97 protein-coding genes and 1 tRNA gene (2 of these 98 cut by a window edge) are annotated in these 115,343 nt (G+C 40.1%); 56 read left to right on the top strand and 42 right to left on the bottom strand.

Annotated features, from left to right (window positions below; translation table 11 throughout):
• On the top strand, positions 1–1,264 hold the 3' portion of the coding sequence (locus ACRRSQ_RS06875) for a bifunctional diguanylate cyclase/phosphodiesterase (RefSeq protein ID WP_440874972.1). It extends 968 nt beyond the left edge of the window; the window shows 1,264 of its 2,232 coding nt (coding positions 969–2,232); its start codon lies off the left edge, out of view; the stop codon is at positions 1,262–1,264.
• 5 nt (positions 1,265–1,269) lie between these two features.
• On the opposite strand, the gene ACRRSQ_RS06870 is transcribed toward ACRRSQ_RS06875, so the two are convergent.
• Positions 1,270–2,460 (bottom strand): MFS transporter, encoded by a 1,191-nt coding sequence (locus tag ACRRSQ_RS06870; RefSeq protein ID WP_440874971.1) that lies wholly within the window; start codon positions 2,458–2,460, stop codon positions 1,270–1,272.
• Between the two features lie 260 nt (positions 2,461–2,720).
• On the opposite strand from ACRRSQ_RS06870, the gene ACRRSQ_RS06865 reads away from it, so the two are divergent.
• The 5 genes from ACRRSQ_RS06865 (at position 2,721) to ACRRSQ_RS06845 (ending at position 7,889) form a co-directional block, all read left to right on the top strand.
• Positions 2,721–5,567, top strand: a complete 2,847-nt coding sequence (locus ACRRSQ_RS06865; RefSeq protein ID WP_440874970.1) for a sulfatase-like hydrolase/transferase — start codon at positions 2,721–2,723, stop codon at positions 5,565–5,567.
• 70 nt (positions 5,568–5,637) lie between these two features.
• Positions 5,638–7,011, top strand: a complete 1,374-nt coding sequence (locus ACRRSQ_RS06860) for an alpha/beta hydrolase (RefSeq protein WP_440874969.1) — start codon at positions 5,638–5,640, stop codon at positions 7,009–7,011.
• A gap of 87 nt (positions 7,012–7,098) precedes the next feature.
• Positions 7,099–7,476 (top strand): PH domain-containing protein, encoded by a 378-nt coding sequence (locus tag ACRRSQ_RS06855; protein WP_440874968.1) that lies wholly within the window; start codon positions 7,099–7,101, stop codon positions 7,474–7,476.
• Positions 7,477–7,502: 26 nt separating this feature from the next.
• Positions 7,503–7,664 carry a YqaE/Pmp3 family membrane protein gene (locus ACRRSQ_RS06850; RefSeq protein WP_440874967.1) on the top strand — a complete coding sequence of 54 codons (162 nt, stop codon included), beginning with the start codon at positions 7,503–7,505 and terminating at the stop codon, positions 7,662–7,664.
• A 66-nt stretch (positions 7,665–7,730) separates the two neighbouring features.
• Positions 7,731–7,889 carry a DUF3012 domain-containing protein gene (locus tag ACRRSQ_RS06845; RefSeq protein ID WP_440874966.1) on the top strand — a complete coding sequence of 53 codons (159 nt, stop codon included), beginning with the start codon at positions 7,731–7,733 and terminating at the stop codon, positions 7,887–7,889.
• A gap of 69 nt (positions 7,890–7,958) precedes the next feature.
• On the opposite strand, the gene accC is transcribed toward ACRRSQ_RS06845, so the two are convergent.
• From accC to aroQ, 3 genes are all read right to left on the bottom strand, one after another.
• Entirely contained in the window at positions 7,959–9,305 is a 1,347-nt protein-coding gene (accC, locus tag ACRRSQ_RS06840) for an acetyl-CoA carboxylase biotin carboxylase subunit (protein ID WP_440874965.1), read from the bottom strand.
• A 23-nt stretch (positions 9,306–9,328) separates the two neighbouring features.
• Positions 9,329–9,781, bottom strand: a complete 453-nt coding sequence (gene accB, locus ACRRSQ_RS06835) for an acetyl-CoA carboxylase biotin carboxyl carrier protein (RefSeq protein ID WP_440874964.1) — start codon at positions 9,779–9,781, stop codon at positions 9,329–9,331.
• A 73-nt stretch (positions 9,782–9,854) separates the two neighbouring features.
• Positions 9,855–10,310 carry a type II 3-dehydroquinate dehydratase gene (gene aroQ / locus ACRRSQ_RS06830; RefSeq protein WP_440874963.1) on the bottom strand — a complete coding sequence of 152 codons (456 nt, stop codon included), beginning with the start codon at positions 10,308–10,310 and terminating at the stop codon, positions 9,855–9,857.
• A gap of 418 nt (positions 10,311–10,728) precedes the next feature.
• On the opposite strand from aroQ, the gene ACRRSQ_RS06825 reads away from it, so the two are divergent.
• From ACRRSQ_RS06825 to ACRRSQ_RS06815, 3 genes are read left to right on the top strand one after another with little or no spacing between them, the layout of a single operon-like run.
• Positions 10,729–11,079, top strand: coding sequence for a hypothetical protein (locus tag ACRRSQ_RS06825; RefSeq protein WP_440874962.1), 351 nt, complete (start codon positions 10,729–10,731; stop codon positions 11,077–11,079).
• Between the two features lie 19 nt (positions 11,080–11,098).
• Positions 11,099–12,340 carry a hypothetical protein gene (locus tag ACRRSQ_RS06820; protein WP_440874961.1) on the top strand — a complete coding sequence of 414 codons (1,242 nt, stop codon included), beginning with the start codon at positions 11,099–11,101 and terminating at the stop codon, positions 12,338–12,340.
• A gap of 3 nt (positions 12,341–12,343) precedes the next feature.
• Positions 12,344–14,776, top strand: a complete 2,433-nt coding sequence (locus ACRRSQ_RS06815; protein WP_440874960.1) for a putative bifunctional diguanylate cyclase/phosphodiesterase — start codon at positions 12,344–12,346, stop codon at positions 14,774–14,776.
• 182 nt (positions 14,777–14,958) lie between these two features.
• On the opposite strand, the gene ACRRSQ_RS06810 is transcribed toward ACRRSQ_RS06815, so the two are convergent.
• Both ACRRSQ_RS06810 and cutA read right to left on the bottom strand, forming a co-directional pair.
• A complete protein-coding gene (locus tag ACRRSQ_RS06810) occupies positions 14,959–16,788 on the bottom strand; it encodes a protein-disulfide reductase DsbD (protein WP_440874959.1) in 1,830 nt (609 codons plus the stop codon).
• A 5-nt stretch (positions 16,789–16,793) separates the two neighbouring features.
• Positions 16,794–17,105, bottom strand: coding sequence for a divalent-cation tolerance protein CutA (cutA, locus tag ACRRSQ_RS06805; RefSeq protein WP_440874958.1), 312 nt, complete (start codon positions 17,103–17,105; stop codon positions 16,794–16,796).
• A gap of 196 nt (positions 17,106–17,301) precedes the next feature.
• Here cutA and ACRRSQ_RS06800 point away from each other — a divergent pair, with 196 nt between their 5' ends.
• From ACRRSQ_RS06800 to ACRRSQ_RS06755, 10 genes are all read left to right on the top strand, one after another.
• A complete protein-coding gene (locus ACRRSQ_RS06800; protein WP_440874957.1) occupies positions 17,302–17,805 on the top strand; it encodes an FxsA family protein in 504 nt (167 codons plus the stop codon).
• 144 nt (positions 17,806–17,949) lie between these two features.
• The gene (locus ACRRSQ_RS06795) at positions 17,950–18,240 is read left to right on the top strand and encodes a co-chaperone GroES (RefSeq protein ID WP_440874956.1); all 291 of its coding nucleotides are present in this window, start codon (positions 17,950–17,952) and stop codon (positions 18,238–18,240) included.
• 187 nt (positions 18,241–18,427) lie between these two features.
• Positions 18,428–20,080 carry a chaperonin GroEL gene (groL, locus tag ACRRSQ_RS06790; protein ID WP_440874955.1) on the top strand — a complete coding sequence of 551 codons (1,653 nt, stop codon included), beginning with the start codon at positions 18,428–18,430 and terminating at the stop codon, positions 20,078–20,080.
• Positions 20,081–20,445: 365 nt separating this feature from the next.
• Positions 20,446–21,342 carry a hypothetical protein gene (locus ACRRSQ_RS06785; RefSeq protein WP_440874954.1) on the top strand — a complete coding sequence of 299 codons (897 nt, stop codon included), beginning with the start codon at positions 20,446–20,448 and terminating at the stop codon, positions 21,340–21,342.
• Positions 21,343–21,497: 155 nt separating this feature from the next.
• Complete coding sequence (locus tag ACRRSQ_RS06780) at positions 21,498–21,935, top strand: hypothetical protein (protein ID WP_440874953.1); 438 nt, start codon at positions 21,498–21,500, stop codon at positions 21,933–21,935.
• Between the two features lie 570 nt (positions 21,936–22,505).
• Positions 22,506–23,132, top strand: coding sequence for a hypothetical protein (locus tag ACRRSQ_RS06775; RefSeq protein WP_440874952.1), 627 nt, complete (start codon positions 22,506–22,508; stop codon positions 23,130–23,132).
• Between the two features lie 237 nt (positions 23,133–23,369).
• A complete protein-coding gene (locus ACRRSQ_RS06770) occupies positions 23,370–24,143 on the top strand; it encodes a hypothetical protein (RefSeq protein ID WP_440874951.1) in 774 nt (257 codons plus the stop codon).
• Positions 24,144–24,471: 328 nt separating this feature from the next.
• The gene (locus tag ACRRSQ_RS06765; protein ID WP_440874950.1) at positions 24,472–25,041 is read left to right on the top strand and encodes a DUF4136 domain-containing protein; all 570 of its coding nucleotides are present in this window, start codon (positions 24,472–24,474) and stop codon (positions 25,039–25,041) included.
• A gap of 68 nt (positions 25,042–25,109) precedes the next feature.
• Entirely contained in the window at positions 25,110–25,613 is a 504-nt protein-coding gene (locus ACRRSQ_RS06760; protein ID WP_440874949.1) for a DUF3016 domain-containing protein, read from the top strand.
• A 158-nt stretch (positions 25,614–25,771) separates the two neighbouring features.
• The gene (locus tag ACRRSQ_RS06755) at positions 25,772–27,406 is read left to right on the top strand and encodes a mechanosensitive ion channel family protein (protein WP_440874948.1); all 1,635 of its coding nucleotides are present in this window, start codon (positions 25,772–25,774) and stop codon (positions 27,404–27,406) included.
• Between the two features lie 128 nt (positions 27,407–27,534).
• On the opposite strand, the gene ACRRSQ_RS06750 is transcribed toward ACRRSQ_RS06755, so the two are convergent.
• Both ACRRSQ_RS06750 and epmB read right to left on the bottom strand, forming a co-directional pair.
• Entirely contained in the window at positions 27,535–27,837 is a 303-nt protein-coding gene (locus tag ACRRSQ_RS06750) for a hypothetical protein (protein WP_440874947.1), read from the bottom strand.
• Positions 27,838–27,866: 29 nt separating this feature from the next.
• A complete protein-coding gene (epmB, locus tag ACRRSQ_RS06745) occupies positions 27,867–28,877 on the bottom strand; it encodes an EF-P beta-lysylation protein EpmB (protein WP_440875310.1) in 1,011 nt (336 codons plus the stop codon).
• 299 nt (positions 28,878–29,176) lie between these two features.
• Between epmB and efp the strand changes: the two genes are divergently transcribed.
• The 6 genes from efp to panP all read left to right on the top strand — a co-directional run bounded on the left by efp (position 29,177) and on the right by panP (position 35,212).
• The gene (gene efp, locus ACRRSQ_RS06740; RefSeq protein ID WP_440874946.1) at positions 29,177–29,746 is read left to right on the top strand and encodes an elongation factor P; all 570 of its coding nucleotides are present in this window, start codon (positions 29,177–29,179) and stop codon (positions 29,744–29,746) included.
• A 168-nt stretch (positions 29,747–29,914) separates the two neighbouring features.
• On the top strand, positions 29,915–30,589 hold the full coding sequence (locus ACRRSQ_RS06735) for an outer membrane beta-barrel protein (RefSeq protein WP_440874945.1): 675 nt from the start codon (positions 29,915–29,917) through the stop codon (positions 30,587–30,589).
• A gap of 183 nt (positions 30,590–30,772) precedes the next feature.
• Positions 30,773–31,693, top strand: coding sequence for an ABC transporter ATP-binding protein (locus ACRRSQ_RS06730; RefSeq protein ID WP_440874944.1), 921 nt, complete (start codon positions 30,773–30,775; stop codon positions 31,691–31,693).
• A gap of 2 nt (positions 31,694–31,695) precedes the next feature.
• Positions 31,696–32,469, top strand: coding sequence for an ABC transporter permease (locus ACRRSQ_RS06725; RefSeq protein WP_440874943.1), 774 nt, complete (start codon positions 31,696–31,698; stop codon positions 32,467–32,469).
• Positions 32,470–32,487: 18 nt separating this feature from the next.
• Positions 32,488–33,159, top strand: coding sequence for a tRNA (guanine(46)-N(7))-methyltransferase TrmB (trmB, locus tag ACRRSQ_RS06720; RefSeq protein WP_440874942.1), 672 nt, complete (start codon positions 32,488–32,490; stop codon positions 33,157–33,159).
• 397 nt (positions 33,160–33,556) lie between these two features.
• Positions 33,557–35,212: a pyridoxal-dependent aspartate 1-decarboxylase PanP gene (gene panP / locus ACRRSQ_RS06715; RefSeq protein WP_440874941.1), complete on the top strand. Its 1,656-nt coding sequence runs from the start codon at positions 33,557–33,559 to the stop codon at positions 35,210–35,212.
• Here the strand turns inward: panP and ACRRSQ_RS06710 are convergent.
• The 10 genes from ACRRSQ_RS06710 to thpR form a co-directional block, all read right to left on the bottom strand.
• Positions 35,209–37,746, bottom strand: a complete 2,538-nt coding sequence (locus tag ACRRSQ_RS06710) for a PilZ domain-containing protein (RefSeq protein ID WP_440874940.1) — start codon at positions 37,744–37,746, stop codon at positions 35,209–35,211. The genes panP and ACRRSQ_RS06710 overlap by 4 nt on opposite strands.
• Positions 37,747–38,021: 275 nt before the next feature.
• Entirely contained in the window at positions 38,022–38,867 is an 846-nt protein-coding gene (gene panC / locus ACRRSQ_RS06705) for a pantoate--beta-alanine ligase (protein WP_440874939.1), read from the bottom strand.
• A 27-nt stretch (positions 38,868–38,894) separates the two neighbouring features.
• A complete protein-coding gene (gene panB / locus ACRRSQ_RS06700) occupies positions 38,895–39,689 on the bottom strand; it encodes a 3-methyl-2-oxobutanoate hydroxymethyltransferase (protein ID WP_440874938.1) in 795 nt (264 codons plus the stop codon).
• Between the two features lie 33 nt (positions 39,690–39,722).
• Positions 39,723–40,220, bottom strand: a complete 498-nt coding sequence (gene folK / locus ACRRSQ_RS06695) for a 2-amino-4-hydroxy-6-hydroxymethyldihydropteridine diphosphokinase (RefSeq protein ID WP_440874937.1) — start codon at positions 40,218–40,220, stop codon at positions 39,723–39,725.
• A gap of 5 nt (positions 40,221–40,225) precedes the next feature.
• On the bottom strand, positions 40,226–41,626 hold the full coding sequence (gene pcnB, locus ACRRSQ_RS06690) for a polynucleotide adenylyltransferase PcnB (protein WP_440874936.1): 1,401 nt from the start codon (positions 41,624–41,626) through the stop codon (positions 40,226–40,228).
• 132 nt (positions 41,627–41,758) lie between these two features.
• On the bottom strand, positions 41,759–42,655 hold the full coding sequence (gluQRS, locus tag ACRRSQ_RS06685; protein ID WP_440874935.1) for a tRNA glutamyl-Q(34) synthetase GluQRS: 897 nt from the start codon (positions 42,653–42,655) through the stop codon (positions 41,759–41,761).
• A 14-nt stretch (positions 42,656–42,669) separates the two neighbouring features.
• The gene (gene dksA, locus ACRRSQ_RS06680; RefSeq protein WP_440874934.1) at positions 42,670–43,110 is read right to left on the bottom strand and encodes an RNA polymerase-binding protein DksA; all 441 of its coding nucleotides are present in this window, start codon (positions 43,108–43,110) and stop codon (positions 42,670–42,672) included.
• Between the two features lie 304 nt (positions 43,111–43,414).
• A complete protein-coding gene (sfsA, locus tag ACRRSQ_RS06675) occupies positions 43,415–44,128 on the bottom strand; it encodes a DNA/RNA nuclease SfsA (RefSeq protein WP_440874933.1) in 714 nt (237 codons plus the stop codon).
• A gap of 56 nt (positions 44,129–44,184) precedes the next feature.
• Positions 44,185–44,607 carry a hypothetical protein gene (locus tag ACRRSQ_RS06670; RefSeq protein ID WP_440874932.1) on the bottom strand — a complete coding sequence of 141 codons (423 nt, stop codon included), beginning with the start codon at positions 44,605–44,607 and terminating at the stop codon, positions 44,185–44,187.
• A gap of 327 nt (positions 44,608–44,934) precedes the next feature.
• The gene (thpR, locus tag ACRRSQ_RS06665) at positions 44,935–45,480 is read right to left on the bottom strand and encodes an RNA 2',3'-cyclic phosphodiesterase (protein ID WP_440874931.1); all 546 of its coding nucleotides are present in this window, start codon (positions 45,478–45,480) and stop codon (positions 44,935–44,937) included.
• A gap of 78 nt (positions 45,481–45,558) precedes the next feature.
• Here thpR and hrpB point away from each other — a divergent pair, with 78 nt between their 5' ends.
• A complete protein-coding gene (gene hrpB / locus ACRRSQ_RS06660; protein ID WP_440874930.1) occupies positions 45,559–48,081 on the top strand; it encodes an ATP-dependent helicase HrpB in 2,523 nt (840 codons plus the stop codon).
• A 59-nt stretch (positions 48,082–48,140) separates the two neighbouring features.
• Positions 48,141–49,190: a CNNM domain-containing protein gene (locus ACRRSQ_RS06655; RefSeq protein WP_440874929.1), complete on the top strand. Its 1,050-nt coding sequence runs from the start codon at positions 48,141–48,143 to the stop codon at positions 49,188–49,190.
• Positions 49,191–49,253: 63 nt separating this feature from the next.
• Here the strand turns inward: ACRRSQ_RS06655 and ACRRSQ_RS06650 are convergent, their stop codons facing one another.
• Positions 49,254–49,682 (bottom strand): DUF4399 domain-containing protein, encoded by a 429-nt coding sequence (locus tag ACRRSQ_RS06650; protein WP_440874928.1) that lies wholly within the window; start codon positions 49,680–49,682, stop codon positions 49,254–49,256.
• Between the two features lie 86 nt (positions 49,683–49,768).
• Positions 49,769–50,677: a tRNA (adenosine(37)-N6)-dimethylallyltransferase MiaA gene (miaA, locus tag ACRRSQ_RS06645; RefSeq protein ID WP_440874927.1), complete on the bottom strand. Its 909-nt coding sequence runs from the start codon at positions 50,675–50,677 to the stop codon at positions 49,769–49,771.
• 118 nt (positions 50,678–50,795) lie between these two features.
• Here miaA and mrcB point away from each other — a divergent pair, with 118 nt between their 5' ends.
• Complete coding sequence (gene mrcB / locus ACRRSQ_RS06640; protein ID WP_440874926.1) at positions 50,796–53,195, top strand: penicillin-binding protein 1B; 2,400 nt, start codon at positions 50,796–50,798, stop codon at positions 53,193–53,195.
• A gap of 116 nt (positions 53,196–53,311) precedes the next feature.
• Here mrcB and ACRRSQ_RS06635 read toward each other — a convergent pair whose 3' ends face one another.
• From ACRRSQ_RS06635 to ACRRSQ_RS06620, 4 genes are all read right to left on the bottom strand, one after another.
• The gene (locus ACRRSQ_RS06635; protein ID WP_440874925.1) at positions 53,312–54,517 is read right to left on the bottom strand and encodes an alginate export family protein; all 1,206 of its coding nucleotides are present in this window, start codon (positions 54,515–54,517) and stop codon (positions 53,312–53,314) included.
• A 330-nt stretch (positions 54,518–54,847) separates the two neighbouring features.
• On the bottom strand, positions 54,848–55,690 hold the full coding sequence (locus tag ACRRSQ_RS06630; RefSeq protein WP_440874924.1) for an ABC transporter ATP-binding protein: 843 nt from the start codon (positions 55,688–55,690) through the stop codon (positions 54,848–54,850).
• A gap of 24 nt (positions 55,691–55,714) precedes the next feature.
• Positions 55,715–56,641, bottom strand: a complete 927-nt coding sequence (locus ACRRSQ_RS06625; protein ID WP_440875309.1) for an ABC transporter permease — start codon at positions 56,639–56,641, stop codon at positions 55,715–55,717.
• Positions 56,642–56,794: 153 nt separating this feature from the next.
• Positions 56,795–58,168, bottom strand: a complete 1,374-nt coding sequence (locus ACRRSQ_RS06620; protein ID WP_440874923.1) for a CmpA/NrtA family ABC transporter substrate-binding protein — start codon at positions 58,166–58,168, stop codon at positions 56,795–56,797.
• Positions 58,169–58,258: 90 nt separating this feature from the next.
• Between ACRRSQ_RS06620 and ACRRSQ_RS06615 the strand changes: the two genes are divergently transcribed.
• A complete protein-coding gene (locus tag ACRRSQ_RS06615; protein ID WP_440874922.1) occupies positions 58,259–58,405 on the top strand; it encodes a hypothetical protein in 147 nt (48 codons plus the stop codon).
• A 165-nt stretch (positions 58,406–58,570) separates the two neighbouring features.
• Here the strand turns inward: ACRRSQ_RS06615 and ACRRSQ_RS06610 are convergent, their stop codons facing one another.
• The 3 genes from ACRRSQ_RS06610 to ACRRSQ_RS06600 all read right to left on the bottom strand — a co-directional run bounded on the left by ACRRSQ_RS06610 (position 58,571) and on the right by ACRRSQ_RS06600 (position 61,232).
• Complete coding sequence (locus ACRRSQ_RS06610; RefSeq protein ID WP_440874921.1) at positions 58,571–59,197, bottom strand: ANTAR domain-containing response regulator; 627 nt, start codon at positions 59,195–59,197, stop codon at positions 58,571–58,573.
• Positions 59,198–60,042: 845 nt separating this feature from the next.
• Positions 60,043–60,615 (bottom strand): YceI family protein, encoded by a 573-nt coding sequence (locus ACRRSQ_RS06605; RefSeq protein WP_440874920.1) that lies wholly within the window; start codon positions 60,613–60,615, stop codon positions 60,043–60,045.
• A gap of 68 nt (positions 60,616–60,683) precedes the next feature.
• On the bottom strand, positions 60,684–61,232 hold the full coding sequence (locus tag ACRRSQ_RS06600; protein ID WP_440874919.1) for a cytochrome b: 549 nt from the start codon (positions 61,230–61,232) through the stop codon (positions 60,684–60,686).
• A gap of 239 nt (positions 61,233–61,471) precedes the next feature.
• Here ACRRSQ_RS06600 and rluF point away from each other — a divergent pair, with 239 nt between their 5' ends.
• The 7 genes from rluF (at position 61,472) to ACRRSQ_RS06565 (ending at position 68,339) form a co-directional block, all read left to right on the top strand.
• Positions 61,472–62,464 carry a 23S rRNA pseudouridine(2604) synthase RluF gene (gene rluF, locus ACRRSQ_RS06595; protein ID WP_440874918.1) on the top strand — a complete coding sequence of 331 codons (993 nt, stop codon included), beginning with the start codon at positions 61,472–61,474 and terminating at the stop codon, positions 62,462–62,464.
• Positions 62,465–62,813: 349 nt separating this feature from the next.
• Positions 62,814–63,596, top strand: a complete 783-nt coding sequence (locus tag ACRRSQ_RS06590; RefSeq protein ID WP_440874917.1) for a 3-hydroxybutyrate dehydrogenase — start codon at positions 62,814–62,816, stop codon at positions 63,594–63,596.
• A gap of 98 nt (positions 63,597–63,694) precedes the next feature.
• Positions 63,695–64,015, top strand: a complete 321-nt coding sequence (locus ACRRSQ_RS06585) for a carboxymuconolactone decarboxylase family protein (protein ID WP_440875308.1) — start codon at positions 63,695–63,697, stop codon at positions 64,013–64,015.
• Between the two features lie 299 nt (positions 64,016–64,314).
• Entirely contained in the window at positions 64,315–66,489 is a 2,175-nt protein-coding gene (locus tag ACRRSQ_RS06580) for an extracellular catalytic domain type 1 short-chain-length polyhydroxyalkanoate depolymerase (RefSeq protein ID WP_440874916.1), read from the top strand.
• 93 nt (positions 66,490–66,582) lie between these two features.
• Positions 66,583–67,287: an alpha/beta fold hydrolase gene (locus ACRRSQ_RS06575; protein ID WP_440874915.1), complete on the top strand. Its 705-nt coding sequence runs from the start codon at positions 66,583–66,585 to the stop codon at positions 67,285–67,287.
• A 269-nt stretch (positions 67,288–67,556) separates the two neighbouring features.
• A complete protein-coding gene (locus ACRRSQ_RS06570; RefSeq protein WP_440874914.1) occupies positions 67,557–67,925 on the top strand; it encodes a hypothetical protein in 369 nt (122 codons plus the stop codon).
• Positions 67,926–67,967: 42 nt separating this feature from the next.
• Positions 67,968–68,339 (top strand): hypothetical protein, encoded by a 372-nt coding sequence (locus ACRRSQ_RS06565; RefSeq protein ID WP_440874913.1) that lies wholly within the window; start codon positions 67,968–67,970, stop codon positions 68,337–68,339.
• Positions 68,340–68,356: 17 nt separating this feature from the next.
• On the opposite strand, the gene ACRRSQ_RS06560 is transcribed toward ACRRSQ_RS06565, so the two are convergent.
• Complete coding sequence (locus tag ACRRSQ_RS06560; protein WP_440874912.1) at positions 68,357–69,295, bottom strand: alpha/beta hydrolase; 939 nt, start codon at positions 69,293–69,295, stop codon at positions 68,357–68,359.
• Positions 69,280–70,476 carry an MFS transporter gene (locus tag ACRRSQ_RS06555; protein WP_440874911.1) on the bottom strand — a complete coding sequence of 399 codons (1,197 nt, stop codon included), beginning with the start codon at positions 70,474–70,476 and terminating at the stop codon, positions 69,280–69,282. Before ACRRSQ_RS06555 ends, ACRRSQ_RS06560 begins: the two co-directional genes overlap by 16 nt.
• 174 nt (positions 70,477–70,650) lie before the next feature.
• Here ACRRSQ_RS06555 and ACRRSQ_RS06550 point away from each other — a divergent pair, with 174 nt between their 5' ends.
• From ACRRSQ_RS06550 to ACRRSQ_RS06525, 6 genes are all read left to right on the top strand, one after another.
• Complete coding sequence (locus ACRRSQ_RS06550) at positions 70,651–74,154, top strand: hybrid sensor histidine kinase/response regulator (protein WP_440874910.1); 3,504 nt, start codon at positions 70,651–70,653, stop codon at positions 74,152–74,154.
• Positions 74,155–74,816: 662 nt separating this feature from the next.
• A complete protein-coding gene (locus tag ACRRSQ_RS06545) occupies positions 74,817–75,056 on the top strand; it encodes a type II toxin-antitoxin system ParD family antitoxin (protein ID WP_440874909.1) in 240 nt (79 codons plus the stop codon).
• Positions 75,056–75,349, top strand: a complete 294-nt coding sequence (locus ACRRSQ_RS06540) for a type II toxin-antitoxin system RelE/ParE family toxin (RefSeq protein WP_440874908.1) — start codon at positions 75,056–75,058, stop codon at positions 75,347–75,349. Before ACRRSQ_RS06545 ends, ACRRSQ_RS06540 begins: the two co-directional genes overlap by 1 nt.
• Positions 75,350–76,243: 894 nt before the next feature.
• On the top strand, positions 76,244–79,315 hold the full coding sequence (locus ACRRSQ_RS06535; protein WP_440874907.1) for a chemotaxis protein CheB: 3,072 nt from the start codon (positions 76,244–76,246) through the stop codon (positions 79,313–79,315).
• Positions 79,316–79,406: 91 nt separating this feature from the next.
• Positions 79,407–81,653 carry an EAL domain-containing protein gene (locus tag ACRRSQ_RS06530; protein ID WP_440874906.1) on the top strand — a complete coding sequence of 749 codons (2,247 nt, stop codon included), beginning with the start codon at positions 79,407–79,409 and terminating at the stop codon, positions 81,651–81,653.
• Between the two features lie 508 nt (positions 81,654–82,161).
• Positions 82,162–82,521 (top strand): CVNH domain-containing protein, encoded by a 360-nt coding sequence (locus ACRRSQ_RS06525; protein WP_440874905.1) that lies wholly within the window; start codon positions 82,162–82,164, stop codon positions 82,519–82,521.
• 86 nt (positions 82,522–82,607) lie between these two features.
• Here the strand turns inward: ACRRSQ_RS06525 and ACRRSQ_RS06520 are convergent, their stop codons facing one another.
• The 6 genes from ACRRSQ_RS06520 to ACRRSQ_RS06495 form a co-directional block, all read right to left on the bottom strand.
• Positions 82,608–83,030: a GNAT family N-acetyltransferase gene (locus ACRRSQ_RS06520; protein WP_440874904.1), complete on the bottom strand. Its 423-nt coding sequence runs from the start codon at positions 83,028–83,030 to the stop codon at positions 82,608–82,610.
• 20 nt (positions 83,031–83,050) lie between these two features.
• Positions 83,051–83,650: an FMN-binding negative transcriptional regulator gene (locus ACRRSQ_RS06515; RefSeq protein ID WP_440874903.1), complete on the bottom strand. Its 600-nt coding sequence runs from the start codon at positions 83,648–83,650 to the stop codon at positions 83,051–83,053.
• Between the two features lie 371 nt (positions 83,651–84,021).
• Complete coding sequence (locus tag ACRRSQ_RS06510) at positions 84,022–84,738, bottom strand: response regulator transcription factor (protein ID WP_440874902.1); 717 nt, start codon at positions 84,736–84,738, stop codon at positions 84,022–84,024.
• Between the two features lie 113 nt (positions 84,739–84,851).
• A complete protein-coding gene (locus ACRRSQ_RS06505) occupies positions 84,852–87,116 on the bottom strand; it encodes a TonB-dependent receptor (protein WP_440874901.1) in 2,265 nt (754 codons plus the stop codon).
• Positions 87,117–87,301: 185 nt separating this feature from the next.
• Positions 87,302–88,330: an extracellular catalytic domain type 1 short-chain-length polyhydroxyalkanoate depolymerase gene (locus ACRRSQ_RS06500; RefSeq protein WP_440874900.1), complete on the bottom strand. Its 1,029-nt coding sequence runs from the start codon at positions 88,328–88,330 to the stop codon at positions 87,302–87,304.
• Positions 88,331–88,377: 47 nt separating this feature from the next.
• A complete protein-coding gene (locus ACRRSQ_RS06495; RefSeq protein ID WP_440874899.1) occupies positions 88,378–89,286 on the bottom strand; it encodes a LysR substrate-binding domain-containing protein in 909 nt (302 codons plus the stop codon).
• A gap of 167 nt (positions 89,287–89,453) precedes the next feature.
• On the opposite strand from ACRRSQ_RS06495, the gene ACRRSQ_RS06490 reads away from it, so the two are divergent.
• The 3 genes from ACRRSQ_RS06490 to bktB all read left to right on the top strand — a co-directional run bounded on the left by ACRRSQ_RS06490 (position 89,454) and on the right by bktB (position 92,077).
• Positions 89,454–90,161 carry a CoA transferase subunit A gene (locus ACRRSQ_RS06490; RefSeq protein WP_440874898.1) on the top strand — a complete coding sequence of 236 codons (708 nt, stop codon included), beginning with the start codon at positions 89,454–89,456 and terminating at the stop codon, positions 90,159–90,161.
• Positions 90,162–90,172: 11 nt separating this feature from the next.
• Positions 90,173–90,829: a 3-oxoacid CoA-transferase subunit B gene (locus ACRRSQ_RS06485; RefSeq protein ID WP_440874897.1), complete on the top strand. Its 657-nt coding sequence runs from the start codon at positions 90,173–90,175 to the stop codon at positions 90,827–90,829.
• A gap of 63 nt (positions 90,830–90,892) precedes the next feature.
• Positions 90,893–92,077: a beta-ketothiolase BktB gene (gene bktB, locus ACRRSQ_RS06480; RefSeq protein WP_440874896.1), complete on the top strand. Its 1,185-nt coding sequence runs from the start codon at positions 90,893–90,895 to the stop codon at positions 92,075–92,077.
• A gap of 146 nt (positions 92,078–92,223) precedes the next feature.
• On the opposite strand, the gene ACRRSQ_RS06475 is transcribed toward bktB, so the two are convergent.
• Positions 92,224–92,300: transfer RNA gene (locus ACRRSQ_RS06475), tRNA-Arg, on the bottom strand.
• 213 nt (positions 92,301–92,513) lie between these two features.
• On the opposite strand from ACRRSQ_RS06475, the gene ACRRSQ_RS06470 reads away from it, so the two are divergent.
• The 4 genes from ACRRSQ_RS06470 (at position 92,514) to prsR (ending at position 100,076) form a co-directional block, all read left to right on the top strand.
• Positions 92,514–93,521, top strand: a complete 1,008-nt coding sequence (locus tag ACRRSQ_RS06470; RefSeq protein WP_440874895.1) for an efflux RND transporter periplasmic adaptor subunit — start codon at positions 92,514–92,516, stop codon at positions 93,519–93,521.
• A 3-nt stretch (positions 93,522–93,524) separates the two neighbouring features.
• Positions 93,525–96,545, top strand: coding sequence for an efflux RND transporter permease subunit (locus tag ACRRSQ_RS06465; RefSeq protein ID WP_440874894.1), 3,021 nt, complete (start codon positions 93,525–93,527; stop codon positions 96,543–96,545).
• Positions 96,546–96,623: 78 nt separating this feature from the next.
• A complete protein-coding gene (gene prsK, locus ACRRSQ_RS06460) occupies positions 96,624–98,651 on the top strand; it encodes an XrtA/PEP-CTERM system histidine kinase PrsK (RefSeq protein WP_440874893.1) in 2,028 nt (675 codons plus the stop codon).
• Between the two features lie 75 nt (positions 98,652–98,726).
• Positions 98,727–100,076, top strand: coding sequence for a PEP-CTERM-box response regulator transcription factor (gene prsR, locus ACRRSQ_RS06455; protein ID WP_440874892.1), 1,350 nt, complete (start codon positions 98,727–98,729; stop codon positions 100,074–100,076).
• A 163-nt stretch (positions 100,077–100,239) separates the two neighbouring features.
• Here prsR and ACRRSQ_RS06450 read toward each other — a convergent pair whose 3' ends face one another.
• The 5 genes from ACRRSQ_RS06450 to ACRRSQ_RS06430 form a co-directional block, all read right to left on the bottom strand.
• The gene (locus tag ACRRSQ_RS06450; RefSeq protein ID WP_440874891.1) at positions 100,240–101,271 is read right to left on the bottom strand and encodes an XrtA/PEP-CTERM system-associated ATPase; all 1,032 of its coding nucleotides are present in this window, start codon (positions 101,269–101,271) and stop codon (positions 100,240–100,242) included.
• 5 nt (positions 101,272–101,276) lie between these two features.
• Positions 101,277–102,875: a TIGR03016 family PEP-CTERM system-associated outer membrane protein gene (locus ACRRSQ_RS06445; protein ID WP_440874890.1), complete on the bottom strand. Its 1,599-nt coding sequence runs from the start codon at positions 102,873–102,875 to the stop codon at positions 101,277–101,279.
• Positions 102,838–103,710 carry an XrtA-associated tyrosine autokinase gene (locus ACRRSQ_RS06440; protein ID WP_440874889.1) on the bottom strand — a complete coding sequence of 291 codons (873 nt, stop codon included), beginning with the start codon at positions 103,708–103,710 and terminating at the stop codon, positions 102,838–102,840. The genes ACRRSQ_RS06445 and ACRRSQ_RS06440 overlap by 38 nt, the downstream gene beginning before the upstream one ends.
• Before the next feature lie 3 nt (positions 103,711–103,713).
• A complete protein-coding gene (locus tag ACRRSQ_RS06435; RefSeq protein WP_440874888.1) occupies positions 103,714–105,309 on the bottom strand; it encodes an XrtA system polysaccharide chain length determinant in 1,596 nt (531 codons plus the stop codon).
• A gap of 94 nt (positions 105,310–105,403) precedes the next feature.
• Entirely contained in the window at positions 105,404–106,042 is a 639-nt protein-coding gene (locus ACRRSQ_RS06430) for an XrtA/PEP-CTERM system exopolysaccharide export protein (RefSeq protein WP_440874887.1), read from the bottom strand.
• A 357-nt stretch (positions 106,043–106,399) separates the two neighbouring features.
• Between ACRRSQ_RS06430 and ACRRSQ_RS06425 the strand changes: the two genes are divergently transcribed.
• Genes ACRRSQ_RS06425 through ACRRSQ_RS06400 form a run of 6 tightly spaced genes read left to right on the top strand, consistent with a single transcriptional unit; the run spans position 106,400 to position 113,323 of the window.
• The gene (locus tag ACRRSQ_RS06425) at positions 106,400–107,806 is read left to right on the top strand and encodes a TIGR03013 family XrtA/PEP-CTERM system glycosyltransferase (RefSeq protein WP_440874886.1); all 1,407 of its coding nucleotides are present in this window, start codon (positions 106,400–106,402) and stop codon (positions 107,804–107,806) included.
• A 13-nt stretch (positions 107,807–107,819) separates the two neighbouring features.
• The gene (locus tag ACRRSQ_RS06420; protein ID WP_440874885.1) at positions 107,820–108,875 is read left to right on the top strand and encodes a glycosyltransferase; all 1,056 of its coding nucleotides are present in this window, start codon (positions 107,820–107,822) and stop codon (positions 108,873–108,875) included.
• Positions 108,876–110,009, top strand: coding sequence for a glycosyltransferase (locus ACRRSQ_RS06415; RefSeq protein WP_440874884.1), 1,134 nt, complete (start codon positions 108,876–108,878; stop codon positions 110,007–110,009).
• A gap of 17 nt (positions 110,010–110,026) precedes the next feature.
• The gene (locus tag ACRRSQ_RS06410; protein WP_440874883.1) at positions 110,027–111,139 is read left to right on the top strand and encodes a glycosyltransferase family 2 protein; all 1,113 of its coding nucleotides are present in this window, start codon (positions 110,027–110,029) and stop codon (positions 111,137–111,139) included.
• Positions 111,140–111,155: 16 nt separating this feature from the next.
• On the top strand, positions 111,156–112,334 hold the full coding sequence (locus ACRRSQ_RS06405) for a hypothetical protein (protein WP_440874882.1): 1,179 nt from the start codon (positions 111,156–111,158) through the stop codon (positions 112,332–112,334).
• Positions 112,335–112,384: 50 nt separating this feature from the next.
• Entirely contained in the window at positions 112,385–113,323 is a 939-nt protein-coding gene (locus tag ACRRSQ_RS06400) for a polysaccharide deacetylase family protein (RefSeq protein WP_440874881.1), read from the top strand.
• Positions 113,324–113,403: 80 nt separating this feature from the next.
• Here the strand turns inward: ACRRSQ_RS06400 and ACRRSQ_RS06395 are convergent, their stop codons facing one another.
• Positions 113,404–114,417: a glycosyltransferase family 2 protein gene (locus ACRRSQ_RS06395; protein WP_440874880.1), complete on the bottom strand. Its 1,014-nt coding sequence runs from the start codon at positions 114,415–114,417 to the stop codon at positions 113,404–113,406.
• A 232-nt stretch (positions 114,418–114,649) separates the two neighbouring features.
• Here ACRRSQ_RS06395 and ACRRSQ_RS06390 point away from each other — a divergent pair, with 232 nt between their 5' ends.
• Positions 114,650–115,343: the 5' portion of a hypothetical protein gene (locus ACRRSQ_RS06390; protein WP_440874879.1), read on the top strand. 386 nt of this gene lie beyond the right edge of the window; 694 of the gene's 1,080 nt are visible here — the first part of the coding sequence; it begins with the start codon at positions 114,650–114,652; the stop codon falls past the right edge of the window.

The following is a 115,343-nucleotide window of genomic DNA, read 5'->3' as shown; positions in this document are numbered from 1 at the left end:
CGCCGCATACAAAGATTTATTAACGGGTTTACCTAACCGTTTGCAGTTCTTAAGTTTACTTGACGATTTTTGTCAAAGCGACAATACCGATATGGTTGCAGCGCTAATTGATATAAACCACTTTAGTGATATTAACGACGGTTTAGGACAAGAGGTTGGCAATCAGTTATTAATTGCGGTTGCGACACGTTTAAAAGAAATGCCTGGTGAGTGTGCTTTGGCACGTGTTGGCGCTGATGTATTTGGCATTATTGGACCTGCACGTTACGTTAGCCCTGAAAGCATTTTAGCCTTATTTCATCATCCGTTTATCGCCGGCGAGCAACATTTACCTGCCAATGCTTGTGTAGGTTTTTGTAAGCAAGAGCATGCAGGCAGCCGCGGTGTAAAAGCACTAAGCCAAATTAATATTGCATTGAATTTAGCGAAAAAAGAGCGCACTACCTCTTATGGTTATTACAAACAAGAGATGGAAGATAAAACTCTTTGGCGCTTAGGTATGATCAGACAGTTAAGAACTGATTTTGCTGAGAATAGACTAGAGCTTTGGTATCAACCACAATTAATGCTCGAAACAGGTAAGGTTATTGGCGCTGAAGCCTTGCTTAGATGGCGCAGAACCGACGGTAAATTTATTTCTCCAGCGGTTTTCATTCCATTAGCGGAATACTCTGGTCTGATTATTGATATAGGAGATTGGGTTATTAATCAAGCTTGTCAGCAGATTAAACATTTAGAAGCCAAAGGCTTCGACGATGTCGGCATCTCTGTCAATGTATCCATTCCACAATTTAGACAAGATGACTTTGTCGATAATATTATTACCGCAATCGATAAACACGACGTTGAATCAAGTAAGTTAGAATTAGAGATCACTGAAAATGTATTGATGGATGAACCTCAAGTTATTATTGATGCTTTAGAAAAGCTCAAAGCTAAAGGTTTGAGTATTGCATTAGACGATTTTGGTACGGGCTTCTCATCTTTAAGTTACTTGCAAAAACTACCACTTGATCGCTTAAAAGTAGACCGAGCGTTTGTTACTGATATCGCCAAGCCAGGCTTGTCGATTATTGCAGATACCATAATCAATTTAGGCAAGCAAATGGGCTTAACCGTTATTGCTGAAGGTATTGAAGAAATTGAACAAGAGCAGCATCTAAAAACTCAAGGTTGCCATGAGGTTCAAGGTTTTTACTACGCTAAACCTATGCCAATGGACGAGTTTTTAGAGTATTTGCATAGTCACAACGCTAACGGTTAACTCGATTAAGCCTTAGCTGCTAATAGCAATTTTTCTTTTTGTCTTAACTCGATCCCTTGCATTGGATTACAAGGGATCAGCATTGATAAAATCAAAGAGCAAAAGGCAAAGCCTGCGCCAACATAAAATACCCACGACGAATTTACAATCCACACCATACCTAATAGTGCCGGTATCACTACGGCTGCTATATGGTTTATCGAAAAGCTAACCCCTGCACTTGCGGCAATATCTTCTGGCTGAGCAATTTTTTGAAAATAGGTTTTAATTGCAATCGCGAGCGCAAAAAATAAGTGGTCGATAATGTAGAGGGCTGCGGCAAGCTGGCTGTTTTCAACTAGCCCGTAGCTAATAAACAAAATGAACAAACCGACATATTCAAATACCAGAGTTTTTCGTTCTCCAATTTTGCCAATAAGCTTGCCTATTTTTGCAGCAAACAACCAATTAAAAATATAATTAACAGTAAATAGTGCACTAATTTCTGCAACACTGTAGCCAAATTTTTCTACCATTAAAAAGCCGGCAAAAACGACAAATATTTGTCTTCTAGCACCACTGAAAAAAGTTAACGCATAAAATAGCCAATATTTCTTTCTTAAAATAAGCTTTTTATGTTGTTCAACTTTGGGTGGGAAATAGGGAAATAAACAAGCCAAAGCGATGGTGAATATGAGCGCAACAATACCAAAAAATAAGTAAGTGCTCTGGTAACTCCAACTAAGTTGCTCCATTAACAACCAGACACTCGAAAAAGCGAGTAAAGAGCCCACAGATTTCACCGATAACATTTTGCCAAGAAAGTGCGCCGTTTTATCTTTATTAACCCATTGTAGTGTTAAAGACTGATTGACCGTTTCAAAATAATGAAAACCAACTGACATCAATATTGTGGTTAAATATAAACCCGTGGTACTTGGAAATAAGCCCGTCATTGCAACACCGATACATGTCACGGCAAGTGCCAAAATAGCGAGGCGTTGTTCACTGATAAATAGTAGTAAATAGACAGTGGTAAATGCTAAGAACCCAGGGATTTCACGTAGACTTTGTAATATGCCTATTTCTGTACCGGTAAAGGCTGCCTTTTCGATAACAAAGTTATTAAGCAGTACCATCCAGATCGAAAAAACCAATGGCATAATAAATGCCATAGCTAGCAGCAAGTTCTCTGGTCGCTTTAAATACTGAGTCATGAAATTGTAATCGCTATGTGTGTTCTTTGAAAAGTTGGCTTAGTTTACGTGAAATTTTTTGATAAAACACAGCAAACTTATTTTTATTTCAGCCGGTTAAATGCGCGCTATAAACCTTTACATAGTTTTTACAGTTGCTCGGCAGTATCTTTACAATGTGTTTGTAATACTAAGGTTATGTTTTGTTACTGGTCATTATTATGCACTTACTAGTGTTCATTAAATTGTTTCTTAATCAAACAAAAAAATATCTATTGTTTTTGTCTCTGATATTGATTGTCGCCTGTGGTGGTGGCAATGAAAGCTCTAATAATGACAATAATAGCGATGAAAATAGTCAGCCTCCACAAAGTACGAATGCTGTGCCGGTAGCGCAAGCAGGGGGTGATCAGCAAGCGAGTATTGGTGACCTTATCGTGCTAGATGGCAGCAATAGTAGCGACCTAGACAATGAGCCACTAACCTATCAATGGACATTTCAAAATAAGCCAAATACCAGTAATGCACAGCTCTCTAGCAATAATGAAATGATCACCAGTTTTACCATTGATGTTGATGGTGAATATGTCGTTGGTTTGGTGGTTGATGATGGCACCGAGAGTAGTGAATTAGACATTGTTATTGTTAGCAGTAATAGCGCAAAAAACTATGCCATTGTCGATACTAATCAAACACGGTGTTTTTCGTCGGTAACGGGTGCAGAGCAAGTATGCTCAGGTGAAGGTGTAGATGCAGATCATCAGGGAAATAATCCAAGTTATTCATTATCTAATGATGGCTTGATTGTTATCGATAATATTACCGGACTTGTTTGGCAACAAAGCAGCGATATTGATAATGATGGCCAGCTTAACTATGCGGATAAATTATTAGCCGTTGATGCTGCGCAATATTGTGATGATTTATCTTACGGCGGGCGAGATGATTGGCGCCTCCCTAGCATTAAAGAGTCGTATTCGCTGATTGACTTTTCCGGTAAAGATGCCAGTAATTACAGCGGAACAGATACGAGTACACTAACACCTTTTATTGATTCGGTTTTTGATTGGGCTTTTGGTGATATTAATACTGAGCAAGGTATTAACGCGGGGGATCGCATAATTGATGGTCAATATGCGTCGAGCACACAATACGTAAGCACCACGATGAATAATGACGTAACCACCTTTGGCGTAAACTTTGTCGACGGCCGTATTAAAGGTTACCCCACTGAACGTAAAAAGTTTTATGTGCGCTGCGTCGCAGGTAATACAAACTATGGCGCCAATCAGTTTGTTGCCAATAATGATGCAACCGTTTCAGACGTAGCAACGGGGTTAATGTGGCAACAGCAAGATTTACTTTCTACTAACTGGGATGATGCAGTAAGTGTATGCCAAGCCTCTTCAACCGCTAATTATAGCGATTGGCGCCTACCTAACGCCAAAGAACTACATAGTCTTGTTGATTACAATAAATCACCTGATACCAATAATTCAGCCGCAATAGATGAATTATTTCAAAGTAGCTCGCTGACGAATGAAAACGGCCAGCTTGATTGGCGCTATTATTGGAGCTCAACAACCCATATCGATAACAATGATGATGGCAGCAATGGTGTCTATATCGCATTTGGCCGCGCATTAGGTTATATGCAAGATACCTTGCTAGATGTTCATGGCGCTGGCGCTCAGCGCAGTAATGACAAGATAAACATTGCCAATGAATCGGGTGCCCAATCGGCAACTTCAAATAACGGTCAGTTTTACTATAAAGGGCCGCAAGGGGATATTTTAAGGCTAACCAATTCCGTACGATGTGTACGCAATATTACTGCTGCGGATGAAGACAAAATTGCCACTAATGCAAGTCTTAATGTGTTGCTAATTATTGCCGATGATCTTGGTCTTGATAATATTAGTAGCTATGATCTACAACCCGATTTTAGCGCCAATACACCGATTATTGACCAGTTGGCCGAGTCAGGTGTTAGGTTTAACAATGCTTGGGCGAACCCAATGTGTTCACCATCTAGAGCAAGTTTACTAACCGGGAAATATGCATTTAATCATAATGTAACGCATCCTGGTGGTAATGTAGGTACCTTGTCTGCGCAAGAGCAAACTATCGCCGAACTAATTGCACCTGCAGGCTATCAATCGGCACTGTTTGGCAAATGGCATTTAGGTAACCAAGCAGGCGTTTACCCAACAGATCAGGGCTTTGATTATTATTCAGGTAGCTTGTCTAATATCGACAACTACTTTAATTGGCAAAAAACTCAAATAACAAGCCAGGGTGGTGTGCCAACCGCTACCTCCGAAACCGGTTATGCCTCAGCGGTTGTTACGCAAGAAGCTGCTGCTTGGATAAATCAGCAAACAGCTAACCCTTGGTTTGTTCAGCTAGCCTTTAATGCCCCTCATTCACCGTTTCATGTGCCACCAGAGTCAACGTTCAACTCGATCACTTTATCAGGCGTACAAGGCGATGCATGTAACGGTAATAATAATACCGACGATATCAGTGATTGTTACCGAGCAACCGTCGAAGCACTTGATACTTATATCGGTGAGCTAATTGCAGCCATTCCAACACAAATCTTAGAAAATACGCTGATTATTTTTGTTGGCGATAATGGCACTCCTAAACAGGCCATTATTGAACAAGCCGGCACACCTTTTATTGAAGAACACGGCAAAGGCACTGTTTATCAAGGCGGTATTCAGGTGCCGCTGATCATCTCTGCAACACAAACCGTAGGTATTGATAGTGCGGTGATTAATGAGCAGGTGCTAATTCAAGATATCTTTACCACAGTGGCAGAAATAGCCGGGGTTAAAGACCAAATAGCGGCAGATGTTGAAGGCAAAAGTTTACTGGGATATATCGATAATCAACTCGCAACCCCAGAACCAAGAGCTGTGCTGTATTCTGAACTTTATAGTAATTCAGAAGGCATTGATCGCTGGACGATCAGCAATGGTAATATCAAATACATCAACAACGAGTCGGTTGAAGAGTGTTATAACCTTGAAGTAGATTTGCAAGAAAGTAGTAATGGTTATGAAAATAATGCCACGTTTACCATGACTTGTGATGAACTCAAAGTGAGCCGACCACAATAACAATGATTGAAGGCTGAGCTAAAAGTCGTTACTTTAGAGGCAATTCTATTCTCCTTAATGAGCCTTCACTTTGCCTGTCGTTAAATGTTTATTGATTTTTTTATGTGCTATTGCATTTACTAGTTATGGTCAGCAATGGCGCGATAATTGTGTTGAGGTAAACAGCAATAGTCAATTAATTGAACAATCAATAAATGATGGGCTTTTTCGTTTTAGCGATACCAATAAAGCCACACCGACATTTTCCTTTGACGAAAGTAAAAGTTATGCTCAATATTTGCAATATGGCCGAGCGTTAATTGCAGCAACCAATGTGCAAGCATCGAGACCTTGTCCGATCAACAGCCCGATAGCATCTTATTTAAATAATCAAAGTAGTGAGCCTACTTTTACTGTTGCCGATCTAATCTCACCGTTTGAGTTATTGCAAACAAATAATCAAAAAGCGATTTTACTGATCCACGGTTTAACGGACTCGCCGTTTGTTTTTCATGACTTAAGTGCTTTTTATTATCAACAAGGCTTTAATGTGCGTACCTTGTTATTACCCGGTCACGGCGGCACTGCGAGCAATTTAGTTGATACTAAGCTGAGTCATTGGCAACAAGCGGTTAAATTTGCCATAGAAAAAACATCGGCAGATTTTGAACAAGTGTATCTTGGTGGCTATTCAGCGGGCGGTGCGCTTATTTTTGATTATTTGCTGAACCAGAAGAGTGAGCTTAGCAATATTGCTGGTCTTTTTATGTGGGGACCGGCAATAGCGGCTAAAAGTGAACAAGCATGGCTAGCGCCTTATTTAGCCAAAGTGCCATTTTTAACTTGGTTTGACGAAAGTGCAGATATTGATTTTGCCAAGTATGAGTCGTTTCCTGTTAACGCCGCCGCGCAAGTAGAGCAGTTAATGACAAGTGTACGAGAGAGCGATTTAAACAACTTTCGTCATAACATTCCACTGTTTATTGTTGCAACTGAAGTCGACCAAACCATTAATAGCCAAGCGACATTGCACTTTGCTAATCAATGGCATCAACCGGCTAGGTCTCCGAAAACCTCGGCAGATCGCTATATACATTACGGCGATAGGGCTGTTGCTAAACAAACACTGGCTAACAGCATAAATTTACACTTTCCTCTCTGTAACAAAGGGGAGCAACATGTTTGCAATCAAGTCATTGATGTCGCGCATTTAGCATTGACCAATTCGCCGACAAACGGGCACTATGGACAAAATGGTAGCTATAGAAATTGTGAACACTACTTGGCTGAGATTAACCAATATCAAGCGTGCAAAAGTCAGCATGACATTGTCGCAGGCGAAAAATCAGCAGAAAACTTAAGCCAATACCCACTAGTAAAACGGTTAACCTATAATCCATACTATTTTGATATGCTTGAGCAAATTAAGCTATTTTTGCATCAAACCGCTGCTGAATTTAATTGAAACAATTCTTTTGAATTTTTCTGATGATCCTCTGCATTTTTATACTATGCTTGTACTGTATTTGTTCAGTTATATTAAGGGGTTTAGATGATAGATTTTGATAGTTCTTCAATTTTTAAGCTTAAGTCGATTGATAACGAAAAAGCGAGAGAAGACTTCCACCATTTTTTAATTGAAGGTGAAGAAATATTTGCCACCTTTAAAACCATTCGTGATCAGGTTGTTTTTACTAATAAACGTGTTATTGCGGCCAATGTACAGGGGATCACTGGCTCAAAGGTAGACTATACCTCCATACCATTTAGCAAAATTCAAACCTTCTCAATAGAAACGTCAGGCTCGTTAGATCTGGATTGCGAGATACAGTTATATATAAGCGCGGTTGGTCGAGTAACTTTTGAAATTAGCGGTAGTTTTGATATTGTAAGTTTCAACCGTATGCTAAGTGAATTTGTTTTAGGCTAGAAAACCAATAATTAGGAGTCATTATTATGAGTAAACTTGTATTGATTATACTTGCTATATTTTTACCGCCAGTTGCGGTATTTTTTCATAACGGTGTAGGTAAAGATTTGTTTATTAATATTTTGTTGTCGTTGATATTTTTTATCCCCGGAGTCATCCATGCGCTATGGTTGGTGACTAAACAATAATTAATCAATCGCTAGCATATTGGTCGCATTTAAAAATAATTAAAAGAAAAAGGATAACAACATCTCATGAAAAAAATATCTGCAGCATTATTCATGCTTTTTGCATTAACGGCATGTTCGCCTAAAGTCGGCAGTGAACAGTGGTGTGCTGATCTAAAAGAAAAAGACAAATCAGCGTGGACTGCTGAAGAAGCAAAAGATTTTGCCAAGCACTGTATTTTCTAAATAAAGCATTTAAGTCGTCATAAAAAAGCCAGCGATAGTCGCTGGCTTTTTTGATCAGTAATGCTGAAATTATTCGTTTTCAGCAAGCTTACTTTCTAAGTAATGAATGTTTGCGCCGCCACTAACAAAACCTTGATCATTTAAAATGTCTTGGTGTAAGGCTATGTTAGTTTTAATGCCATCAATTACCAATTCGCTTAATGCATTACGCATACGCGCAATTGCGACATCACGGTTATCACCCCAAGTGATCAGTTTGCCGATCATAGAGTCATAATGTGGTGGTACAGAGTAATCAGCATAAATGTGAGAATCCCAACGAACACCTAAGCCACCTGGTGGGTGGAAACGGGTAATTTTACCCGGTGAAGGGATAAAAGTACGTGGATCTTCAGCATTAATACGACACTCAATTGAATGACCAGCAATTTTAATATCATCTTGCGAGTATGATAACGGCTGACCAGCAGCAACGCGTAGTTGCTCTTTAATTAAGTCTACGCCAGTGATCATCTCAGTAACCGGATGCTCAACTTGAATACGCGTATTCATTTCAATGAAGTAGAATTCACCGTTTTCATATAAGAATTCAAACGTACCTGCACCGCGATAGTTAATCTCGATACATGCATTACAACAACGCTCACCAATTTTGGCACGCATTTCAGGTGTAATACCTGGTGCTGGTGCTTCTTCAACAACTTTTTGATGACGACGTTGCATTGAACAGTCACGCTCGCCTAAGTGAATTGCACCACCTTGGCCGTCAGCAATAATTTGAATTTCAACATGACGTGGATTTTCAAGGAATTTTTCCATGTAAACCATGTCATTTTTGAAAATAGTACCTGCTTCTTGTTTCGTTAATGCGATAGCATCAACCAACTCTTCTTCAGAGCGAACAACACGCATACCACGACCACCGCCGCCGCCAGCAGCTTTAACGATTACTGGGTAACCGATACGTTTGGCGTGCGCTTTGTTCAATTCTTCATCGTCCGTTAATGGACCATCAGAACCCGGAACACAAGGAACACCGGCTGCTTTCATTGCTTGAATAGCAGCAACTTTATCGCCCATAATACGAATGCTTTCCGCTTTTGGACCAATAAAAGCAAAGCCAGACTTCTCTACTTGCTCTGCAAAATCGGCATTCTCAGCTAAAAATCCATAGCCTGGGTGAATAGCAACGGCATTAGTTACTTCGGCCGCAGTAATAATTGCTGGCGCATTTAAGTAACTGTCTAGTGCAGAGGCTTTACCAATACAAATGGTTTCGTCAGCTAATAATACGTGCTTTAGGTTTCTGTCGGCTGTTGAATGAACAGCAACCGTTTTAATACCTAACTCTTTACAAGCACGCAAAATTCGCAATGCAATTTCGCCACGGTTGGCGATAACAACTTTATCTAACATGGAATGACCCTTTTAGGTTGGGCTTATTCAATGATGAATAGCGGTTGGTCGAACTCGATAGCATCTTCATTTTGTGCAAGAATTTCTTTGATAACACCAGACTTGTCAGCTTCGATTTGGTTCATCATTTTCATCGCTTCAAGAATACAAAGTGTATCGCCTGCATTTACGTGCTGGCCTACTTCAACAAAAGCAGGTGCATCTGGTGAAGATGATGCGTAGAAAGTACCAACCATAGGAGAACGAACAATGTGGCCAGAAAGTGCAGGAGCCGCCGCTGCAGCAGGAGCCGCCGCTGCCGGTGCTGGAGCTGCTACTGGAGCCGCAACAGGTGCAGCTTGAACAACAGGAGCTGCTGCAACTACAGAACCACCACGACTAATGCGTACTGATTCTTCACCTTCAGAAATTTCTAATTCATTAATGCCAGACTCTTCAACTAGCTCGATTAGTTTTTTGATTTTACGAATGTCCATTTAAACACCTTTACTATTTGTTTAATTTAAGCTTTTATTTTTTATGTAATAAAAGCCGATAATTTGTGACTTATTATTTAGTTTTCTTACTAAGCCATGAATGTGCAGACGTTAATGCAAATTCATAACCTTGTGTGCCTAATCCGCATATAACCCCTTGGGCTACATCAGATAAGTATGAATGATGACGAAATGCTTCTCGTGCGTGTACATTTGACAAGTGAACTTCAATAAACGGAATAGAAACCGACAATAACGCATCACGAAGTGCTACACTGGTGTGTGTAAATGCCGCTGGATTGATAATGATAAAATCAATATGGTTAAATCCAGCATGAATGTGATCGATCAGTTCATGTTCTGCATTTGACTGCAAATGACTTAGTTCAATATCTAGTGAGTCAGCTTGCTGGGTTAATGTTTCAATAACATCAGCGAGTGATTGAGCACCGTATATTTCTGGTTCGCGTTTGCCCAACATATTTAAATTAGGGCCGTTTAGTACTAAAACTTTAAACTTGGCGGTCATTGTCTGCAAAAACACCTTTAAAATTCAATTAAGCACATCTTTACATAAACTTTGCTTCGGTTAAACAAAAAAATAGTAACTGAAACGTATTTATGAAGTTTTGCGATTATTATAGTGTTTTCGAAGAATTTAGCAGCAAAATACTGGTCTAATCTCTCAGGAGGTGTTTTCAGGGGTATATTGTTGCTAATTATCCTCGCTCAACTAAACTGAGGGTAGATAACTTTACTTGATAATTATATGATTTATAATCAATTGCCAAGTTTTTTTGTCTGCGTCGTGATATAACAGCAACTATGTTGTGTGACAAGGTAGTACAAGTTGTAGAAATAATAGGGATATTTATATCAAACATATTCTTTATGGGCTTTTCATTACACTAGCTATCTTTTTTAGCTCGGTAAGTTATAGCGTTGAAGTGATCGTCAACCCAACGGTTGAAACAACATCACTATCGACAAGTCAATTGCGTCGAATTTATTCGATGCGTCAAGTTCGTTGGTCTGACGGAACTGCCATTGCGGTATTTGTTTTGCCAAGCCAACATCCAGTTCATCAACGATTTAGTAAAGACGTTTTACGCCTTTTTCCATATCAATTAGACCGTATTTGGAACAAATTAACATTCTCAGGCTTAGGCTTGAGACCAATACTGGTTAATTCTGAACAAGAGTTATTGAAAAAAATTGCTTCAGTGCCAGGTGCTATTGGCTACGTTGAGAATAAGGAAGGGGTAGACAATGTTGTTGTTATTAAAGTTAATGACTAGACAATTCAGGGAATTCTCAATGGTGACTAAGGCAATAAAGATTATTGCACTCTCGCTTGTCGCCTTAAACGCGCAAGCTAATCAAAGTGAAAGTCAAGACTGGCAAATTCACGGTTTTCTTGCACAAGGCTTAATCGATGTTAGTGGTAGCGACTTTGTTAACGATGACGGTGATTTGTCTGCTGAGTTAACGGAAGTTGGTGTCAATGGTTCTTATCAGTTATTTGATTCAATTCGTCTTGCTGGACAAGCCGTATATTTAAATGGCGGTAATCGTTATGAACAAGGGTTGCGTTTAGATTATGCCCTGATTGATTGGTCGGTATATAACGATGAAAACTGGCTAGTGAATTTGTATTTAGGCCGCTTTAAAAATAACCATTGGTTACATTCTAGTACTCGAGATATTCCTCATGCTCGTCCCAGTATTATACTGCCGCAAGGTTTATATTTTGATGGCTTTCGAGATATTGCCATGGGCGGCGATGGCGCGGCATTGAAGGTAAGTTACAATTTTGAAGATTGGGGTGATATAGACTTTAACGTCAGCTCAGGTAAAACAAAAGTATCTACAGATGCAGGAAAATTACTGCTAGGTGATGATGTTGACGGCGATATGAATCAAGAGTCAGACTTTCAAACTAGTGTGTTTTGGCAGCCTGCATATTCTCCTTGGCGTTTTGGTGTTTCGTTTTTAGACTCTGAATTTAGCTTTACCCGTGAAGAGCAAAACGACACTCTTTTGCCAGCAACGCCTAGTGTTGAGTTCTACGACGGTGTGTTCTCTTTTAAACAATATACAGGGTATGTTGTTTATGAAGGCGAAAATTGGGAATTTACCGCAGAAGCGCTACAGCAAACTTTTACAACTGAAGGTTTTTACCCTGACGCGCTTTATGAATTTCTTGGTGTTGACCAGATTGAAAAAGTGGGCCAAGGGATCTATTTCCAATCACGTTATAAATACAATGACCGACTTTCGTTAATGGCGAGAGTTGAGCGATTTTATGCGGACAAAGATGATAAAGATGGTAGTCAACTTGAAGCGGAAAGTGGCGGTTTAGTACCGAGTTATTTTGGCTTTCAGCATGATATTGTTTTAGGTGCGCATTACGATATTGCCGACTCATTAAGAGTACAAATGGAATATCACTGGGTGGAAGGAACTGCACGATTGACCCCTGTTGTTTCACCTAATGCAATGATAAACAGCAATAAAAATTGGAATTTATTTGCTGTGCAATTAATGTATTGGTTCTAGGCGATGAAAAAAGTATTTATTAGCGTTCCTACCAAATTATTGCTGCTAGTTGTGGGGGCGCTGCTGATCTTAAGCACTGGCTTCTCTATTATGTCGTTAACGCGCTTGAATCAAGAATTTGAGTACTATCAAGCAGAGAACAAGCAGCAAGGTGAAATTCAGTTTAATATACAAAGCGCTAATTTACGTGACCAAATCCGCACCTGGATTGAGTCATTTTCTGATGTTGTTCGCATTAAAGAGCAAACCGACTTTACGATGTTGGCTAAAGAGCTTGAGCAGCAATTTGATGCACTGCAACTTAATCAAAATGTCGAAAATGTTTGGCTCGTTGATCAAAAAGAAAACTTACTCTTTTCTTCAATAAATATTCCCGATTATGCGGCAAATACTGTAAAAGCGACATTTCAAGCACAAGAGCCGCAATACCAATTATTTTGTCAATTCTTATGTGAGCAATTAATTACTGTGCCACTGCTAAATAAACGTGGTGACATGGTGGTGGTGGCGATGACAGTGTCATTAGTGGATATGATCTACGCAATTAATCAATCGGTTAAAAGCGATATTGCCATAGTGAGTTATGCCAACAAGAGTAAACGAACCTTTAATCGTGCTCAGTTTGTATCTGCTTCTAATACTCAATTAGTTAAATCACTTTTTGTCGATCAAGCCAATCAAACTTATGTGGAAGAAGTGCTCGCAAAAGGTTTACAGCTCGATATTCAAAGTGGTAATTACCTCGTAAATCTGCTGCCGTTAGCAATTAATTCTGAACGCAACTTTTATATGGCAATTATCGACGATGTTACCGCATTTAACGTGCAGTTTAGTGAATATCGCCGCCAGTTCTTATTATCTTCCTTACTTATTTTCGTCACGCTTGCCATTTTAGTGTATTTCGTTTCTAGCCCATTTACCCGCAGGTTGTTATTACTGTCTAATGTTCTCCCTTTGCTTGCTCGCAAAGAGTTCGATAAATTCAGACAAGTTGAAATGAAAAAAACAGGCTTAGTTACTGACGAGCTTGATATTTTAACAGATGCCTCGCTAGAGCTCAGTTATGAACTTGAACAGCTGAACTTGGAAGTAGAGCAAAAAACCAAAGAGCTTGAAAACATTGCGATGTATGATTTGCTTACCGGCTTACCTAATCGCAATATGCTTAATTATCAATTGCGTAAGGCGATAGTTAATTTATCAAAATATAATCAGAATGTGACTGTGTTGTTCCTAGACTTAGACGACTTTAAAAAAGTTAATGATAGTCATGGGCACAGTGAAGGCGACAAACTCCTGATTGAAGCGGCCAACCGCGTGCGGTTAAGTATTCGTAATGTTGATATTGCGTGTCGCTTTGGCGGCGATGAATTTGTCGTGATATTAGGGCAAGTTGACGGTTTAAAACAAGCACAAGAAATTGCCGATAATATTTTGGCGCAGTTTAAAGAACCAATCAAACTTGGCTCAAGTATTTTCTATGTATCAACCAGTATTGGTATTGCCTACTCGGAAGCGGAGTTAGTCAAAGCAGAAGAGTTGATCAGTCATGCAGATATCGCCATGTATGAGGCAAAAGACGGTGGCGGAGCGCAATACCATGTCTACCACAATGATATGTATCAACGGGTAGCACAACGGGTAATGCTTGAAGGCGAAGTGCGTCAGGCATTGGCTAAAAATCAATTTAGCTTGAGTTTACAACCACAAATTTGCGCTAAAAATAATAAACTCAGTGGCTTTGAAGCTTTACTGCGCTGGCAACATCCAGAGCGTGGTATGGTGTCACCAGATGACTTCATTCCTATTTTAGAAAATTCAGAACACATGATCGATCTAGGGTATTGGGTCATTCGTCGCTGTTTTGAACTACTCATTGAAATGCGAAAAAAAGGTCTTACCGATATTCGTATTGCGATTAATTTATCTGCAGGGCAGTTTATCGATAATAACTTACCGCATTATCTACAAAGCCTGCTAACAGAATTCGAGGTATCAGCAGAATCTTTTGAGCTAGAGCTTACCGAGCAAACCTTAGTTAAAGATATTGATCGCGCGATTGAAATGATGGAAAACCTAAGAGAGCTTGGTTTTAGTTTCGCCATTGACGACTTCGGTACCGGCTATTCATCGTTAGCTTATATTAAAAAAATGCCGGTTGATGTGATTAAAATCGATAAGAGCTTTGTCTTTGGTATGTTAGAAAACTATGCCGATTATCAAATTATTATGTCGACTATCGCTATGGTGAAAAACCTTGGCTTACAAGTGATTGCTGAAGGGGTGGAAAGTAGCGCCCAATTGCGCAGTTTAACCGAAAACGGTTGTGATACCATTCAAGGCTATTATTTTTCAAAACCGGTACCTGAAGTGGAGCTACTTGAGTTTATTGATACTAAACTCACTGGTGGATATTGGAAAACTAAAGCGCAGTAAGCGCGCAGCGACAAGCGACAAGTCGAAAGTTGAAAGCTACAAGTGGAAAGTTGAAAGCTACAAGTCGTAAGTCGAAAGCTACAAGTAGCAAGCTGAAAGTAAAAAAGCGACAAGTCGTAATGAAGATTAAAAAAGCCCGCCAAGTATCCACTTGGCGGGCTTTTTAGTTTAAATAAAATGGCTTAGTTAAAGGTTGCTTGCACATGTTGTGAAAATTGCGGTGCGTCCATAAAACCCGTCACACGTTGCTTGCTTAGTTCATCGCCTGATAAGTCAAAAAATAAAATCGATGGTAGGCCTAATACTTGGTATGTCTCAGACAGTTCGTTATTTTCAGGTGAATTAAAATCGGTCATATCCACTTGAATCAATACGCTGTTTTTTAAGGCCGTTTGTACTTCCGGTTTTGGGAAGGTGTATTTTTCAAACTCCTTACATGCGATACACCAATCTGCGTATAAGTCAACCATCACCGTTTTACCTTGGCTGTTGGCAGCACTTATCTCTGCTTCTAATTCTGCAAGGTTACTGACATGTACAAAGCCGTGTTCAGTAGTTGCTTGAGGTGCGGTATTTTGAGATGGAAATACGGTTTGATAAAGCAGATTTGCGCCAACAAACAGTGCTAAGAAAATAACTAAACTACGCACACCAAACCAGAAATTTTTATTACTGTTTTGATTAGCAACATAGAAATAGCTAGCACTTGCCAATATCAGTATCGCCCATAAAATTTGGCTAATTTGCTCTGAAAGAAAACGCTCTAATAAAAATACTGGCACGGCGAGTAATAACAAACCAAACACATTCTTGATGATATTCATCCAAGCGCCGGCTTTAGGTAACAATTTACCGCCTGAACTACCTAATACTAATAAAGGTAAGCCCATACCCAAACTTAAGGCATACAAGGCAGATGCGCCAATAACAATATCACCCGTTTGAGAAATATATAACAGAGCGCCTGTTAATGGTGCCGTAGTACAAGGTGAAGCAACTAAACCTGAAATAGCACCCATGACAACAACACCGGCAAGTGAGCCACCTTGTTGCTTGTTACTGATGTTATTGAGCTTGTTTTGCCAGCTAGCAGGCAGTGCCAAGTTAAAAACACCAAACATAGAAAGTGCTAAAAAGATAAACAGTATGCTTAACGCTATTAATACCGCAGGATGCTGAAACATCGCTTGAAATTGAGCGCCAGCAAGCGCCACTACAACACCTAATAACGTATAAGTAATTGCCATACCTTGCACATAAGCAAACGACAGCATAAAAGCATTTTTATTGGTAAGTTTGTCACCTTGGCCGACAATAATGCCAGTTAGAATTGGGTACATTGGAAATACGCACGGGGTAAACGATAACAATAAACCGCCGAAGAAAAAGGCAATTAATACCCAAAGTAAACTGTCGTTTTGCAAGCTTTGCGCTAAACGATGTTGCTCACTTTGTGGCGCTGAGCTTTGTGATGCCGCTGTGCTAGCAGCTTCTGCTTGTTCGCTATCACTAAGTGCCGTTAATACTGCTTGTTGTGCACTTGCTGGGTCGACCATATCAAGCGGAATATTGATGCGTTTTGGCGGATAACATAAGCCTTTGTCAGCACACCCCTGATATTTAATGGTTAGCGAAGCATTGCGGTCTGCTTTTTCAATATTAACGTTAAACGTTAAGCTGTCTCGAAAGACTTGTTGTGTACCAAAAAATTCATCGTGATGATCTTCACCGATAGGCAGTTCAACAGGTGTAAAGTCAGCATTTTCTGCGCTGAATTTAAATTGATGGCGGTAAAGGTAATAGCCTTCTTCAATATCAAAGCTAACGGTAACCACATTTTCCTGTTGATAAAATTCAAACTCAAATGCTTGCTCTACTGTTAAAAACTCATCGTCGTTGCTAAATAAAGATGATGAAGAACTATCAAAAAGCGACGTTTGCGCCTGACTCGCTATCGGAAAAAAGCTCAACAGTACAAAAACAACACTTAATATATTTAAAAAACGTTTCATTATTTCTACTTTATAGACTCTGTTATCCAGTTTAAATACTGCTTATCGCCTTGCTGGATGTTCACGGCAATAATCTCTGGTACGTCATAGGTATGTAATGACTTAATTCGCTCGGCTAACAAGGCAAACTTTTCGTTTGTTGTTTTTATCAAAAGCTGAATTTCATCATCACACACTACTTTATCTTGCCAATAATATACCGATGTTATTTTAGGTATGATATTGACACAAGCAGCTAACTTTTCTTGAACCAGTGTCTGAGCGATCACATTAGCCACGTCTGAGTTTGGGCAAGTACACAACACAATTTGAAACATAACTTATCCGTTGTCGAAAAAACTTAACGAATATCAACATATCATGTTTTCGTGTTGATATTACTCAGTAAATGACTAAGTTTACGCTATAGCAAATGCTTGAGTAAACCATTTGCCAAGCGGGTAACCTCGTCGCTCCTTGAAAAAGACCTGTTTAACCCAATATTAGTTTCATTGAATTTTTTTAGGTGAACTTATGTTTCGAGTATTATTTGTACTTTTTGTCATTATTCCCATTATTGAAATTGCTGTTTTAATGAATGTTGGTGCTTGGTTAGGTGTATGGCCAACAATCTTTATCGTTGTGTTAACCGCATGGCTCGGTGCTAAAAATGTTCGTCAACAGGGCTTGGCAACCATGAACTCAGTGCAAACTAAACTGGCACAAGGGCAAGCGCCTTCTGATGAAATTGTCGCCGGTTTAATGTTATTAGTGGCAGGCGTCTTACTGGTAACCCCAGGCTTTGTTACCGACTTTTTTGGTTTGTCGTTATTAGTGCCTAAAGTACGTGCTGCTATCGTGAGCATGGTGCAAAAGCACATGGTGGTAAATCAATCTCAATTTGGGGCTCAAGGCGCCCACTTTTACCAACATTCGAGTAACGAACAAGCTCAACAGCACTCGCCGTTTAACGACAAAATTGAACCGGAACGTCATCAAGGACAAACAATTGATGGTGAATATGAGCGAAAAGAGTAAAAAAAATACATTGGGGCTTGTGAAGTCTTAAATAGACCCCATCTTTGAATCAATAAATAATTATCGAGGCAGTAAAGCAACCGTTATTGCCTTTGATTGAAAACCTTGTAAACCCATTTGTAAAACATCTCAGGAGAGAAATAAATGAGCATTCGTCCATTACACGATCGCGTAATCATCAAACGTAAAGAAGTAGAAACTAAATCTGCTGGCGGTATTGTTTTAACGGGCAGCGCTGCTGAAAAATCAACTCGTGGTGAAGTGATTGCTGTTGGTAACGGCCGTATTTTAGAAAGCGGTGAAGTACGTGCATTAGACGTAAAAGTAGGCGACCAAGTCATTTTTAGTGAAGGCTACGGCGCAAAAACTGAAAAGCTTGACGGCGAAGAAGTGTTAATTTTGTCTGAGTCAGACATTTTGGCCATCGTAGAATAGTCGCAAAATTTCACGTCGCTATTTCATCTTAATAGTGGCATTAGAAGTACTCACTTACTAACGTAAGCTCCGTGCTTCTGCTTTACTCTTAAGCGAAAAAGCATAATGTAAGCTTTGCTTAAGATAATACATTCGAACTCATTGCTTTAAGTAAGCGATGATACATAAAAAATTAAGGAAAAATAACATGGCTGCAAAAGACGTATTATTTGGCAACGACGCACGTGCAAAAATGCTTAACGGCGTAAACATTCTAGCTGACGCGGTAAAAGTAACCTTAGGTCCTAAAGGCCGCAACGTAGTATTAGACAAATCATTTGGTGGTCCAACAATCACCAAAGATGGTGTTTCTGTTGCTAAAGAAATCGAATTAGATGACAAGTTCGAAAATATGGGCGCACAAATGGTGAAAGAAGTTGCTTCTAAAGCCAATGACGAAGCAGGTGACGGTACAACTACTGCAACTGTTTTAGCGCAAGCTATTGTTAATGAAGGTTTAAAATCTATCGCTGCGGGTATGAACCCAATGGACCTTAAGCGCGGTATTGATAAAGCTGTTATCGCAGCAGTTGAAGAATTAAAAACACTTTCAACAGCATGTGCCGACAACAAAGCGATTGAGCAAGTTGGTACTATTTCAGCAAACTCTGACGACACTGTTGGTAAAATCATTGCAACAGCAATGGATCGTGTTGGTACAGAAGGTGTAATTACGGTTGAAGAAGGTCAAGCGTTAACTGACGAATTAGACGTTGTTGAAGGTATGCAATTCGACCGTGGTTACTTATCGCCATATTTTATCAACAATCAAGAAAGTGGTGCGGTTGAATTAGAAAACCCATTCATTTTATTAGTTGATAAAAAAATCTCAAACATCCGTGAATTACTTACCACTTTAGAAGGCGTTGCAAAAGCGGGTAAGCCACTATTAATTATTGCTGAAGATGTTGAAGGCGAAGCCCTAGCAACCTTAGTGGTAAACAACATGCGCGGCATCGTGAAAGTTGCTGCAGTTAAAGCACCTGGTTTTGGTGACCGTCGTAAAGCGATGCTACAAGATATCGCAACACTTACTGCAGGTACCGTAATTTCTGAAGAAATTGGCATGGAATTAGAAAAAGCGACTTTAGAAGACTTAGGTCAAGCTAAACGTGTTGTTATCTCTAAAGACAATACCACTATCATTGATGGTATTGGCGAAGAAGCTGACATTCAAGCACGCGTTGCGCAAATTCGCGGTCAAATCGAAGAAACGTCTTCTGACTACGATAAAGAAAAACTGCAAGAGCGTTTAGCCAAACTTGCTGGCGGTGTTGCGGTCATTAAAATTGGTGCAGCCACTGAAGTTGAAATGAAAGAGAAAAAAGCACGTGTTGAAGATGCCCTGCACGCGACACGCGCTGCCGTTGAAGAAGGCGTTGTTGCTGGCGGTGGTACTGCACTAGTTCGTGTTGCTGAAGCAATTAAAGACCTTGAAGGTTCTAACGAAGACCAAACTCACGGTATTAACGTAGCGATTCGCGCAATGGAAGCACCACTTCGTCAAATCGTCACTAACTGTGGCGACGAAGCGTCAGTTGTTCTTAACGAAGTACGTAACGGCGAAGGTAACTTCGGTTACAATGCAGGTAACTCAACTTATGGCGACATGCTAGCGATGGGTATTTTAGACCCAACAAAAGTAACGCGTTCAGCACTACAATTTGCTGCTTCAGTTGCGGGCTTAATGTTAACCACAGAAGCGATGATCACCGACGCACCAGTTAAAGATGCACCAGCTGCGCCAATGCCTGATATGGGCGGCATGGGTGGTATGGGCGGTATGGGCGGCATGATGTAAATTATGCTTGATTAAATTGCCTATTTCTTCGTTGCTTTATAGTTCGTTTAAGAAACACTAAACGTCACTATAAAGCGCCTTGAACTAAACAATTTATTCTGCGCCTAAATAAGCTTAATCTCTTATTAAATCAAAGCCTGAATAGTAATATTCAGGCTTTTTTATTGACTTAAATAAAAGAAGATGGGGTCGGTGGCATTGTTTTATGACTGACGCTAATTGTCGGTTTTATTAGTATTAATTTAACGTGTCACCGCCCCCTAGTACTCCTTTTTGTGCTTGTTGTGTGTAAATATAGATAACGTAGTGCGTTTTTTGTCGTATCTACACACCAATTTACGTCACTAAATGGAGCTTTGAAAACCATGGATAACAATAAAGAAGCGATAGAATACGAAGAAAAATTTAGAACCTTTATACTGAATACTCGAAAAATTTATTTACCCGTTGCGATAGTCATAATTGTAGGGTTTTATTTTGTTCATCATTATTTTGGCATTTCTGGTTTAGGCAGTAATGCAGATTTTGGGGCTTTTGGGGATTATCTTGGCGGTTTATTAAATCCTATTTTGGGCTTTTTAACGGTACTCTTGTTGGTTTATTCTATCTCTTTTCAATTACAAGAATTAAAAAGGATGAATAATCAAATAACTGAAACTAAAGAGATCCATAAAGATGCTGTTGTCTTAGAACAAAACTTGTTTACTCAACGTTCGTATCTAGAGGAAATAGACTTTCTTAATAGTAAAGTGAACAGGGCTATTAATGACCAGCGCATCTCTTATTCGATTGAAAATAATGTCAATGGATATGCATTAAGTGAATTACCGTTTGGTTTTGAGGCTGTTCCCGAAATAGATAAAGGTTTTGTTAAGCAAATAGAGCTAGCCACCAAAGAGATCATTAATTTAACACGTTGTTTTGATTGGGTCATGCAAGATGAACGACAAAAAGCTATGGATGCAAGTTATTACGAAATGCGCCTGAAAATCATCAGCAGTGAACTTTTCAGCGGAAAAGATAGATTTTATACATGGTTAAATACGTTAATTGCCCAGCTTAGCGTTACATTAATTAGTAAACAGGCTGATTATACGTTATCACTAACACAAGAAAGTGTTGCAAACGCTGACGAATTACAAAATCAAAATGAAGAATTTAAGATGTTGTTAAGCTCTTTAAAAAAATATTGCGAAATTTTAAAGACGTCATCTAAACCAAGCGCTTATAACTGGCAGTCAGAAGAGTTATATTTTGTATAACTTGTTAAAATTCAAAAAATTAAGAAGGGGCGGTTGTTTTATAGCTGAGTCTTATTGTCTGTTTCATTAATATTAATTTAGCGTGTCACCAACCCTTACTTGCTATAAAATAGAAGTACTAGGATTTAATAAGTACAAACACACTAAGGAAGGTTGTGAGTAAATATTCAGGTTGGGCGATTTGCCACATAATAACGATTGTTATTTTTTTGAGCGCCGCAAGTGCAGGTAGTCAACAAGGTCTAGCAAGTGACTTAGCTCAATTTCATTCTGATAAAATTTTACTGTGCATATACTTAATTTGGGGCTATAGCCTTACGCAAAGAATTCTAACTTCGCCAAATTACTTAAATATTGTAAGTGTATTATTAAGCTCGTTATATTTTTATACGGCATTTTGCATGTTTTCTGATGGTCATGTGGCGGGTTGGTCTCATAGTCAAGATATGATCACCGAGAAAGTTTTAATGGGCTTGTTTATATCTTTAATTAGTTTATTTACGATCTATATTCCTGTGATAGCGGTTGTCGCTGGGGTCGTTCAAAACTTTTTACTCAAAACTATTTGGCACCTTCAACAAAATGATTCATAAAGCGACCATATAAATGACTAAAGGGGTCGGTGACATTGTTTTATAGCTGAATCTTATTGTCAGTTTCATTAATATTAATTTAGCGTGTCACCGACCCCTTCTTGCTCTTCTTATTTAACGTCGGTTGTAATCAACCGTAATTGTTTTAGCTTCACCTTCCCTATTATTCTCAGCTTAGTGCTAAGCCATTTGTTGGCAAATGAAACCGAGTGTCTTGTAACTAGTTATCGGGTTATTCATTATTACTAAAGGGGTCGGTGACATTGTTTTATAGCTGAATCTTATTGTCAGTTTCATTAATATTTATTTAGCGTGTCACCGACCCCTTCTTGCTCTTCTTATTTAATGTTGGTTGTAATCAATCGTAATTGTTTTAGCTTCACCTTCCCTATTATTCTTAGCCTAGTGCTAAGCCATTTGTTGGCAAATGAAACCGAGTGTCTTGTAACTAGTTATCGGGTTATTCATGGCAACTTTACCGTATTCATCAATGAATATTTTGGCTTTTCGTATGTACAACGTTCTGAGCAATAGTTGCTCATCAACACATATATGAATAAGGGGTATATTATGATTTTATGGGGAAAAGACCATCAAGCACGAGCTGAGGCTTTAGCCGCGGCATATGGTGAACAAGCCATGGCAGAGGCGAGTTTGGCAAGATCAAACAAAGGTATTCAACCTGTAGTTTGTGTGGATGCGACACTCACCGTATGGGGACACGGCGGTGCTACCAAGTTTTCTGATATGTTAGATGTCGAATTCGGCGTGCTCATTCAAAACTGGAAAAAACAAAATCCAAGCCTTAAAACTGTCGAACTTGTAACCTGTGATGCACAGCACAACATTATACCTCTAGCAGGTTACGCCATGCGTGTTGCTAAATATGTCGATCGTGATTACAAAGATATAGTGATCAAGGCGTTGCCAGTAGGGCAACATTCCGACGACAGATCAGTACTTTGGGCTAATGCGGTCACCAGCACTTTCTGTTATCTAACGGCTCCTTCTCAAGTTACTTTTGATAGTGCAAATCAACGAGTGCAAGTACTCGACCCCATTTGTGGCGGCAATTTGAATGAAGTGGCTGCAGAAATGGCGAAAGAGCGCACCTCGTTTCCGCCTAATAACTTTACCGTAAGTGGCGGTAATTTGGGCTCTTTACGTGCATCTCTTGCCGTAATTAAAACCGCTTAATCAACTGGTAGCCATTGCGAAAAACGGCAGCTATTTGAGGTGTCGTATTTTTCGTTCCTGGTAATTTTTTATCTTTATTCTTAGCAGGTTTTTACTGTAATCCACTGTAATGTAAGTTTATTTTTTTATCGGTAGATTGATGGCGTGACTTTAAATTCACAATAAATGCAGTTGGTTATTGCCGTTAAAGTTGCATAACCACTGAGAATTATAAACAAATAATTGAGGAGAATAGAAATGGGACACGGACCTAGTTTGCGTAAAGCAATCCAAGATAAAGCTGATGCAGAAAAAGCACTTCAAGCAGAAATAGACCGCGTAAGAGCGACGCTTGATAATTCTGAGCAAGTGGCGTTTGATTATATCGATGGCCACACTAACGGTATCATTCTGGCGCGTGATACTCAAAAACCAGAGATTATGTTTGAGAATAACGATTCTTATACTAAATTCTCTGAGGAGTACAGCCTATCAGCCTTAGATCAAGTTATCGACGGTGTCGTTGATACCGCAAAAAATGCAATGGAAGTTGCAGCAACTGACGGAGATGACCCTAAGGCAGTTTTGGACCTTGTTGGCTCTATTGGCGGCTTGATTAAATCGGGCTTGGCACTCGCGGCGTCGAGCTCGACCACTAGTACTAAACTAACGGTCACATTCAGTCAGTTCAGTGTTGGCGATAAAAACTTTGCGGTATATAACGCGGTAAACTCTGGCGTGGTAAAAGCTAAGAATGCATGGGGTAATAAAGAAATCACGTTAGTTGCTCAAACAACAGTGCTCGCACAAGTGAAGGCGGATCCTAATTTAACTGCAGAGATCATGCTGCAAGATGATTTGAATACAGTCGCTCGCTTAGTTAAGGCTCGCAACAAGGAAATGATTGATGCTGTTGAAAAGGGCATTGATAATTCAGCGGCACTTGCGGTGGTTGAAAAAATGATCGACGAAGCAGAAGAGAACATCAAGAAGGATCGCGACAACCTTATGAGAGATTCGAAAAAATCTTAATGAATAGACCAAGGTTATTCTAATTACCCCTCACCTTATACGCAGTAATACAAGGGCGATGGATAAAAGGGGTCAGTGACATTGTTGTATATATGAGTTCAATTGTCAGATTCATCAATATTAACTCAGCGTGTCAGCGACCCCTTCTAGTTTAGACCCCTTATTGTGCCGACCTCTTCTTGCGCTTTTGCTGCCCATAAGTGTGAAAGCTGTTAGCGCTTAGGCATCAAAATACAACTTGTTGCAATTATTAAGCGGACTTTTTGTATACTAATTACCTTTTGTATTGCACTATTAACAAAATAGTAACGTATTTATAAGGTTAAAGATGAACAACACAGTTAAATTTATAGCGGCGATCGCAACGGCTATTTCATTATCGGCTTGTGTCAACGTTACACCTGAACCTCAACATAACCGAAACAATCAAGTGGCAATCTCTAGTGTGCGCGATTTGCCGATTTCTTACCCAGCGGGTAGCACCTTCAGCCTTTCACCAAAATATTTAAAACATGTGTCGTTTAAACCCGAGCAAGTTAAGCATATTTACGATATTTATACTCAAGCAATTGTTAATAGTTTGGTTGAACAAGGTTATGTGCAGGCGGAAAATTCAGAAACAGCACAGTTCTACGTTGGCTTTGGTCTTGCACTTGACGAAGATTTAGAAAGTAGCAACGTTAGCGAATTTTTTGGCGTTTCGCCCGGTCTACATGCAGTAGAAGACATGGATAAAGGTAGTTTCTTAGTCTTTATTGAAGATACCCAAACTACGTCAACAGTTTGGCGTGGCGCAGTACAAGGTTATGTACAAACACATTACTCAGCAGAAGAGCGCATGGACAGAGCGCAAAAAGTGGTCGACAAGGTGATGTTACAATTTTATACAAAGCTGTAGTAAATTTGATCAGTTATTTGTTGTGATTTTGTTGTAATGGGAATGAAAGTTACAAAGAGGAACGAAAGATGAAAAGAATATTTGTTGTATTATTATCAGCATTGTCATTTTTGAGCATAGCTCCAATGGCATCGGCTGCAGAATCTGAAGTGACTTGGACGAATCCAGATGACTATCGCGATATTCGCCCAGGTAATACCAGCACGAAAAAACGTTTTCAAGAGCACGTTTTTAGCGAATTAGAAGAGCATTTTGCAAAGCTTGCAAGTAAACTTCCTGAAGATCAAAAGCTTATTATCGACGTAACCGATGTTGATTTAGCTGGCGATGTAAGAATTGGTGCCATTAATCAAATACGTATCGTGAAAGACATTTACCACCCTCGCATTAAGTTCTCTTATCAATTGGTTAATGCTGACGGAAGTGAAGTGGTTGCTGACGAAATTAACTTAAAAGACATGAGCTTTTTATCAGGTAGTCAAATGCGCTACAGAAACGATGCTTTTGGTTATGAGAAAAAAATGCTTGATGACTGGTTTAACAAAACGTTCAAAACCATGATCACTAAATAGTGTTTTAGTCTCTATTGACAAAGGTCGCTTAGGCGGCCTTTTTTATTGCTTAATTTTTCTCGCCAAACTCTATAGTGAAAAGCGCAGTAAAGTGCTAGCTTTACCGCGTTAGTTTAGCTATAACAATAGTTTAATTATTGTCTGGTAACGGAAAACTTATGAAGGCATTTAATGCGTTTAGCTTACTTTTTTATGTTGTGTTCCTATTAGGGACCGCTCAAGCGCAGGTACCACATGATGTCTCTGTTAAAGAGATTTTAGAAAAAGAAGAACAACAAGAACAGCCCTTAACTCCCGTTGATTTAGCAAGCCAAGACAGCAGTATTCCACAAGACCCGTATAACCGTGGCACACCAAAATCGACAATGTATGGCTTTTTACAGGCCGCTCGCACCAATGATTTTGAATTGGCGAGTCAATATTTAGACTTTCGCAATATTAAAGCAAGCACTCTGGCCATTGGCAAAGTCGAATTAACCAAGCAATTGTTTGTGGTGCTTAACCGTACACTTTGGGTCGATATTGATAATTTAAGCGTCGACTATTACGGCCATGCCAACGATAAGCTGCCTAGCTATCGTGATTTACTTGGCACCATTACGCATAAAAAACATAATATCGACTTATATTTACAACGCGTGCCACGTAGCAGCGATCAAGTTACCGTTTGGAAAATATCTAATGCGACTGTCGCTAAAATTCCTTTTTTATCCGAAGAATTTGCGTATACGCCATTTGGTGAATGGTTAGCTGAAAATACCCCAGAGGTTAGTTTTTTAGGGGTCATGTTATGGCAATGGTTGTACTTTTTATTATTGTTAGTGTTTTATTTTCTTATTGCTAAAGTGATCACTTGGTTGGTAAGTAAAACGCTAAAACACATTTATCCAAGCATTAGCACAAGCACGCAGAAGTTCATTGAAAACCCTGTAGCCTTGGTCTTAGCGGTAATACTTGCACGCAGTTTGTTTGCCAAAGCCAATGTAACCTTGGCGGTACGAGCAGTTGCTGAAGGCAATACTTTGCTTACTTTAGCGTGGATTTGGTTAATTTTCAGTTTTATTGATTTAATGAAACTAAAACTCTCCGATCGTTTTGTTGAACAAGGTAAGCCGTTAGCGGTTTATTTATTACGGCCTGCTGGCACAGTGCTTAAATCGCTAATTGTTGTTTTTGCTTTATTAATATGGTTTGAAAATTTAGGCTTTAATGCGACAACGTTATTGGCAGGTTTAGGGATTGGTGGTTTAGCGATTGCCTTGGCAGCGCAAAAAACGGTGGAAAATATTATTGGCGCTATTACCTTATATACTTCTGCACCAGTGCGTATTGGTAATTTTTGTCGCTTTGGCGAACAGCTTGGTGTGGTGGAAGAAATTGGCTTGCGCGCAACCAGAATTCGTACTTTAGATCGCACAGTAATTTACATTGCCAATGCTCAGTTTGTCGACTTACACATAGAAAACTACTCGGAACGAGAGCGTATTGCTTATCGACCAAAACTGTTATTAAGCAACGATTGTCAGCAAGACAACATCTCAGCTTTGTTGGCTGATATTACGGAATTGTTGAATGAACATAAAGACGTGGCAGAAAAGCCGGTGCGTGCGCACTTTAAAGCCTTTACTAAACATGGTTTAGCGTTAGATATTTTATCGTATATTGAAACCACAGATTTTGATCAATATTTGCAAGTAACGAATCAGCTGAATTTGGCAATATTAGCCTTAGTGCGCAAACATCATTGTTCGCTAGTCACTTCTGCTGCAATGGTTGATATCGCTGCGAGCTAGAAGCGACCAGTTATAAGCTGCAAGTGGAAAGTGACTAGCTGCAAGCTCGAAGCGACAAGTTAGAAGCTATAAGCTGCAAGTTTAAAGTGGTTAGTGAAATACCAACAGTAAATAAAGATCAATACATTCTAGCTATGGCTGGCTTCAAAGTTACCAAGCACAGTAAATAATTGCTCAATTTTTTTCACAAGTGCAATTAATAATTGCTGATCTTGGCTTTGTTGCCACGCTAATAAATCGTTGGCGACTTCTTCTACATACGGTTGAAAGGTATTGTCGGAGCAGTTAAACCCTGCATCTTCTTTAAAAATGGCTTTAAAGCTGGCCTTATTTTTAGCGCGTAAATCGGCTAAGGTCGCGTCGGCGGCGAGCGACTTTTTTAAGATAATTGAAATGTTATCAACTAATTGTTGGTTTACTGCTTTACTCATGGATCGTTCCTATCAAAATAATCGCGCTATTATCGCAAATTAATGGCGGTTTTGTTAGCTTCTCCGGCAATTTCTCTTACCAATTTAGGCATTAAAAATCCTGGTAAAATTGCCATCACTTTTTTTATTAGTTCAACCGCTTCTCGCTCATCAATATCAAAATGCGCTCCTCCTTGAACGGGATCAAATAAGTGCAAATAATACGGTTGAATGCCAGCATCAAACAGCCGCTCACTTAAATTAACTAACCCATCAACATCGTCATTCACTCCTTTTAATAAGGTACTTTGGTTAAATAAAGGAATATGGGCGATACGCAGCTTATGCACCGCATCTTCTAATGTTTTATCTATTTCATTGCCGTGGTTGATGTGCAGCACCATAACCGCTTTTAATCGACTGCCCACTAATAAATCAACCAAGCCTTGGGTGATACGCTGTGGGATCACCACAGGTAAGCGGGTGTGAATACGTAATCGAGTAACATGTGGAATTTGTTCAAGTTGCTGCACTAACCAAGTTAAGTGCTCGTCGCTAGCCATTAACGGGTCGCCGCCACTAAAAATGACTTCATTGATGTCATGGTTATCTTTGATATAGCTAAGCGCACTTTGCCAGCGTACTTTATTTGGGCTGTTATCTTGATAAGGGAAATGACGACGAAAACAATAACGGCAATTAATGGCGCAACCAGCTTTTACCATCATCAGCACACGATGTTTGTATTTGTGCAATAAACCTTCTGCAACCGTATCGTGTTCGTCAAGTGGGTCGGTTACGTAGCCGTCAAGGTTGGCAAATTCATCAGCTAATGGCATCACTTGTTTCAGCAAAGGGTCATTAAAATTACCTTTTTCCATACGCTGAAGAAATGGTTTTGGCACCCTCACAGGGAATAACTTTCTTGCTTTAAAATGCTGCTGATATTTTGTTGGGCAAATATCTAACATTTCAAGTAATTGCTGCGGATCGGTGACCACATTTGCCAATTCTTTTTGCCAAGTTTGAGCAAGATCATCACAGCTGTCTGGAGATGACATAACGAGGGAAATTGGCACTGCAGGTTTTAACATAAAAAATTGTGGCTTGAATATTTTGGCCTAATTTTATGCTTTTTATTAGTACTTGGGTATTTAAAACTGTCTCTTTTGATAAAACCAGCCGATAAGAGCGCATTTAAAGTTCCGCTTTTTGAGCAACTCAGCGCGAAAAAGCCATTTTTGTTGAAAAAAAACAAGATGACGCAAAAAATACCGGAAAAATCGATGAAATAAACCCGTATACGGGGTATTATTTGCGGCATTAAAATATCAGTCTCTGTATTAATTAAGAGTATATTATGGCTAATTTCAGTACCAACCAGTTCAAAGCTGGTCTAAAAATCATGCTTGACGGCGAACCTTGTAACATTTTAGAAAATGAACTTGTAAAGCCGGGCAAAGGCCAAGCATTTAACCGTGTAAAAATTCGTAAGCTTATTTCAGGCAAAGTGTTAGAAAAAACATTTAAATCAGGCGAAAGTGTTGAAGGCGCTGACGTGATGGATACTGAATTAGCGTATTTATATTCTGACGGTGAATTCTGGCACTTTATGAATAACGAAACCTTTGAACAGTTAGCTGCAGATGAAAAAGCCGTTGCTGATAGTGCCAAATGGTTAGTCGATGGTGATGTTTGTACGATTACGTTATGGAATAACTCACCAATTTCAGTAACACCACCTAACTTTGTAGAGCTAGAGATCACTGAAACTGACCCTGGTTTAAAAGGCGATACTGCGGGTACGGGTGGCAAACCTGCTACATTAAGTACTGGCGCGGTAGTACGTGTACCATTATTTGTGCAAATTGGCGAAGTGGTAAAAGTTGATACTCGCTCTGGTGAATATGTATCACGCGCAAGCAAATAGCATTTACAAAAAATATTGTAAAAAAGCCTGCTGATGCAGGCTTTTTTATTTATAGTTATAAACAAGAGGCTGTTAATCTTTGTTTATAATAATACCAAGATCAATAGCCCCTAAGATATTGTTTATCTTATTCAATGTTTTTTGTCTTTCGCTTATTGAGGTTTACCTATGAGCATTAAAAAAATACTTTTTCTTCTTGGCGGCGTATGTTGCTTATCTTTTCCGGTTGTTGCTGACAATTTAAATGGCCCAAGTGTGCGCAGTGGCAAATGGGAAGCCACGTTTATGTTAACCCATAATGACGAACGCTTTCTTCAAGGCCAAGCGCTTTCCAGTGTCGATATCAAAGAAGCCACAGGTTGGGGCGCAAGTGTTGGTTATAACTTCAATGAACACTTTTTAGTGAATTTAGAGATGCTCTCGAGCGTGCCAAATTATCAAGCCACTTTTGTCACCGATGAAGTCGACCCGCAGCTGGAAACCATTAATCATAAAATGAATGTGGTGCACACCCAGTTAAATGCAGTTTATAACTTTAGTGCTGAACGTTTATCACCATTTGTTCAAGGTGGCGTGGGTTGGACGTATGTTGATAGCAATATTGCCGATGGGCCCGCACAAGGTATTTGTTGGTGGGATCCTTGGTGGGGCTATGTTTGTGACGGCTTCCAACCAACGTATCACGAATCAAACTTTAGCTATAACTTAGGGGTTGGCCTGCGTTATGAATTATCAAACGAAATGATTTTTAAAGTAAGCTACCGCAGATCTTATAGTGAACTAAATGGCAATACTGATCTAAACCTTGATATATTTACCTTTGAAATTGGTGCATTCTTTTAATTAATCACCCTCGTTTTTATTGGTAGAACAAAAGCCTGCAACTAGCAGGCTTTTGTTGCTTAACAAGCCATTAAATTTGTACCGATGTTTATCGACGAGTAAGTAAACATATTTTGTCGTTGTCATATTGAAAACGGCTAAACAACCCATATTAATAAGGTCTGTTGGCCAAAGGGTACCAAAATGACAAATGCATTAGAAATTTCAGATTTAGCAAAAACCTATAAAGGCGGCTTTCAAGCGCTTAAAGGCATTAATTTGTCGGTAGCACAAGGCGACTTCTTTGCGTTGTTGGGGCCTAATGGTGCAGGAAAATCAACAACTATCGGTATTATTACCTCACTCGTTAATAAAAGCGCTGGCCAAGTGAAAGTGTTTGACCACAGTATTGATACCGAGTTAGAGCAGGCAAAAAGTTATATTGGTTTAGTGCCGCAAGAATTTAATTTCAACCAGTTTGAATCGCTCATTAAAATTTTAGTGAATCAAGCCGGGTATTACGGCGTAGAGCGAAAAGTTGCTCATCAGCGCGCCGAAAAATATCTCAAACAACTTGAGCTTTGGGATAAGCGTGACGACGCTGCGCGGATGTTATCTGGCGGTATGAAACGTCGATTAATGATCGCACGGGCATTAATGCACGAACCTAAAGTGCTTATTTTAGATGAGCCTACCGCAGGTGTTGATATTGAACTACGCCGTTCAATGTGGGATTTCTTACGCGAGCTAAACCAACAAGGCATTACTATTATTTTAACCACTCATTATTTGGAAGAAGCGGAAATGCTTTGCCGTAATATTGCCATTATCGACAAAGGTAAAATTGTTGAAAATACCAGTATGAAAGCACTTTTAGCTAAGCTCGACGTGGAAACCTTTATTCTTGATGTCAGCGAAGACTTAAATGAGCCTGAGCTTGAAGGCTTTTGTCATCGCGTGATCGACGAGCATACTTTGGAAGTCGATGTGAAAAAATCACAAAGTATGAACAGCGTATTTATTCAATTATCTAAGCAAAATATTAATGTGCGCAGCATGCGCAATAAATCGAATCGACTTGAAGAATTGTTTGTTAATTTGGTCAATAATGGCGCTGGGAGCTAATCATGTCATCAAATGTTAATTTCATTGCCTTAAAGAGCATTTTGCACAAAGAAGTGCATCGCTTTATGCGTATTTGGGTGCAAACTTTAGTGCCACCAGCGATTACCATCAGTTTATATTTTGTAATTTTCGGTGAGCTCATTGGCGCTCGTATTGGGCAAATGGGCGGTTTTGACTATATGTCGTTTATTGTGCCGGGTTTGATCATGATGAGTGTCATCACCAATTCTTACTCGAATGTCGCCTCGTCATTTTTTAGTGCCAAGTGGCAACGTAATGTTGAAGAAATGTTGGTTGCGCCGGTACCGAATTGGGTGATTGTTGCCGGTTATGTTGGTGGCGGTATGATCCGAGGTATTTTGGTTGGCTTGATTGTAACCAGTATTTCCTTATTTTTTACTGACATTCATATTCACAATATCTGGGTTATTATTCTTACGGTTAGCTTAACCTCGGCAACGTTTGCTTTAGGTGGCTTAATTAACGCTATTTTTGCGGGTAGCTTTGATGATATCTCTATTATTCCAACCTTCATTTTAACGCCATTAACGTATTTAGGCGGGGTATTTTACTCGATTTCATTATTGCCTGAATTCTGGCAAGGGGTCTCTAAAATCAATCCTATCGTGTATATGGTTAATGCCTTTAGGTACGGATTTTTAGGTATATCTGATGTTAGTTTAACCGTTGCATTTTCAGTACTCGGTGTATTTATTGTCACCTTATTTGCCACTGCGATGACCTTAATCACCAAAGGTATTGGCTTAAGAAGCTAACTATTTTTAGAGAAAACCATGACACAAACACAAGCCCCAATGGGGGATTCAAAAGCCATTATTAGTAATCAACCAGGCGTTCATGAAAAGCTTGACGAGATTGTGCGTAAGCATCTTGCCCATCGTTCAAAAAAACCTTATCAAGCGCATACTGAACAAGCATTTAATGAAATGAATGCCATTGTTGAAAACTTTGACGGAGAAATTATTCTCGACTCTTGTTGTGGTGTTGGTCAAAGCACGCGTATTTTGGCAAAACAAAATCCCGATGCGCTGGTTATTGGTATTGATAAGTCAGCTCATCGTATTAATCGTAATATTGACGATGTTTGGCAAGCAGACAATTATCATTTGATCCGCGCCGATTTAAATGATTTTTATCGCCTAGTTGCTGCGGCTAATTGGCCCGTAAGTAAGCATTATATTTTGTATCCTAATCCGTGGCCCAAAGCTAAACATATTCAACGCCGTTGGCACGGCAGCGCGGTGTTTCCTGAAATCATTAGCATTGGCAGTGAAATTATTTTACGCAGTAATTGGCCGATTTATTTGCAAGAGTTTCAACAAGCCGCCGCTATTGCAGGTAGAGCAGGGCAGTTAACACAGGTGAATGAGGCTGAACCACTGACGCCATTTGAAGCAAAATACCAAGCAAGTGGTCAAACGTGCTGGCAATTGCGTGTGGAATAAAAAGTTTGTTCGTGTGAATGCACTTCTTTTTACACCTGCTTTAGCCAAATAAACTCATTTTTTGGTGGATTTGACCAACTTTCGAATCAGACTTTACGTACTAGATTTAATTTTTCTTTATAAAACAGGCGTGTACGTTTTGGTTCGATTTTTGAAAGTAACTCCTTAAAAGAAAAGAAGGGAGTTATCATCATGATTAAAGTAAAACAAAAAGTCTTATTTACTGCTTTTTCAGGCGTTATTGTTGTTGAATGTGCCTTGGTTTATTTGTCGAATGTGGCGCTTTAGTACCGTCAATACGTAAAAAAGCGAGACTTTTGCGTATTTTTTTATTAAAGTGCCCCGCTAAACTTGTAACTGAGCCTGTAATAAAACAGGCAAGCAAAAGTGAAACGGTATGACAACGGAAAAACGCGCAGCGAAAGTCTCTAAAGCGTCTTTGCATCGTATTTTTACAATTCCTGAAGCGCCTGATTCTAAGCTTGGAATTGTTGAACGAGAAATTTCTGAAAACCTTGCAGGCTTCCTCGGAAACCATATTGCAGCTTCAGAGCGCGCGTTAACTGATATCGAAAAAGACTTCGCCAGTTCAGAAATTCCTGAGCAACCCAGTTTTGTTTCTGATCATATGCATCATTTACTCGACAAAGTGGTTGCGCAATCAGTTCATACCTCAAGTCCTAGTTTTATTGGTCACATGACCTCAGCCTTACCTTATTTTATTTTGCCGCTGTCGAAATTGATGGTTGGTCTTAATCAAAACTTGGTAAAAATTGAAACCTCAAAAGCCTTTACGCCACTAGAGCGCCAAGTGCTCGGCATGATGCACCGCCTTGTTTATCAAAACAGCGACGATTTTTATCAGTCTTGTATGCACAGCGCGAGTAATTCGTTGGGTGCATTTTGTTCTGGCGGTACCATCGCTAATTTAACCGCACTTTGGGTGGCACGTAACAATTTACTTAAACCTGACGGCGATTTTAAAGGTGTGGCGCGCGAGGGGCTGTTTAGTGCATTAACGCACTATGGTTACAAAGGTTTAGCTGTTTTAGTATCAGATCGTGGCCATTATTCACTGAAAAAGTCAGCGGATGTCCTTGGCATTGGCCAAGATAGCGTTATTGCCATCCCAACCGATGAAAATAATAAAATTGATTGCCAATTATTGAAAGCGCGTTGCCAAGCACTGACCGAACAGAACATTAAAATATTAAGCATTGTTGGTGTTGCCGGTACAACAGAAACGGGCAATGTCGACCCATTAGAAGAAATTGCCGATATTGCCGAGCAATATCAATGTCATTTTCACGTTGATGCTGCGTGGGGCGGGGCAACATTACTGTCGAATAAGTATCGGCATTTAATGGCAGGTATTGACCGCGCCGACTCAGTAACGATAGATGCTCATAAACAAATGTATGTGCCAATGGGCGCAGGTTTAGTGGTGTTTAAAAACCCAGCATCGGTGGCTGCGATTGAACATCATGCGGAATATATTTTACGTAAAGGTTCAAAAGATTTAGGCAGTCATACATTAGAAGGTTCGCGTCCGGGCATGGCGATGCTCGTCTATGCTAGCTTGCATATTATTAGCCGACCAGGCTATGAAATGTTGATAAATCAAGGCATAGAAAAAGCGCAGCACTTTGCTAACTTGATTGAACAACAAGCGGATTTTGAATTAGTAACGCGCCCCGAGCTGTGCTTGCTCACCTATCGTTATGTACCTGAAGTGGTACAAACTGCGTTAATGAAAGCAAACGTTGAACAGCGAGAACAACTCAATGTCTTGTTAGATAAACTCACTAAATTTATTCAAAAACGTCAGCGGGAAAATGGTCGCTCATTTGTGTCGCGTACCCGTATTGAAGTCTCAATATATGATGGGCGTAAAATATTGGTATTTCGTGTGGTATTAGCTAACCCATTAACTTCACAAGATATTTTAGCCGATATTCTTACCGAACAATTGGCATTGGCAAAAACGAGTCAAACATTTTTACCCGAATTGCTAACGCTAGCAGAGCAGGTTAATGTTAGTAAAGTGGGTTAACTCGCACTCGATAACAACAATAATAATTCTTCTTGTTTTAACCATTTATCGATAGAGGCAAGTACTTGCTGACTGTGGTCGGTTATCTCACCTATGCCGGCAATATGGTTAATTTCGTCCAGAACCTCTTCGGCATCGTAAGGGGATAATTGCTCTAAATAGCTCAATTCGTCTCGATAGGTTTTATCAAAAATTTTTTCCGGTTGGCTAATTTTCACCCGCAAAATTGTTGGTGTGCCAAAAGCGGTAATTTTGTTCATTAGCTCAGGTAATCGTCCTGACTGACGAATTTTTTGTAAGTCGCCAATTGAATGCAAAATTTGCTGACTTTCATCATCTTTACGTGGCACGACAATTAAATAGAATACTTCAGCTTGTTGGTTACTGTTCACTTTATTAATTACTGACAAGCAATGGTTTTGAAATTTCTCTTCACTTACTACATGACTAATTGCCTGCTTGTTAGTGGCACAATGATTAAACGCATCACTGTTTTGCAAGGTTGGAATATTGGTGTCTGCTGTTAACGCAATGGAGTTGATAAACCATTTTTGTTTGTTTTGATGAATAAAAAATGGCATGCATAAATGATTGTTTGCGTATATGTTTTGCAAAGCTTGGCTTAAGCCATAAACTTGGTCGGGCTCCATTCCACTGGGCTTTAAATGATCTAAGTTTTGGTAGATGAACTCGCGAATTGCACGACTGGCCGTATGATGTTGCGGTAAGCCACTCACCGTTAAACGAACAACATGATTGTCGTTGTTGCCAATGACTTGGTATTTTTGATTGTTTAAGGTCACCATAGCGCCGCGATAAGGCATTTTAAGCGTTAAATGCAACTCTGCCCCAGGTTTAAACTTATGAGGCTGTTTAAGGAGGATTGACATGCCTTTAGCTGAAATATTCTGGCTAGTGGCAGAAACTTTACAGCTGGTTTTATCACTTCGGGTGATGACGAGATCTATTGGATATTCAAACCTATCTTCTGAACGCAATTCGTTATTGTCAACGTTGATAACAGCCATTTCAGTATTAAGTGTCCGTTGAGGTAGTGAAAACTTCAATGGAATTTTTTCTGTTTGGCTAGCAACTGCGTTTACCGCCATGGCTTTAGGTAAGGCTAAAACACTGTTAATTTCGGTGACGTCTGATAAAACGGCAAAGAAGCTACTGTCAGAAAGACTATTTTTAACGCCTTGCGTCAGTGGTCTATTAAGAATTGCCATGGCTGAATTGACATGGTTTGGCATCGCACTGGGCACATAAGCATCATGTAAGGCGTCAATGGGTTTAATGCTAAGCTTAATAAAACGGTAGTCACAGTGATTTAAATGCTGCTTTATAAACTTTAAGGCGCTCGGATCGTGCGCCAGCTGGTCTTGCCAAATAACGGCAAATTGCAAACTGTTTGATGATTCGAGCCTGAAAATATAGGCATAAAAGTCGGCTTTTTCTTGTTTTTCAAAGCTTTTTTGTAGCTGTGCATTGCCAAAAATACGGCTGACAATATTGTCTTGCTCATCAACAGAAAGAAACCGCCACAAGGCTTGGTTATTTGTAGTTTTTAACGCATTTGACGGTCGCCAGTGATTGTTCTCTTGGCGACAAACCATGGCGATATCACTGGTGCTATTAATGGCAAATTGCTGGTGTGCTTTGGCAAGCACTGAGCCAACGAGTGGAGTTATTTTTAAATGGTGTTGATCACGTCGTAACTCAAATTGGCGGTTTATAAGCTCTGTTAAAGTGCCGACTGTTTTTGCGGTATTTTTTTCTTTGATATGCAGGCGGTAATGGTGTTTGCCACTTGCGATGGTCTTTTTATGCTCTTCAATACCACAGACCAAAATAATATCATCTTGAATATTTAACGCTTTGTGATGTTCGTATAACCAAATAAACACCTCACTCGCGTCAGTATCCATGGCTTGTGCTTCGCTCGTAAGCACGCAACTTAACATGTTTAAATCAACTACCTGAGCGTCTTTGCCAATTTCTTCCCGGCCTTTGCGAGAAAGACTGGTTGGATCATAGGCAAACACTTTGCATTTAGGTGAGTAGTCGACATTAGGCTCGCGATATAAGTTCTTATTGACTAAAGGGGTAGTTTTTACTGAGTCGATTGGCGTTGTACTATTACGCTTTATTTCTGTGCGTTTTTCTTTTTCGAAGATTAAATGGCGTTCTTTTGCTTGTTCGCTGATTTCATTGTAGCAATGTAAGGTGAATTGACCGTTATTGGCTTTAATACTTTCTAAAAACAGTGATTTGGAAATTTCGTCTAGATAATGACACAGATTTTCATGTTGCACAGGTTCGCAATTATCAAACCAAAGGCGATAATCTAACGTTTTCGCACAAGGTTTGGCCAGTCGCTTAATTTCCATTTTAATTAAAAAACGGTTGCCAGCATTCGTTTTTGGCGTGAGTTTCTCAATTAAAGTATCTAATTTCGGGTGCTGCGCATACGAAATTAAACTTAATATAATCGTACGGTAAGCAACAAGATCACTGCTAACGCTAATAGTCATTTTTATTCTTATTATGTGTTTATTTTTATTTGTTTATTGTCCTCGCTCTACCACGAGTCGCTTATTTTTATGCACGCTGTAATTAACAAGCGTTAAACATACTAGGGTGGTTTTGTTGGTATTTCAACCAATTTGCACGGTTTTAAATGATCTGGGTAGTTTATCTTTGCAAAAATGAAAATAAGTTTTAGCGGAATTTTGAAATTTACATGAGGTCGTAAATTAAACTATGCCTCTTTGATACGTGTAGAGGCATAGTTTATTTGGGATTGGGGTTAAATTGAAACTTGTAAATTGTCGATTAATCGAGCTTTACCGCAATGTGCGGCTGCCAAAATGACCAACTCTTTATCGTCTTCACTGGCCGGCTGCAAAGTTCTTGCATGACAAATATGAATATAGTCGGTATGCAACCCTGCATTATCGATGTAGCTAGCTGCTTGTTTGGCTAAGCCAAGAAAATCGTTATTTTTTTGAATTTCGCCGGCAAGCCACTCTAGGTTTTGATAAAGTGCTGGCGCGACTTTTTTCTCTTCTTCAGTTAAATAACCATTTCGGGAGCTCAGCGCTAAACCACTGCTTTCACGTACTGTTGGTACGGGAATGATCTCAATTGGCATTGAGAGATCTTCTACCATGGTTTGAATAACCTGTACCTGTTGGTAATCTTTTAAACCAAAACAAGCCACATCAGGTTGCACTAAATTAAACAGTTTACACACTATGGTTGATACGCCGCGAAAATGGCCCGGGCGACTTTCTCCGCAATAGCCTTCAGAAACATTCGGCACTTCAACAAAGCTTTGTTTATCTAATCCTTTCGGGTAAATAATTTGTGGCGTAGGAGTAAACAATAAATCAGTTTTGGCTGCGATAAGTTTCTCTTGATCGGCCGTCATTGTACGTGGGTAACTGTCTATGTCTTCATTCACACCAAACTGCATTGGGTTGACAAAGATACTTGCGACCACTTTATCTGCATGTTTATGTGCTTCAGTAACTAACGATATGTGACCTGCGTGCAGATTGCCCATGGTGGGCACAAATGCAATTTTTAATCCTTGCTGACGCCAAGCTGATATTTGCTGGCGTAATTCACTAATGTTATCGGTTGTTTTCATAGCTAATGTTTATCTTTTAGTTTGTGATCACTTGAAAATATGTTCTGGACCAGGGAAGTTGCCATTAGAAACTTCACTGATATATAACTCAACAGCTTTTTTGATATCACCGGTATCAATTAAAAAGTTGCGAGAGAATTTAGGCATATAACTACATGAAATACCAAGTGCGTCGTGCATCACCAAAATTTGTCCGTCGGTATCTTTACCTGCACCAATACCTATCGTAGGAATTGATATCGCTTCTGAAATCGCTTTGCCTAGTTCACTTGGAATGCATTCTAGTACTAATAATTGAGCGCCAGCAGCTTCTAGTGCTTTTGCATCTTCAATCATGGCTAATGCTTTGTCGTTATCACGCCCTTGCACTTTAAAACCACCAAACACATTAACCGATTGTGGCGTTAAACCTAAATGCGCACACACTGGAATACCGCGTTCAACCAAACCTTTGATGGTGTCAATCAACCATTGACCACCTTCCATTTTTACCATGCTAGCACCCGCTTGCATTAGTTTGCTTGCGTTAACGTATGCTTGCTCGGTAGTGGCGTAGCTCATAAATGGCATGTCGCTGATGATAAGCGTTTCTTCAACACCACGTTTTACACATTGGGTGTGATAGGCCATGTGGTCGATGTCGACAGGTAATGTATCGTCTTGACCTTGTAAAACCATGCCTAAAGAATCACCAATTAAAATTGCGTGAATACCTGCTTGGTCGAATAGCTTAGCAAAACTAGCGTCGTAAGCGGTGATAGTTGATATCTTCTCACCTTGGTTTTTCATTTTTTGCAATGTCGACGTGGTTATTTTAGCCATAATTGGGATCCGTAATTGTTGATTTTTTGCGTATTACTGCCACGCAATCTTACCTTGATTTTCAAGGGAGTTGCGGGCTATTTTTTCACTGAGTTCTAGAACACTGTCACCGTCGGGTAGTGTTAAATTAGGTGCGATTTCTGCCAAAGGTAACAGCACAAATTCACGTAATTTCATACCATAATGCGGCACAGTTAATCGTTCATCGTCAATAATCTCTTGGTTATAAAGCAGAATATCTAAGTCTAATATGCGTGCGCCCCAGCGATTTTCTTTGCGCACACGTCCTGCTTGGTTTTCAATGTTTTGTAATTGATCCAATACCGCATGGGCTGACAATGGCGTAGTAACGGCTATCACCGCGTTAACATAGTCAGGTTGGTCTTGTGGCCCCATAGGTTTACTTACGTACAACGAGGACACTTGTGTTACTGCAATACTTGCTAGCGCGTCAACTTCAGCAACGGCCTTAGTCACTTGCGTTTTAGGGTTAGATAAGTTGCTGCCGATGCCGATATAAACAAGGTTCATTGCGATTAACCGTTATTGTTTGCTGCAGGCTTTCTGCGTTTTCGTGGCGAGCGTCGGGCACTTGTTCCTGAACGATTCGACGCGGTCGCTTTGATCATTTGCTGCTGAGTTTCCGGTGATACATTTTGAAAGTCGGTCCACCATTTTGCTAACTCTGACAATGAGCCTTTAGTATTTTCTGGCAAATTGGCTTCTTCAATTTGGGCGCGTAGCAATAAAAAGTCGTAGCCGGCTCTAAATTTAGGGTGCTCAAATGCTTTGTAGGCACGCTTGCCGTCGCGACGTGCCAATCGCTCTTGTAATATCCAAATGTCTTTCATCACCGTTTGGAATCGTTTAGGGATCGCGATACTTTGTTGCTGGCGTGACATGATAATGCCAAGCGCTTCAAAAAATGCGTCTTGTGGTGACAACTGCGCACTGGCTTTAACTAATTGAATTTGTTGCTGCAACGGGTACCAAAGCAGGGCGGCAAATAAAAATGCCGGTGTAACGCGTTGATTATTGTTAATGCGTTTATCCGTATTCGACATCGCTAAGATAATAAAATCGTTAACATACTGATGTTGTTGCTCAGTTAACATGTCGTTAAGCGCAGGGAAGAAATATTGAAAAATATTGTAGTGGCAAAGGTGCTCAAAATTTGCCACCGCTTTGCCTGAAATAAATAGCTTTAAAAACTCTTCAAACATACGCGCAGCAGGAATGCTTTCTAATAGCGGCGCAAGTTCGTTAATTGGCGCTTCAGTTTCATCACTTATGGTCATATCCAATTTTGTAGCAAAGCGAATTGCGCGCAACATGCGAACAGGATCTTCACGATAACGGGTTTGAGGATCGCCAATTAAGCGGATTTTTTTTGCGTTAATATCGTGCATACCGTTGGCAAAGTCATGTACGGTAAAATCGGTCGCCGAGTAGTACAAGGCATTGATGGTAAAGTCGCGACGTTCTGCATCTTCTTCAATCGAACCATAAATGTTATCACGCAATAGCATGCCTTCATCGTTTTGTTTCGATGTTTTTTGGCAGCTTTGCTCTTTTTTACTGGCATTTTCATGATGACCACGGAAAGTGGCAACTTCAATAATATCGCGACCAAAAACAATGTGCGCTAAGCGAAAGCGGCGGCCGATTAAACGGCAGTTTCTAAACAGTGCTTTAATTTGTTCAGGTGTTGCATTGGTGGCAATATCGAAATCTTTAGGCTCTTTGCCTAATAAAATATCACGCACACCGCCGCCAACTAAGTAGGCCTTATAGCCACCTTTGTTTAGTCGATATAATACTTTTAGCGCGTTGGCGCTAATGAATTTTCGAGAAACTGGGTGTTGATCTCGTGTAAGAACAGTCGGTTGAGCCGTAACGACACCAGCGCCTGAAGAAGCGGGGTTTTTGCTGAACATTTTTTTACACAAATTGATTACGCTTTTGATAATTGTAGACTCTAAAAAGTTGATGAATATATGAATAAAATAGTCGCGCAATGATATAACAGCTAAGCGTAAAAGAGAACGAAAAGCCGCATAATATGGCGATTAAAGTGCTATCTCAGCGACTTTAGGTACATTTTCTCGCTGCCAGTTTTGTACTGCCCATGTAATGATTTCATTTACGCTAGCTAATGCTAATTCAGAATCAGGGCTTTGCCCCAAAAAGTTAAGTGCCGCGATTAAAGCTGGCTGCGGTTTTTCATTGTTGATTGCAGGCGCTTTATTTTGTTTACTTAACTTGTAACCCTCTTCGGTCACGGCAAGAGGAATATGCCCGTACTGTGGTGCTTGGCAAGCTAATATTTGGAAAAAACTGAGTTGCCTTGCGGTTGGCTCTAATAAGTCGAAACCTCGAATAACATGGCTAATGCCTTGGAAAATATCGTCAACGACGCAGGCGAGTTGGTAGGCAAACAAACCATCTTTTCGAAAGACGATAAAGTCTTCTTGAGCAAGCGCTTGGTTGCAGCTGACTTGTCCTTGGATCACATCTTGATATTGATAGATGCCATGCTTATTAATCACGCGTATCGCGCTCTTATTACGATCAAGGTTTAGTGAGCGGCAGTGCCCTTGATAAATACCACCAATAGCTTTTATTTGCGCACGTGTGCATTGACAACAATAACTCAGCTGATGTTTTTTCAGATCGCTAAGCACATCTAAATACAATTCACTTTGTTGGCTTTGGTATAAAACCTGTTCATCCCAGTGCAAACCAAAGGCGTCAAGTGTCGCTAATATTTGCTGACTAGCACCAGCTTGTTCACGCGGTGGGTCGATATCTTCAATGCGAACGAGCCAACGACCATGGTGGTGTTTTGCATCTAAATAACTTGCTAAAGCGGCAACGAGAGAGCCAAAGTGTAATAAACCAGAGGGAGAGGGGGCAAAGCGACCACGATATTGAGACAGTGGTCGCTGACTTAGAGAAAATTTCATGAACCGAGCAGTAATTAACCTGCTAACTGACGCTCTTTAATTTCTGCTAATGTTTTACATTCAATACATAAATCTGCAGTAGGGCGCGCTTCTAAACGACGAATACCTATTTCAATACCACATGATTTACAGAAGCCAAACTCATCTTCTTCGATTAACTGTAATGTTTTTTCGATCTTTTTGATCAACTTACGCTCACGGTCACGGGTACGTAACTCAAGACTGAATTCTTCTTCTTGCGCTGCACGGTCAACAGGGTCAGGAAAGTTCGCTGCTTCGTCTTGCATATGCGTTACAGTACGGTCAACTTCTTCACGAAGCTGAACACGCCAAGCATCTAGAATCTTTTTAAAGTGTTCTAGTTGCTCACCATTCATGTATTCTTCGTTAGCTTTTTCTTTATAAGGTTCTACACCGGCTAGTGCCAAGATACCTAACGCTTTATTTTTTGGCATGCTAAATCTCCTAATGCTACATAGACTAAATTAGGCTTAAACAGTTACGAAATTCGTAATGGCCTTACTTAGTTGCAATTGCCAATTGTTAATCGTCCTAAAATCACAGGACTATATTGAGATGCAAATAGTAAATTTCAAGTCTAAAGCAATAAAAAAGTTTTAGACTCAAATTTATCGAATAAATAATAGCGAAAATTATGGCAGCTATTATTGCCACGGATATTTACAAGCTAGCACTTTTAGCAATTTTTCATAGGGTTCGTCAATAATTATTACTCAATTTTGTCTTTATGGCTATTTATTAGCCAATATTAACTTTTATATGCCTTAATACTTGAATATCGAACCCTTGCTCGACTTTTGAAAATTGTGCTTGATACGCCAATATTTGAACGCCTTGTTGCTTTGCCTCGTTTAATAATTGAGCATATTTTGGGTCAATATGTGCTGCGGCTTGCACCGATTCTATACCGCTATGTAATACTGCAAATAACAAAACCGCACGTTTACCTTGCTGCGCCATTTCAATTAATTCTCGCAAATGTTTTTGACCGCGCGTGCTCACCGCATCAGGAAAGTAACCTTTACCTTGCTCTAATAAAGTGACACTTTTCACTTCGACATAAGTGTCTGGTTTATCTGCGTAGCTGAGTAAAAAATCAATTTTGCTGTTTTCACTGCCGTATTTAACTTCTCGCTTAAGAGTTGAAAAGCCTGAAAGTGAGGTAACAACGTTATTTAATAACGCCTCTTCAACCAACTGGTTTGCTCTAATGGTATTTACGCAAATATGATGGTTATTGCTATCGACACTAATTTCCCAACTAAACGGATATTTTCGTTTTGGATTGTCAGATGTGCTGTACCAAACGGTATTTCCCGGTTCGGCACAGCCGGTCATAGCACCTGTATTGGCGCAGTGTATGGTAGTGATTTCATCATTCGCTAAACGGATATCGGTTAAAAAGCGCTTATATCGTTTAATTAAGGTGGCTGAATGTAAATTCAGTATCATAGTTAATCATCAGTAAAAAATTTGAGATGCAGGTTAGGCAGTTTTAAGCAAAATGGCTAGTTGATTTTACGTTGTTTGTGTTCAAGTAGGAATTCGTCGAGCCACTCTTGGGCGCTATAAGGGTCGCTAAATACGTGAAATGTAAGGTTTACAGATTGATAAATTCGCTTAAGCTGCATTTGTTGTAAATCTGCTTGTGGGCAGTTTTGAATCACACTGGCATTGGCGATCATGCCATGTTCCATGCGGTACTTGGTCACATTAACAATTTCCCGTTCAGCTTCTGGGCTAAACACACCAGCGCCACTATAGGTAACTAACGACGCCCAAGGTTCATTGTTAAAAAGCTGAGTGGCTTTGATCATATCTTGGCTATATTGCTCGATCACTTGGGTATCATGAAAAGGGCTTTTAGCAGCGATAAAAAGAATACTCCCTTTCTTTTCAATCGAATAACTTCCGTGTGCGGTTGAACTCATAATGCGCGCCTTTTAATTTAATGTTGTTATATTAACCTGAGTTCGGTTTAACAAATATTTATCTAGCAGCTACTTTTACTTACTTCCGCGTTAAATCCACTTGCAATAGACCAGCTATTGACGCGTAAATTTGCCTTGAATTAAGCAAAACTAACAAGCTAGATGTTAACATGAAAAATAGAATTCTATATTTCAACGGGTTAAACATCTCTTAAACCGAACTCGGGTTATATTAATACCAACTAAACATTTATTTGCCAAGTAAGCAGTTATTTTAAAAAATGCAAATAAAGCGTTTTAATTATTTATGACATTTGAGAATTAATCTTATTGGTGCAACTGCCATTGCTTAATTGGTTGGTAACGCACGCCAGTGTCTGATGAAATTGACTGATACAAGCTAAAGCTATTGACCGTTATTTCTTGATCAAAACTTATCGATTTGCCACTTAATGTTGTTGCTTTACGAAATACGCTAAGATGAGGCAAGTAGGGCCGTGGCTCTTGAAATACCCCTTCAACCACGGCGGCGACACTTAAGCAGGTGGCTAATTGCGAGAGCCAGCATGGGCATTCCTTTAACCCTAAATACAATACGTTAGGTTCTTTAAATAAGGCTAATTTTGATAAGGTTAATCGGCAATCTTGCTTTTTAAACAGCAAGTTATTGGTTAATTGCTGATTCGCCGTTTGTGCTTTTAACAGCAACTCTTGTTGTTGTTTTGCGTTGACGTTGCCTAAAAATGCCAAGGTAATATGAAAATTTTCAGGTGCAATGGCTTTAAATGGTAAGTCGAGTTGATCGCGCCAATTGGCGATCATTTCTTTATCGTTATCATTAATATCTAAAGCAAAAAATAATCGACTTAACATAAAAGAAATCACCACTTTTGAAAAAAATATTCGTTTGAATGTTATTATAGTCGTTTTCGTCTATTCGCACTTTTTTTCATGACCACAACTTTACCTGTTGAAGCTATTAAAGCTGAATTTTTACAACGTTTGGTTAATCACAATACCTTAGTGTTATCCGCACCACCGGGAGCGGGAAAGTCGACGTGTTTGCCTTTGTGGTTACTTGATTTGCCAGCGCTTTGCGGTCAAAAAATATATTTATTGCAACCTCGCCGCGTGGCCGCAAAAAATATTGCCTGCTTTTTGGCGCAGCAGCTGGGGGAAAAGGTTGGCCAACGTGTTGGTTATCGTCTAAGAAATGACAGTAAAGTCTCACAACATACCCAAATTGAAGTGATCACCGAAGGAATTTTGACCCAAATTATTCAAGCTGATCCCGAAATTGCCGATTGCGGACTGATCATTTTAGATGAATTTCATGAACGTTCACTCAATGGAGATTTAGCACTGGCGTTGGCGTTAGATATTCAGCAAGGTCTGCGCGACGATTTGAAAATATTGTTAATGTCGGCAACCTTGGCGGTTGATGATATTTTATCAAAACTGCCTGACGCCTATTACTTAAAAAGTGAAGGACGCAGTTTTACGGTTGATATTGAATTTCAACCACCAAGTAATTCGAGAATTTGGCGAGATCATGCGCTGAGTGTTATTAAGCAAACAGTATTAACCCATCAAGGCTCAACACTAGTCTTTTTACCCGGCGCTGGCGATATTCGCTTTTTAGTTGAGCGCTTAACTCCATTAATGCCAGCGCATATTCATATCTGCCCGTTATTTGGCGAACTCAGTTTAGCTGAGCAACAACAGGCGATAGCACCTGCGCCCGCAGGTCAACAAAAATTAGTATTAGCCACCAACATTGCAGAAACCAGTTTAACCATTGATGGCGTTAATCTTGTTATCGACTGTGGTTTAGAAAAAGTGGCGAAATATGATGCCCAGTCGATGACGAATAAACTGCAGCAGCAAGCGATTTGTAAAGCTTCGGCTATTCAACGTGCCGGCCGCGCAGGACGACTAATGCCGGGCAAGTGTATTCGATTATTTAGCGAAGAAGATTTTGAGCGCAGAAGTGCCAATGCAGCAAGTGAAATTCAACAAGCCGATTTATTGCCACTGTTAATCGAAGCGGCCCGTTGGGGCGTATCGGCATTGCACGAGCTGCCCTTAATTGAGCGGCCATTATTAACCAAAGAAGACCAAGCGTGGCAAGAGCTCATTGCGCTAAATATTATCGATCAGAAACGCAGGTTAACCTCGCATGGCGAAACCGTAAGCCAATTAGCCACGCATCCGCGTTTTGCTCATATGATTTGTCAGGCGAAGGCGCTAGAGCCTAAACAACAAGGTTTAACCGCATTAGCATGCTTGATTGCCGCGTTACTGGAAGAGCGCGATATTTTTTCAAGTCAACAAGCACAATTAGATTGTGACCTTCGTCATCGACTGGATGTGCTTGTTCAGCCAAATGCTAACAAGCAAGGGCGATATCAACGAATCTTAAAACAAGCTACTCGGCTTAGGCAGCAAGTCAAATGCAAAGAAAGCCAACCATTAACTTCGTTGATTCAATATGCTGGCTTATTGCTCGCGTTAGCCTATCCAGAGCGTATTGCGCAAAAACGGAGCAAATTAGGTGAATACCTTGCGCAAAATGGTAAAGGCTTTGCCATGCAGCTTGAAGATGCCCTGGCCGATGAAGTGTATATTGTTGCCGCACATATTAGCGCCTTTAAGCAGACAATGACGATACGTTTAGCGGCACCGGTAGACCTTATTTTACTGGAGCAATGGCAAGTAATAACGCCTAGTGAAGACGCTTTATTAGCGTATGATGTTCAGCAGGATAAAATTATTGCTGAGCATCAGCAAAAACTTGGCGCAATAGTCTTAAATAGAAAACCGCTAAATTCTGTAACTGATCAGCAGCGCGCCAGTTTATGGCAGCAGCAAGTGGCTAAAAATGGATTAGCGTGGCTAAAATTACCAGAGCAAGTGCAAAGCTTATTACTGCGTTGGCGTTGGCTCAATAACTTTTGTTCGTCAGTTGATTTTCCATTGGCCGACGATGAAAGTTTAATGGCAAATTTACCGACGTGGTTTACACCATTTGTTGGTCAGGTGAAAAATAAACAACAGTTGCAAAAGCTTGATTTTCAGCCAATGCTAATGTCACTACTTGATTATCAGCAGCAACAACAATTTGCTAAGTTGGCGCCGACGCACTTTATCGGTCCGACTGGGCGAAAATGCATGATCAGATACAATGAGCAAAAATCGCCGACCGTATCTTTGCCAATGCAAGAGTTATACGGACAAAAAATAACCCCTAGTGTTGGCGACATTAATAATAATAACGCTATTGCTTTGGTTTTGGAGTTATTGTCACCTGCACAACGCCCAATCCAAGTGACACAAGACTTACCGACGTTTTGGCAAGGGAGCTATCGCGCTGTACAAAAAGATATGAAAGCACGCTACCCTAAGCACTATTGGCCAGATGATCCCGCAAATGCCGAGCCGACCAATAAAACCAAGCGTCATATATTGAAATGAGTTGCCACAAACCCTATTATCTATTTTTATTTTGTTCTTAAAGGACACTGTCACAACTAATGACACTATTATTTATCTACCTAGGGGTTGCTATTGGCGTCTCCTTTTTATGTTCCATCCTTGAAGCTGTGTTGCTTTCTATTTCACCAAGCTTTGTTGCTAACTTACAAGAAAAGTCACCTAAACATGGAAAAATGGTCACTAAAGTTAAGCAAAATTTAGATCAGTCTATTTCTAGCATTCTTATTTTAAATACCTTCGCTCATACTATGGGAGCCGCAGGTGTCGGCGCACAAGCTTTAAAAGTATTTGGCGAAGAAAGTGAAACCATAGTGGCGCTCGTCTTAACCCTTGCCATTTTATACTTTTCTGAAATTATTCCTAAAACATTAGGGGCGAATTTTTGGCGTTCATTAGCGGTACCATCAGCTTATATTATTAGCTTTTTGGTGAAACTGGTCTTTCCGCTAGTTTGGTTATCTTCACAGTTAACGAAACTCTTTAGCAGCGGCAAAAATGATACGATTAGTCGTGATGAGGTTTTAGCGTTTACTGCACTAAGCCATAAAGGAGGTGCGATTGCAGGACAAGAAAATCAATTGGTGAATAATATTCTTGGTTTAAAACACGCAAAAACCGAAGATATTTTAACGCCACGTACGGTGATGCACACCTTAGATGAAAACACTACAGTATCGCAGGCGATTGAAGCAGAACAAACGTCAATTTTTACCCGCATTCCTGTTTATCAAGAATCGACCGACAATATTACCGGTGTGATATTAAAAGCGCACTTGTATGAACAAGAACGACAAGGCAAAGGCGATGTTGCTATTAAAGAGATATTAATGCCGTTATATCGGGTCTCGGAAAGTTTTCCTGTACTCAATTTGCTCGATTTATTTATCAAACGACAAGAGCATATATTTTTAGTTGAAGATCATTTTGGACAAACGGCTGGTATTGTCACGCTTGAAGATTGTATCGAAACCTTGCTCGGTCGCGAAATTATTGACGAAAGTGATCAAGTTGAAGATTTACAACAGCTGGCTAAATCTAAATTTAGAGAGCGGCTAAAGCGTATTAAAGACCAAGAAGACAATAATTAATTACTGTCTGCTTGATAGCTAAAACCTACCAACAGTTTATATTGTTAGTAGGTTTTTTTATGCTTATTTAACCGTAATGGTGATCTTTTTCGACATGACAGGTTGCTTGTGTGGCACATGCGCATGATTGCCCAATACTAGCTGTAAGGTATGTTTACCTGGGCTTAAGTTTAATGTCGTTTCAGTTTGACCGCCGCCAAAATGCTTAATTTTATCGGTAGCCGGTAACGGCTTAGTTAAATCGGGTAAGGTATCGGTATCAATTAAAATATGGTGATGACCGGTATTTTTTCGTTCAACCCCAGCAGGTGCAACTCCCATGCCCGACAAACCAAAAGTCACCTTCACGGGTGATGAAACTGTTGCGCCATTTTGCGGTGAAATAATATAAACACTGGCTTTAGGTGCATGTGCTTTTTCATGTTGATGTGCCATTGCCATAGGCGAAATATTTGCCAGTAATAGTGAGGCAAGTAATAGCGACTTTTTCATAATAATTCCTTTATTTGGAAGATAATTGATGTGCGCTATAGCATAGTGAAATTTGTGATCAAAATCACATAAAAATCGATAAACAATTAACGATGCGCGTTTGTAATTGCCGCTAAGGCTTGTGGTAAATTCGCTTGCTCGCCAGTTAAGTGATTGATGGTAAAACCATTGCGTTCTAGGCGTCTTAACCAGGTATCTTGTTTTTTGGCAAACTGATGTATTGCCGAATTAAGCTTTTGAAACATATCGTTTTTACTTATCTTTCCTTGTAGATATTGCGCAATAAATCGGTATTCCAAACCATAAAACTCGAGCGTTTGCCAAGCAACACCTTGTTGATGCAGCTGCTCAACTTCTTCGATTAAGCCTTGTTCTAACCTTTCTTTTAGACGACTTGTAATACGCTGGCGCAGAACTTCTCGTGGCCAATCAATGGCAAAAATGAACGGTTTAATTTCTGGAAATGGTGGTAATTTAGCATTTGCTGCTTGTTCGCCTTGCGCAATTTCAATGGCGCGTACTAAGCGCTCTCGCTCTATAAGATCAGTGGTATTGTGCAACTGAGGTTTTAATTGCTGTAACTTTTCCACCAAGCTTTGGTGGCTTTGCGGGGCTAATTTAGCTCTTAATGCTGGGTTTTCTGGTACTTCAATTAAACGATAGCCTTTTAAAATAGCGTCAACATAAAGCGCAGAACCGCCGGCTAAAATGGCTAATTTGTTACGCTGGTTAATGTCTTCAAACGCTTCAACAAAGTGGCCTTGAAAATCAAAAATATTGTACTCATAACCTGGGTCGACAATATCAATTAAATGATAAGGAATTTCTTGGTATTCGGCTAAATCTTTACCGCTGCCTAAATCGAGACCACGATAAACTTGCCTAGAGTCAGCTGAGATCACTTCGCCATTGAATTGCCGTGCTAATTCTACCGCAAGTTTGGTTTTACCTGAGGCGGTTGCGCCAAGAACGACTAATAAATTGAACGATGACATAATAGGGAGGTTAACTCAGAACTTAGGTAGCGTGATTATACCTGTTATCGCACTTACATTAAATAAACCCTTAGCGGGAAATATATTTCGCTAGAGGAAAGTGCTGTGCTGCTTTATCATGTGGAAGTTTCTCATCCAACTCGATACAAATTACAAGGTTATGGTCAGTAAAACTCCCACGAAAAAAACATCGTCGAGTGCCAAAAAAAGCGCAGCCAAGCCGGCAAAAAAAACAACGGTTAACAATAACCCACCGTCAAATTCAAAGCTGCGTTGGTGTGTAGTTACAGCATTTAAGTTAGCGTTAGTCATGCTGTTAGCGATTGTTATTTATGTCATTTATCTTGACGGTAAAGTACGCAATACCTTTGAAGGTCAACGCTGGCAAATCCCCGTACAAGTGTTTGGTCAAATCGAAACGATTACTTCGGGCATGCCACTAAACTTGCAGCATTTGCGCAAATCACTCGATTATGCCGGTTATCGCAAAGTTGCGCAGGTAAAACGCGCCGGTGAATATGCCTTGTCTAACCAACGCATTATTATTTATCGCAATAGTTTTGATTTTGGCTATGGTATGGAGCCAGCTGTAGAGCTAACCATTAATGTTAACAGCGGCGTAGTTGAACGTGTTTTTCAAGCACAGTTTGAAGTTGAAAGTGTTCAACTAGAGCCGGTATTTATTGACCGAATTTTACCTGAAAGCAAAGAAGATCGGGTATTAGTTGCGCTAGAAACAGTGCCAGAACAGCTTATTGACAGTTTATTATTGGTAGAAGATCGCGACTTTTATTTTCATCATGGCGTTTCACCATTAGGCATAATTAGGGCGTTAATTACTAATATTAGTGCCGGTAGAACGGTACAGGGCGGCAGTACCTTAACTCAGCAGTTAGTTAAAAATATGTTTTTAACGCGCGAGAAAACCCTGACACGCAAAATTAATGAAGCCTTTATGGCGCTGATTTTAGAATATCGCTACAGCAAAGATCAGCTATTAGAAGCCTATTTAAACGAAGTGTATCTTGGACAGCATTACGCGAACGGTATTTATGGCTTTGGTTTGGCGGCTCAATTTTATTTTGGTCAACCGATCCAGTCACTCACCCCTGCGCAAATGGCGCTATTAATTGGTCAAGTTAAAGGGCCAAGTTATTACGATCCTTGGCGCTTTCCCGAGCGCGCGAAAAAGCGTCGCGATTTGATTTTACGCTTGATGTTTGAACAAAATTATTTGACCAAAAACGCCTTTGTTGATGCGGTTGAATCTGACTTATCGATTCGACATAGCCGCCGTTTAGTCAAGCAAAAATATCCAGCCTATATGCAAAAAGTAAAAAGCGAGCTGGCACAAATACTCGACCCACAAAGTCAGCAAACTGGCATTCGTGTTTTTACGGGCTTTTCATTGTTTAGCCAATTAAGTGCTGAACAAACGGTGCGCGAGCAACTAGCTGCATTGGAAAAAAGCCACCAAGAAAATAATTTACAGGCGGCGATGGTTATTACCGATATCGAAACAGCCGAAGTTAGAGCCATTGTTGGTGGCAGAGAAAGCGGCTATGCCGGATTTAACCGCGCTTTACATGCTCAGCGACCAATTGGCTCATTAATCAAACCCGCGGTATTTTTGGCCGCGCTAGAGCGCTACGAGCAATATAATTTTGCCACCATTTTAAAAGATGAAAAAATTGTCTTAACTAGCGATAGCGGTAAAGAGTGGCAACCAAAAAATTACGACGGTAAATATCGTGGACAAGTTAACTTAATTGACGCCCTAGTACAATCGCTCAATATTCCAACCGTTAATTTGGGCATGAGTTTAGGGCTGGAAAGTGTTGCCAATGCGGTGCACCTTTTAGGTTATCAACAAGATATTGTTACTCGTCCGTCGTTACTGCTTGGCGCGATAAATATGTCACCTTGGCAAGTTAATCAACTTTACTTGCCGCTTGTGGGTCAAGGGCAATACTTGCAGGCTCATGTTATTAATCAGGTAATATCTGCCAAAGGTGAAACCTTGTATGCCTTTGAGCAAATCAAAGAGCAAAGGTTATCTGACAATGGTGCCTTTTTAATTGATCACGCCTTACAGCAAGTTACTAAAACCGGTACAGCACGCTCACTGACTTGGCGGCTAAAAGACAAGCAGCTAGGCGGAAAAACGGGTACCAGTAATGAGCAGCGCGACAGCTGGTTTGTCGGTTACGATCAACAACATTTGGTGACCACTTGGCTTGGCCACGACGATAACCAAACAACAGCATTAACTGGCAGCAGTGGCGCTTTGGTATTGTTTGCTAATTTTATGAAAAAACAAGGTGTGGTTGATTTAGTGCCAACAGCGCCAAGTAGTATAGTGTGGCAAAAGTTTGAAAAAATCAGTGGTCATGCAGTGGAAGAAAATTGCCAAGACACCATTGAATTGCCGACAGTAAATTGGAACATTAAACTTCAGCCTTGCCAGCAAAAAGCAGAAGAGCCAAAATCTTGGTTTGAAAAACTATTTAGTGATTAGCGAAAAGCGGCAAGTTAGAAGTGTGAAGTTGCAAGTTGGAAGTTAAAAGCTACAAGTTAGAAGTAAAAAGCCGCAGCTTATCGCTTGCGGCTTATCACTTGCAGCTTAAAGTTGGCTTAGAACTTAGCTGTTAACCAAACCCAAACTTTATCGGTATCAACTTTGCCTGCACCAGCATCACCCGCTGAGTACGCCGCAAATTTAATACCACCGCTTAACATTTTGTTAAATGGGCGAGCGTAGAGTGCGTTAATTTCACTACCTAAGTCATCTACTGTAGCACTAGCATCATCAGCAGAAAAATCGTGATAAGTAACTGCCCACTTACCTGAAAGTGCCTTACCTGAAAGTGATACATAAAGGTCTGCTAAACCTTCTTTTGGTGTTGATAAGAATTGATCTGACCAACCATTAAATTTATGTAACGTCGCTAGTGGCGTAGAAAAACCATACATGCCATCGTCAGAGCCTAATACTTCGTAACCTAACTTAGCTGTAACACCGCTAAAACCTGCACCGATTTCAGCTAACATGTAGTCAGCACTGTACGACATATCGGCAGAGTCAGCATCTTGAGTTGCGTATTCAAGTTGGTAGCTAATTTTAGTGCTATCAAGTTTTGTTGCGCCGGTAAAACTTGCGCCGTAAGTATCTAGACCATTTGAAATGCCGTTATCTACTTCAAGTAAATAACCGTATGCAGTAAGTTTACCGACGCTAGTTTTATATGAAGCATTCAGTAAGTGATCTTTTGAATCAAGATCTTTAGCTTCTGCAAAAATACGATTACGTTGGGTAATGTAGCCGTAGTTTAGTGTTAAATCGTCAGCAGCATACGCAAAAGTTGCACCATCAAAGGTTTGTCTATCTTGTCTCCAACCCACATGACCAACAAAACGGTGGCCGTCGAAGGTGATAACTTGACGACCAAGTTTAGCGGTTACGCCATCGGCTTTGTATTGAACAAAGGCTTGGTCTAATTCTGTTGTTTCTGGGTCAGCAATTACTGAATGGTCACCATTGTTGCCAACCGTATCATTGTAGCTATCCATGCCTAATACTTGACGTGAATCTTCAAATTCAATCACAGCTGAAAGGTTGTTGTAATCACCTGTAGCTAACGTCACGCGAGTACGTAAAGTTAATGCATCAGCATCTTTTAAGGCGTTATCTTGCGAGACAGACTCGTAACGTAAGTTCATGTCAGTTTTAACGGTAGACGCTGAAAGCGCATCAGCTAAGCTCGCTTCTGCATAACTTAATTGAGAGAACGATGCCGTACCTGCAAGCAATAATGCTAAAGTTGTTTTATTGAATTTCATGTAAGTGTTTAACTCCGTTAGTTTATTTTAAATATAAGAGCGTATTGGTCTTTGTGGTATGAATTTTGTCCAATTTAAACGCTTTCTGATCGCGGCACTAACTTGAAGGCATAGTGATTCTATGTCTAAAGTTAGTAACAAAGAGCAGGAAGCGTTTAAATGGCTCCTTCGGACAGCGTTTGTTTGCCATTTCTACTGCGTTATCACTCATTTATGTAGAATAACTACACGACAATCGCTCTGCCTTGTATAAATGGAAAACAATTCGCTGAAAAAACATACACCAAAGGTCAACACGCTCTAGTCTTTTATTGTTATAAGGTATTTCGATTAGCTAGACGCCGCAGAGCTTGTTTGTTTTTCTGCCGGTTTATGCAGTTCAAACTTTTCTACTTTACGCTGCTTCTCGTATAAAAATTTTAAAACTTCTGAGCGAAGACGGTTATATTCTGGATCTTTGGCAAGGGCTAAACGATTGCGTGGGCGAGGAATATTAATATCTAATATTTCACCAACAGTCGCTTCTGGGCCATTTGTCATCATAACGATGCGATCTGAGAGTAATACCGCTTCGTCAACATCATGAGTGATCATAATGACACTATTATTAAGCTCTTGTTGAATTTCCATTAATGAGTCTTGCATGTGGGCACGTGTTAAAGCGTCAAGTGCACCAAAAGGTTCATCCATCAATAAAATTTCTGGTTGCATTGCTAATGCGCGGGCAATACCAACACGTTGCTGCATACCACCTGAGATTTCATTAGGACGTTTGTGCATGGCATGATCCATATGCACTAATTTTAAGTTGTATTCGATCCATTCCTTTTTTTCAGCTTTACTTTTGCTCTTGCCAAACACTTGTTCAACTGCCAGTTCAACGTTTTGGTAAGAGGTTAACCAAGGTAACAATGAGTGGTTTTGAAACACTACTGCACGTTCTGGACCCGGCTCTTTTACTTCTTTGTTATTAAGCAATACGCCGCCAGTTGTTGCTTGATAAAGACCCGCAACAATATTTAAAACCGTTGATTTACCACAACCAGAATGACCGATTAATGAAATGAACTCGTTTTTCTTTAGTTGTAAATCAACGTCTTTTAGTGCTGTAAATCCGCCATTATCGGTAGGGAAAACCATATCAATGTGGCTAATGTTTAATAGTGTACTCATAATGAAACCTCATAGTTTAAGCTGTTAAATACTGCCGTTTTGTTTATCCCACGAAACTAGCTGCTGAATTTTTAGCATGGCTCTGTCTAGTAAAAAGCCAATGAAACCAATCACAATTACCGCTGCCATAATGCGAGCGAGTGATTCTGAACTACCGTTTTGGAACTCGTCCCAAACGAATTTTCCTAAACCAGGGTTTTGCGCAAGCATTTCTGCGGCAATTAGTACCATCCACGCAACGCTTAGTGATAAGCGCATACCGGTGAAAATCATCGGAATAGAAGCGGGTAGGACAATTTTTTTGATATGGGTTAGGGTTGAAAGACGCAATACGCGGCTAACGTTTTGTAAATCTTTATCGATGCTTGAAACACCAATTGCGGTGTTAATCACCATAGGCCACAAGCTACATAGACTTACTGTGATCATTGAATTTAGGAATGATTTTGAAATCATCGGGTCTGCGCTAACATAAACCGCACTGACCACCATAGTAACCAATGGCAACCAAGCTAATGGAGACACAGGTTTAAATATTTGAATAATCGGGTTTACTGCTGCGCTTAAATATTTATTTAGCCCGAGCGCTATGCCAAATGGAATGGCAATAAATGCTGCGGCTAAAAATCCGCTCATTACGGTAATTAGGCTGGTAATAATTTGGTCAAAAAAGGTTTCCTTACCGGTATAGTTTCTTACCTTAGGTACATAGTTAGGATCTTTTGCAACACGATCAGCATTGCGTTTTTCTTGACGTTCATAAAATGCGTTTGCTTTTTCTCGTTCGTCAACATGCTCTTGGTATAAGCTTGAAAACTGCGTTAATACGGCGCTTGGACCAGGAAACTTACCCAGCGATGTATCTATTTTTTGCGCACTAAACGACCAAAGAATAAGGAAAACCAAAATGCCGACGACTGGCAATAAGGCGACCTTTAAAAAGCGCGCCATCTTTCTTTGAGAAAGTGTTTTAAGATAATCTAACAGTGAAAACTGCTGGGTTATTTGAGCAATAGTTGTCATGAATTTATTCTCCGATATCTGGTAATGGGTGGCTGAATTGCTGTGTTACAGAATGTCAGCCACCTTAAAGAAAGTGACAAATTAAAGTTTGTCGCCTTCTTTTAAGCCAATGGCAAAAGTATTGATGTAAGCGTTTGGCGTTTTACCGTTGTAAACGATGTTATCGATGAAATGAGTTTGTGGTGCGCGGTAACCGTCTTCTTTAGCAAAGTCTGGGAAGTCTGACGCCTTCATTAACTTGTCTTTTACTAACGAGTTAGCTGCAACTTTGTAAATGTCTGGGCGATACACTTTTTTTGCTAAATCGTGGTACCAGTCATCGCTTTTATCTTCAGAGATTTGTCCCCAACGACGCATTTGCGTTAAGTACCAAATCGCATCTGAGTAATACGGGTAGGTCGCGTTATGACGGAAAAATACGTTGAAATCTGGTACTGGACGAGCATCGCCTTTTTCATATTCAAACGTACCAGTCATGCTGTTAGCAATTACGTCGTAGTCAGCACCAACATAGTTAGATTGTGAAAGAATTTTAACAGCAGCAGGGCGGTTAGCATTGTTGTTTTCGTCTAACCATTTAGCGGCGCGAATCAGTGCACGTGTTAAACGTATAGTCGTATTCGGGTACTTAGTGGCAAATTCTTCAGTAATACCAAATACTTTTTCTGGGTTGTTTTTCCAAATTTCGTAATCGGTAACCACAGGTACGCCAATATCTTTAAATACCGCTTGTTGGTTCCATGGTTCGCCCACACAGTAGCCGTAAATAGTACCGGCTTCTAATGTTGCTGGCATTTGCGGTGGTGGTGTTACCGAAAGTAAGGCTTGTGCGTCAATTTTACCAGCGGTGTCACCTTTGTGCGGTGCGTAAAAACCCGGGTGAATACCACCGGCGGCTAACCAGTAACGTAATTCGTAGTTATGAGTAGAAACCGGGAATACCATGCCCATGTTAAATGGCTTACCTTGCTCTGTGTATTTTTCTACTACAGGTTTTAGGGCGTCAGCTTTAATTGGGTGAACGGGTTTACCGTCGGCTTGTTTTGGAATATTTGGCTTCATTTGCTCCCAAATATCATTTGAAACTGTAATCGCGTTACCGTTTAAGTCCATTGAAAACGGGGTAATAATGTTAGCTTTAGTGCCGTAACCCATTGTTGCGGCAATAGGTTGGCCGGCAAGCATGTGTGCGCCATCTAAACGACCATCAATTACGCCATCAAGCAAAACTTTCCAGTTTGCTTGTGCTTCGATGGTGACATATAAACCTTCGTCTTCGAAGTAACCATTTTCGTAGGCGATTGCAATCGGTGCCATGTCAGTAAGTTTAATAAAGCCAAATTTTAGCTCTTCTTTTTCTGGGTAACCCAATTCGTCAGCGTGACTCATGGGTGTCAGTAGAGAAGAAAAAACCAGGACCGCGCTAGCGACTTTGCATGCTTTTAACCAGTTCATTAATACCTTCCTATATGTTTTTATTTAAAATTAAGTAAAAAATTTCAAAAAAAAACGCCCATCGCCTTTTCTTCTTAAGAAGAAAAAGTGATGAGCGCCTTTGCTCGAATTCTTGGCAGCTATGCCAAACACCGACTTGCGAATATGTCGCTTTTAGTGTGTAAAATTACTCGCGCCATTGCGGGCAATTTTATTTGCTCTATTGAGCTAATTCTTGGTCAAGCTAATCGCCATTGATAACTTGATGCTTTGAGTATAACTTTGCAGCTTGTGTGCCACTTGTCTTTAGTTACTGTATTTATTGGCTTTTATTTTATTTTTGCTTGTTTTTACTTGCGTAAAACTTGTTATTTGCACTATTGATAATCTTTACCTGCACCATTTATTAACAAGCCATGTACATTAATTTGTCGCCAGTAATTCCCAGACATCGATAACACTTTTTGAAATAGCCGCCATGGTTTGCCCTTTGTCCATTGCCATTTTTCTTAATGCCTTAAATGCTTGTTGTTCATTTAAGTTTTTTTGTTCCATTAAAATGCCTTTGGCTTTTTCCAATATTTTGCGATTTTCCAGTTCGGTTTTTGTCTCAACTAACTCCTGACGTAATGCTTGGTAGTTTTGAAAACGTGCATAAGCCACTTCAATAATGCTTTTTAATCGCTGTGGCTGAATATCGTCAACTATATAAGCACTTACCCCAGCACTAACAGAACTCTCAATGGTTTCTGGGGTATGCTTTTCAGCGAACATAATAATAGGATACGGTGAAATAGCGTGCAGTTTCACTAGTTGCTCTAACGTTTGCTCGTCCGGAATGTCGGTGCCAATAACAATAATATCTGGCGTTACTGCTTCAACTTGCGCAGATAAGTTCTGACAGTTATGCAGTTCGGCGACAATTTGATAACCAAAGTCATTGAGTGCGCGACGCAAGATAGAGCGTCGATGTGATATTGCATCGATAAGAATAATTTTTGCCTGATCCGATGGCATAAAGTTTTTACTTTGTTTGTGTTTTTGCGTCATAGCTTTACATCACCCTAAGTTAACCTGAGCTCGGCTTAATAAATACTTCTCTAGCCACTACTTTTACTTACTTCAGCGTTAAATTTACTTGCAAAGGACTAGAGCGTGTTGATCTTTGCTGTTTGAATTTTGTTCGAGATAAAAGCGTTTTAATCGCGGCGTGAGGTTTGTTGCCTAGTCATCTAAGCAAAACACCTCACACAGGTTACTAGTTCCAAACGTAACCTAAGTACCTACATCCATGTAGGCAACAAAGAGTAAAAAGCTTTTAGCCGAATCCTTCGGACAGCGTATGTTGTCATTTATACGGTGTTGGTGCTTTATCATGTGGAATAACCACACATCAAAAGCACCGCCTTGTATAAATACCCAACAAACTGCTGCAAAAACAAACTTGAAAGTTCAACACGCTCTAGCCATTGACGCGTAAACTTGCCTTGAATTAAGCAAAACTAGCTAGAGGTTAACTTGAAAATATAAATATATATTTCAATTAGCTAAATATCTCTTAAACCAAGTTCAGGTTAAGTTAATAAACCACCTAAGGTTTTGATACTCTTAGTTGTAACCTCTGTTTAACTAATACAAACTAAAGCAAAGCGCGAGCCAGATTTTATATTTCATTAAAATCAGTGTGTTAAGTGTTTTTGGGTGGAGTGGTTTACTTAAGGATGCCCAATAGTTACTCTGGAAAAGCCATCAAAGCACAAGTTCAGTGCAAAAAGCGCTTAGTGAAAAAATTGTGGCAAGTGTGGAAATTTTATTAAGAAAGTCAGCGATAATTACCTTACTTTGAAGAGTAATTATCGCCAGTGAAAATTTAGCTATTATCTATTGGTAAGTCGTTATTTACGAATACCTTCGATGTGTAAGCTAATATCAACATGCGTTGATTTTGGCCCTAAATTGGCTTTAATGCCGAAGTCTTTTAGGCCAATAGTGGTCGTGCCGCTAAAACCTACGCGATAGCCGCCCCACGGATCTTTACCTTCACCAATTTTAACCGCATCGATAGCAATTTCTTTGCTAACACCGTGTAAGGTGAATGTACCTTTAACCAGTAATTTATTATCACCTTGGTCGGTAATCGATGAGCTGACAAATTTGGCATTGCTAAACTTATCTACGTTTAAGTATTTGCCGCCACGTAAATGTTTATCACGCTCGCTGTGGTTAGAGTTTACGCTGGTGGTATCAATATTTACTTCAATTTTTGCATCGGCAAGGTTGTCAGCATCGTAACTAAAATTGCCGCTGAAGGTATCGAATCGACCCGTTAACCAGCTATAACCTAAATGCTGAATTTTAAAGTTAATTGATGCATGCGCACCTTTAGTATCAATCACATAGTCTGCGGCTTGGCTAAGTGGTGCCAATAAACTGCTGGCAAATAGTGACGCTAATAAAATTTTTTTCATGTGCTCTCCGTTGTATCGTGAATTATTTGTTTTACTCGTTTTAGTTAACTTATTTTAGCTAGCTCATTTTAGCTAACCTTGCTAGATAGCATTCTTTTTAAGGTTTTGTCTTTATCAATAAAATGATGTTTCAACGCGCCGATGGCGTGTATGGCAACTAATGTTATTAAGCTGTAGGCTAAATATTTATGCACTACACCAGATAAGTCGGCTTGGTCTTGAAACAATTCGCCCATGCTCGGTATTTCAAACCATTGGAATACTTCGATACTTCTGCCGTCGGCAGTCGAAATTAAATAACCGCTAGCAAAAATAATAAAAATTATTAAATAAAGTAACTTATGGACCACAGCTGCGGCATTTTGTTCCAATTTACTGTGGCTATTTAAAGGCTGAACTTTTGCTTGTTTGAATCGCCAAAATAAGCGAAATATCATCACCATAGCCAATAAAATCCCTATGCTTCTATGCAGATCTGCCCCTTGTTTGTACCAAGGATCATAATAGCTTAAATCTACCATCCAAAAGCCTAAGCCAAATAAACCAATAATGGTTACTGCCGACAGCCAATGTAATAAAATGGTAAGTAAACCATAATGTTGTACTGAATTTTTCAAACCAACCTCATGTGTTGTGTGTTTAACTGTTGTCTATAGTAAATGAATATCATTTAAACATTAATACTGCCAATGACCAATAATTGTTTCCATATGAAGTGTAATAACAATGCAAATGAATATCTGCACAGGCAAAAATTAAATGTTATTATGCGGCTACTTTTTTAAGGCAATACTAGCCATTAACGATGCCGTGGCTAGCCATTAACGATGCCGTGAGGCAGACAAAGTGAGTTTTTATGAGTGAAAATACCGGTAAGAGATTAAACAAGTTTATCAGTGAGTCAGGTTACTGTTCACGCCGCGCAGCAGATAAACTGATTGAAAATAGTCGTGTCACCATTAATGGCAAAGTGCCCGAATTAGGCACTAAAGTATTGCCCGGTGATAAAGTATTTGTTGATGGCAAATTTGTTGCCGCAAGCCCTGAAAATAAATCAGACCGCATTTATATTGCCTACCATAAGCCGATTGGCATTACCTGTACCACCGAGCGCCATGTGCGTGGCAACATTATTGATGCCATTGGCCATAAAGAGCGTATTTTCCCGATTGGCCGCCTAGATAAACCTTCTGAAGGGTTAATTTTCCTAACCAGCGACGGTGATATTGTGAATAAAATATTGCGCGCGGAAAATGCTCACGACAAAGAGTATATTGTCACGGTGGATAAACCCATTAGCGAACGTTTTCTTGATCGCATGGCACGTGGCGTACCGATCCTTGGCACCATCACCAAACCTTGTGTGGTCAAAATGCAAAGCAAGTTTGTCTTTCGCATTATTTTAACTCAAGGGTTAAATCGTCAAATCCGCCGTATGTGTGAATATTTAGGTTACGATGTCAAAAAGCTAAAACGTTCACGCATTATGAATGTGGAATTGGCCGGCTTAAAACCGGGGCAATGGCGTGATTTAACCAAAACAGAAATGGCAGAAATAAATGCCGCGGTGGCAACTTCCTCTAAAACCGCCGAGGGCGATAATTTTCAAGAACCAGCACCTGCTTTAAAAGATAAGCAAGCGCCAGCACCTGAAAAAAAGATCATTCAAACCAGCGATAAAATTTCAATAAAAACGCCAGAGAACCCAAAACGTAAAAAAGTGCGCAAGCCCTTTAAGCCATTTAATCCCAATCAAAGCCATGAAAAAGCCGCTGATAAAAAGCCTAATCCATCAACGGCTAAAAAAGAAAAGCGCATTGGCGGTAAGTTGTCGTTAGGTAAAAAGTAGCGACAAGCAACAAGCTGCAAGTTAAAAGTGACAAGCTTCAAGTAGCATAGCTACAAGCGACAAGAAAATTGCTGCAAGTAAATAGCTGCGAGTTACAAGCGGCAAGTTTCCAGCTTCTAACTTGAGGCTTTCAACTTCTAACTTGAGGCTTTCAGCTTCTAACTTGCAGCTTTCAGCTTTCCACTATCCCTTCACATGGTACTAAGGTACTAAATATCTTCCCACGCATTTACCTTAAGCTAGGGTAATAGCTTAATGAACAATCGCCACCTGAGATAAGTTCTTTATTTCTGCACATAAGGTGGGTGAAAACACCGTTCAAAATTACTAAAAAATATGAGGGAAGAAGATGTTAAAAGGTAAAGTGGCGCTTATTACCGGCTCAACCAGTGGCATTGGTTTAGCTACCGCACATGTCTTGGCAGAGCAAGGCATAGATTTAATTTTACATGGTTTGCTTGATGAAGCTGCTGGCGAAAAGCTGGCACAAGATTTTGCTGCGCAATACGAGATAAAAGTATTGTTTGATAACGCCGATTTGCGCGATCCTAGCGCTATTCATACCTTTATTGAAAAATCGGTCGCGGTAATGGGCAGCGTCGATATTCTTATTAACAATGCCGGTATTCAACACACCGAATGTGCGGCCACTTTTCCTCTGAACAAGTGGAACGATATCATCGCCATTAACTTATCGGCATCGTTTCACACCATTCAAAAGTCGCTGCCAAGCATGCAAAAAAATGGCTGGGGACGCATTATCAATATTGCCTCAGTGCATGGTTTAGTGGGCTCAGTGAATAAGTCGGCTTATTGCTCAGCTAAACATGGCATTGTTGGGTTAACCAAAGTGGTGGCGTTAGAATGTGCCGAACAAGGCATTACCTGTAATGCGATTTGTCCGGGCTGGGTTGATACGCCATTAATTAAGCAGCAAATTACCGACATTTCTGAAAAAAATGATCTGAGTTTTGAACAGGCACAATATAATTTAGTGACGGCAAAACAGCCGTTACCTGAAATGATGAAGCCAGAGCAAATTGGCGAATTTATTTTGTTTTTATGTAGTGACCAAGCTCGTGCTATTACTGGCTCTGCACTGCCAATGGACGGTGCATGGACTGCGCAATAATAGCGTTCTATCATAGCGAGAAATAGTACCGAGCAAGCATTAAGTTTTTAGGAGAACTGTAAGTGAAAAATCAAGGAGAACAAATACGCCGTCAAGTAATGGGTGATGTTTTTGTCGATCGCGCCCTAGATAATGCCGATGATTTTACTCAGCCGATGCAAGATTACATTAATGATCACGGCTGGGGCTCAACTTGGCAGCGCCAAGGCATTGATTTAAAAACTCGCAGTTTAGTGACCGTGGCAATGCTGGCGGCATTAAAAGCACCACAAGAGTTAAAAGGGCATATTCGCGGCGCATTAAATAATGGCGCAACAATTGAAGAAATTCGCGAAGTGCTTTTACATAGCGCGGTGTATTGCGGCGCTCCGGCTGCACAAGAAGCGTTTCGCGCAGCCAAAGAGGTGATTGATTTATAGTTTTTGGTAAATTGCGTTTATTAAAGGTTCATCCTTTTTAGCCATGTCTCCCGACATGGCTTTTTTTTGCTTATTTTTGTTTAGCGGCTGTTCAGTGCGGCATTATTATTTCTGATTAATGTAGTTGGTAATCACTTACTATTTTCTTGTATCTTTGTGAGTAAGCTATTCAAGGTAGTAGCACTAAGGTAGCACTTCTTTTTGACTTTTTGTTGATTACAGTTAGCCCTGTTCACTTTATGAACACTACAAGGGTTTAGTAAAAATCTAATAATAAAAGAACAATACAAAGGTCTGTTATGAATAAATTACAGAAAATAATGAAAGGTAAACGCAATAAGTTACTCACAAGTTTATTGGCTATAGGTGCCGCTATTTCTAGTGTCGCTTCAGCGGGAAGTTGGCAGCAAAATGTTAACATTGGCGGCTTTAATAATGTCCATATTTACACGCCTGATAGTGTATCTTCCGTGGGGGACGGAAAGGCACTACTCATTGTATTACATGGCTGTGTTCAGCCGATAAATAATTACTTAACCGCTAATTTAGAAGACGCTGCTGAAGCACATGGCATGGTGATCGCAGTGCCAGATGCTATGAATAAAGCCGGTTATAGCTGCTGGTCGTATTGGCAAGGCACTATTTCTAGAACCTCAGGTGATTATAAAAACCTGATCAATTTAGCCAATACCATGAGCGGTGATGCCACTCGTAATATTGATGCCGACCAAGTCTATATTGCCGGTCTTTCATCAGGGGCGGCGATGTCAGCGCAAACCGCGTGTGTCGCACCTGATGTTTTTGCCGGTGTTGCCCCCAGTGCTGGCCCGTCTATTGGTACTAGCTCGAATGGCGCAATCACCACTTGTGAAACGGTATCTGCAGCTACCTTTAAATCTCGCTGTGAAAGTTATGCCGGCAGTTATAAAAGCCACTTTGCCACGCAAATTGCGTCGATAGGTCATGGCACTGCCGATACCACAGTGAATACCTGTTACAACCAACAAAATGCTAATGGCTTTGCTAATGTTTATGGCGTTTCACAATTATCGGGCACAAATACACTTTCTGAAGGGGCAGGGCATACAGCCAGCGAAAGCTTGTGGACGGATAACCGTATTTCAATGTTGTGGTTTGATAACTTAGATCACTCTTGGTCAGGTGGTGCGGGCGCTTCAGGTGATTATGTCGCTGACGATAGCATTAATTTTGCTAGCTACCTTGGCCAATTTTTTGCCGACAATAACCAACGTGTTGATCGCAATTCAGCGCCGGTTATTACTAATCATGCCGCGCTCGATAATAACAGCCAATTAGTGATTTCCGGTACAGCAACCGATGAAGACAGTAGTGTGGCACAAGTGACCCTTAGCATTAACGCACTTGATACTGGCAGCGCGGTGTTAGTTGAAACGCTAAACAGCCAAGTTGATGGCAATAATCATTATGCCGCAACGAGTAGCATATTAAACGATGGCTTATACCAAGTTATCGCTGTTGCAACAGACGATCAAGGTAAAGCCAGCGATGCGGTATCGGTTAGCACCCGTATTGGACCGCCGCCACCAGATTCTGCACCTGAACTTAGCGCCATTAATGCCAATGTTATCGGACAATGTGCCACCATCACCGGCACGGTAATCGACCATAATCAGAACTTAAGTTCGGTCGTGGTCGCTTTTGCTAATGGTAGTGTTACCGCCACCGTTAACGGATTTCAATATTCCGCTGAGCAATGTAATTTAGCCGGTGGTTTAAATACTGCCACGGTTACTGCAACCGACAGCACCAATCAGGCAAGTACCGACAGCGTTGATTTTACTATTGATGCCGGTGTAACAGGTGACTACAACTTACATATTAATCAAGGGCACATTACTTGGGGCAGTGGTTATTCTGCTTGTTATTTAGCTTTTGGTACTGCTGCTTTTACTATGCGTGAATACCCCTCTGGCAGCGAGCAATGTCAATGGATTGCCGATGGCGAACCAAGTTGTGCAGGTCCAAGTCAGGCCTGTCAAAATACTTCAACGCCAACAGATTCTGATAACGATGGCATTGCTGACACGTTAGATAATTGCCCAAATACCGCCAATAGCGATCAAGCGGATAATGATAGTGACGGCATAGGTAATGTTTGTGATAGCACGCCTGATGGCGAAGTTAATGACGCAGATAACGATGGGGTTGCTGACAGTGTTGATAATTGCCCCAATACCGCTAATGCCAATCAACTTGATAACGATAACGACGGTATCGGTAATGTTTGTGACAGCACGCCAAATGGCGATTTTTCCTGTACAGAAACCACGTCAAATAACTATGCCCATGTGCAAGCAAATCGTGCAACTACCTCTGGTGGTTATGCGCTGGCGGTTGGCTCGGGTGATAATTTAGGTTTGTATAACCTGTTTATTACGTCAACGGTTGCCCAAACCAGTGCGGGTTATTATCAACTTGGCAGTTGTCCTTAATTACACAAGCTTTTAACTAAATGACTCAAACGGTGTTTGTCGCAATTTAGTGGCAAACATCACCATAATAATGACAATAAAGAGAGAGTTAAGATGAATACCATCAAAAATACAGTAAAAAAAGGTTTGGTGTTAATTGCGCTATGTTTTGCCGGTAACAATGCTTTTGCCGCGTGTGTTGATAATGTTGTCTTAGTGCACGGCAATGCCGGGTCGCCGTCAGATTGGGACAATACCTACGATAAACTCATTGCTAATGGCTATACCAGCAGCCAAATTTATCGACCTGCTTGGGGCAGCAGTTATGCCGCCAATAATAACCACAGTGGTTCGGAAGAAACGCCAATCAAAAATGCCATTAATAATGCCATTGCTGCTTCATGCACCGGCAAAGTCGATGTTATTGGTCATTCAATGGGAGTGACCTTAGCGGCGCAGCAAATTATTAAAGCCGGCAAAACCAGTAAGGTTGATGCCTTTGTTGGCATTGCTGGCGCCTATCGTGGTTTATGGACATGCGGTACTTATCCGTGGAATGTCTATACGCCAACGTGTGGTAGCAATGGTTTGTCGGTTTCAAGCCCGTTTTTAGATTGGCTCTACGGTAAAACGATTGCGAATCGTGTCTATTCAATTAAAAGTTGGAGCGACCAAATCGTGTGTGGCAGCGGTGTTTGTACCGTCGGTGGTGTGCATTCAAGCCAAATTAAAAATGAGAATGCCAGTTACAGCTATATTCTGGGGCATTTTGGTTTGCAAACGTATACCGCGCAAAAACAATACGATTTAATTAAATAAAGTCTAGGAGCTGTTTAGTGTCATTGTTGTTCATAGCTAAAGAACAATGACACTATCAATAACTTGTCGATGATCCCTAACTTTTAATTGCTCTTTTCGTCATGTTCTTTTTATTCTTTTTCAAAGAGACTTATAAACACACTAGAGTTTGATGCAGCACAACTCATCTTAGTTTTATTTTCATTATGTTTGTGAAAACCTCGTTAAGGTTCTTTACTTAGGTATTAAGGGCAACGACTTTTTGAAGTTCACCTTTTGTGAGGTAGGCAATGCATCGTCATGGTTATTTAGAGTTAAAATGGGTAAATGATACCCTGTATGTTACTGTTTTTGGGCCCTTCAATACCGAAGGAGCTCATGAAGCCGCACAGCAGTATATAACCGAAATAAAAAAAAGAAATAATCGCCCATTTTCAGTAATTGAATATTTAGACAACGACAGTTTAGGCTCGCCTGAGGTGATGAAAAATGTTTATAAAATCTGGTGTTTATTAGGCGAAAGTGGCTGTAAGTCGTTGGCGTTGGTTTATGCCAATACGGTGCAGCGATCTTTAGCTGAAAAATATTTACCTAACTTTGGTAACGCTTTCAGCGATCTAGCCAGTGCCGAGCAATGGATCTCTAACCGCAATTCATAGTAAGCTTGTGCAACCTCTTTACAAATAAAAAGGCCTAAGTTTATGCATATTGCCCATATTAATATTAGCGCTCCTCAAGACGTATTGGTTGAGGAAAAACAGTTTTTTTGTCAGGTTTTTGGACTTGTCGTTGGCGAACGTCCAAACTTTACGCGCACCGGTTACTGGCTGTATGCAGGCGACAAAGCCATAGTACATTTAACCGAAAGCGAGCAAAACTACCGCAGTCGTCGCGCCAATTATTTAGACCATGTCGCTTTTCAACTAAGCGATTTAGATGGTTTAATCGCGATACTAAAACAGCTAGGTACAGATTTTAATTTATCAAAACTGCCTGAACTGGGCATGACACAAGTATTTTTCAAATCGCCCGCAGGCATAGGTTTAGAAGCGTCATTTTTAAATCAGAAATAACCGTAAACAAGAGTTCTTTAGGCTTGAATGGCGTCGCTGATCAGTTGATAGGTTTTTTGGCACTCATCACTCACTAAGCTGTCGAGCAACATATACGCATGGATCATGCCTTCAAAATGATGGTGCTCAACCACAATACCTGCATTTTGCAACGCTTGATAATAGGCCCGTCCTTCATCGCGAAGTGGGTCACAGCCTGCAGTAATTATCATTGTTGGCGGTATTTTGTTGTGAATATTATACAAAGGTGATGCTTCAATACGTGACTGACCACCACGAAAGTAGTTGTCGAAATACCACTGAATACGTGGCTTTTCTAGTAGGAAACCTGTGCCATTTTCTTCGACCGAAGGCAAGCGCATGGTGTAATCAACACTTGGGTAAATCAGCAATTGTTTGTCTATTTTAATCGCAGGGTTGTGCAACGAACGCATCGCTAAACTAGTGCAAATTGCGCCGCCGGCACTGTCACCAATAATATAAACTTGCTCAGAAAAGTTAAGCCCGGTTAGTAGCTTTTTATAATGAATTAATACCTGTTCGCAGTCGTTTAAACCTGCCGGATAAGGGTGCTCTGGTGCTAAGCGGTACTCTACACATATCACAATGCATTTGCACTGGCGCGCCAATTTTCGGCTAATTGGGTCGTATAAATTTACATTGCCGCACATATGGCCGCCGCCATGAAAATGTACAAGCACGGGTAATTTTTCTGTGGTTGATGGGCTATAAACTCGCACGCTGACGTTATGATCGTGCTGGCTATCTTCTTTGGCTAATACGCGATTTTCAACAAAGTTAAGTGTTGGACCTTGGCCAATAAATACCGCGAGTTTTTCTAAATTACCTCTGACGAGCTCAGGTGTATATTGTACTTGGTTTTTCTTCGCTTCGGCTGCCGCGATGTTAACTTGCTCAAGAAAATCTTCAAGTTTGTTGCTTACTGTTCCGCGCATGTCTTTAGTCCTTTTGGTTTGGTTACTTTACCCGTCTCTGGTAAAAAGAAGCTGCCGATAAAAAAGCTTGAGCTGAGCACTGTGATTAAAACAAGGGCTGACGTATAGTCGCCATTATTGCTGTCAACGAGTGCGCCAAATAGCCACAAAATTACCGTTGAAATAAGGTAACTAATCGAATAAAACAAACTAAATACAACAGTCACGCGTTGACCGGTCATTTTCGGTAATTCATGCGGAATAGAAACCAAGGCCGTGATCGGGAAGAAGATAAAAAAGCCTAAAACAATTGCCGATAAGGTTTGTATTGTTTGCGAACTACTAAAAGATAAACCGGCAATGGTGATCACCATAATTAGGCCTGACCAACGAATAACGGGTAAACGTTGACTGACTTTTTTACTGTAAAGAATGCCGGCAAGGGTGCCAATTATGCCAAAGCCAATTACCCATTTACTTTGGCTAATACCCGCTTTGGGGTAGAAGGTAAATAAGCAAATATAAAACGCTAACAGCCCTGAATAGGTTAAACCATAGGCCCAGTTAAACTTATCTTTTAACCCGTCGAGGTAACTGTAATTTTCTGGCGCGGTGGTGTCATTGCTATTGGCACTTTCATGATCAGAAAATTTAACCAATAACCATGCCAGTGCAATGGCTAAACTTGCCATTGAAAACAAGAGTAGGCTGTTTTGCCAGCCGCCTGTTGCGTCATTAATATTGGGCATAAACCATAATATAATGGCGGTACCGACATTAAAGGCAACAGCGTTTAAACCATTAATTATTGGACGTTCGCTCGCGTCAAACCAGTGCATTACGATAGGGTTGAAATACACAATCATAAACGCGCCGCCTAGCCCCATTAAAAATCGGCTTAACAGCAATACTTCATAATTGGGTGAATAGGGCGTAAGCACGCCAATCACAATTAATATGCTTGAAAAGAAAAAGGCGTATTTAATGCCCAATTTAATCGCAATCCATGCCGCAGCAAATGTACCTACTATTTTGGCAATAGTCACCGCGCCGCTAATAAAGCTTGCTGAGGCCAAACTATCGATATTCATAGAAAGCATAATTTGTTGCATACTGGCAGTACCGCCAACCCAAGCCATAGCAAATAAAACGTAACTACAAAAAACTAAGGTTTCTACCAAGTATTTATTATTTATTCTCATATTAAGTTTTTCTAATCTTGGAAAAAGTCAGTAGATAGATTACCGTAAGCCCCTAGGCAAATAACTACTACCTTAGTTCACTACACTGTAAGTTTAGACATGGTATGCTAGCTGTAGCTACTGTAAATACTACGCATATCAACGCCATAGGCGATATTTCGTTAAGGAATTCTCTTGTTAGCTTGGCTTTCTCTCGATACATGGTTAATCACTTTTCTCTCTATCGCCTATTTAGCGTTACTGTTTGTGGTCGCTTATTGGGGGCAGAAACAGTCGAGTACCAGTTGGCGAAATAAACCGTGGATATACAGTTTATCGTTGGGGGTTAGTTGTACTTCTTGGGCGTTTTACGGCACCGTTGGACAAGCCGCAACAACAGGAGCTTGGCTAGCGCCGATTTATATTGGTACCATTTTATGTTTGGTTTTCGCGTGGCCAATGCTGCTTAAAGCCTTGCGTATTATTAAGCAGCAAAATTTAACCTCGATTGCTGACTTTATTGCTTTTCGCTACGACCGTTCACCGAAAATTGCTGCCACTGTTGCCTTAATAGCGTTAGTGGGCACCATACCTTATGTTGCCTTGCAGTTAAGAGCCATTAGCACCAGTTTTGATTTATTAACCGGCACCTATCAGTCGGGAATAAGTACCGCTTTTGTGGTGACCATTGTGCTAATTGTTTTTAGTATTTTGTTTGGTACACGGCAAATTGCCGCGAGCGAGCAAAACCAAGGTTTAGTGCTCGCCATTGCCTTTAGCTCTTTGGTGAAGCTTTTTGCTTTAACTGCGGTTGGCATTTTTGCCACCTTTTATATTTTTGATGGCATAAATGACTTGCTTAGTCAGCATCAGCAAATGGCAGGACAAAACAGTGAATTAACCGGCACCTTATTAGGCAATAACTCGGCTTATTTAGCGTTTTCGCAAGCCTTGCTTGGCGCGATCACCATTTTTATATTGCCACAACAATTTCACATGATGATGATAGAAAATCATCACGAACAAGAGTTGAAAACCGCTCGCTGGCTGTTTCCTTGTTACTTAATTTTAATTAATATTTTTGTCTTACCCATCGCCCTTGCTGGGCAAATTACCTTTCCTGGAGGTAGTGTCGACGCGGATACTTACGTACTGACTATTCCGCTTTTTTATCAGCAAGCTTGGCTTGGTGTGGTCGTTTTTATTGGTGGCTTAGCCGCAGCGACTAGCATGGTTATTGTTGCTGCGATTGTACTTAGCACCATTATTTCAACCGAAATTTTAACGCCACTGGTACTGCGTTTTCGATTATTTAATTCCAAACAAACCCAGCAACTTTCGGGGCTGTTTTTCACCTTAAGACGTATTTCTATTGCGGTTATTTTATTGCTCGCATTTGCCTTTGAGCGAATGATCGATCAGCAAAATCACCTTGCCAGTATTGGTTTATTATCGTTTGTTTTATTGGCGCAGTTTGCGCCAGCAACGATTGGCGCGCTTTATTGGCGCAGAGCCACCACTAAGGGCGCACTTACCGGCTTAGTGGTTGGCAGCTTGGTGTGGTTATATACCTTATTATTGCCAGCGATAATGCCTAATGCGGCATGGCTGCAAACAGGCATTTTTCAACAAGCGTGGTTAAACCCAACTTCGTTATTTGGTTTAACCCGTTTAGACGCCATTAGCCACGGGGTCTTTTACAGCTTATTTGCCAACTTACTTTGTTATATTGGCATTTCACTTATTGGTCAGCGCAGTGTCGGTGAAAAACTACAAGCTGAGTTATTTGTTAATAAAAGCCAGCGCCAGTTTGAACGTCATTTATCGATTGATGATTTATATAATTTATTACAGCGCTTTGTTGACCAAACTGCCGCCGATGGTTTATTAACGCTTGCCAAAAACACCGATAAACATCATGAAGGTAAACACGAAAAACTGATTGAATATGCACGATTGCAGCTGTCTGGTGTTTTAGGTTCAGCGTCTACCCGCATGGTAATGAAAGCTGCGGCAACCTCTCAAGAAATGCCATTTGAAGATGTCGTCAGCATTGTTGATGAAGCCAACCAAATGTTTCAATTTAACCGTGAGTTGTTGCAGTCGGGGGTTGAAAACATCGAGCAAGGCATTTGTGTCATCGACGCTGATATGCGCATTGTGGCTTGGAATCAGCGTTATATTCAGTTACTTGACTACCCTGAAGGTTTTGTCATTGCTGGTAAACCTATTGAAGAGCTGATCCGCTTTAATATTGAAAAAGGTGTGATTGTTGGCGACGAAGCGCAGCATTTAGTGGCGCGTCGATTAGATCATATGCGCCAAGGCAATAGTCATCATTTTCAACGTATGATGCCCAACGGCATGGTGCTCGAAATTCGTGGTCAGCCGATGCCAGGTGGCGGTTTTGTTAGTACCTTTTCAGATATTACCGCCCATATTGAAGCTGAAAAAGCCTTGCAAAAAGCAAACGAAAGCTTGGAAAAGCGGGTGGCTCAGCGCACCGCGGAATTACAAAGTGCAAAAGCAGAAGCGGAGGCAGCTAATAGCAGTAAAACGCGATTTTTAGCAGCGGCAAGCCATGATTTAATGCAGCCCTTTAACGCGCTGTCGTTGTTCACTTCAATGCTCAAGAAAAAAGTTGATAGCGAGGAGCTTGCCGATTTAGCTGGGCATATCGACGATTCACTGAATGTGGTGGAAGCTTTGCTGTCAGACTTGGTGGAAATCTCGCGCCTTGACAGTGGTTCCCAAAAGCTCGACCTGAGTGACTTTGCCCTTGAAGAATTATTCACCCCTTTGTGTAATGAATTCACCGTACTGGCTCAGCAAGATAATATTGAATTTTCTTGTGTGAAAAGCGATTGCAGTGTGCATAGCGACAAGCGTATGTTAAGACGCATCGTGCAGAATTTTTTATCAAATGCAGTGCACTATTGTGATGACAAGTGCGATGATAAGAGTGACGACAAGCGCGAGGATCAAAACGGTTCAAAAGCGCATTTAAAAAACAAAATTTTATTAGGTGTTAGACGAACCAAAGACACCATTCGCATAGAAGTTTGGGACAACGGTCCAGGCATTGCCGAAGATAAACAACAAACCATTTTTGAAGAATTTGAGCGCTTAGAACAAAACCGTGAAGTACCGGGGTTAGGGTTAGGTTTAGCGATTTCTGAGCGCATGGCAAGCTTGTTAGGATTAAAAATTTCCTTACGTTCGGTGGTGGGTAAAGGCACAGTTTTTAGCATTGATGTGCCACGCGTAATTGTGAACAGCACTAGCATAAGTAAAGCGGAATTAACTAGCGAACAAAACGCAGATAACTTTTCGCAAGTGCCAGTGCTGGTGATAGATAACGACGCGTTAATGTTAAAGGCGATCTCATCGCAACTTACCGACTGGGGTTTTGATGTGGTAACGGGTAAAGATCACAACAGCGTGGCACAGGCGTTATTACAACTAAACAAAAAGCCCGCCTTTATCGTGGCAGACTATCACTTAGATAACGACCATAACGGCGTTGATCTTGTCTTAGCAGTTCAAGCGCAACACCAGTGGCATGTGCCATGTGTAATATGTTCGGCCGACCCATCAGAACAAGTACGCGAGCACACCAGTAGCGCAGACTTCTTATTCCTTCGAAAACCGGTGAAAGCGTTAGCACTTAAACGAACTATTCGGCAGATGCTTGGGTAAAACCAACATAAAAAATTAAATTTAAATTAATTAATTTTGAACTAAACCGGCAAACTGGGCTCTTACTTAGCAGAGTGTTATCCCCCTAGTGTTTCATGTTTTTTAGCGCATTTTTTTAAATGCGCTTTTTTTTGCCCGCAGGACGCGGGTATGACGTGATTTCAGGGACGAAATAGAACGTCGGCCTATAGAAAATAAATAGTTCACGATTTCATGGACGAAAAAGAGTGAAGCTCGCAGAATGCGGCTATTATCTGCTTAACTGACTTGCTACTTACCGTTTATTTGGCGTTCGATTTCTTCGTGAGAAAGCGACTCATAATAACCCCTAAGCACAGACCTATTATTGGCGTATAAACAATGCCTAGTCCTATGGCTCCATAAAGTTCTATTTGGTAGATATCCAAAAACAGACCGATGATTGAACCCATAATTAAGCCAAATGAAATATATGTTGTACGTTTATATGCTTTCATCGAGCCTCTCAGGATAAAAAATTAATACTTATTAAAAGTGATCATTGCAAAACTACCACTAAAAATAGTTGGCTAAAATAAGCGATGCAGGAGCAAAAACCAACCGTGCTTTTGAACGTTTAATTGCCTTGCTAAATTTTTTATACCATAATCTAATATATATTGGTATTCAAAAGGTTTTACATTATGGCTAAAAATACAAGCGTAACATTAGGCGAGCATTTCGATAAATTTATAAGTCAGCAACTTGACTCGGGTCGTTATGGTTCAGCAAGTGAAGTAGTACGTGCTGGTTTAAGAGCCTTAGAAGATCAGGAAACAAAGATAATGACTTTACGAAATATGCTAATTGAAGGTGAAAACAGTGGCGTTACAGATTACTCGTATGATTCTTTAATTTCAGAGCTAGACAAAGAAAACCAATAATGTCGAAATTCGAATTATCAGGAAAAGCCAAAAACGATTTAATAAAAATAGCAAAGTATACTCAGCTTACTTGGGGAACAACCCAAAGAAATAATTACTTAAAGCTGTTAGATAATGCTTTTCATCAATTAGTCGACGAGCCGATGTTGGGAGTAAATTGCGACTACATAAGAGAAGGTTATCGAAAACGCTCTCAAGGTAGTCACGTGATTTATTATAAAGGGCACAAACCAAACCACGTTTTAATCGTAAGAATTTTACACAAAAGTATGGATGTTAACCGCGCGCTCTGAAAAATATAACGCCTCAGTAAGAGACAAAAAATAGTTGGCTAAAATCTGCAACGGAGGATAAAAAGCCAACTGTTATTTGTCATGCTTAAATGACTTGTATGTTGTATCTTAGACAATATATATTTTTCGAAAAGATAAATTAAAACTGCCAACAAAACGAATGCCACCAAGTAGAGTTTACTATGAAACAGAGTCCTGTTGAATGCCTTGTTAGGTTTACTCTACTTCTGGTCGTGTAACATATGCAATGAAACCTGTAATAACAATTGTAGGCACTGCAACATAAGTTAGAAAGACACCTACATAGCTCACAAAATAAAGTGTTAACGCATAAACAGCCAAAGTTAACCAGAATATTACAGAACACTTTTCATGTAACCAATTCTTCATTTATATCTCACCTTCGATATCTAGACTTCAATTCCACGCTAGTAGCGTAGCGATACAAAAAGAAAACCTAACAGCGCTTTTAACGAGAAATATCCCTTGCTTAAACAGAGAATACTTTTTCTTTAATCTCTAATTTAATAAGAGTTATACGGTATTTAATTACGCTTTTCAATTAATTAAATCATTGAAAGATAATGTCTTTTGTAAAATTAATTTAAGGCTAGGGTGGGATGGAGGTTGGTTGGTCGTTAGCTTCTGTGTGTTTTATTTAACAAGCTTCCTTCACAGGCTCTGGAATGGGCGGCGTTTATTTGGTTAATGTTTTTTAATTGGCTGTCGGAGAATTTAAAGGAATAATCAACTGATAATCTTCAACATCAACTCAATTAGCAAGCGATGGCTACTATGTTTAAATAAACCAACATTATGCTTTAACTTATTGAGTTTCCATACCATAAAGCGCATTATCTAGGAGCCTCTTGAGATATAAATATATGCAATATAATGAAAGAATTTAACGATGCAGCTACCAATAACATTAATAACAAAGCTCAAACTAATTCTTTCGATAAGGCTAATGGTTTCCCAGTAGTCGGAATTGGCGCGTCAGCTGGCGGAATCGAAGCGCTCGAAGAGTTTTTAAGTAAAGTGCCTGCAAACTGTGGCATGGCGTTTGTTATTGTGCAGCACTTAGCTCCTAACTACAAAGACATCATGTGTGATTTATTGCAGCGAGTTAGCTTGCTAAAAGTACAGCAAGTGACTGACGGCATTATGGTTGAGCCCAATAACGTTTACGTGATCCCGCCAGGTTATGACCTGAGCATGCTAAATGGCATATTATTGCTAATTGCTCGCCAAGAACACAAAGGTTTACACCTGCCAATAGATTATTTCTTTCATTCGTTAGCGGTTGACAAAAAAGCCCAAAGTATTGCGGTAATTTTGTCTGGTATGGGCTCAGATGGCACCTCAGGCTTACGTAAGATTAAAGAGCATGCTGGCGCTGTGTTTGTACAATCACCTCATACTGCTAAGTTTGATGCTATGCCTCAAAGTGCCATTCGTTCAAAGCTTGTCGATGTAATTGCTCCAGCTGGTGAGCTAATGGCAAAAATTGTTGACTACCTTGAGCATGAAGTATTGAAAACTGAAGACTATAAAGAATTTCAAAGCGATATTGATAAAGTATTAGTATTACTTCGCACACATACTGGCCATGATTTTTCACACTATAAAAAAAGCACTATTTATCGTCGTATTGAGCGACGTATGGCCTTGCATCAATTTACCAGCGTTAGCGACTACGTAAACTACTTAGTTTCTAATACACAAGAAAATGAATTGTTATTTAAAGAGTTACTAATTGGTGTTACTAACTTTTTTCGAGATCAAAAAGTTTGGCAGCAACTCAAAACAGAGGTTATCCCTAGGTTGTTGGCAAAATACCCTAAAGGCGGAACGTTGCGTGCATGGGTACCTGCCTGCTCCAGCGGAGAAGAAGCATATACGCTGGCGATTGTTTTTCAGGAGTCGTTGAAAAAACTTAATTTAGCCAATCATTTTGACTTACAAATTTTTGCCACAGATCTAAATAATGAAGCCATTACTGAAGCGCGAAAAGCGTTTTACTCTCAGTCAATTTGCGAGCATGTACCCAACGCGTTATTAAAACGATATTTTGTTCAAGTAGATGGCGGTTATCGGGTTGGTAAACAAACCAGAGAAATGGTTATTTTTGCTCAACAAAACTTGATAATGGATCCTCCGTTTACCAAGCTCGATATTATTAGTTGTCGCAATTTATTTATTTACCTTGAAGCCGCATTACAAAAAACAATATTTCCTTTGTTTCACTACAGCTTAAAAAAATCTGGTGTACTTGTGTTGGGCACATCTGAAACCGTAGGCAAGGATGACAAAATGTTTACGCCTATAAAAGGGACTCAACGAATTTATAAACGACGGGACATGTTAGAGCCTGTTAGCGTGATTAAGTTTCCTAGTCGCACCGTGCTTGACTATATGCAAGAGCAATCAATCGAAAAAGTTGTGCCAGAACAACCTCAAGGAGCGCAAGCTTTGAATTTACAAGAATTAACTCAATCACTTTTACACGAGCACTTTACTCCAGCGGCGCTTATTACCACCGAACAAGCGGATATTATTTATATTAATGGTAAAACCGGAAATTACTTAGAGCCTGCAACGGGCAAAGTTAGCCATAATTTGTTTGCTATGGCTCGTAAAGGTTTAGCAGCACCACTAAATGAAGTATTTCATCGCGCTATACGCCAACAGAAAACTCTTGAGTTGAAAAACATTGAGGTGAGTTTAAACGACACGGCTTTACAGGTTGATGTATGTATAAAACCATTGCTTCATATTGAGGAACTACGCGGTATGGTGTTGGTGTTGTTTACTGTTTCAGCATCTCAAGTTGCTTTAATCAAGGAACCAATTACCGCAAGTATTACTGGCGAGCATATGCAAGAAATTGAAACGCTCAAGCATAACTTATATCAAGCAAGAGAAGAGCTTCAAATTACCACCAAAGAAATGCAGCATGCGCAAGAAAAACTTAAATCTGCGAATGAAGAGCTACAAAGTACCAATGAAGAATTGCAGAGCACTAATGAAGAGCTGACCACGTCAAAAGAAGAAATGCAGTCGATGAACGAGGAGTTGCAAACCGTGAATCATGAACTTAACAGCAAGGTTAGTGAGCTGTCAGAAGCGAGTGATGACATGAAAAATATCCTCAATAGCACAAACATTGCCACCTTGTTTTTAGATAACCAACTTAGAGTACGTCGTTATACCACTCAAACGCTTGATATATTTAAACTTATTTCTAGTGATGTTGGGCGTCCTATTACCGATTTGGTTAGTTCCCTTATTTACCCAACCTTGGCAGAAGATGTCAATGAAGTGCTTCGCAGCTTAATTTTTCATGAGAAAGAAATAAAAACGACAGATGGTAGTTGGTATATCGTGCGGATTATGCCTTATCGCACACAAGAAAATTTAATTGATGGCGTGGTCATTACTTTTAGTAATAACACCGTTAATAGGAAAGCGAGTATTGCGTTGGCTCAATCGGAATTGCGCTTTCGTTTGTTATTTGAAAACTCAATGAACGCGGTTGCATATAAAAAAATCATCATGCAAGGTGACAAAGCGGTCGACTTCAACTACCTTGAAGTAAACAACTCTTATAGCAAAATTACTCATTTACATGATGTTGTAGGGAAAAATGGCAGTGAAGTAACGCCTAATACTTTGCAATCTAATCCAAAATTTATGGCTGCTTGTGCACGCGTCGCCTTAACCGGAACCTCGGAAGAAATTGAATTTTATGTTGAACAAACAAAACAATGGTTTAAATGTGCAATGAATTCGCAAGAGCAAGGCTTGTTTGTTTGTGTAACGGAAAATGTTACTAATGATAAGAAAAACATTAAGACAATTAATGACATTAAACTGATTTTAGATAAGCAGTCTAACCGCTGTGAAAGTGACCTTAGCAAAGACTTAGCAACCATTTCTGACTTACTATTAGAGCTTTCAAATTAAATTAACCTGATGTGACGGTTAAATTAGCCCAATGCCACCTAACTTTAGCATGTATTAACATGTTTTAGCATGTTTAGGATGATCTAGCGTTATGAGCAAGGCAACAAAACGAACGACTAAAACAGTAGATACCTTGCGTAAACTAGCAGAATTACGGCTGCCCAAAAAGCCTCCTATCGCTAATCAATTACCAAAAGATGCCAAACAAATTGAACGGTTATTGCATGAATTACAAGTACACCAGATAGAATTAGAGCTGCAACAAAACGAGTTAATTGCAGCAAGAGAATTGGCTGAAAAAACCAGTGAAAATTACCAAGCATTGTATCACTGCGCACCCGTTGGTTATGTTTCTCTGCAACGGGCAGGTCAAATTAAACAAGCTAATCTAACCGCTGCAAATATGCTAGGTGCGTCAATTGAAGCAATAAAAGGCAAACGCCTAGGTGCTTATTTAACGCAGGACTCTATACCTATTTTTAACATATGTATTGACAATGCTTTTGCTGGGCGAGAGCAAACTGCATGTGAAATAGAGCTTAATATCAACGAAAAAGTCAGTACCGTATTAATGCAAGTTAACATGAGTGCAGATGGTTTAGAATGTTTGACCATATTGACCGATATTTCAACGAATAAAGAACTTGAAGTTAAACTCGAACTTGCCGCGAGTGTTTTCACGCATGCGCATGAAGGCATCATGATCACCGATAAACACGGTACTATTCTTGATATCAATGAGATGTTTACCTGTATCACAGGGTTTAATCGAGAAGACGCTATTGGCAATAATCCGCGAATTCTCAAATCTGGACGGCAATCAGCTAGCTACTATATTGAAATGTGGAAAGCACTGGAAGAGCAAGGCTATTGGCATTCTGAGGTGTGGAACCGGCGTAAAAACGGCGAGATTTATCCGGAAATGCAATCAATTTGCGCAGTGAGTGATAAAGCTGGCGTAACAAATCACTATGTTTCAATATTTACCGATATCACCGAAAGTAAGGCACATCAATATCAGCTTGAACATAGTGCTCATCACGATATGTTGACGGGGCTACCCAATAGAGCTTTGCTCTCTAATAAGTTAGCGTTAGCTATTAAACAAAGCCAACGCCGAGAGAAAACACTGGCACTTGCTTATTTAGATTTAGACGGCTTCAAGCGAATTAATGATACCTACGGGCACTGTATAGGTGATAATTTTTTAATATCTTTATCAAAAAATTTAAAACAGGCACTGCGAGCTGGAGATTTTTTAGCGCGTATTGGTGGTGATGAATTTATTGCAGTATTAACCGATCTAAACAATGAAAGTGAGTGCATACAAGTATTGCAGCGCATGTTACTTGCTGCTTCCCAAAATATTATTTGTGATGATGAAGTCTTAAAAGTTTCAACTAGCATAGGGGTAACGCTTTATCCGCAAAACGGCTCAGATCCTGATTTATTACTTCGACAAGCTGATCAAGCAATGTATGTTGCTAAAGATGCCGGAAGAAATTGCTACCGTTTTTTTGATATAAGCATTGCTGAAAAAAGTAGAACACGGCGAGAAAGCTTAGAGAATATATACAGCGCCTTTAACAAAAACGAATTTGAGCTTTATTATCAGCCCAAAATTAACATGAAAACATGTCAGGTTGTTGGCGCAGAAGCTTTGATTAGATGGAATCACCCTGAACATGGAATTTTACCACCAGATGCCTTTTTACCTATTATGGAAGGGCACTCAATTAGCGTTAAAATTGGTGAATGGGTCATAAATACGGCACTCCAACAGTTAAGTATTTGGCAGCAAAAGGGCATAAGTATACCCGTTAGTGTTAATGTTGGTGCGAGCCAATTGCAAAGTGAAAATTTTATTGAAAACTTAACCCAAACACTAGCAGCCTACCCAGAAGTGTCAGCAGAACAATTAGTGCTAGAAATATTGGAAACCAGTGCCCTTGACGATATTGAACAAGTTAACGAACTTATGTATACCTGTTTGAAATTAGGGATTAAATTTGCTTTAGATGACTTTGGTACTGGATATTCATCATTGACGTATCTTAAAAACTTACCTGTTGACGTATTGAAAATAGATCAAACATTTGTTCGAGACATGCTCTCTGATCCCTCTGATCTTGCGATTGTTAAAGCCGTTATCGGCTTAGCTGAAATTTTCAACCGAGGAGTTATCGCAGAAGGCGTAGAATCAAAGGCACATGCAGACAAACTGCTCGCCTTAAATTGTACTATCGCCCAAGGTTATGGGATTTCCAGGCCAATGCCAGCGAAGGACTTTCCTCTTTGGGTAAAGCGTTGGCACCATAATCCTGTTTGGTCTGCATAATACGACCATAGAAAATGGACGGAGTTTATTTGGTTGATGCTTTTTTAATTAACTATTTTTAACTAAACGCTTTTACATATGCACTTTTATTTTCGCCTTAAGTTAGTCGCTTTAAACTAAGCGCTTTGCTGATTAGTTACCTAATTTTCATTCGCAAAACCTGGGTCGGTGACAAAAGTAAAAAGAAACTAAGTGGGGTTTGCCTATTTTATCAATGTCACCGACCCCTATATCTCGACCCTTTACCTATGCAAGTTAGCTGTAATTATTTCCGTTCGTGCTGAGCTGGTCGAAGTATATGAGATTATTAACAAGCCTCTAACTCATCTAAACTCATTTAAAACCAACCCCATACAAACTGCTTGGCAGCGACAAACTGCGCCATGTAATAAAAGGTAATATTTTTAATTTATTTATATAACTACACTCTTCCTACTGTAAATTTCAGCCTCACGAAATTACAGGAGCACAATAGATGAATTTCAATACTCTTAAAAAGGAAAGTACTATGAGTCAATATATACCAGAAGGTAGTTATTCAAAAACATCAAAAAATGTTAGAGCAACCCTATACGCAGAAGCCCAAAAAAGAGATCAAAGCTGGATCCCTGCGTCACTTGATATCAGCCATTTAAATGCTGCCGAAGTGACAAACTTAGATGGCTTTCTTGTGAATTCTGGCGGAAATGGAAGCATGAGTGGTTATGTGCCTAGTGGAAGCTATGCTAAAACATCGCGTAATATTACCGTTGTTTTGTCTGCTGAGTGTCAAAAAAGAGACCAAAGCTGGCAGTATTCAACACTGGTAATCAGTGATTTAGAAAATGTGAGTATTTCAAATATTGATGGTGTGCTTACTGTCGATTAATGAGTTGCTCGTTTAGCGGAACATGCCCTATTCAGCTGTTCCGCTGAAACGAGCCAATTTTTGTCTAGCGATGCTTAATTACCTGACTAGACGATTTTTTTCTCCATATAATAAAACCTTTCATCTTCATCGCTTATGGTAAAGCCCGTTCGTTTATAAAGATGAAATGCAGGGCTTATTTTAAATACTCTTAATTTGAGCTTATTGGCTCCTGACTTTAACGCAAGTTGTTTTGATTTTTCTAACGCTAGCGCACCAATGCCTTGGTTTTGGTGGTTTTCATCCACTTGCAGATCGCGTAAATAACAACCGTCATTATCAAACGCTAACCGCATAATGCCGACATACTTTCCATCGAATAAAATATCCCAATTATGCAAATCCAAGGTTTGTTCTAGAATTTTTGCTTGATCCCAAGCGACAGAATAACGCTCATAATATGAGCGCATATTGCTATACGTTAACTGCGCAGATTTATTTAAATCTTTAGCTGGTTGAAATGAAATCATTTAAATCTCCTAACGCCTTGCTAGCTGCCTGTACCAAGATTCTTACTGACCATGTACTGATACAGTAATTGGCTTTCAGGGTTATCTGCCTTTGATAAAGCTGATGTTACGCCAAGCTGATCTTCAATCGAGCGGTGTTGTCCAAGTTTATCTTTGCCTTGCAGCGACTCAATATTAATTTTAAAACCAACAATACCTTTACTAAGTTTTGATTTAAAGCCTTCGGGGATTGTTAGATTCGCCTCATATTTTTTCACTGTTTCATCAAGCGCTTTTAGTGTTGTGTCTAGATCTGTTAGCTGAATTACGCCTTTAGCATGAACCGCGCTGTAATTCCAAGTTGGTACCGCCGGAGCGGCTTTATACCAAGTAGGTGAAATATAAGCATGAGGACCCGAAAAAATGACTAATACTTTAGCGCCATCGGCAAATTTCCAGTGATGATTTGTTCGAGCAAAATGGCCATAAAGCGTGCCATTTTCGCCTTCTTTTTCCTTTAACAATAATGGTAAATGTGATGCGTTTAAATCATGAGATATTATTGCAGCAAAGCTAAATTCTTTAATAAAACTGTGCATTTGTTGATTGGAATTCATTTTCCATTTATCGGGATTGTGCATTTTCTTCCTTTGGCAGCTGAGTTGTTATTAAAGGGTAAACAGTGGTTCATTAAGAACCATACTGTACTTAATTAATATTTTCAATAAGTTAAGCGGAGCTGTTAGTTGATTGCAACATCGGGGTCGGTGACAAAAAGTCTAAAGAGGCTAAGCGGGATTTGCCATTTTTATCGATGTCACCGCCCCCTTCGCCTACGAAACTTCCAAAATTTCCGTTCGTGCTGAGCTTGTCGAAGTATAGGAAATTATTGATATTTTTTTATGAGGCAAAACAATAAAACCGGGGTCGGTGACAAAAAGAAAAAAGAGACTAAGCGGGATTTGCCAATTTTATCGATGTCACTGACCCCTTTGCCTGTCTTTAGAAAATACTAGGCGCTTTGTTGTTCGTGTTCGTTCGCAGCTAGCATGAGTTGTTGGTACGCTAAACCGGCTAAAGTGCGATTGTTTACGTCGAGTTTGAGTAAAATCGCAGAAACGTGTTTTTTCACTGTGGTTTCTTTAATGTCTAAATCGTAAGCGATTTGTTTGTTGAGCTGGCCGTCGGCGATGCGGGTTAATACCACGTATTGCTGTGGGGTAAGTTGTGCCAATTGTTTAGCGAGTTTTTGGTGTTGGGCAACTTGCTGTTCATCAATATTCGCTTCAATATTTTCTGGTAGCCAAATATCGCCTTCTAAAACGGTGTCGATAGCGCTAGCGATGGTGTTTAAATCGGCCGACTTTGGAATAAATGCCGCAGCGCCAAAGTTAATCGCTTTTTGCATGGTTTCGCTATTGTCGTCTGACGATACCATGATCACCACTAAATCAGGGTAGTGATTTTGTAGTTGGGTTAGTCCGGTAAAACCGTTATTGCCGGGCATGTGCAAATCAAGAAATACAATTTCCAGTGAGGGTGTTTTTTCAATGGCGCTAAGCAGTTCGTCAAAGCTTTCGGCTTCTAAGGTATTTGCATCGTCAATGCATTCAATAATGGCTTGTTTAAGTGCGGTGCGAAATAACGGATGATCATCAGCAATAATGACTTTCGGCTCGACACTTTGGCCGTTGTTGTTAGTTGCCTCAGAGCTTGTTGATGCAAACATAATGATCTCCCGAAAACCTTTGTGTTGTTGTTAAGTCAGTATGAAAAAAAGAGCTGACACATGCCAGCTCTTTCCACGCTTATTTTGTTAACTAAGGGTAAAAAAAGCGCAGTTTAGAACTGATAACCTAGGGTTAAGGAAATCGTTCTTGGGTCGCCATAATACGCAATTAAGGTATTGTCGCCACCTAAACCTGGTGCGTAACCACCGTCGTCAAGTGGTGCAACAAACTGATAACCGCCGATCATGTACTCTTCATCTGTGATGTTTTTCACATGTAAACCTGCAGTCCAGTTACCTTCCATGCTGTACCAATTAATGCTTAAGTTTGCTAAGCCGTAACCGTCTTGGGTTAATAAGCTGTCTTCTTCAAACAATACATAATCATCGCGATAGTAGTAACTTGCATTAACAATGAAGTCACCCACTTCAGACTCAATGGTATAGTTTGCCGCTAAGTTGTAAGTATATTCAGGTGTATTTGAAATACTAAAGCGATCAGATTTATCAAACGGGTCACCGTTTTCATCGTAATCAATCACTTCGGTAAATTCAGCGTCAATATAACCAAAGTTCGCAGTAAGCAATAAGTTCTCAGCCGCTAAATAGGTAAATTCTGCTTCAATACCTTGCGATTCTGACGTACCAATATTACCCAAACGTTGGTTTAAGTCAGCGGCATTTTCACCTGGTAATACTGAAATGTACTGACGGTTTTTGTGATCAAGCGAGAACAAGGTGATGTTGGCGCGTAAGCTATCGTCAAACCACTGGCTTTTCATGCCTAGTTCAATTGAATCAACATCTTCCGGCTTAGCTGCTGGCTCTGGCCCTGATGCGCGTGGGTTAAAGGTACCCGATTTAAAGCCTTGTGAGAAGCTGGTAAATAACATGATATCGCTAGTTGCTTGATATTCAACGCCAATACGTGGTGTGAATTTCGACCAATCTTGGCTGTCGTTTAGCACTTCGGTGACCGGTAAATCGTCTGGACGAACATAACCGTCAACCCAACCTGACTCTGGATACACTGTTTGAAAGTGTAGGTGGTTATTTACTAAGGCTTCTTTTTCGTCTTTGGTATAACGCGCGCCAGCGGTCATTGACCATTTTTCTGAAAAATCGTAGCTTAGCTGAGCGTAAGCCGCTTTACTGGTTGAATTACTGCAACCACTAATTTCACGTGTTAAACCCGGCAGGGTAATTGCTTGACCTAGCACTTCTAAAATCGCGTCGAATTGACCACAAGATTCACCGTCGTAGTAATAAAAACCTGAAACAAAGGTGTAGTTGTCGCCAAAGTTGTTTAATTGAATTTCGTGTGTACTTTGTTCATCGTCGTAAATCGCTGGTACGTCAAAAATACGCAATGGGGTATTGTCAAAGTCGATATTGGTTGGCGAGTAGCTTTCACGATCTGAATAAACATATTTTAACGTGGTAAAGTCGGTTACATCCCATTTAGCCGTAAAGCTCATGCCTTCAACTTCAACTTTGTTGGTTGTTGGTAAGCTAGTGTACGAGTCGTAAACGCTGTCAGGCACAGGTGCTTCAGTAAGAATACTTGGCAGTAAGCGGTAACCGCCTTTTGAATTTGACTCGTCGTCTGTTTTATCCCATTTAAGGGCGAAAGATAATTCGTCTGTTGGGCGGAACTCTAATGATAAACGTGCTGAAACTACGTCTTTATTGTAGTTTTCGGTATCTTGGCCGGGTAAGGCCGATTCTAAAAATTCACCGTAACCGTCGCGTTGTAAATTAGCATAGCCAAAACCGACATAAAGCTTGTCGGCAATAATTGGGTATTGACCCGTTAACTTAACGTCACGTTGATTATAGCTACCTAAGGTGCCGTTTAAGTTTAGCTCGGCATCGCCCGACATTTCTTTAGTGACGTATTTTATTGCGCCACCAATGGTATTTTTACCGTAAAGGGTACCTTGTGGACCACGCAGAATTTCAACACGCTCTACGTCTAACAAGTCTAATACTGCGCCTTGTGGACGCGCCATGTAAACGTCGTCAATGTAAATACCAACACCGGGTTCATAACCCCATAATGGATCTTGTTGACCAACACCGCGAATAAAAGCGGTAATGGTTGAGTTTGTACCACGGCTACGTTGTAAAGTTGTGTTGGGTGAAAATTGCTGAATTTCAGTGATAACTTCAATGCCGCTTTCGTTCAGTTCGTCTGCACTTAGCGAGGTAACGGCGACTGGAACTGTTTGCAGGCTTTCTACCGTTTTACGTGCAGTTACTTCGATAACTTCTAAGCCAGATTCGTTTTCTTGTTCAGCAGCAATCGCAAAATTGCTGGTTAAGGCTGTGGTTATTGCTAACGCTAAATAACTAAGTTTCGTTGCTTGTTGTTTCATTTCGTTCCCCATATTTCTTTAATTATTATTGACTGACTTACTCAGCAATTGATGAACTTATTGGTATGGGTAAAACTCTATAGTAATTCGTTTTAAAGTTAATTTGTACTATAGTACCATGCGTTCGTTTATTGCTTTAAATTACTGATAATTAAAGAATTAAAAAATATTGTTTTTGTGTTTTATTAGTTGATTTGCCAAAAATCGATTAAATGCACTGCGCTGCTTAGTGGTGATTCAAGCACAAATTCAGCCGCTGTGCCGCCATGTGTTTGTTGCGAATTTACCGCAATGCCATGGCCGATATTATCCAGTTCAATTAACTCCACTTGCACTGTGTTTGCTTGGTTATGCCATTGGCTAATTTGATAACCTTTATGTTCGGTTTGCTTGGGCTTTTTCGGCAAGTTATTCAGTTGCGCCCAATGTTGCGCTAGCATTTGTGCATTACTTGGATGCACGACTTTATCGTTAGATCCTGTCCAAATTGATAATTTAGGCCAAGGCGCGTTGGCGTTATTGATTGATTTAATTGCATCGGTAAGTTCTGATACCGACTGAGATGGCCCAGTGCGCATACAGGAAATCGCCTTAATTAAATTGTCTGCACACGGATAAGGAATACCGGCAATAACGGCACCTGCATTAAACAGTTGTGGGTAATGCACTAATAAACTGCTGGTCATAGCGCCACCGGCAGACAAACCCACGATAAAAACTTGTTCGCTGCTTAATTGCGCTTTTGTTGAATTGATCATATTCACCAGCGATAAGGTTTCGCCACTGTCTTTATTGGTATCTTGCGCTGAAAACCAATTAAAACAGTTCTTAATGTTGTTACTTTGCTTTTGTTGCGGCACTAGTAAGGCAAAGTTATGTTGTTTGGCCAAATCTAAAAAACCGCTTTGCTGAGCGAGCGCTTCGCCAGATTGCACGCAACCATGTAGCAGTACCACAAGGTTTTTTGTTTGTGCACCTTTTGCATAAAAGCTGGCGTCAAGCTCTCCTGGATTATCACCAAAACCAGTTAAAGGTTTAAAACTTGCCATTGCGGGTAAATTAATTAACAGCATTAGTAGCGATAAGGCGACTTTGACACTATTGCTAATCATCTTTTTGCTAACAATACCTGTTGTTATTTTCTTATTGGAAAGTTTGAACATGTCCATAAGTCCAAGTTGGTGATCGACTAAGATCTGAATAGGAAGTTTCATCTTGGCGAATATTTACCATTTGGTGAATGCTACTTTAGTACCAAGCCTTATATTTTGGGTGTTTGCTGACTATAACTGTTACTTTCTAATAAGGTAAAAAAAGCCTGCGCGGCACTTGAAAGTGGGTAGCGTTTCCGCGTGATTATGCCAATATTTCGACTTAAACTTGGCTCAATTAAGCGGCGGCATTGCACCCCTTGTGCTTGAAAGAGTGTGCGACAAATCGCCGGCACAATACTGATACCGATACCTGAAGCAACCATTTGCCCAATAGTGGCTAAGTGATTGCTTTCAAATTCAATATTCAAGTCGAGTTGCTGCTCAGCAATTGATTGCTGGATCATTTTTCGAATATTCGACGGTGGCTGTAAGGCAATAAAAGGCTCGTTGGCGATCGCTTGCCATGTGATATTTTGTTTACTGGCAAGTGCATGTTTTGGCGTAAGTGCAACAATAAAGTGGTCAGTAAAAAGTGGTGTGAATGTTAGGTCGCTCGATGGTTCATTTTCAAACGTTAATGCTAATTCAACTTTGCCTGCGCGTACCATTTCAACCGCATCCTCAGCGATCACATCGTGAATGGTGATATTTATTTTAGGGTGTTGATCACGAAAGCTTTTTAAAAACTCAGGCAACAAGCTATTGGCAAACGAAGGCATCGCGGCAATCGCTAATCGACCACGATTAAGGGAAAAGTGATTATTTAAATCTTGCAGCGCGCTGTCCCATTCATTTAACAAGCGTTGGGCGACAGGTAAGAAAGTATCGCCTTCGGGCGTTAATGCCAAAGTGCGAGTTGAGCGGACAAATAATTTTCCACCCACTTCTTCTTCCAAATTTTTAATGGCAATGCTGAGCGCCGGTTGTGATAAGTGCATTGTCGCGCAGGCTTCAGCAAAACTGTGGTTATTGGCGATGGCTAAAAAAGCGCGCACTTGTTTAATGGTGATGTTCATAACCAAGTCCTTGAGCAGTTGTTATTCAGTAAGCAATCAATGGTAAAACTTGCTTTATTTAAAATATTTATCAATTGGTAAATATTATTAATTTGATAAATATATAACCATGGCAGATGCTGATACTCAAGTTTTTCGAGTTAATCACCTTAGGTAGGAGCATTAAAATGGCAGGTTTTAATAAAGTAGTAAATAGCTACGAAGAAGCAATGGCAGGGTTAGCAGACAACATGACCGTAATTGCCGGTGGTTTTGGTTTATGTGGTATTCCAGAAAATTTAATTAATGAAATTCAGCGCAAAGGCACCAAAGGTTTAACCGTGGTGTCGAACAACTGCGGCACTACCAATGAAGGGCTTGGCGTATTGCTGCATAACCGACAAGTGAAAAAAATGGTCGCCTCTTATGTTGGCGAAAATGAAATTTTTGAAGCGCAAATGATGGCTGGTGAATTAGACGTGGAATTAACCCCGCAAGGGACCTTGGCTGAAAAAATGCGCGCAGGCGGCGCGGGCATTCCGGCATTTTTCACTGCAACAGGTTACGGCACTTTAGTAGCTGAAGGTAAAGAAACGCGTGAAATTGATGGCCGACACTATATTTTAGAGCCTGCTATTACTGGCGATTTTGCCATTGTAAAAGCGTGGAAAGCTGATACTTATGGCAATTTAGTGTTTCGTAAAACCGCGCGTAATTTTAACCCGATGGCGGCAACTGCTGGCAAAATTACTGTAGTAGAAGTTGAAGAAATTGTTGAGCCGGGTGAACTCGACCCTGATCAAATTCATACCCCAGGTATTTATGTGAATCGTCTTATTCAAGGCACTTTCAAAAAATCAATTGAACAACGCACTGTGCGCGCAGCAAACGCATAAAGGAGTAACTTATGGCACTTTCAAGAGAACAACTGGCAATGCGTGTTGCCCAAGAATTACAAGACGGTTATTACGTAAATTTAGGCATAGGTATTCCTACATTGGTGGCCAATTACATTCCAAAGGGCATGGAAGTGATGCTGCAATCGGAAAATGGTTTGCTCGGTATGGGGCAGTTTCCAACAGAAGATGAAGTAGATGCCGACTTAATTAATGCCGGTAAGCAAACGGTGACGATGGCAACAGGCGCATCACTTTTTGATTCGGCTGAATCGTTTGCCATGATCCGCGGCGGTCATGTTGATTTAACGGTGCTGGGCGCATTTGAAGTGGATGTAAATGGCAATATTGCCTCGTACATGATCCCGGGAAAATTGATCAAAGGCATGGGCGGCGCGATGGATTTAGTGGCAGGGGCAGACAATATTATTGTCACCATGACCCACGCTTCAAAACACGGCGTATCAAAGCTATTAACAGATTGTACTTTGCCGTTAACGGGCAAAGGCTGCATTAAAAAAGTATTAACAGACTTGGCTTACATTGAAATTAAAGACGGAAAATTTCATTTGCTTGAGCGTGCACCGGGGGTCTCGGTAGAAGAAATTATTAAGCTTACTGCGGGTGAATTAGTGGTGCCTGAGCAAGTGCCAGAAATGCAGTTTTAATGGCCGTGTTTTGTTTAAGTGTACTTTTTAAGTTAACCGTTCAATTGATAAGAGAAAAATGAGATGTCAAAACGTGAAGTTGTTTTTTTAAGTAGTGTGCGCAGCGCCATTGGCGGCTTTGGTGGTGCACTGAAAAATATTGCGCCAAGTGATTTAGCTGGGCAAATGGTAGCGGCAGCCGTTGATCGCGCTGGTATTTCGCCTGAGCAAGTTGGCCATTGCGTGATTGGTAATGTCACTCACTCAGACCGAAAAGATATGTACATGAGTCGAGTCGCCGCAATGAAAGGCGGCTTGCCTGAAACCACGCCAGCACTTACCGTTAATCGTTTGTGCGGCTCTGGCTTACAAGCAATAGTTTCTGCCGCGCAATTATTATTACTTGATGATTGTGATGTCGCTGTTGCTGGCGGCGCTGAAGCAATGTCGCGTGTGCCTTATTGGTCGCCCAATACCCGCTTTGGCAGCAAAATGGGCGATACTCAATTAATTGACCCTATGGTGGGCGCACTAACTTGCCCAATTAACGATACTCACATGGGCATCACCGCAGAAAATATTGCCGAAAAATGGGGTATTAGCCGTGAAGAGCAAGACCTTGCTGCGGTTGAGTCGCACCGCCGCGCACAAGTGGCAATAAATGAAAATTATTTTGCCAAGCAAATTGTGCCGGTAACGTTAAAATCGCGTAAAGGTGAGGTGAGTTTTACCCAAGACGAGCACGTGCGTTTTGATTGTCGCCCAGCAGATATGGAAAAACTGCGTCCGGTATTTAAAAAAGAGGGTACGGTAACTGCCGGTAACGCTTCAGGTATAAATGATGCTGCCGCCGCGCTAGTGATGGCGGATAGTGAATATGCCAAAACGCACGGCTTGAAACCGGTCGCGCGGTTAGTCGGTTATGCCTTTGCTGGTGTGGCGCCAGAGATAATGGGCATAGGCCCTGTGCCTGCGGTAAATAAATTATTAGCGAAAACCGGCATTGATAAACATGACATTGATGTGTGGGAAGTGAACGAAGCCTTTGCAGCACAAGCGCTAGCGGTGTGTCGTGATCTTGAGCTCGACATGAATAAAGTCAACCCAAATGGCTCGGGCATTTCTTTAGGTCACCCAATTGGCGCAACTGGCGCGTTGATCACGGTAAAAGCAATTCATGAGCTTGAGCGCGTTCAAGGAAAATACGCGGTAGTGACTATGTGCATTGGCGGCGGACAAGGCATTGCCGCATTAATTGAGCGAGTATAAAGCAATAAATTTTAGCGCTAGGTTTGTATTGGGATTTGGGCAAGGCTTAGTGCATGATTTAGCGTATGAGACAAGGATGACTCATGCTCGTTTTTTTGATTAGCGTTATTGCTAAGTTATTGCAAATTAGTCAAAACTTTAAAAAATGGCGCACCCAGCAGGAGTCGAACCTGCGGCCTCGCCCTCCGGAGGGGCGCGCTCTATCCAGCTGAGCTATGGGTGCGTAAATTGGCTATGTGAATAGCGCGGCAAATAGTAATGGCTTCGCTGGCTATTGTCTAGCAAAAAAAGTCGCTTTGTTTTTATCTCCTTAGCCAAGTTCTTATTGGATTACAATGATTAAATTGTTATTAATATTTATCTGAAAAAGATGTACTTTAACGGGCATTAATCCTAAAGTATTAGTAATCATTTTTTTCGATAATTACGTTGCTTTATGCTTTTTTTTAAAACTGCTAAATCACTTTGTTTGTCTTTAGTTTGCCTCACATTCATTTCTCCTGTTTTTGCGCAAAAATTCGATACTGAAGATATTTTTGCCGCGCCTTATGTTGAAGCGATCAAGCGTACGGGGAAATTAGATTTTAAACGCACATTAAGCTTGTCATTTAAAAGCAATGGTTACCTTGATACCTTAAGTGTTGATCAAGGTGATGTTTTTAAAAAAGGGCAAGTGTTAGCCGCGTTAGAAATTGATGAACTCATCGCCTTAAAAAACGCTTCTTATGCACAGTTGCTGCAAGCCAAACGCGAAGTTAATCGTATTCAACAGCTAATCGACAATAATTTAAGTTCAGAACAAGAGCTTGATAAAGCCGAAACGGCCTTAGAAACTATTCGTGCTTCATATAAAGTGGATTTTTATAATTTAGAAAAAGCACAGATAATTGCCCCATTCGACGGTGTTGTGTTGAGTCGAACCACAGAGCTTGGCGCGTTTAATACCCCAGGTGTTGAAGCGTTAAAAGTTGCCGCGTTGCAAAATAATTGGGTGATTAAAGTGGCGTTAACAGGCACAGAAATTAGCCAAGTGAGGATCGGACAAAAAGTACGGGTGAATTTGCAAAACATTGGCGCAGTAAATGGTGAAGTTAATCGCATTCCTGCCATTGCCAATAGCAATAATTTGTTTGTTATCGACGTGTTATTGCCGAAGCTCAACTTGCAACACGGCATTATTGCAGGGCAACTTGCGGAAGTGGTAATAGATTATACCCGTGACAATTTGGTTTATCGTATTCCTATTTCCGCGCTCATGTCGGTCAATGAACAAGGCCAAGCCTTGGTATTATTAGCCTCGGAAAATGGCGAGAAGGCAGAGCAACAAGCGTTTGATATTTTCAAAATCAATAACAACTCTGTTTATTTACTCACTGATACTCCTGAGAAAATGCTGCGCATTGTTACTCAAGGTTGGCAACATATTTCATTGGATAAAAAATAACCCATGCGCTTACCTCGACTGGCAATAAATAACGCCCAATTTAGTTTAACGATTATTGTATTACTGGTATTAGTTGGCATTGTTTCTTATTTCAATATGCCACGTTCGGAAGATCCTCAGTTTGATATTCCGATCACCTTAGTTGAAGTCATTTATCCGGGGGCTTCACCCACAGATATTGAAACCTTAGTGGTAGAGCCGCTTGAACAAGAATTTGCCGATATCGACACCATTAAAAAAGTGGAAGCGCAAATTAAAAATGGTGGCGTACGCATTGAAATTGTATTTCACTACGGCACAGATCCAGAACGTGCTTATAACCAAATTCAATTAGCGGTCTCCAATGTTAAACCTTCGCTGCCATCGGGCGTGCAAGATTTATTAGTGCTAAAAGCAACGCCAACAGCGGTTGCTGTGGTGCAACTTGCATTGTGGTCTGAGCCTTTAGATTACAAGCTGATGGAGCTGCAAGCTAAACAGTTAGAAAAGCGACTAGAAGCAATAGCGTCAGTGAAAAAAGCCGATATTTGGGGTTATCCGCAACAAGTCGTCGCGGTTGATTTAAACTTAGATTTACTCTCACATTACGGCATTTCGGTTACGCAAATTAATCAAATCTTGCAAGGGCGAGCGGTTAATATTACCCCAGGTTTTGTTGATGCCAGCACGCGTCGATTTAATGTGAAAGCCAGTGGTAACTTTGAACAACTACAAGCACTCGCCGACACCATTATTTTATCGACCCCTGAATTTGCCTTGCGTCTTAAAGATGTCGCCGAAGTAAGTTTTTCTCACCAAGATCCAAACTACTTAGCGTATTACGATGAAAAACCGGTTATTTTTGTCACGGTTGAGCAGCGCACCAATACCAATATTTTTATCCTCACTGAGTTGATTAATAAAGAAATCGATCGCTTTAAAACCACATTGCCTGACGGCATGTTTATCGATGTATTATTTCAACAAGCAGACAGTGTTGAGTCACGCGTTAACGGCTTTTTTGACAACCTGTGGCAAGGCTTGCTGCTTGTTGGTGTTATGTCACTGTTATTTTTAGGCGTGCGGGAATCGTTAGTGGTGATTATTGCGATTCCGTTGTCGTTTATTATGGCAATTGGTTGGTTAGATATTAGCGGCTTTGGTTTGCAGCAAATGTCGATTGTCGGCTTGATCATTGCGCTTGGCTTGTTAGTGGATAATGCCATTGTTGTTACCGAAAGCATTTTACGGGAAAAGCGTAATTGCAATAGCTTGCGTGAGGCCGCTATTGTTGGCACAAGTCGCGTCGGTTGGGCAATTACCAGTGGTACGGTAACCACTATGCTGGCGTTTTTACCTATGTTATTAATTGCCAGTGATACGGGTGATTTTATTCGTTCGATGCCCGTTACTGTCGTATTAGTGTTACTGGCGTCATTGCTAATCGCACTTACCTTAACGCCATTAGTTGCGAGCAAATTTTTCACCTTAAAGCCTAACAAAATAAAAACCTTACAATTTTATGTCAACGGGTTTGCCGAGCGCTTTTATACGGTTTTCTTAAAAGGTCTTATTCGCTTTAGATGGATAACGTTAGCGGTTGCTGTGGTTGCTTTAATTGGTATGGGCAGCATTTTTGGCAAAGTGGGATTAAGTTTATTTCCAAAAGCTGAAAAAGCCATGCTGCTAGTTGATGTGGAAACACCGCCAAACTCGTCGTTATCTTATACCAATCAAGTCATGCAACAGGCGGCTAAGGTGATTGAAACCTATCCGTTAGTTGATAAAGTTGCATTGAATGTTGGTAATTCTAACCCTCGTATTTATTACAATGAAATTCCTAAGCGTGGTGTTGAAAAGTATGGCCAAATTTTAGTGGTGCTTGAAGAATATCACGTCGATGACATTAAAGTTTTAGTATCAAAGCTTCGAGAGGAATTTAGCCAATGGCGTCAAGCTGAAATCACGGTTAAAGAATTCACTCAAGGTCCAGTTACCGATAAGCCAATTACGATTCGTTTAATGAGTGAATCGCTGCGTGACCTAGAGCGTGTCGCTAACGATGTTCATGCCAAAATGGCTAGTATTGAAGGTATGATTAATATTGAAAACCCAATTGGCGTAGCAAATACCGAACTGGCAATGAAAATTGATTACGACAAAGCGGGCTTAACCAATATCGATATTAATGATTTAGACAATACCTTAAAAACCATTATTACCGGTACCTATGTCGGACGCTTTAATGACGAAAATGGCGAAAATTACCCTATTTTGGTACGCCAACCCAATGCCGATCTTGAAACCTTATCACAAATAAATATTAGCAGTCGCACACAAGAGCAAATTCCGTTAGGGCAGGTGGTTGATATTGCTTTGCAAAAAGGACGGACGGAGTTTTTTCACTATCAAAAACTGCGCATGGCTAAAGTATCGGCAGACCCAGGCGTTGGCTATTCCGTTAATCATTTAACCACGCAAGTGGTTGAGTATTTAGACCAGTACCCTATGCCTGCAGGTATGTATTATATGTTGGGTGGTGAAGAAGAAAGCCGACAAGAATCGTTTGCCGGTCTAACCCAAATTATGCTGATCACCGCCATTGGCATATTTGCCATTTTGGTGCTGCAATTTAGGTCGTTTTTACAGCCGATGGTTATTTTTAGTTCAATTCCTTTTGCTATCGTCGGTTCAGGTCTTGGTTTATATCTTACCGGCTTATCATTTTCGATGATGGCCTTTATTGGTTTGATCAGTTTATTTGGCATAGTGGTTAATAACGCCATTATATTAATTGATACTGCCAATCGAAATATCGCCTCTGGGCAAGATAAACAAAGCGCAATTGTCTCGGCAAGTGCCACCCGTTTTACGCCAATTTTACTAACAACATTAACAACCATTGGTGGTTTGTTACCACTGACCATGCTCGGTGGTGATTTATGGCAACCATTGGGTGTGGTCATTATTTCTGGCTTGTGTGTTTCGGCGATTTCTAGCTTTTTATTGGTACCTGTTCTTACGGAATTATTCACCAAAAAATAGCAATACTTTTAATAATAATAATGACGAGCTTTAGGCAATGCTGATGCACTGCCTAAAGGGAATACGAGGAATTTCATCATGTGGTTGGCAGGCACTTTAGGGTATTTAGGGGCAACACTTGCCTATGTTATTTTTACCTTAATGTTATTTGCGGCGCGCAATAAAGCCCCAGTTGCTCGTTGGCTACTTTTATGTGCGTTAGTCACGCTGTTTGCTAATGGTGTGGCTGCTGCGCAATTAAAATTTGGTTTTAATATTCAATGGGCGATGGCTGCAGATGCGGTAAAAATTGCCGTTTGGGCGGTATTAATTCTCAGTTTTAATAGTGAATATCATTCAATAAAAACCCTACTGAAAAATAGTTATATTCAAAAATATTTACTGACATGGTTAGGCTTAGTGAGCGGCTGTTGGTTGCTGTGTTATTTACTCGACTTTGCTTATGAATACTTATTTTTACTGTTTGTATTGCTTAATTTGTGGAGCCTAGTGCTGCTTGAACAGCTGTTTCGAAGTGCAAACGCCCAAATTCGATGGGCAATATGGCCGTTAGTGATCGCGATTGCCGGCGTTAGTATTTTTGATTTTGTCTTGTACGCGCAAGCCGTGATGGTGCAAGCGATTGATTTTGATTTTTGGTACAGCCGCGGCCTAATTTCAATTTTTGTTATGCCGCTATTATTGGTAAGCACTAGGCGAGTGAAAGAAGGCTCGGTGCGCATATTTGTTTCCAGACAAGTGGTTTTTTACAGCTCGATGTTGATGATCGCCGGTATTTATTTATTGGTGATGGCGCTCACAGGCTATTTATTAAATTATTTAGGCGGTGAGTGGGGCGACTTACTCAGTATTGGCTTTTTATTATTAAGCGGTATTGTGCTGGCGGTTTTACTTATTACTGAATCGTTAAGGCGCAGACTTAAAGTCTTTATCGCGAAAAATTTCTTTGCCAATAAGTACGAATATCGCGATGAATGGTTACAGCTAATCGGCGCCATTGAAACCACTAGTGCAGAGAATTATTATCAAATGGCGACACAAATTATGATGTCGAAAGTTGATGCAACTTCTGGCGCAATCGTTAAGCGAGTTGCTTTCGAGCAATTTAAGGTTAAATACAGCCAAGACATGGACATTGATGAGTCACTCAGCGATGATTTTTTGTTGTTGAGCCAGTTTTGTCAGAAACAAGGTTGGATTATCGATATTGATGAATATGCTAATGATCCACACTCTTATCCGAGTTTATTTATTCAACCTAGTGCGTGGCAAAAGAAGGGGATTACTTATATCGTGCCAATTTTTATTGGTAAGGCATTTTTTGGTTTTTTCCTGTTGTCAGAAAATCGCGAAGAGCGCGGTTTAAATTGGGAAGACCGTGATTTAATCTTTGCGGTATCTAAACAGTTAGGCAACTTTGTTTCGTTACATGAAGCGAATGAAAAGCTGGCGGAATCCAAACAGTTTGATGCTTTTAATCGCATGTCGGCATTTTTGGTACATGATTTAAAAAATGTTCAGGCCCAACTTTCGTTGATCACCAACAATGCCACTAAGCATCGCGATAACCCAGAATTTATTGATGATGTGTTTGAAACCGTTGAATCGGCAACTGAACGTTTAGGCAAAGTATTAACTCAACTTAGAAACAAGCAAGCGGCGCAGTCATCTCGTAAAACCATAGAGTTAACTGCGGTTATCGAAAAAGTGATTGAGCAGCGAAACATCAGTCAGCCAACGGTGAGTTTTGACGCTAATGAAAGCTGTGAAATTGATTTAGATGACGAAACATTTTTCTCTGTGATGAATCATTTAATTCAAAATGCCCAAGAAGCAACAAAAGATGATGGTTGGGTAAAAGTTAGCTTATCAGCGACGGGTAAATATGTTCAAATAGAGATAGCAGATAATGGTACTGGCATGTCGTCTGCTTTCATTAAAAATCGCTTGTTTAAGCCCTTCGATACCACCAAAGGTAATGCAGGTATGGGCATTGGTGTTTATGAAGCGAAACAGTTTATTGAAAGCATTGCTGGTGAAATAAATGTTGAAAGTGCGGAAGGTGAAGGCACCACCATGAAAATTCGTATACCACGTGTGCAGTAAGTAACATGTGATAAATTACTCAATAATAAAAATATTTCTCAAAGCAAGCGAAAGTATAATAGGAACAAAAATTAGATGGACAAATTACTCATTATCGACGATGACAAGGGTATTCAGAAACAGCTCAAGTGGAGCTTGTCTGATTACGACGTAGTACTTGCCTCTGATCGAGAAAGTGCAATTGCTGCGGTAAGACGCCACGAACCTAAAGTGGTGACCTTAGATTTAGGTTTACCGCCAGATGAAGCGAATGCCACAGAAGGTTTGGCTGCCTTACAAGAAATTTTAACCATTGCCCCACACACCAAAGTAATAGTGATCACCGGTAATGAAGACAGAACTAATGCGCTAAAAGCGATTGCCGCAGGTGCTTACGATTTTTATCAAAAGCCAATAGATTCAGATGTTATAAATGTCATTATATCTCGGGCGTTTACCTTAGCGACGATTGAACAAGAGAACCGTGACATGCGTGCCGTTGCTGGCAGCGATATTGGCATTATTGGCAACAGTGAGTCGATTGAACGCTTGCGCACTATGGTTAAGCGCATTGCGCCAACAGGTATCACTGCCTTGTTATTGGGTGAAAGTGGTACAGGTAAAGAAGTAACCGCTAATGCGGTGCATTTAGCGAGTGATCGTAAGAAAAAGCCATTTATCGCCATTAACTGTGCATCAATTCCTGAAACCCTATTAGAAAGTGAGCTGTTTGGTTTTGAAAAAGGTGCATTTACTGGTGCTCATAAAACGACCAAAGGCAAAATTGAATGCGCTGAAGGCGGCACCTTATTTCTTGATGAAATTGGTGATATGCCGTTTAATCTGCAAGCTAAATTACTGCGCTTTTTACAAGAAAAATGCATTGAGCGTTTAGGTGGCCGTCAGGAAATTTCGGTTGATGTACGTGTAGTTTGTGCAACCAATCAAAACCTCGAAGAAATGGTCAAGGAAAAAACCTTCCGCGAAGATCTGTTCTATCGCGTGAGCGAAATTACCTTAAATATTCCGCCGCTAAGAGATAGAGACGAAGATGTCGTTATTCTTGCGCAGTACTTTTTACAGCAATACGCGCTCGAATATAAACGCAACGTAAAAGGTTTTTCAGACGATGGCATTAGTGCTATTCGCGCCCATAAATGGCCGGGTAATATTCGTGAATTACAAAATAAAGTTAAAAGCTCGGTGATCATGAGTACTGGCGCTCAAGTTACTGCAATGGACTTAGGCTTTTTTGACTTTGAAGGCACAGATTATGAACTTAATTTGAACCTTCGCACGGTACGAGAACAGGCAGAATCTTTAGCGATTCAAAAGGCATATGCTTTGTCAGAAGGCAATATGTCTAAAACCTCTGAGCTGTTAGGTGTTACTAGACCGACGTTATATTCATTAATTGAAAAATATAACCTTACCATCAATGAATAGTCGAATAGTTGAATAGTCGAATTTGATATGAGCTCGTTGAGCTGAGCTTAACTAGCCGAGTTTAGGTTAATTAGCACAAGAAAAAAGCCAATTGAACTAAAGTTTCAATTGGCTTTTTTTGTTTAATCGTACTTTACAGTATGTAGATTAAGGCAATGAATGCCTACTCAACATTTTGCTTGGCGTAATTACTGCTTTTTTGTTTTAGCAATTTATCGACGTAACGTGCCATTTTTATTTTCTGTTTAATCGAACCTTCAAGAATATCTTCAACTTCACGCAAGACATTTTTGACGTTTTCAACATGCTCAGGTGCATTCACTTGTACTTGCTTGGCTTGTGAGGGCTCGTTGCTCGCTAAATCTTGGGTATTGATAGAACCGGTAAGCTCTACTTGCATTTCTTCTGCGACATCTTTAATGGCATCAATGCTAATTTTGTCTAGCTCTTCCAGAAAACCAAATAATAATAAGCGGTCGACAAAAATGTTAATTTTACGTGGTACGCCTAACGTTTTTTCATGGATAAGCTCAAAAGCTTCTTCAGCAAAAAGGTCTTCTTTATTGCAACCTGCTTGTTGTAAGCGGTGATTGATGTAGTCTTTAACTTCTTCACTTGATAAAGGTTTTAAATGAGCGGATGCAATAATACGTTGCCTAAATTGCTCCATATTAGGCGCTTGAATTATGCCTTTTAACTCTTCTTGCCCTAACAAAAAGCTTTGTACTAACGGTTTATTATCTAGTTGGAAATTCGACAGCATACGCAATTCTTCAACCGTTTCTGCCGGTAAGTTTTGCGCTTCATCAACAATAATCAGCGCACGCTTACCTTGCTGACTTAAACCAATAAGAAACTTTTCTATTTCTTGAATTAAATCGGCTTTACTGTCGGAAGTAATTGTTAATTTAAACTCAGAGGCAACAAGCTCAAGTAATTCTTGAGGATTTAATTTGGTCGTTACCAGTTGAATCGCGACTATATTAGAGTCGCCTATATTATTAAGTAGGTTACGGGCAATGGTGGTTTTACCGGTACCAATAGGACCTGTAATAACAATAAAACCTTCACCTTGGTCAAGGCCATACTGTAAGTAAGATAATGCTCGCTGATGGTGATTTGACGCAAAGAAAAAACGCGGATCAGGGCTTAGCTGAAAAGGGCGTTCTTTAAAACCATAATAATTTTCATACATCTTAATTAAAAACCTTTGGTTAGCTGTAAGTACACGCGAGATTCATCGTAGTTAAAGCGAATATTGGTTGACTCTCGTGTCAGATGACTTAATCCAAAAACAGCAGATAAACGGCTGTTAAATTTACGATCATACTCAATGAGGTAACGGCGATATTCATCGTCTTGTCGACCACCTTCACCTCGTCGATTCAGCTCATTCTCAGTATAAATTGTTGAAAAGTTAACGGTAGAGTAGCCGCTAACTTCACGATTAATGTTAAATCGCGCACTTAGATATTTATCGTTTCGACCGTTTTCGAGATCTTCTCTGTCATTACCTGAAACAGTCAACGAAAATTTGGTTCGTGGCAAAGTTAGAGAGGTTGTCCATGACAAGCGTTTGTTAAGCGTTAAGGCATTATCTTCCACTAACTGGTTGTTGTTTAAAGTGAGTAGTTCATAATCATCGATATTCGCTGGCGGGTTGTTTGATAAATTACATTCACTGATATTGTCAAAACCAGCGGTTGGACACCACAACTGACCTAATTCAACTATTTCAATGTTATACCGGGTGAAAGCTTCAACTTGTTCGGTATAGGTGATTTTGTTGGTTAATCGTCTATTTCTATGTTTGAAATCTAATCCGTAGCTATCCCCAAAGAAACGTTGCGAGAAACTTGCCGTTAAGCTAGTTCTTTCTGTTGGTTGCCACTGAATTTTACTATCGACGTATTCTTCAAAGACTTCGCCATTGCTGTCAACTTGTTCATCAATGGGTTTATTGTAACTGACATCGACTTGTAAACGCGGGTTCACTAACCAGCGAACACCTAATCCGTAAGAGTTTGACTCAAGTGCTTGGCTGCCGAAGTTGCCTTCAAAATTCTCATCGTAATAACGAACAAAAGGGGTGAATTTATAACCGGTAATTAAACCTAGCTTTATTTCACCTTGATACATTTCTCGCTCTTCGCCTCGGTTTTTAAACTCATTGTGCTCGGCAGATAGTTCCCAAAAAACATAATCGGCATTGGAACCATTTGCGCTGCGCAGTGAACTGATGATGCCGTCACTTTCGCCAATATTGTCTTCAGCAAGGGTTTTAGCAAAAAGTACTGAACCGCTTAATGAAAATTCGCTATTGCTGGTTTCGTAATTTAAGCCTGTGGTATAACGCTGAATTTCGACAATATCGCCTGAAACAATATCGGCCAATGCGTTGCTTCCCGCACTACGAGATTCTTGTGCAATATTGGCGCGACCAATTAATGATAAGCCATCAGGGCCAAGGTGAATATAACCGTTTGAGTCTAAGGTATGGTAATCGTTGTTGATATCGCTGTCGTGGCTATACATGGCATAGACACTGTGAAGGTCAATATTGAGGCCGGCTTTACTGGCGACATATTCTTCTTGTAGCTTAACCCCAACTTGGCTAACCAAGCTAGAGGTTTCATTTGATCTCGACAGCTCAACGTTGTCTGAAAAAGTCTCATCTAAGGTTAATTGCGGCGTAAAGTTCCAGCTGCTAGCCATAGAATAGGCTGGCAGCATCGCTAAAATAACCGCAAGTGTTACTTTATTAGTCTTTTGCGTTGTAGCCATAACCATAGTAGCCATACATATCCTTATGAGATCTGATTGCTTTATTTACGACAAGACCAACAGCGAGGTCTTCGCTTAAGTTAGCGGTTGCCTTTTTAATGTCGGCTATTTGGGTTTTAGACTCTTCAACAACTACAATCGCTTGACCCATTAAACTTGATAAAACGATAGTTTCAGTAACACCAACAAGTGGTGGGCAGTCAAAAATAACGACACGGTCAGGGTATCTATTAGCGAGTTCTTGTGCGAGTGATAACATACGGTCACTGGCTAATAGTTCGTTTGATAAATGGTGAGGTACGCCAGCAGGAATAATATTAAGCTTATCAATACTGGTATGATACATTACTTCACCGATATCATTTTTATCACCTAATAAATATTCAATTAAGCCTGGTGCTTGCTCTAAACCTAATTCTCTGTTGACGCTTGGTCTTAATACATCAGCATCAATAAGCAATACAGTTTTGTCTTTTTCAAGCGCAATACTCAAAGCAAGGTTGATCGAAACAAAGGTTTTCCCCTCGTTAGGTTTCGAACTACTGACCATAATTAAGTTGCTGTTATTCAGCATTTTAGCACCACTACCAAAAGCATTATTAAGCAGCTTGCGCTTAATTTGGCGAAATTCATCTTTAATGCTTTTACGTGTACCGGTATCAATTAAAAAGCCACGTTGCTCAAGGCTGTTGGTATTAATCTCAAATGGCGTTGGGGCTTGTACATGTGAGCTGGCGTTATTATCTGTCGCTTCAACAGGCTCTGCTTGTGGCGTTGGTTCTACGGCAGCCGTTTTAGTTTGTTCTTGTTTCGCTTTTTGTTTTTCAAGCGCTTTTTCAATAGTACTCATGAGTTATAACATCCCTCTCAATGGCGCCAGTATTTTTTCAGGTGATAAGGCGAATGCAATAAAGCATAACAATAAAAGCAGTAACAAGACGTTAGATAAAATGAACCAACGTGTTTTGCGTTTGTGCCATTGCTGTAATCCTAAGTTTTCTGTTGCAGCGATCACGCCAAATACAGGAATACCTGTTGCTTGGCTGACTTGGCTACTCGAAGTAACTACTGGGTTTATTTGACTGGTTAATAACGAAATACCAACACCAACTGCAATACCAAAGACTGTAGCAACGATCAAAAACAAAATACGTTTAGGGCCTGTTGGTTCTGTTGGCGCTCTAGGTGGATCGATAACTTTAAATTGAATTTTGTTTGTTGTTTCTTCTGCTTGCTGTGCAAGCTGCGCCGTTTCTTTACGCACTAATAATTCTTCGTATTTTTCTTTGGTAATATCATAACCACGATTAAGTGCAACTAGCTCAGCTTCGATTTCAGGTAATACATGAATCTTACTTTCTAAGTCTTTAACCTGCTGGCGATAGTTCTCAGCACGCACTTGGAACGATGCAACTTGGTTTTCTAATTGGTTGACTTGAATTTGAATACCTTGCATCACCGGGTTTTGACTCATGGTTTGCATGCCGCCGTCATCGCCTGTAGAAGATGAAAGGTAGCTTTCTATTTCTTTTTTGCGTTGGTCATTTAAATGGGCAAGGCGTTTTTGCACTTCAATGACATCTGGGTGTCTGTCAGTGTATTTAAGTAGCAATGAATCTAAGTTTGTTTCAAGTTCAGTGATACGACTATCAAACGTTGTTTGGATAGAGTTACCATCTTTAACTCGACTTTCTGCATCAGCTGATGACGGCTTAGTACTATTGTTTAATTGTGCGCGAGCAGAATCAAGCTGAGTTTGTGTTTCTAATAAGCCTAACTCAACCGCTTTTAACTGATCTTTGGTGCTGGTGAGCTTTTGGTAGTAGCCGCCATATTGGTCCGGTAATACGTCACTGTATTTTTGTTTAAAGTCGGTAAGTCTTGCTTCTGCTGAAAGCAGTCTGCTTTCGTAATCTTTAATTTGGCCATCTAAGAATTTTTGCGCTGAATCACTGTCTGAGCGATTTTCACCTAAGGTATTTTCAATGAAAACCGTTAACGCTGATTGTACAACGTTACGTGCCATTTCAGGGTCTTGATGCTCGTAAGTAATAGTAAAAATGTTTTCGTTGCGAGCGCCGGTTTTTCTGATGTCTATGTCTTCACGTAAACCATCAACTAAATCTTCATACTGCTTAGGCGTATTAACTTGCACATCAAGGTCGGTCATACGAGTAATACGTTCAATATTCGGACGACTAAGTAATGTTTTAACCATCAGCTGTATTTGATAGTCAGGATTACTTTCAACCGTTAAGCCTTTTAACAAAGGTCCTAATATTGATTGGGTATCTGCGTATACTCGTGCTTCTGATTGATAAACATCATCTAGTTGAGCAATATAAATCCATGCTAATGGACAAATTAACCACGTAGATATCATGATGAATCTACGTTTGATCCAAATACCTTTTAGATAATCTAAAATTTGTTCAATTACTTCTTGCATTGACAACCTCTAATGCAGGTTTGAAAAAAAACCTGACTGCTTAATTCTGTAAGTTTTTTATTATGAAACGCTATAAATTGCGCTTTAGTCTTGATTAGAACCAAGTTTCTGGAATAACGATAATATCGCCTGGCAATACATCAACATTCGCAGATATCTGACCGTTTTTAATAAGATCTTCAATCAGTATTTGATACTGTTTTTGCGCGCCATTTTCTACTCGTACTAATACCGCATCGTTGCCATCAGCAAATTCAGTTAACCCACCAACAGCAATCATGACATCAAGTAACGTCATATTTTGCGTGTAGTTAATTGCTTTAGGCTGAGCAGCTTCACCGATAACACGAATTTGCTCGCTGTAAGGACCAACAAAGTTGTTAACGGTAACCGTTACAACTGGATCTCTTAAATAAGTTGCCAATATTTCTTCGATAGAGCGGGCTAATTCGGTTGGTGTTTTACCTGAAGCAACAATATCTTCAACCAGTGATGTGGTGATCATGCCGTCTGGTCTAACAGTAAATGAACCTGATACTTCAGGGTTACGCCAAACAAATATGTTAATTACATCGCCAGCACCTATTAGGTACTTATACGATGCGATATCGACAGTGTTTGATGAGTGGATTGTCGCAGAAGGCAAACTACTAGAGCTGCTACAACTAGAAACAAACTGAGCGCAAATGAAAATGAGCAATAACTTTATTGAACGAGTAAAGTATTTTTCCATGGTTATAACCTTTGTTTTATTGGCTAGATTTAGTTCAGAGCAATAATGCTTCTGCAATAAGTTAACAGATTGTATTTTATTTTTACAATTGTTGCACATCTTTTAGTGATTGAGAATTATTGATGTAAAATTTCATCGGATTATCATATTATTACTTGGTTTTATGATGCTTTTTTATAGTATGCTGGGTGCAGCAGGGTTAATGTTACGAAATTAAAATAACTACGGGCGTGCTTTTTTTGCGTAATATAACAACAAAAACGCATGCTTTGTAACACTGAGCTTTACATTTGTTTGTCGATCAATTCTAATGGTGCAGTTTCGTTTCAGGCTGCTTTTAAAGGACCTTTAAAGTTTATGTCTAGCCCAAAATTTCGAGATCTTTCATCGGGGAGTAAATCCTTGGTATTGATCGAATTTGTACTTTTTGCAGGTTCGCTACTGTTCACTGTCTACTTTAATTCGTTGGTGCATTTTGTTGAGCAAAAAGCGATCGATACCAATGTACTCTTTATTTATGCCATGGTATTTGCGCTCATGGTACAGTTGTCTTCATTATCGTTAGGCTTATATAACTCTAAATTACGAGAAAGCTTTCGTGGTGTTGTTCGCCGCTTAATGGTATCTGTGGCAATTGGCTTTTTTATTGTTACCTTAGTAAACCCTTTCTACGGTGAAAATATATTAGCGATTGAGATACTGGCGCTGTCATCATTGATCACCCTTATTTGTGCGAGTGCATTTCGTTATTTCACTCTGCAAGTCGATTTTTTTGGTTTTAATAAGCGACGCGTATTGGTATTAGGCGCAGGTGAACGTGCCTCTATTATCGAAAAGCGGATGCGCCGTGACGTAGACCGCCAAGGCTTTTACATGCATGGTTTTATTAATATGCTTGGTGATAGTGAAACTGGCGGCATTCAAAATGAAACTCGCATTGATTTAGATGGCTCATTAGTGAGTTATGCGCTTGAACACGATATTGACGAAATTGTTGTCGCTAATGATGAGCGCCGTAACAATTTGCCAGTTGATGAATTATTTGCTTGTAAAATTCGTGGTGTTGAAGTTACTGAAATCTTAGATTTTATTGAGCGAGAAACCGGACAAATTGCGGTTAACTTAATTTACCCAAGCTGGGTAATTTACTCAAATGGCTTTGCCTCTTCAAACTACCTACGTAATACCCTAGATTGGATTTTTAATGCGACAATGGCGTTTGTGCTCTTTTTAATTACTTGGCCGGTGATGTTGATCACGGCAATTTTAATTAAGCTTGATGAAGGTTTTAGTGCGCCGGTTTTCTATTTCCAAGAACGTGTTGGTTTAGACGGCCAAGCATTTAATATTATTAAATTTCGTAGTATGCGCATTGATGCTGAAAAAGATGGTGCAAAAATGGCGTCAGTAAATGACGACCGTACCACAAAAATTGGTAAGTTTATTCGTAAATATCGCGTTGATGAATTGCCTCAAATCTATAATGTAATGCGCGGTGATATGGGCTTTGTCGGTCCTCGTCCTGAGCGCCCTGAATTTGTTCAGGGACTGATTAAAAACCTGCCTTATTATAACGAACGTCACAATGTAAAACCGGGCTTAACCGGTTGGGCGCAGCTTAAGTATCCTTATGGCGCGAGTGAAAACGATTCTTTAGAAAAGCTAAAATACGATCTTTATTATATTAAGCATCGTAGCTTTTTATTGGATTTGTTGATTTTGGTGCGTACTGTCGAAATCGTTTTATTTGGCAAAGGCCGATAGTTTATATACAAACATGACAAATATTATCCATGTTGTTAGCAGCTTAAATGTTGGCGGAGCTGAAAAGTTCGTTAAAAATTTATCTATTGAACAAGATAAACAACAAGATAACGTGAAGGTGGTTAGTTTCGGCCGCGTTGATGATCCGTTTCAAGCGGTTTTAACTAATCACCCCATTACCATTGTTAATTTAATTGGCGGCATGGTGTCGCGTTTAAAACAGTTTTTATCCTTGATAAAAAACGTCGACATCATTCATATTCATTCCCCTTCAGTTATCCGCGCCTTTTTACCGATTTTCCCTTTTCTATTGAACAAAAAAGTCATTTATACCATTCATGGTGAAGTTGACCCGCCACAAGGGCAGCTTAGGCTTGCGCACCAATTTGCGCGGTTATATCTCAATAAAATAGTGGCAGTTTCTTTACCGGCAAAACTCAGTGTTAAGCAGCGATATGGATGGCAAAGCACGAAAGTTGATGTCATTAAAAATGGCGTTAGTACCGATAATCCACACACAGAAACTACACAAGATGGCATATTACGTTTAGGTGTGGTTAGCCGCTTAATACCACTCAAAAATATTGCTTTGTTATTAAGCGTCTTAAAATCAATGCCAGCTGAAATACAGGCAAAAATTAAGCTGCAAATATTTGGTGACGGTCCTGAAAAAGCGCCGTTAACTCAGCAGGTCACTGATGATAAATTGGAAAATTTAGTGACTTTTCATGGTAATGTGATTGACGAAAACCAAATTTACCCTAAGTTTGATGTCTTGGTGATGTGCTCAAATACCGAAGGCTTGCCAATGTCTATTTTGGAAGCTATGGGTTTTGGCTTACCGGTAATTTCAACCGATGTTGGCGCGATATCACAAGTGGTCGATGACAAAAGCAGTGGCTGGCTATATCAAGTAAAAGATGGCGAGGCGTTAAACACGATATTAACGGCCTTGATACAAAACCCTGAAAAAATCAGCACCGCAGGTAAACAAGCAAAGCAATTTATTGACGACAATTATGCAATAGCGTCGGTTTATCAAGATTACCAAAAGGTTTACAGCAGCTAAATGACAAAAAATATTTCTAGAAAAATACTGCTCTTTACCAGCGTATATCCATTGCCATGGCAGCGAAATAAAGCGACCTTTAATTTTCAGCAATACAGTAAATTGGCCGATAAGCACGAGGTTGACTATTTGGTGCCTGTGCCTTGGTTAGAATACTTTCAGCATTTTTTCACATTAATAGGGCAGCATCCTTATAAGCATGTCTGCTATTTTCCATTCTTTTATATTCCCGGTGTCTTTAGAAGTTTAAATAATTTCTTATTGGTGCTGTCGATTATTATTTCGATAGTGCCTTTTATCAAATTGTGCCGAGCAAAAACGGTATTAGCCAGTTGGGCATTTCCCGACGCATTAGCTTGTGCATGGCTAAAGCCGGTGTGCCGTTACAAATTATTTATTCAGTGTTTAGGCAGCGACGTTAATGTGCACAGTGAAAACAGCTTTCGTCGTAAACTGTTAGCAAAAAGTTTTGCCATCGCTAATGGCGTTATCACTGTTAGCCAAGCGCTTAACGATAAAGTTAAATCTATTTGTGAAAGTGCTAATGTACGAACGATTTATAATGGTGTGAACTTTGATAAATTTGTGCCAAGTGATGATAAGTTTGCGCAAACCTCGCTAATTTTTATTGGCAATATCATTAAAACCAAAGGTGTTTATGAGCTTATTGGTGCGGTTAAAAAACTAAAAGAGCAAGGTACAGACTTTCACTTGCATATGGTGGGCAACGGACCTGAAATTGACGGGATCAAAAAGTTAATTGGAGATTTAGACTTAAGCTCAACCGTTACCGTACATGGTACAATTGACCATGGTAAAGTGGTTAATTTATTACAGAAATGCCATGCTTTAGTTTTACCCAGTTATCGTGAAGGTGTGCCAAATGTGATTATGGAATCACTTGCCTGTGGCGTTCCTGTGGTTGCAACAGCTGTTGGTGGTATTCCTGAAGTTGTTAATCAGCAAAATGGTCAGCTAATTCCTCATTATGATGAAGATAATATTGCCCAAGGCATTGCGACTTTGTTAGCAACCAAGCACAGCGCTGCAGATATTCGAGCATCAATTTCAAGCTATACATGGCAAGCAAATATCGATCAGCTCAGTAATTATTTATTTAAAGAAGCTCCTTAGTAGAGTATAACGTGGCAATGGACTTTATTTTTTATTTTTCAATCGCTTTTTTAGCCTACACCTATTTTATCTACCCTCTCTTTATTGGTGGCCTTGCCAAGTATTTTGGTAGAAAAATGGTGAAAACCCTGCCTGACGAGTTGCCTAGTATTTCAGTGGTTATTTGCATTTATAATGCGGAAAAATTGATAGAGCAACGCCTTAATAATATTTTGGCGCAAGATTACCCAAAAGATAAAATCGAAATTATTATTGTCGCTGATGGCTGCAAAGATGGCAGTGTTGAACTTATCAACTCATTAAATTTAGCCAATGTGAAACTTGTTAGTTATGAAAATAATAAAGGTAAGTCGTATGCGTTAGCTAAAGGCATTGCGCAAGCCAGTCACGAGTTACTGTTGTTTGCGGATGTTAGGCAACGTTTTGAGCCTGATGTGATTAAGCAATTACTGCCTTATTTTGCTGACGAGAGTGTCGCAGCCGTTACCGGCAATTTACTGATAGAAGAAAGTAAAGGTGACCCTGGTCTTTACTGGCGTTATGAAAAAGCGATCAGAAAGTGCGAACATCATTATAAATCGCTACTTGGCGTAACCGGTGCGATATACATGGCCCGCAAAAGTTTAATGCCGGCATTTCCTGCTGATGTGGTGTTGGATGATATGTACGGACCTTTGTCTATGGTTAAACAAGGTTATCGTATTGCTTACAGCGAGCAAGCTATTGCCTATGATAATGGCTCGCATACCTTGCGCGAAGAGTTTGACCGAAAAGTACGAACATTAGCAGGGAACTATCAACTATTTAAATTGCTACCTTGGCTGTTGGTGCCGATTAAAAATCCGGTGTTTTTTGAGCTTATTTCTCATAAAGTGTGTCGGTTATTAGTGCCTTATTTTTTAATTTTATTATTCATTAGCAGTGCGTTTGTTGGGCATTGGTTTGCAGGGTTATCGTTTATAGGGCAATGTGCTTTTTATGGTTATGCGCTTTTTCATTATTTGCACAGCTATAAAAAACATCATAAAAGTAATTTTGTTTTAAGTTTTGTCATGCTTAATTTAGCGGCGCTTAAAGCGGGTGTGGTTTATTGGTTGTCGCCAACCAGCCGGCTTTGGAAAAGTCATTAATCAGGAATAGATTGTTATGTGGTTACTCTTAGGTTTTATTATTTTGCTCGCCTGTGCGTTTGTCTATTTGGCAAATCAGCGCAATATGTTGCAATGGTTGCCCGCTTATATCAAACAATATGGCAGCCGTGGCAGTAGTAATAACAATGAAACCACGCACATTATGTTTTGTTTTGTTGACCACTACGAGCCGCAATGGAAAAACCCTGACAATATTGAACTGGAAAGACAACGTGTTGATCGCTGGTTTGAGCAATACCCTAAAATGGCGTCGCAGTTTAAAGATGCCGATGGACACTCGCCAAAGCATTCATTCTTTTATCCTGAAGAAGAATATCGTTTTGAGCATTTAGCCAAGCTTTCGGATATGTGTTATCGCGGTTTTGGTGAAATTGAAATACATTTACATCACGATAACGATACCAGTGAAAATCTAACCAAAACGCTAACTTCTTTTGCGAAGTTATTACATGAAGATCATAAAGCCTTGCCAGTTGACCCCGAAACAGGGCAAATTCAATATGCCTTTATTCATGGCAATTGGGCGTTAGATAACTCTCGTTGTGACGGCCGTTGGTGCGGTGTAAATGACGAAATCACCATTTTAAGAGACACAGGTTGTTATGCCGATTTAACCTTTCCTTCAGCGCCAAGTGATACTCAGCCGGCAACAATCAACTCAATTTATTACGCCAAAGACGACCCAAATAAACCTAAGTCTCATGATAAAGGCCAAGCGGTAAGAGCCGGTGGCAAAGCATGGGGTGATTTGTTATTAATTAATGGCGCGCTAATGCTTAACTGGAAAAAGCGTAAGTTTGGCATTATGCCAAAAATTGAGAATTCAGACATTCGTACCAGTAATCCGCCAACTAAAGAACGCGTAGACTTGTGGGTAAATGCCAATATTCACGTGCAAGGGCAAGAAAACTGGCGTTTTATTAAAATTCATACTCATGGTGCCCAAGATGGCGATATGGACATCTTGCTCGGTGAATCTGTTGAAAATATGCATCGTTATTTAGACGAAAAATACAACGATGGTGAAAAGTACAAGTTGCACTATGTTTCGGCGCGCGAGGCTTATAATATTGTCAAAGCCGCTGAAGCCGGAGAAAAAGGCGACCCTAATCAATATCGAGACTATATTTTGCCTAAACCCGCCTTTGCCTCATTGGTTGATACAGGAAACTAGTGATGGTGAATAAGGGAAAAATCAAAGCTTTTTTGATGAAGTATTCAGGTATGAATAAATTTCGTTGGCAACGCAGACCAAATGGCTTGTATTGCTTTAACTATCACCGTATTGGTGATGATCAAAAAACAGAATTCGACCCGAATGTCTTTAGCTGTACACAATCAAGCTTTGAAAAGCACCTTGAGTTTTACCAAGAAAATTTTATCGTTTTGACATTACCGCAAGCGCTCGACTTAATTCACCAAGGTCAGCCGCTCAACGAAAAATACGCGTTGCTTACCTTCGATGATGGTTATATTGATAACTATACGGTCGCAATGCCAAGTTTACTGAAACACGATTTATCCGCAGTCTTTCATTTACCGTCAGACTACATTAGCAGTAACGTGATCCCTTGGTGGGATGAAATTGCTTGGATGGTAAAACATACCAAGCAAATTAAGCTGCAGTTTGGTCAGTTTAAGGCGATTAACCTAGTTAAGTTTTCGATAAACAAGACCATTCGTTTAGTGATGAACCGTGTTAAAGAAGATACACGTTCAATGGATGAAAAGCTGGATGAATTAAGGCTAAAGCTTAAATGCGAACTGAATACAGAAAACGCTGGTGGTAACTTATTTTTAAGTTGGCAGCAAGTTAGCGATATGGTGGAAAAGGGCATGTATATTGGCTCGCATACTCGCTCGCATCGCATTTTGTCGCATTTGCCATTGGCTGAGCAAATCAAAGAAATGTCACTTTCTAAAGATATTATCGAAAGCCACTTATCGGACGTAGTTTCAGCCATTGCCTATCCGGTAGGCGATAAAGAAAGTTACTGTGATAAAACCTGCGCCGAAGCTGAAAAGTTAGGTTATCAAATCGGTTTTTCATTTGAGCATGGCATAAATACCCTTAGTGACCAACAAGATAACTTTAAGTTAAAGCGTATAGGCATCGATGGCGATGCCACCATTGATGACTTGAAAAAACGTATTTGTTCTTAACTAAGTTTCTTTGCTAGCCCTTAACTAGTCTTTAGCCAGCCCTTAATTTACCCATAGCGAATTCTGAGCTAGCTCAGCACTTACTTTGTTTTATTACCTCGAATTAAACGAATAAGGTCGCGTCGTATCGCTTTTATCAATAGTGGGCCAATCGCCAATTGTTGATAAAGTTTTGGGTAGTCTTTTTTGACCAAGCTTAATCCGGCAATCCCATAAAAATTTTCGATTTGTTCACCAACAAGTTTAGCAATAACGCGACACAAGGTTGCCTCTTGATAAATAGCTAATGATTGATTGGCAGCGATAATTGATTGATAAATTCCTAATACCTGAGCAAAGCCTTGCGCGTGTCTTTCTTTACCTAAATAAGCAAGAAAAGATGACTTATCGAATGTAACCTTAAGTGCCGCTAAATTCTTTTGACAAATGCGGTAGTGCGCATCTAGTACGGTTTCAGGAAATGTGTTGGTGACTTGGTTTTCATGAACACGATAATTAAGCATTACCTCGGTAACATTTGAAAAACGACCTAACGGCGCCAATTCGCTCCAGAGGGCAAAATCTTCACAATGTTTGTAGTTTTCATCATAACTGACCTTGTGCTCGGTAAAGGCTGAACGTTTGAACATTGCCGCAGGATGAGCAAATGGTGGCCAAAAAAGCAAAAGTGCTTTAAGTTCATCGTTATCGTCTGAGCGCAATGCTAGGTTAGTTTCAGCGCCAAAATTTTGCGTCGAACTACTACATAAAACCAGATCTGGATCGGCATCAAATAACGCAACCTGTTTGGCAAATCTTTCTGGAAAGGCAATATCGTCGGCATCCATGCGAGCAATTAGTTCACCTTTGGCCAGTGATATGGCCTTATTTAAGGTATAAATTAAACCGTGGTTTGTTTGGTCAATTATTTGAACCTGTTCATTATTACCATAATGTTCTTGCATTACTTGTAGGCTATTGTCGGAAGAGCCGTCGTTCATTAACAGTAATTCAAAATCTTGAAAGCTTTGCTTTAATATCGAGTCTACCGCTTCTTTGATGTGTTGCTCGGCGTTATACACAGGAAGTACAACAGAAATTTTGGGTGCAGTCATAGTCGCCATCTTGAATAAATTGACTTATCTCTTTCTTTAATCAATAGAAAAAAACTAAAAAGTAGCGCTACTTTACCTTAGTTGCCGCTTGCGCGGTATTTTTTTTGCTCGTTTTGTAATTGCGATTAATGTAATTGTTCTATTTACAATTCGTTCGTGTAGAATTAATGACACAATAATAAGGCAGCGAGTCCATCTTTGAGGGCTTGGTTGAAAGGACGTTAACAAGTTGATGAAATCGCCACATTGCGAGATTTATGTCGAGTCGAATAGTAACCACTTACAACAAATATTTTGTGGTTTAGAAAAGCTCGCTGCTAATAATAGCATCACACTTAAACAGCATATTGATACACAATCGACGCATTTTAAAGCAAATTGTAAGTTACCGTTTGGTATTCACGGTGGTGGTTTACGATTGGTAATAAATGGCCATTGTCGCGTTTATTATGATGTTGACGATGCACACAAAGTCGACCAAGACGCATTAGCTTGGTGTGATTTTTATTTCAAACGCAGCTTCGCTAGCGATATTCACACAAGTATTTCAGCAAAAATATTACCGCTCGATCTCAATTACATGGTTAAACCTAACCAATGTTCTTGGTTGGCGTTAAAACGTTGTGTTGCCTTATCAAGTGGTAAAGAGCGTATTAAAAATATTCTTCGAGAGTTAGACGTAAAGAGCCGGTTTTCATACCTGCCAAGAGAGCAAGAATTACAACAAAGTGTTGATAGCAGCCAACCCTTTAAAGTGCTTTTTATGTGTCGATTGTGGGAGCCAACCAAAGATGACTTTCTCGCACTGTCACAAGCACAAGTCGATGATAGGATCGCAATTAACGAAATGCGAGTTGCTTGTATTCGCGCATTAAAAAGCGAATTTGGCGATAACTTTTCCGGTGGTTTAACGGCAACACCATATG

The sequence above is a fragment of the Thalassotalea sp. PLHSN55 genome (genome assembly GCF_052030545.1).
Taxonomy (GTDB): domain Bacteria; phylum Pseudomonadota; class Gammaproteobacteria; order Enterobacterales; family Alteromonadaceae; genus CANMXU01.
Note: the sequence above shows the minus strand (reverse complement) of the source record. Positions and strands in the feature narration are given on the sequence as shown.

What these genes read in the sequence shown, in the direction of transcription:
- ACRRSQ_RS06870 (WP_440874971.1), bottom strand. Translation starts at nt 2,460, where the DNA reads ATGACTCAGTATTTAAAGCGACCAGAGAACTTGCTGCTAGCTATGGCA.
- ACRRSQ_RS06855 (WP_440874968.1), top strand. Translation starts at nt 7,099, where the DNA reads ATGATAGATTTTGATAGTTCTTCAATTTTTAAGCTTAAGTCGATTGAT.
- ACRRSQ_RS06850 (WP_440874967.1), top strand. Translation starts at nt 7,503, where the DNA reads ATGAGTAAACTTGTATTGATTATACTTGCTATATTTTTACCGCCAGTT.
- ACRRSQ_RS06845 (WP_440874966.1), top strand. Translation starts at nt 7,731, where the DNA reads ATGAAAAAAATATCTGCAGCATTATTCATGCTTTTTGCATTAACGGCA.
- accC (WP_440874965.1), bottom strand. Translation starts at nt 9,305, where the DNA reads ATGTTAGATAAAGTTGTTATCGCCAACCGTGGCGAAATTGCATTGCGA.
- accB (WP_440874964.1), bottom strand. Translation starts at nt 9,781, where the DNA reads ATGGACATTCGTAAAATCAAAAAACTAATCGAGCTAGTTGAAGAGTCT.
- aroQ (WP_440874963.1), bottom strand. Translation starts at nt 10,310, where the DNA reads ATGACCGCCAAGTTTAAAGTTTTAGTACTAAACGGCCCTAATTTAAAT.
- ACRRSQ_RS06820 (WP_440874961.1), top strand. Translation starts at nt 11,099, where the DNA reads ATGGTGACTAAGGCAATAAAGATTATTGCACTCTCGCTTGTCGCCTTA.
- ACRRSQ_RS06815 (WP_440874960.1), top strand. Translation starts at nt 12,344, where the DNA reads ATGAAAAAAGTATTTATTAGCGTTCCTACCAAATTATTGCTGCTAGTT.
- ACRRSQ_RS06810 (WP_440874959.1), bottom strand. Translation starts at nt 16,788, where the DNA reads ATGAAACGTTTTTTAAATATATTAAGTGTTGTTTTTGTACTGTTGAGC.
- cutA (WP_440874958.1), bottom strand. Translation starts at nt 17,105, where the DNA reads ATGTTTCAAATTGTGTTGTGTACTTGCCCAAACTCAGACGTGGCTAAT.
- ACRRSQ_RS06800 (WP_440874957.1), top strand. Translation starts at nt 17,302, where the DNA reads ATGTTTCGAGTATTATTTGTACTTTTTGTCATTATTCCCATTATTGAA.
- ACRRSQ_RS06795 (WP_440874956.1), top strand. Translation starts at nt 17,950, where the DNA reads ATGAGCATTCGTCCATTACACGATCGCGTAATCATCAAACGTAAAGAA.
- groL (WP_440874955.1), top strand. Translation starts at nt 18,428, where the DNA reads ATGGCTGCAAAAGACGTATTATTTGGCAACGACGCACGTGCAAAAATG.
- ACRRSQ_RS06785 (WP_440874954.1), top strand. Translation starts at nt 20,446, where the DNA reads ATGGATAACAATAAAGAAGCGATAGAATACGAAGAAAAATTTAGAACC.
- ACRRSQ_RS06775 (WP_440874952.1), top strand. Translation starts at nt 22,506, where the DNA reads ATGATTTTATGGGGAAAAGACCATCAAGCACGAGCTGAGGCTTTAGCC.
- ACRRSQ_RS06770 (WP_440874951.1), top strand. Translation starts at nt 23,370, where the DNA reads ATGGGACACGGACCTAGTTTGCGTAAAGCAATCCAAGATAAAGCTGAT.
- ACRRSQ_RS06765 (WP_440874950.1), top strand. Translation starts at nt 24,472, where the DNA reads ATGAACAACACAGTTAAATTTATAGCGGCGATCGCAACGGCTATTTCA.
- ACRRSQ_RS06760 (WP_440874949.1), top strand. Translation starts at nt 25,110, where the DNA reads ATGAAAAGAATATTTGTTGTATTATTATCAGCATTGTCATTTTTGAGC.
- ACRRSQ_RS06755 (WP_440874948.1), top strand. Translation starts at nt 25,772, where the DNA reads ATGAAGGCATTTAATGCGTTTAGCTTACTTTTTTATGTTGTGTTCCTA.
- ACRRSQ_RS06750 (WP_440874947.1), bottom strand. Translation starts at nt 27,837, where the DNA reads ATGAGTAAAGCAGTAAACCAACAATTAGTTGATAACATTTCAATTATC.
- epmB (WP_440875310.1), bottom strand. Translation starts at nt 28,877, where the DNA reads ATGTCATCTCCAGACAGCTGTGATGATCTTGCTCAAACTTGGCAAAAA.
- efp (WP_440874946.1), top strand. Translation starts at nt 29,177, where the DNA reads ATGGCTAATTTCAGTACCAACCAGTTCAAAGCTGGTCTAAAAATCATG.
- ACRRSQ_RS06735 (WP_440874945.1), top strand. Translation starts at nt 29,915, where the DNA reads ATGAGCATTAAAAAAATACTTTTTCTTCTTGGCGGCGTATGTTGCTTA.
- ACRRSQ_RS06730 (WP_440874944.1), top strand. Translation starts at nt 30,773, where the DNA reads ATGACAAATGCATTAGAAATTTCAGATTTAGCAAAAACCTATAAAGGC.
- ACRRSQ_RS06725 (WP_440874943.1), top strand. Translation starts at nt 31,696, where the DNA reads ATGTCATCAAATGTTAATTTCATTGCCTTAAAGAGCATTTTGCACAAA.
- trmB (WP_440874942.1), top strand. Translation starts at nt 32,488, where the DNA reads ATGACACAAACACAAGCCCCAATGGGGGATTCAAAAGCCATTATTAGT.
- panP (WP_440874941.1), top strand. Translation starts at nt 33,557, where the DNA reads ATGACAACGGAAAAACGCGCAGCGAAAGTCTCTAAAGCGTCTTTGCAT.
- ACRRSQ_RS06710 (WP_440874940.1), bottom strand. Translation starts at nt 37,746, where the DNA reads ATGACTATTAGCGTTAGCAGTGATCTTGTTGCTTACCGTACGATTATA.
- panC (WP_440874939.1), bottom strand. Translation starts at nt 38,867, where the DNA reads ATGAAAACAACCGATAACATTAGTGAATTACGCCAGCAAATATCAGCT.
- panB (WP_440874938.1), bottom strand. Translation starts at nt 39,689, where the DNA reads ATGGCTAAAATAACCACGTCGACATTGCAAAAAATGAAAAACCAAGGT.
- folK (WP_440874937.1), bottom strand. Translation starts at nt 40,220, where the DNA reads ATGAACCTTGTTTATATCGGCATCGGCAGCAACTTATCTAACCCTAAA.
- pcnB (WP_440874936.1), bottom strand. Translation starts at nt 41,626, where the DNA reads ATGTTCAGCAAAAACCCCGCTTCTTCAGGCGCTGGTGTCGTTACGGCT.
- gluQRS (WP_440874935.1), bottom strand. Translation starts at nt 42,655, where the DNA reads ATGAAATTTTCTCTAAGTCAGCGACCACTGTCTCAATATCGTGGTCGC.
- dksA (WP_440874934.1), bottom strand. Translation starts at nt 43,110, where the DNA reads ATGCCAAAAAATAAAGCGTTAGGTATCTTGGCACTAGCCGGTGTAGAA.
- sfsA (WP_440874933.1), bottom strand. Translation starts at nt 44,128, where the DNA reads ATGATACTGAATTTACATTCAGCCACCTTAATTAAACGATATAAGCGC.
- ACRRSQ_RS06670 (WP_440874932.1), bottom strand. Translation starts at nt 44,607, where the DNA reads ATGAGTTCAACCGCACACGGAAGTTATTCGATTGAAAAGAAAGGGAGT.
- thpR (WP_440874931.1), bottom strand. Translation starts at nt 45,480, where the DNA reads ATGTTAAGTCGATTATTTTTTGCTTTAGATATTAATGATAACGATAAA.
- hrpB (WP_440874930.1), top strand. Translation starts at nt 45,559, where the DNA reads ATGACCACAACTTTACCTGTTGAAGCTATTAAAGCTGAATTTTTACAA.
- ACRRSQ_RS06655 (WP_440874929.1), top strand. Translation starts at nt 48,141, where the DNA reads ATGACACTATTATTTATCTACCTAGGGGTTGCTATTGGCGTCTCCTTT.
- ACRRSQ_RS06650 (WP_440874928.1), bottom strand. Translation starts at nt 49,682, where the DNA reads ATGAAAAAGTCGCTATTACTTGCCTCACTATTACTGGCAAATATTTCG.
- miaA (WP_440874927.1), bottom strand. Translation starts at nt 50,677, where the DNA reads ATGTCATCGTTCAATTTATTAGTCGTTCTTGGCGCAACCGCCTCAGGT.
- mrcB (WP_440874926.1), top strand. Translation starts at nt 50,796, where the DNA reads ATGTGGAAGTTTCTCATCCAACTCGATACAAATTACAAGGTTATGGTC.
- ACRRSQ_RS06635 (WP_440874925.1), bottom strand. Translation starts at nt 54,517, where the DNA reads ATGAAATTCAATAAAACAACTTTAGCATTATTGCTTGCAGGTACGGCA.
- ACRRSQ_RS06630 (WP_440874924.1), bottom strand. Translation starts at nt 55,690, where the DNA reads ATGAGTACACTATTAAACATTAGCCACATTGATATGGTTTTCCCTACC.
- ACRRSQ_RS06625 (WP_440875309.1), bottom strand. Translation starts at nt 56,641, where the DNA reads ATGGCGCGCTTTTTAAAGGTCGCCTTATTGCCAGTCGTCGGCATTTTG.
- ACRRSQ_RS06620 (WP_440874923.1), bottom strand. Translation starts at nt 58,168, where the DNA reads ATGAACTGGTTAAAAGCATGCAAAGTCGCTAGCGCGGTCCTGGTTTTT.
- ACRRSQ_RS06615 (WP_440874922.1), top strand. Translation starts at nt 58,259, where the DNA reads ATGAGCGCCTTTGCTCGAATTCTTGGCAGCTATGCCAAACACCGACTT.
- ACRRSQ_RS06610 (WP_440874921.1), bottom strand. Translation starts at nt 59,197, where the DNA reads ATGACGCAAAAACACAAACAAAGTAAAAACTTTATGCCATCGGATCAG.
- ACRRSQ_RS06605 (WP_440874920.1), bottom strand. Translation starts at nt 60,615, where the DNA reads ATGAAAAAAATTTTATTAGCGTCACTATTTGCCAGCAGTTTATTGGCA.
- rluF (WP_440874918.1), top strand. Translation starts at nt 61,472, where the DNA reads ATGAGTGAAAATACCGGTAAGAGATTAAACAAGTTTATCAGTGAGTCA.
- ACRRSQ_RS06590 (WP_440874917.1), top strand. Translation starts at nt 62,814, where the DNA reads ATGTTAAAAGGTAAAGTGGCGCTTATTACCGGCTCAACCAGTGGCATT.
- ACRRSQ_RS06585 (WP_440875308.1), top strand. Translation starts at nt 63,695, where the DNA reads ATGGGTGATGTTTTTGTCGATCGCGCCCTAGATAATGCCGATGATTTT.
- ACRRSQ_RS06580 (WP_440874916.1), top strand. Translation starts at nt 64,315, where the DNA reads ATGAATAAATTACAGAAAATAATGAAAGGTAAACGCAATAAGTTACTC.
- ACRRSQ_RS06575 (WP_440874915.1), top strand. Translation starts at nt 66,583, where the DNA reads ATGAATACCATCAAAAATACAGTAAAAAAAGGTTTGGTGTTAATTGCG.
- ACRRSQ_RS06570 (WP_440874914.1), top strand. Translation starts at nt 67,557, where the DNA reads ATGCATCGTCATGGTTATTTAGAGTTAAAATGGGTAAATGATACCCTG.
- ACRRSQ_RS06565 (WP_440874913.1), top strand. Translation starts at nt 67,968, where the DNA reads ATGCATATTGCCCATATTAATATTAGCGCTCCTCAAGACGTATTGGTT.
- ACRRSQ_RS06560 (WP_440874912.1), bottom strand. Translation starts at nt 69,295, where the DNA reads ATGCGCGGAACAGTAAGCAACAAACTTGAAGATTTTCTTGAGCAAGTT.
- ACRRSQ_RS06555 (WP_440874911.1), bottom strand. Translation starts at nt 70,476, where the DNA reads ATGAGAATAAATAATAAATACTTGGTAGAAACCTTAGTTTTTTGTAGT.
- ACRRSQ_RS06545 (WP_440874909.1), top strand. Translation starts at nt 74,817, where the DNA reads ATGGCTAAAAATACAAGCGTAACATTAGGCGAGCATTTCGATAAATTT.
- ACRRSQ_RS06540 (WP_440874908.1), top strand. Translation starts at nt 75,056, where the DNA reads ATGTCGAAATTCGAATTATCAGGAAAAGCCAAAAACGATTTAATAAAA.
- ACRRSQ_RS06535 (WP_440874907.1), top strand. Translation starts at nt 76,244, where the DNA reads ATGAAAGAATTTAACGATGCAGCTACCAATAACATTAATAACAAAGCT.
- ACRRSQ_RS06530 (WP_440874906.1), top strand. Translation starts at nt 79,407, where the DNA reads ATGAGCAAGGCAACAAAACGAACGACTAAAACAGTAGATACCTTGCGT.
- ACRRSQ_RS06525 (WP_440874905.1), top strand. Translation starts at nt 82,162, where the DNA reads ATGAGTCAATATATACCAGAAGGTAGTTATTCAAAAACATCAAAAAAT.
- ACRRSQ_RS06520 (WP_440874904.1), bottom strand. Translation starts at nt 83,030, where the DNA reads ATGATTTCATTTCAACCAGCTAAAGATTTAAATAAATCTGCGCAGTTA.
- ACRRSQ_RS06515 (WP_440874903.1), bottom strand. Translation starts at nt 83,650, where the DNA reads ATGCACAATCCCGATAAATGGAAAATGAATTCCAATCAACAAATGCAC.
- ACRRSQ_RS06510 (WP_440874902.1), bottom strand. Translation starts at nt 84,738, where the DNA reads ATGTTTGCATCAACAAGCTCTGAGGCAACTAACAACAACGGCCAAAGT.
- ACRRSQ_RS06505 (WP_440874901.1), bottom strand. Translation starts at nt 87,116, where the DNA reads ATGAAACAACAAGCAACGAAACTTAGTTATTTAGCGTTAGCAATAACC.
- ACRRSQ_RS06500 (WP_440874900.1), bottom strand. Translation starts at nt 88,330, where the DNA reads ATGAAACTTCCTATTCAGATCTTAGTCGATCACCAACTTGGACTTATG.
- ACRRSQ_RS06495 (WP_440874899.1), bottom strand. Translation starts at nt 89,286, where the DNA reads ATGAACATCACCATTAAACAAGTGCGCGCTTTTTTAGCCATCGCCAAT.
- ACRRSQ_RS06490 (WP_440874898.1), top strand. Translation starts at nt 89,454, where the DNA reads ATGGCAGGTTTTAATAAAGTAGTAAATAGCTACGAAGAAGCAATGGCA.
- ACRRSQ_RS06485 (WP_440874897.1), top strand. Translation starts at nt 90,173, where the DNA reads ATGGCACTTTCAAGAGAACAACTGGCAATGCGTGTTGCCCAAGAATTA.
- bktB (WP_440874896.1), top strand. Translation starts at nt 90,893, where the DNA reads ATGTCAAAACGTGAAGTTGTTTTTTTAAGTAGTGTGCGCAGCGCCATT.
- ACRRSQ_RS06470 (WP_440874895.1), top strand. Translation starts at nt 92,514, where the DNA reads ATGCTTTTTTTTAAAACTGCTAAATCACTTTGTTTGTCTTTAGTTTGC.
- ACRRSQ_RS06465 (WP_440874894.1), top strand. Translation starts at nt 93,525, where the DNA reads ATGCGCTTACCTCGACTGGCAATAAATAACGCCCAATTTAGTTTAACG.
- prsK (WP_440874893.1), top strand. Translation starts at nt 96,624, where the DNA reads ATGTGGTTGGCAGGCACTTTAGGGTATTTAGGGGCAACACTTGCCTAT.
- prsR (WP_440874892.1), top strand. Translation starts at nt 98,727, where the DNA reads ATGGACAAATTACTCATTATCGACGATGACAAGGGTATTCAGAAACAG.
- ACRRSQ_RS06450 (WP_440874891.1), bottom strand. Translation starts at nt 101,271, where the DNA reads ATGTATGAAAATTATTATGGTTTTAAAGAACGCCCTTTTCAGCTAAGC.
- ACRRSQ_RS06445 (WP_440874890.1), bottom strand. Translation starts at nt 102,875, where the DNA reads ATGGCTACTATGGTTATGGCTACAACGCAAAAGACTAATAAAGTAACA.
- ACRRSQ_RS06440 (WP_440874889.1), bottom strand. Translation starts at nt 103,710, where the DNA reads ATGAGTACTATTGAAAAAGCGCTTGAAAAACAAAAAGCGAAACAAGAA.
- ACRRSQ_RS06435 (WP_440874888.1), bottom strand. Translation starts at nt 105,309, where the DNA reads ATGCAAGAAGTAATTGAACAAATTTTAGATTATCTAAAAGGTATTTGG.
- ACRRSQ_RS06430 (WP_440874887.1), bottom strand. Translation starts at nt 106,042, where the DNA reads ATGGAAAAATACTTTACTCGTTCAATAAAGTTATTGCTCATTTTCATT.
- ACRRSQ_RS06425 (WP_440874886.1), top strand. Translation starts at nt 106,400, where the DNA reads ATGTCTAGCCCAAAATTTCGAGATCTTTCATCGGGGAGTAAATCCTTG.
- ACRRSQ_RS06420 (WP_440874885.1), top strand. Translation starts at nt 107,820, where the DNA reads ATGACAAATATTATCCATGTTGTTAGCAGCTTAAATGTTGGCGGAGCT.
- ACRRSQ_RS06415 (WP_440874884.1), top strand. Translation starts at nt 108,876, where the DNA reads ATGACAAAAAATATTTCTAGAAAAATACTGCTCTTTACCAGCGTATAT.
- ACRRSQ_RS06410 (WP_440874883.1), top strand. Translation starts at nt 110,027, where the DNA reads ATGGACTTTATTTTTTATTTTTCAATCGCTTTTTTAGCCTACACCTAT.
- ACRRSQ_RS06405 (WP_440874882.1), top strand. Translation starts at nt 111,156, where the DNA reads ATGTGGTTACTCTTAGGTTTTATTATTTTGCTCGCCTGTGCGTTTGTC.
- ACRRSQ_RS06400 (WP_440874881.1), top strand. Translation starts at nt 112,385, where the DNA reads ATGAATAAATTTCGTTGGCAACGCAGACCAAATGGCTTGTATTGCTTT.
- ACRRSQ_RS06395 (WP_440874880.1), bottom strand. Translation starts at nt 114,417, where the DNA reads ATGACTGCACCCAAAATTTCTGTTGTACTTCCTGTGTATAACGCCGAG.